General features: G+C 72.1%; 101 protein-coding genes (1 of these 101 cut by a window edge). 48 read left to right on the forward strand and 53 right to left on the reverse strand.

The features are described 5' to 3' along the window. Positions 1-107: 107 nt before the first annotated feature. The 9 genes from LXM90_RS25985 to LXM90_RS26025 form a co-directional block, all read right to left on the reverse strand. The gene (locus tag LXM90_RS25985) at positions 108-737 is read right to left on the reverse strand and encodes a uracil-DNA glycosylase (RefSeq protein WP_020092581.1); all 630 of its coding nucleotides are present in this window, start codon (positions 735-737) and stop codon (positions 108-110) included. Continuing rightward, positions 727-1,485 carry a PIG-L deacetylase family protein gene (locus tag LXM90_RS25990; RefSeq protein WP_020092582.1) on the reverse strand — a complete coding sequence of 253 codons (759 nt, stop codon included), beginning with the start codon at positions 1,483-1,485 and terminating at the stop codon, positions 727-729. Before LXM90_RS25990 ends, LXM90_RS25985 begins: the two co-directional genes overlap by 11 nt. 40 nt (positions 1,486-1,525) lie before the next feature. Beyond that, entirely contained in the window at positions 1,526-2,764 is a 1,239-nt protein-coding gene (locus tag LXM90_RS25995; RefSeq protein WP_234081210.1) for a glycosyltransferase family 4 protein, read from the reverse strand. A gap of 85 nt (positions 2,765-2,849) precedes the next feature. Continuing rightward, positions 2,850-3,722, reverse strand: coding sequence for a sugar phosphate isomerase/epimerase family protein (locus LXM90_RS26000; protein WP_234081212.1), 873 nt, complete (start codon positions 3,720-3,722; stop codon positions 2,850-2,852). Continuing rightward, a complete protein-coding gene (locus tag LXM90_RS26005; RefSeq protein ID WP_020092585.1) occupies positions 3,719-5,320 on the reverse strand; it encodes a YcaO-like family protein in 1,602 nt (533 codons plus the stop codon). Before LXM90_RS26005 ends, LXM90_RS26000 begins: the two co-directional genes overlap by 4 nt. A gap of 219 nt (positions 5,321-5,539) precedes the next feature. Beyond that, positions 5,540-6,535, reverse strand: a complete 996-nt coding sequence (locus LXM90_RS26010) for a Gfo/Idh/MocA family protein (RefSeq protein ID WP_020092586.1) — start codon at positions 6,533-6,535, stop codon at positions 5,540-5,542. Continuing rightward, positions 6,535-7,716, reverse strand: coding sequence for a class I SAM-dependent methyltransferase (locus LXM90_RS26015; protein WP_020092587.1), 1,182 nt, complete (start codon positions 7,714-7,716; stop codon positions 6,535-6,537). The genes LXM90_RS26010 and LXM90_RS26015 overlap by 1 nt, the downstream gene beginning before the upstream one ends. A 44-nt stretch (positions 7,717-7,760) precedes the next feature. Then, positions 7,761-8,690, reverse strand: a complete 930-nt coding sequence (locus LXM90_RS26020) for a hypothetical protein (protein ID WP_020092588.1) — start codon at positions 8,688-8,690, stop codon at positions 7,761-7,763. Positions 8,691-8,730: 40 nt separating this feature from the next. Beyond that, positions 8,731-9,921, reverse strand: a complete 1,191-nt coding sequence (locus LXM90_RS26025) for an inositol-3-phosphate synthase (protein ID WP_020092589.1) — start codon at positions 9,919-9,921, stop codon at positions 8,731-8,733. 349 nt (positions 9,922-10,270) lie between these two features. On the opposite strand from LXM90_RS26025, the gene LXM90_RS26030 reads away from it, so the two are divergent. From LXM90_RS26030 to LXM90_RS26060, 7 genes are all read left to right on the forward strand, one after another. Further along, positions 10,271-11,527 carry a transglycosylase SLT domain-containing protein gene (locus tag LXM90_RS26030; RefSeq protein WP_043712477.1) on the forward strand — a complete coding sequence of 419 codons (1,257 nt, stop codon included), beginning with the start codon at positions 10,271-10,273 and terminating at the stop codon, positions 11,525-11,527. 308 nt (positions 11,528-11,835) lie between these two features. Beyond that, positions 11,836-12,072: a DUF6894 family protein gene (locus LXM90_RS26035; protein ID WP_020092591.1), complete on the forward strand. Its 237-nt coding sequence runs from the start codon at positions 11,836-11,838 to the stop codon at positions 12,070-12,072. Positions 12,073-12,213: 141 nt separating this feature from the next. Beyond that, on the forward strand, positions 12,214-13,275 hold the full coding sequence (locus LXM90_RS26040) for an MBL fold metallo-hydrolase (protein WP_020092592.1): 1,062 nt from the start codon (positions 12,214-12,216) through the stop codon (positions 13,273-13,275). A gap of 153 nt (positions 13,276-13,428) precedes the next feature. Beyond that, complete coding sequence (locus LXM90_RS26045) at positions 13,429-15,048, forward strand: ABC transporter substrate-binding protein (RefSeq protein ID WP_020092593.1); 1,620 nt, start codon at positions 13,429-13,431, stop codon at positions 15,046-15,048. Between the two features lie 98 nt (positions 15,049-15,146). Next, entirely contained in the window at positions 15,147-15,392 is a 246-nt protein-coding gene (locus tag LXM90_RS26050; RefSeq protein ID WP_020092594.1) for a hypothetical protein, read from the forward strand. Positions 15,393-15,586: 194 nt separating this feature from the next. Beyond that, a complete protein-coding gene (locus LXM90_RS26055) occupies positions 15,587-16,000 on the forward strand; it encodes a histidine kinase (protein WP_020092595.1) in 414 nt (137 codons plus the stop codon). Positions 16,001-16,349: 349 nt separating this feature from the next. Continuing rightward, positions 16,350-16,664: a hypothetical protein gene (locus LXM90_RS26060; protein WP_020092596.1), complete on the forward strand. Its 315-nt coding sequence runs from the start codon at positions 16,350-16,352 to the stop codon at positions 16,662-16,664. A 58-nt stretch (positions 16,665-16,722) separates the two neighbouring features. Here LXM90_RS26060 and pcaD read toward each other — a convergent pair whose 3' ends face one another. Beyond that, positions 16,723-17,520 (reverse strand): 3-oxoadipate enol-lactonase, encoded by a 798-nt coding sequence (pcaD, locus tag LXM90_RS26065; RefSeq protein ID WP_020092597.1) that lies wholly within the window; start codon positions 17,518-17,520, stop codon positions 16,723-16,725. Between the two features lie 89 nt (positions 17,521-17,609). Next, positions 17,610-17,882: a DUF2061 domain-containing protein gene (locus tag LXM90_RS26070; protein WP_020092598.1), complete on the reverse strand. Its 273-nt coding sequence runs from the start codon at positions 17,880-17,882 to the stop codon at positions 17,610-17,612. 206 nt (positions 17,883-18,088) lie between these two features. On the opposite strand from LXM90_RS26070, the gene LXM90_RS26075 reads away from it, so the two are divergent. Then, positions 18,089-18,358 (forward strand): hypothetical protein, encoded by a 270-nt coding sequence (locus LXM90_RS26075; protein WP_026604840.1) that lies wholly within the window; start codon positions 18,089-18,091, stop codon positions 18,356-18,358. Here LXM90_RS26075 and LXM90_RS26080 read toward each other — a convergent pair. Beyond that, entirely contained in the window at positions 18,345-18,725 is a 381-nt protein-coding gene (locus LXM90_RS26080; RefSeq protein WP_020092600.1) for a hypothetical protein, read from the reverse strand. The two genes, LXM90_RS26075 and LXM90_RS26080, sit on opposite strands and share 14 nt — an antisense overlap. 113 nt (positions 18,726-18,838) lie before the next feature. On the opposite strand from LXM90_RS26080, the gene LXM90_RS26085 reads away from it, so the two are divergent. Further along, positions 18,839-19,267: a DUF1810 domain-containing protein gene (locus LXM90_RS26085; protein ID WP_020092601.1), complete on the forward strand. Its 429-nt coding sequence runs from the start codon at positions 18,839-18,841 to the stop codon at positions 19,265-19,267. 4 nt (positions 19,268-19,271) lie between these two features. Here LXM90_RS26085 and LXM90_RS26090 read toward each other — a convergent pair whose 3' ends face one another. Then, positions 19,272-21,731 carry a PBP1A family penicillin-binding protein gene (locus LXM90_RS26090; protein WP_020092602.1) on the reverse strand — a complete coding sequence of 820 codons (2,460 nt, stop codon included), beginning with the start codon at positions 21,729-21,731 and terminating at the stop codon, positions 19,272-19,274. A gap of 160 nt (positions 21,732-21,891) precedes the next feature. After that, positions 21,892-22,554, reverse strand: a complete 663-nt coding sequence (locus LXM90_RS26095; protein WP_020092603.1) for an HdeD family acid-resistance protein — start codon at positions 22,552-22,554, stop codon at positions 21,892-21,894. Positions 22,555-22,748: 194 nt separating this feature from the next. Between LXM90_RS26095 and LXM90_RS26100 the strand changes: the two genes are divergently transcribed. Both LXM90_RS26100 and LXM90_RS26105 read left to right on the forward strand, forming a co-directional pair. Continuing rightward, a complete protein-coding gene (locus tag LXM90_RS26100; RefSeq protein WP_020092604.1) occupies positions 22,749-24,026 on the forward strand; it encodes an HlyD family secretion protein in 1,278 nt (425 codons plus the stop codon). Then, entirely contained in the window at positions 24,023-25,702 is a 1,680-nt protein-coding gene (locus LXM90_RS26105; RefSeq protein WP_020092605.1) for a DHA2 family efflux MFS transporter permease subunit, read from the forward strand. Before LXM90_RS26100 ends, LXM90_RS26105 begins: the two co-directional genes overlap by 4 nt. 66 nt (positions 25,703-25,768) lie before the next feature. Here the strand turns inward: LXM90_RS26105 and rimM are convergent, their stop codons facing one another. Genes rimM through LXM90_RS26130 form a run of 5 tightly spaced genes read right to left on the reverse strand, consistent with a single transcriptional unit; the run spans position 25,769 to position 28,972 of the window. Continuing rightward, entirely contained in the window at positions 25,769-26,464 is a 696-nt protein-coding gene (gene rimM, locus LXM90_RS26110) for a ribosome maturation factor RimM (RefSeq protein ID WP_020092606.1), read from the reverse strand. Positions 26,465-26,476: 12 nt separating this feature from the next. After that, on the reverse strand, positions 26,477-26,839 hold the full coding sequence (rpsP, locus tag LXM90_RS26115) for a 30S ribosomal protein S16 (protein ID WP_020092607.1): 363 nt from the start codon (positions 26,837-26,839) through the stop codon (positions 26,477-26,479). Positions 26,840-26,846: 7 nt separating this feature from the next. Then, on the reverse strand, positions 26,847-27,179 hold the full coding sequence (locus tag LXM90_RS26120) for a chorismate mutase (protein WP_012320554.1): 333 nt from the start codon (positions 27,177-27,179) through the stop codon (positions 26,847-26,849). After that, the gene (gene ffh, locus LXM90_RS26125) at positions 27,176-28,735 is read right to left on the reverse strand and encodes a signal recognition particle protein (protein ID WP_042675612.1); all 1,560 of its coding nucleotides are present in this window, start codon (positions 28,733-28,735) and stop codon (positions 27,176-27,178) included. The genes LXM90_RS26120 and ffh overlap by 4 nt, the downstream gene beginning before the upstream one ends. Positions 28,736-28,753: 18 nt before the next feature. Further along, positions 28,754-28,972, reverse strand: a complete 219-nt coding sequence (locus tag LXM90_RS26130; protein WP_026604841.1) for a glutathione S-transferase — start codon at positions 28,970-28,972, stop codon at positions 28,754-28,756. 300 nt (positions 28,973-29,272) lie between these two features. On the opposite strand from LXM90_RS26130, the gene LXM90_RS26135 reads away from it, so the two are divergent. After that, a complete protein-coding gene (locus LXM90_RS26135; RefSeq protein WP_020092610.1) occupies positions 29,273-29,902 on the forward strand; it encodes a hypothetical protein in 630 nt (209 codons plus the stop codon). Between the two features lie 466 nt (positions 29,903-30,368). Beyond that, on the forward strand, positions 30,369-31,406 hold the full coding sequence (locus tag LXM90_RS26140; RefSeq protein ID WP_419149870.1) for an aromatic ring-hydroxylating oxygenase subunit alpha: 1,038 nt from the start codon (positions 30,369-30,371) through the stop codon (positions 31,404-31,406). Between the two features lie 7 nt (positions 31,407-31,413). Here LXM90_RS26140 and LXM90_RS26145 read toward each other — a convergent pair whose 3' ends face one another. Beyond that, a complete protein-coding gene (locus LXM90_RS26145; protein WP_020092612.1) occupies positions 31,414-32,148 on the reverse strand; it encodes a class I SAM-dependent methyltransferase in 735 nt (244 codons plus the stop codon). A 75-nt stretch (positions 32,149-32,223) separates the two neighbouring features. Here LXM90_RS26145 and trmD point away from each other — a divergent pair, with 75 nt between their 5' ends. Both trmD and LXM90_RS26155 read left to right on the forward strand, forming a co-directional pair. Next, the gene (gene trmD / locus LXM90_RS26150) at positions 32,224-32,988 is read left to right on the forward strand and encodes a tRNA (guanosine(37)-N1)-methyltransferase TrmD (RefSeq protein WP_020092613.1); all 765 of its coding nucleotides are present in this window, start codon (positions 32,224-32,226) and stop codon (positions 32,986-32,988) included. Positions 32,989-33,339: 351 nt separating this feature from the next. After that, the gene (locus tag LXM90_RS26155; RefSeq protein WP_020092614.1) at positions 33,340-34,509 is read left to right on the forward strand and encodes a phosphoserine transaminase; all 1,170 of its coding nucleotides are present in this window, start codon (positions 33,340-33,342) and stop codon (positions 34,507-34,509) included. A 213-nt stretch (positions 34,510-34,722) separates the two neighbouring features. Here LXM90_RS26155 and LXM90_RS26160 read toward each other — a convergent pair whose 3' ends face one another. From LXM90_RS26160 to tesB, 3 genes are all read right to left on the reverse strand, one after another. Then, entirely contained in the window at positions 34,723-36,222 is a 1,500-nt protein-coding gene (locus LXM90_RS26160; RefSeq protein WP_026604842.1) for an ammonium transporter, read from the reverse strand. Positions 36,223-36,303: 81 nt separating this feature from the next. Then, complete coding sequence (locus tag LXM90_RS26165; protein ID WP_010683623.1) at positions 36,304-36,642, reverse strand: P-II family nitrogen regulator; 339 nt, start codon at positions 36,640-36,642, stop codon at positions 36,304-36,306. A 300-nt stretch (positions 36,643-36,942) separates the two neighbouring features. Further along, on the reverse strand, positions 36,943-37,842 hold the full coding sequence (tesB, locus tag LXM90_RS26170) for an acyl-CoA thioesterase II (protein WP_234081214.1): 900 nt from the start codon (positions 37,840-37,842) through the stop codon (positions 36,943-36,945). A gap of 98 nt (positions 37,843-37,940) precedes the next feature. Between tesB and LXM90_RS26175 the strand changes: the two genes are divergently transcribed. Beyond that, entirely contained in the window at positions 37,941-39,206 is a 1,266-nt protein-coding gene (locus tag LXM90_RS26175; RefSeq protein ID WP_020092618.1) for an FAD-dependent monooxygenase, read from the forward strand. Between the two features lie 21 nt (positions 39,207-39,227). Here LXM90_RS26175 and LXM90_RS26180 read toward each other — a convergent pair whose 3' ends face one another. The 5 genes from LXM90_RS26180 to LXM90_RS26200 all read right to left on the reverse strand — a co-directional run bounded on the left by LXM90_RS26180 (position 39,228) and on the right by LXM90_RS26200 (position 46,758). Then, positions 39,228-40,181, reverse strand: coding sequence for a phosphatase PAP2 family protein (locus tag LXM90_RS26180; RefSeq protein WP_020092619.1), 954 nt, complete (start codon positions 40,179-40,181; stop codon positions 39,228-39,230). Between the two features lie 74 nt (positions 40,182-40,255). Next, entirely contained in the window at positions 40,256-41,302 is a 1,047-nt protein-coding gene (locus tag LXM90_RS26185; RefSeq protein ID WP_020092620.1) for an acyltransferase family protein, read from the reverse strand. A gap of 133 nt (positions 41,303-41,435) precedes the next feature. Continuing rightward, positions 41,436-41,939, reverse strand: coding sequence for a cupin domain-containing protein (locus LXM90_RS26190; RefSeq protein ID WP_020092621.1), 504 nt, complete (start codon positions 41,937-41,939; stop codon positions 41,436-41,438). 132 nt (positions 41,940-42,071) lie between these two features. Next, positions 42,072-43,604: a glycosyltransferase family 2 protein gene (locus LXM90_RS26195; protein ID WP_026604844.1), complete on the reverse strand. Its 1,533-nt coding sequence runs from the start codon at positions 43,602-43,604 to the stop codon at positions 42,072-42,074. Between the two features lie 19 nt (positions 43,605-43,623). Further along, positions 43,624-46,758 (reverse strand): rhamnan synthesis F family protein, encoded by a 3,135-nt coding sequence (locus LXM90_RS26200; protein ID WP_026604845.1) that lies wholly within the window; start codon positions 46,756-46,758, stop codon positions 43,624-43,626. Between the two features lie 336 nt (positions 46,759-47,094). Between LXM90_RS26200 and LXM90_RS26205 the strand changes: the two genes are divergently transcribed. The 7 genes from LXM90_RS26205 to LXM90_RS26235 all read left to right on the forward strand — a co-directional run bounded on the left by LXM90_RS26205 (position 47,095) and on the right by LXM90_RS26235 (position 59,303). Next, positions 47,095-48,099: an AAA family ATPase gene (locus LXM90_RS26205; RefSeq protein WP_026604846.1), complete on the forward strand. Its 1,005-nt coding sequence runs from the start codon at positions 47,095-47,097 to the stop codon at positions 48,097-48,099. Between the two features lie 2 nt (positions 48,100-48,101). Then, positions 48,102-49,013 (forward strand): DUF58 domain-containing protein, encoded by a 912-nt coding sequence (locus LXM90_RS26210; protein WP_020092625.1) that lies wholly within the window; start codon positions 48,102-48,104, stop codon positions 49,011-49,013. A gap of 7 nt (positions 49,014-49,020) precedes the next feature. Further along, positions 49,021-51,840 carry a DUF4159 domain-containing protein gene (locus LXM90_RS26215; protein WP_234081216.1) on the forward strand — a complete coding sequence of 940 codons (2,820 nt, stop codon included), beginning with the start codon at positions 49,021-49,023 and terminating at the stop codon, positions 51,838-51,840. Between the two features lie 334 nt (positions 51,841-52,174). Next, positions 52,175-54,256: a membrane protein gene (locus tag LXM90_RS26220; protein ID WP_042671469.1), complete on the forward strand. Its 2,082-nt coding sequence runs from the start codon at positions 52,175-52,177 to the stop codon at positions 54,254-54,256. A 151-nt stretch (positions 54,257-54,407) separates the two neighbouring features. Continuing rightward, complete coding sequence (locus LXM90_RS26225) at positions 54,408-56,333, forward strand: extracellular solute-binding protein (RefSeq protein WP_020092628.1); 1,926 nt, start codon at positions 54,408-54,410, stop codon at positions 56,331-56,333. A gap of 14 nt (positions 56,334-56,347) precedes the next feature. Next, on the forward strand, positions 56,348-58,195 hold the full coding sequence (locus tag LXM90_RS26230) for an extracellular solute-binding protein (RefSeq protein ID WP_020092629.1): 1,848 nt from the start codon (positions 56,348-56,350) through the stop codon (positions 58,193-58,195). Positions 58,196-58,199: 4 nt separating this feature from the next. Then, complete coding sequence (locus LXM90_RS26235; protein ID WP_020092630.1) at positions 58,200-59,303, forward strand: microcin C ABC transporter permease YejB; 1,104 nt, start codon at positions 58,200-58,202, stop codon at positions 59,301-59,303. 19 nt (positions 59,304-59,322) lie between these two features. Here the strand turns inward: LXM90_RS26235 and LXM90_RS26240 are convergent, their stop codons facing one another. After that, entirely contained in the window at positions 59,323-59,814 is a 492-nt protein-coding gene (locus LXM90_RS26240; protein ID WP_020092631.1) for an Rrf2 family transcriptional regulator, read from the reverse strand. 192 nt (positions 59,815-60,006) lie between these two features. On the opposite strand from LXM90_RS26240, the gene hmpA reads away from it, so the two are divergent. Then, complete coding sequence (gene hmpA, locus LXM90_RS26245) at positions 60,007-61,248, forward strand: NO-inducible flavohemoprotein (protein ID WP_020092632.1); 1,242 nt, start codon at positions 60,007-60,009, stop codon at positions 61,246-61,248. Between the two features lie 7 nt (positions 61,249-61,255). Here the strand turns inward: hmpA and LXM90_RS26250 are convergent, their stop codons facing one another. Next, positions 61,256-62,053, reverse strand: a complete 798-nt coding sequence (locus LXM90_RS26250; RefSeq protein ID WP_020092633.1) for an AraC family transcriptional regulator — start codon at positions 62,051-62,053, stop codon at positions 61,256-61,258. Between the two features lie 80 nt (positions 62,054-62,133). Here LXM90_RS26250 and LXM90_RS26255 point away from each other — a divergent pair, with 80 nt between their 5' ends. Together LXM90_RS26255 and LXM90_RS26260 are read left to right on the forward strand one after the other, a co-directional pair. Then, positions 62,134-63,330 carry an MFS transporter gene (locus tag LXM90_RS26255; RefSeq protein ID WP_103984962.1) on the forward strand — a complete coding sequence of 399 codons (1,197 nt, stop codon included), beginning with the start codon at positions 62,134-62,136 and terminating at the stop codon, positions 63,328-63,330. 64 nt (positions 63,331-63,394) lie between these two features. Continuing rightward, on the forward strand, positions 63,395-63,898 hold the full coding sequence (locus LXM90_RS26260; protein ID WP_020092635.1) for a GNAT family N-acetyltransferase: 504 nt from the start codon (positions 63,395-63,397) through the stop codon (positions 63,896-63,898). A gap of 268 nt (positions 63,899-64,166) precedes the next feature. On the opposite strand, the gene LXM90_RS26265 is transcribed toward LXM90_RS26260, so the two are convergent. Then, positions 64,167-65,327 (reverse strand): multidrug effflux MFS transporter, encoded by a 1,161-nt coding sequence (locus LXM90_RS26265; RefSeq protein ID WP_020092636.1) that lies wholly within the window; start codon positions 65,325-65,327, stop codon positions 64,167-64,169. A gap of 164 nt (positions 65,328-65,491) precedes the next feature. After that, the gene (locus tag LXM90_RS26270) at positions 65,492-66,463 is read right to left on the reverse strand and encodes a c-type cytochrome (protein WP_020092637.1); all 972 of its coding nucleotides are present in this window, start codon (positions 66,461-66,463) and stop codon (positions 65,492-65,494) included. 323 nt (positions 66,464-66,786) lie between these two features. Here LXM90_RS26270 and LXM90_RS26275 point away from each other — a divergent pair, with 323 nt between their 5' ends. Beyond that, positions 66,787-67,530 (forward strand): 3-deoxy-manno-octulosonate cytidylyltransferase, encoded by a 744-nt coding sequence (locus LXM90_RS26275; protein ID WP_020092638.1) that lies wholly within the window; start codon positions 66,787-66,789, stop codon positions 67,528-67,530. A gap of 24 nt (positions 67,531-67,554) precedes the next feature. Further along, the gene (locus LXM90_RS26280; protein WP_020092639.1) at positions 67,555-68,412 is read left to right on the forward strand and encodes a prephenate dehydratase; all 858 of its coding nucleotides are present in this window, start codon (positions 67,555-67,557) and stop codon (positions 68,410-68,412) included. Positions 68,413-68,415: 3 nt separating this feature from the next. Here the strand turns inward: LXM90_RS26280 and LXM90_RS26285 are convergent, their stop codons facing one another. Next, a complete protein-coding gene (locus LXM90_RS26285) occupies positions 68,416-69,141 on the reverse strand; it encodes a tyrosine-protein phosphatase (protein WP_020092640.1) in 726 nt (241 codons plus the stop codon). Positions 69,142-69,346: 205 nt separating this feature from the next. On the opposite strand from LXM90_RS26285, the gene LXM90_RS26290 reads away from it, so the two are divergent. Together LXM90_RS26290 and ppa are read left to right on the forward strand one after the other, a co-directional pair. Then, complete coding sequence (locus LXM90_RS26290; protein WP_020092641.1) at positions 69,347-69,853, forward strand: GNAT family N-acetyltransferase; 507 nt, start codon at positions 69,347-69,349, stop codon at positions 69,851-69,853. A gap of 111 nt (positions 69,854-69,964) precedes the next feature. Beyond that, positions 69,965-70,498: an inorganic diphosphatase gene (ppa, locus tag LXM90_RS26295; RefSeq protein ID WP_020092642.1), complete on the forward strand. Its 534-nt coding sequence runs from the start codon at positions 69,965-69,967 to the stop codon at positions 70,496-70,498. Positions 70,499-70,538: 40 nt separating this feature from the next. Here the strand turns inward: ppa and LXM90_RS26300 are convergent, their stop codons facing one another. Beyond that, positions 70,539-71,072 (reverse strand): gamma carbonic anhydrase family protein, encoded by a 534-nt coding sequence (locus LXM90_RS26300; RefSeq protein ID WP_020092643.1) that lies wholly within the window; start codon positions 71,070-71,072, stop codon positions 70,539-70,541. Between the two features lie 158 nt (positions 71,073-71,230). Here LXM90_RS26300 and LXM90_RS26305 point away from each other — a divergent pair, with 158 nt between their 5' ends. Beyond that, positions 71,231-71,509 (forward strand): hypothetical protein, encoded by a 279-nt coding sequence (locus LXM90_RS26305; RefSeq protein ID WP_020092644.1) that lies wholly within the window; start codon positions 71,231-71,233, stop codon positions 71,507-71,509. Between the two features lie 108 nt (positions 71,510-71,617). Further along, positions 71,618-71,833, forward strand: coding sequence for a hypothetical protein (locus tag LXM90_RS26310; RefSeq protein WP_020092645.1), 216 nt, complete (start codon positions 71,618-71,620; stop codon positions 71,831-71,833). 29 nt (positions 71,834-71,862) lie between these two features. On the opposite strand, the gene LXM90_RS26315 is transcribed toward LXM90_RS26310, so the two are convergent. After that, positions 71,863-72,027, reverse strand: a complete 165-nt coding sequence (locus LXM90_RS26315; protein WP_020092646.1) for a hypothetical protein — start codon at positions 72,025-72,027, stop codon at positions 71,863-71,865. Positions 72,028-72,121: 94 nt separating this feature from the next. Further along, positions 72,122-72,637, reverse strand: a complete 516-nt coding sequence (locus LXM90_RS26320; RefSeq protein WP_026604848.1) for an META domain-containing protein — start codon at positions 72,635-72,637, stop codon at positions 72,122-72,124. A gap of 222 nt (positions 72,638-72,859) precedes the next feature. On the opposite strand from LXM90_RS26320, the gene LXM90_RS26325 reads away from it, so the two are divergent. The 4 genes from LXM90_RS26325 (at position 72,860) to LXM90_RS26340 (ending at position 75,551) form a co-directional block, all read left to right on the forward strand. Next, positions 72,860-73,183, forward strand: a complete 324-nt coding sequence (locus LXM90_RS26325) for an XRE family transcriptional regulator (RefSeq protein ID WP_020092648.1) — start codon at positions 72,860-72,862, stop codon at positions 73,181-73,183. Positions 73,184-73,375: 192 nt separating this feature from the next. Then, positions 73,376-74,113: a PIG-L deacetylase family protein gene (locus LXM90_RS26330; protein ID WP_020092649.1), complete on the forward strand. Its 738-nt coding sequence runs from the start codon at positions 73,376-73,378 to the stop codon at positions 74,111-74,113. After that, positions 74,110-74,703 carry a class I SAM-dependent methyltransferase gene (locus LXM90_RS26335; RefSeq protein WP_020092650.1) on the forward strand — a complete coding sequence of 198 codons (594 nt, stop codon included), beginning with the start codon at positions 74,110-74,112 and terminating at the stop codon, positions 74,701-74,703. Before LXM90_RS26330 ends, LXM90_RS26335 begins: the two co-directional genes overlap by 4 nt. Further along, positions 74,700-75,551 (forward strand): glycosyltransferase family 2 protein, encoded by an 852-nt coding sequence (locus tag LXM90_RS26340; protein WP_020092651.1) that lies wholly within the window; start codon positions 74,700-74,702, stop codon positions 75,549-75,551. Before LXM90_RS26335 ends, LXM90_RS26340 begins: the two co-directional genes overlap by 4 nt. 187 nt (positions 75,552-75,738) lie before the next feature. On the opposite strand, the gene LXM90_RS26345 is transcribed toward LXM90_RS26340, so the two are convergent. The 8 genes from LXM90_RS26345 to LXM90_RS26380 all read right to left on the reverse strand — a co-directional run bounded on the left by LXM90_RS26345 (position 75,739) and on the right by LXM90_RS26380 (position 86,283). Next, complete coding sequence (locus LXM90_RS26345; protein ID WP_012320599.1) at positions 75,739-76,710, reverse strand: HpcH/HpaI aldolase/citrate lyase family protein; 972 nt, start codon at positions 76,708-76,710, stop codon at positions 75,739-75,741. Between the two features lie 187 nt (positions 76,711-76,897). Continuing rightward, positions 76,898-79,648 (reverse strand): phosphoenolpyruvate carboxylase, encoded by a 2,751-nt coding sequence (locus LXM90_RS26350; RefSeq protein WP_020092652.1) that lies wholly within the window; start codon positions 79,646-79,648, stop codon positions 76,898-76,900. A 167-nt stretch (positions 79,649-79,815) separates the two neighbouring features. Continuing rightward, on the reverse strand, positions 79,816-80,706 hold the full coding sequence (gene sucD / locus LXM90_RS26355; protein WP_010687110.1) for a succinate--CoA ligase subunit alpha: 891 nt from the start codon (positions 80,704-80,706) through the stop codon (positions 79,816-79,818). A gap of 16 nt (positions 80,707-80,722) precedes the next feature. Further along, complete coding sequence (locus tag LXM90_RS26360) at positions 80,723-81,901, reverse strand: malate--CoA ligase subunit beta (RefSeq protein WP_020092653.1); 1,179 nt, start codon at positions 81,899-81,901, stop codon at positions 80,723-80,725. A gap of 400 nt (positions 81,902-82,301) precedes the next feature. Beyond that, positions 82,302-82,943 carry a methenyltetrahydrofolate cyclohydrolase gene (gene fchA / locus LXM90_RS26365; protein WP_020092654.1) on the reverse strand — a complete coding sequence of 214 codons (642 nt, stop codon included), beginning with the start codon at positions 82,941-82,943 and terminating at the stop codon, positions 82,302-82,304. Between the two features lie 10 nt (positions 82,944-82,953). Further along, the gene (locus tag LXM90_RS26370) at positions 82,954-83,817 is read right to left on the reverse strand and encodes an NADP-dependent methylenetetrahydromethanopterin/methylenetetrahydrofolate dehydrogenase (RefSeq protein ID WP_042673897.1); all 864 of its coding nucleotides are present in this window, start codon (positions 83,815-83,817) and stop codon (positions 82,954-82,956) included. A gap of 209 nt (positions 83,818-84,026) precedes the next feature. After that, entirely contained in the window at positions 84,027-84,971 is a 945-nt protein-coding gene (locus LXM90_RS26375) for a D-2-hydroxyacid dehydrogenase (RefSeq protein WP_020092656.1), read from the reverse strand. 103 nt (positions 84,972-85,074) lie between these two features. Next, entirely contained in the window at positions 85,075-86,283 is a 1,209-nt protein-coding gene (locus LXM90_RS26380; protein WP_020092657.1) for an aminotransferase class V-fold PLP-dependent enzyme, read from the reverse strand. A gap of 537 nt (positions 86,284-86,820) precedes the next feature. On the opposite strand from LXM90_RS26380, the gene LXM90_RS26385 reads away from it, so the two are divergent. The 3 genes from LXM90_RS26385 to LXM90_RS26395 are packed head-to-tail and all read left to right on the forward strand — an operon-like array spanning position 86,821 to position 89,388. After that, the gene (locus tag LXM90_RS26385; protein WP_376738913.1) at positions 86,821-87,618 is read left to right on the forward strand and encodes a UDP-2,3-diacylglucosamine diphosphatase; all 798 of its coding nucleotides are present in this window, start codon (positions 86,821-86,823) and stop codon (positions 87,616-87,618) included. 10 nt (positions 87,619-87,628) lie between these two features. Beyond that, the gene (locus LXM90_RS26390; RefSeq protein WP_020092659.1) at positions 87,629-88,675 is read left to right on the forward strand and encodes a glycosyltransferase family 4 protein; all 1,047 of its coding nucleotides are present in this window, start codon (positions 87,629-87,631) and stop codon (positions 88,673-88,675) included. 38 nt (positions 88,676-88,713) lie between these two features. Further along, a complete protein-coding gene (locus LXM90_RS26395; protein WP_020092660.1) occupies positions 88,714-89,388 on the forward strand; it encodes a ribonuclease HII in 675 nt (224 codons plus the stop codon). Positions 89,389-89,401: 13 nt separating this feature from the next. Here the strand turns inward: LXM90_RS26395 and LXM90_RS26400 are convergent, their stop codons facing one another. Continuing rightward, positions 89,402-91,504 (reverse strand): methyl-accepting chemotaxis protein, encoded by a 2,103-nt coding sequence (locus LXM90_RS26400; RefSeq protein ID WP_020092661.1) that lies wholly within the window; start codon positions 91,502-91,504, stop codon positions 89,402-89,404. Between the two features lie 671 nt (positions 91,505-92,175). Beyond that, a complete protein-coding gene (locus tag LXM90_RS26405; protein ID WP_103984959.1) occupies positions 92,176-93,291 on the reverse strand; it encodes a PA0069 family radical SAM protein in 1,116 nt (371 codons plus the stop codon). A 158-nt stretch (positions 93,292-93,449) separates the two neighbouring features. Between LXM90_RS26405 and LXM90_RS26410 the strand changes: the two genes are divergently transcribed. After that, positions 93,450-93,980 carry a hypothetical protein gene (locus LXM90_RS26410; RefSeq protein ID WP_020092663.1) on the forward strand — a complete coding sequence of 177 codons (531 nt, stop codon included), beginning with the start codon at positions 93,450-93,452 and terminating at the stop codon, positions 93,978-93,980. Positions 93,981-94,143: 163 nt separating this feature from the next. Continuing rightward, positions 94,144-95,592, forward strand: a complete 1,449-nt coding sequence (locus tag LXM90_RS26415; RefSeq protein WP_020092664.1) for an amino acid permease — start codon at positions 94,144-94,146, stop codon at positions 95,590-95,592. Between the two features lie 9 nt (positions 95,593-95,601). Here LXM90_RS26415 and moaB read toward each other — a convergent pair whose 3' ends face one another. Then, complete coding sequence (gene moaB / locus LXM90_RS26420) at positions 95,602-96,159, reverse strand: molybdenum cofactor biosynthesis protein B (protein ID WP_020092665.1); 558 nt, start codon at positions 96,157-96,159, stop codon at positions 95,602-95,604. Positions 96,160-96,300: 141 nt separating this feature from the next. Here moaB and maiA point away from each other — a divergent pair, with 141 nt between their 5' ends. The 4 genes from maiA to LXM90_RS26440 all read left to right on the forward strand — a co-directional run bounded on the left by maiA (position 96,301) and on the right by LXM90_RS26440 (position 99,111). Further along, positions 96,301-96,948 (forward strand): maleylacetoacetate isomerase, encoded by a 648-nt coding sequence (maiA, locus tag LXM90_RS26425; protein ID WP_020092666.1) that lies wholly within the window; start codon positions 96,301-96,303, stop codon positions 96,946-96,948. Between the two features lie 140 nt (positions 96,949-97,088). Then, positions 97,089-98,420, forward strand: coding sequence for an NAD(P)/FAD-dependent oxidoreductase (locus LXM90_RS26430; protein WP_020092667.1), 1,332 nt, complete (start codon positions 97,089-97,091; stop codon positions 98,418-98,420). Between the two features lie 65 nt (positions 98,421-98,485). Beyond that, complete coding sequence (locus LXM90_RS26435; RefSeq protein ID WP_020092668.1) at positions 98,486-98,797, forward strand: EthD family reductase; 312 nt, start codon at positions 98,486-98,488, stop codon at positions 98,795-98,797. Beyond that, entirely contained in the window at positions 98,794-99,111 is a 318-nt protein-coding gene (locus tag LXM90_RS26440) for a hypothetical protein (RefSeq protein ID WP_020092669.1), read from the forward strand. Before LXM90_RS26435 ends, LXM90_RS26440 begins: the two co-directional genes overlap by 4 nt. Positions 99,112-99,247: 136 nt before the next feature. On the opposite strand, the gene LXM90_RS26445 is transcribed toward LXM90_RS26440, so the two are convergent. The 3 genes from LXM90_RS26445 to LXM90_RS26455 form a co-directional block, all read right to left on the reverse strand. After that, positions 99,248-102,583, reverse strand: a complete 3,336-nt coding sequence (locus LXM90_RS26445; RefSeq protein ID WP_020092670.1) for a GAF domain-containing hybrid sensor histidine kinase/response regulator — start codon at positions 102,581-102,583, stop codon at positions 99,248-99,250. Positions 102,584-102,629: 46 nt separating this feature from the next. Continuing rightward, positions 102,630-103,904: an O-antigen ligase family protein gene (locus LXM90_RS26450; protein ID WP_020092671.1), complete on the reverse strand. Its 1,275-nt coding sequence runs from the start codon at positions 103,902-103,904 to the stop codon at positions 102,630-102,632. A gap of 109 nt (positions 103,905-104,013) precedes the next feature. Further along, positions 104,014-105,021: a CobW family GTP-binding protein gene (locus LXM90_RS26455; protein WP_042673890.1), complete on the reverse strand. Its 1,008-nt coding sequence runs from the start codon at positions 105,019-105,021 to the stop codon at positions 104,014-104,016. A gap of 293 nt (positions 105,022-105,314) precedes the next feature. Between LXM90_RS26455 and LXM90_RS26460 the strand changes: the two genes are divergently transcribed. From LXM90_RS26460 to LXM90_RS26470, 3 genes are all read left to right on the forward strand, one after another. Further along, positions 105,315-106,637, forward strand: coding sequence for an efflux RND transporter periplasmic adaptor subunit (locus tag LXM90_RS26460; RefSeq protein ID WP_020092673.1), 1,323 nt, complete (start codon positions 105,315-105,317; stop codon positions 106,635-106,637). A gap of 11 nt (positions 106,638-106,648) precedes the next feature. Next, positions 106,649-109,798 carry an efflux RND transporter permease subunit gene (locus tag LXM90_RS26465; RefSeq protein WP_020092674.1) on the forward strand — a complete coding sequence of 1,050 codons (3,150 nt, stop codon included), beginning with the start codon at positions 106,649-106,651 and terminating at the stop codon, positions 109,796-109,798. Between the two features lie 143 nt (positions 109,799-109,941). Next, on the forward strand, positions 109,942-111,477 hold the full coding sequence (locus LXM90_RS26470; protein WP_234081221.1) for an efflux transporter outer membrane subunit: 1,536 nt from the start codon (positions 109,942-109,944) through the stop codon (positions 111,475-111,477). A gap of 10 nt (positions 111,478-111,487) precedes the next feature. Here LXM90_RS26470 and LXM90_RS26475 read toward each other — a convergent pair whose 3' ends face one another. From LXM90_RS26475 to LXM90_RS26485, 3 genes are all read right to left on the reverse strand, one after another. Beyond that, positions 111,488-112,279, reverse strand: coding sequence for a flagellar hook basal-body protein (locus LXM90_RS26475; protein ID WP_020092676.1), 792 nt, complete (start codon positions 112,277-112,279; stop codon positions 111,488-111,490). Positions 112,280-112,415: 136 nt separating this feature from the next. Next, positions 112,416-112,898 carry a secondary thiamine-phosphate synthase enzyme YjbQ gene (locus LXM90_RS26480; protein WP_020092677.1) on the reverse strand — a complete coding sequence of 161 codons (483 nt, stop codon included), beginning with the start codon at positions 112,896-112,898 and terminating at the stop codon, positions 112,416-112,418. Then, positions 112,895-113,028 carry the final stretch of a cisplatin damage response ATP-dependent DNA ligase gene (locus LXM90_RS26485; RefSeq protein ID WP_020092678.1) on the reverse strand. Its footprint extends 1,585 nt past the window's final position, so the window shows 134 of its 1,719 coding nt (coding positions 1,586-1,719); its start codon lies beyond the right edge, outside the window — the gene reads right to left on this strand; the stop codon is at positions 112,895-112,897. The genes LXM90_RS26480 and LXM90_RS26485 overlap by 4 nt, the downstream gene beginning before the upstream one ends.

A 113,028-nucleotide genomic window follows, 5' to 3' on the forward strand; every position in this document is an offset into this window, starting at 1 on the left:
CCGTCAGCCCGTGCCGGAATTTCCCGGACCGCGGCCCGTTGCCCCGCATGTAGGCCGAACCGGGGCGCAAGGCCAGGGAAGGCAGGCCCGTGACGGGCGATCTATCCTCAGCCGGAGGTCCGATCGAGGATCGCGGCCGCTTCCGCGAGGCCGCGCCGGATCCGCTCCGGCACCTCCGGCGCGGTGCAGACATAGGTCGGGCTCGGGTGCGGCACCCGGATCACCGGAAGGTCGGGGCGGAGCGCCGCGAGGGCGGGCGCGGCCTCGCCGGCGAAGCGGCCGGCCAGCACCGCCACGGCGAGGCGCGGCAGCAGGTCGAGGAGCGGGGCCAGATAGGGCGCGGCCGCCGCCACCTCCGCCCGGCGGGGCGCCCGGTTGCGGGCGCCCTCGGCGTGGATGAGCCAGGGGACCGCGTTCCAGATCAGCGTGTCGGCCCGGCTGAGCCCGGCCTCGGCGAGGAAGCGGAACAGGTTCGCGGCCGTGCCGTTCGCGCTGTCGCGGGTGACGAAGCCGGTGCGCAGGACCGCCGGGCCGGGGGTCTCGAGGAGGAGGAGCATCCGCGCGCCGACGCCGCCGTCCAGGGGGTCGGGCGCCGGGACCGGGGCGCCGCGCTCGGCCGCGACGCGCGCCGCCAGCGCCCGGATCGGTGCGATGTGGGGGCTGTCGATCAGGGCGCGGCGGGCCGCGAGGGCTTCCGGATCGGCCAGCGCCTTCGGCGCCCGCGGCTCAGCCGGCATCGAGGCCGGGGATCGTGAGGCCGAGGCGGCCCGACCGGCGGAAGCGCTCGGTGCCCTCCTCCCGGGCTAGGCGCGCGTCGAGGCCGGCCACGCCGCCGAACTGGAAGCCGATCTGGCTGGCATAGGCCGCGCAGGCGGCGCGCTTCCGGGCCTGGGCCTCCGGGGCGAGGCGCATCGCCGGCTCGGCGAGGTCGGCGAACAGGTCGGCGAGGGGCGCCTTCGGGGCGGCCTCCCGCACCGTATAGGGAAAGTCGCGCCACCACAGGATCGGCTGGGCCGGCGCGAGGCCGCGCAGCGCCCGCACAGTCTGGACATGATCGACGTGCCCGCCGATCGCCTGCGGAGCCAGGAGGAGATCGGGACTCCCGGCGGCGATCAGCCCCGCGATGGCCGGTGCGAGCTCGGCCGCGACGCCGTCGTCGGCGCGCGTGTCGGCGAAGAGCTCCGGCGCCGAGCCGTAGCCCCGGTGCGGCGCCTCCCGGAACGGCAGGTGGACGGGCGGCGCGATGCCGAGCGCCGCGGCAGCCCGGACATCCTCGTCCCGGCGCAGGGCCATGTAGTCGACCTCCGGTCCGAGCCCTTTGTCCAGCTGGCAGGCGAGCGCGAAGCCCCTCGGCTCGGCGACGCTGCCGGTGAACAGGGTCGCCATCACAACGCGCCAGCCAGCTTGCGCGAGGCTTGCCAGGAGGCCGCCGCACGAGAAGGCCGCGTCGTCGAGATGGGGCGAGAGGGCGAGCGCGGTGGGCATGGTCCGGGGTGCGACGGTCTCGATGGGTTCCGACCCGCGCTCAGAGCAGGTGCGGCTCGGCGCGGAAGCGGCAGGTCGGATCGTGGGGCAGGTCCGGCGAGAAGCCGGTGGCCGGTCGCTCGCCGCGCACGCGGGCGTAGACGTCCATGATCTGCCGCCCGACCGCGTGCCACGAGTAGACGCGGCGGCACTCCTCCAAGCCGGCCGTCGCGATGCGGCGGCGCAGATCCGCGTCCGCGATGACCCGGGTGAGCGCGGCGGCCAGCGCCGGGACGTCGCCCGGGTTCACCAGCAACCCGTTCTCCCCGTCGCGCAGGCAGTCCGAGACGCCGACCGCGTGGCACGAGACGGTGGCGAGCCCTGCTGCGAGCGCCTCCAGGATCGTGTTGGAGAAGCCCTCCGCGTAGGTCGGCGAGACGAACACGTCGGCGCGGCGGTAGAGGTCGGGCACGGTGGCGTACTCGGCGTAGCCCGTGAAGGCGATCTCCCGCTCCGAGAAGGCGCGCTCGGCGGCGAGCGCCTTGGCCGGATCCACGTCGGGCCCGATCCCCGAGATGGTGGCGGCGAACGGCCTGCCCTGCGCGCGCAGGATCGCCAGGGCCTCGATGAAGTCGAGGACGCCTTTCCGGCGGTCGACCCGGCCGTGGTAGAACAGCCGCACCGGGCCCGGATGGGGCGCGGGCAGCCCGTCGGGCGTGCACTGCGCGAACCGGTCGGTGTCGACCGCGCCGGGCACGATGGTGAAGCGGGCGGGGTCCGACCCGAGCCGCTCGCAGACCTCGTCCACGAAGGAGGCGCCGCCGATCAGCAGCGCGTTGGCGTGGGCCAGCACCTCGCACATGGCGACCCGGTGGGTCTCGCAGCAGGAGCCGACCCAGTGGCCGTCGCCGCCCTGGATCGAGACGACGCTCGGCACGCCGAGTTCGCGCGCGGCGAGCAGCACCGCCCAGCCGGTCGGGTAACCGTATTGCGCGTGCAGGATGTCGAAGGGTTGTCGGGCGTGCTCGCGGCAGATCGCGTCCACCATCGCGGCGATGTCGCGCTCGAAGTCGCCCGACGCCTGCTCGCCGAGCTGCTCCAGGCCGATCACCCGAACGCCCGGCACCGGCGGGGGCGGCCCGCCCCCGTAGACCCGGGTGCCGAAGGCGTCGCCCCGGTACTGCGAGATCATCGTGACGTCGTGGCCGGCGCCGACCAGCTCGCGCAGCAGGTTCTGCGCGTAGACGCTCATGCCCGATATCGCCGGGAAATAGCGGCGGCTGAGGAAGAGGATTCTCATCGCGCCGCACCTTCGCATTGACCGGGCGAGGCGCCGAGGCGCCCCCTCTCCCGTGCCCGATCCTCGCCTCGCCGCGGTTCGGCTCTCACTGCCATTGCCGCCGCGTCTCCTGCTCGCCGGCCAGGACCGGGCCGGGGCGCCGACAGCCGCGGAGATAGTCCAGCGCCTGCGGGATCATCACGTCGGCCCGGTGGCTCTCGCGGGACAGCTCGACGCAGATCAGCTTGCCGAAGCCGACCGCCTCCAGGGCCTCCAAGACACCCGGCACGTCCATGTCGCCCTCGCCGAACGGCAGGTGGATGTGGCTGCCGCGCTTCATGTCCTCGATCGCCACGGTGCCGATCCGGTCGGCGAATTCCCGCACGGCGGCCGCCGGCTCGCGCTCGCCCGTGACGAGGCAGTGACCGGTGTCGAGGGCGAGCTTCAAGCCCGGCACGGAGAGGGAAGCGTAGTCGTCGAGCGTCCCGATCAGCATGCCGGGCTCGGGCTCCAGGCAGGGCACGACACCGGCCTCGGCGGCGAACGAGGCGACCTCGTGCAGCCCTTCCTCCAGCCAGCGCCGGGCCTCGCCGGGATCGACGCCGGGCTTCGGAACGCCGGCCCAGAACGAGACCGCCTCGGCGGAGAGCATGGCGCCGATCTCGATCGCCCGCTTGAGGAAGCCGACCCGCCGGGCGCGGCCCGCGGCGTCGGCGGTCACCAGCGTCGGCTCGTGCTTGGCGGACGGATCGAGGAGGAAGCGGGCGCCCGTCTCGATGACGCAGGTCAGCTCCAGCTTCTCCAGCAGGCTGGCCACCCGGCCGGCTTCCGCCGCCCAGGTGTCGGCGAAGGGGTCGAGATGGTGGATGTCGAGGGTGAGCGCCACGCCGTCGTAGCCCGCCGCCTTGATCAGGTGGATCGCGTCGTCGAGGCGGTGGTTGGCCGCGCCGTTGGTGTTGTAGGCGAACCGGAGCGTCACGCCGCCCTCCCCTTCCGCTGGGCGAGGCGGAACGGCGCGTGGTGCGATTCCGGCTCGCGGTAGAGCGGATAGTGCCGCCCGACGATCCGCTCGGCCAGGGCCACGTCGAACAGCGGCTGGCCGCCGAACCGCTCCAGGGCTTCAGGGGTCAGACGCACCGGCCGCAAAGTCTCGCTCTCGGTGCCGAACTGGATGAGCGGATGGTCGCGGTCGAGAAGCTTCTTCGTGTTGCGCTCGCCGATCCGGTAGTAGCTCATGGTCTCGACCTCGAGCCCCGGCACGATCGCCTTGACCACGCCGACCCCACCCCCGGGCGGTGTGCAGTCGACGTAGAGCACGTCGAACCCGGCTTCGAGCAGCCGGTCGCAGGCGATCTTCCCCCGCGCGTGGCCGTCGGCGGCCGGAGTGGAAGGCAACTCCGTAAATCGCTTCGTGCTGCGCTCGGAATAGACCGTGTCGGCCAGCACGCCGCGCAGGTCGGCCGCCGGCATCTCGATCCATTCGAGCATGGCCTGGAGTGCGCGGCTCTCCTCGAGGTCCAGGCTGGGCAGCGCCTTCTGGATGAAGGCGTCGACGTAGCCGGGCGGCGTCACCGTGGCGGCCATGTCGAGGGGGCCGTGCCCGAAGGTCTTGCGCACCCGCGCGGCCTGGAACTCCAGCAGCGCCTTGCGGAGCGCCCGCTCCCGGTCCGGGTCGCAGGCCTCGCCGCAGGCCGAGAGGGCGATCGGCGCCGGGGTGCGCGCCGGATCCTCGTCGTAGCCGACGACGTAGAGGTTGGTCAGCCCGAACTGGTCGGTGGCGAATTTCGGCAGCGCCCGGATGCCCAGCGCCTTCAGCCGGGCCAGCATGGCGGCGTTCTCCGGGCCGATGCCGTCGAGGTCGAGCATCACGCCCTGGTCGAGGGCCCGGAACAGCAGGCCGTTGCCGTCCCGCTGGAGCAGCTCCAGCACGCCGTGGCCCAGCGCGAAGGGCACGTCGGGCCCGGCGCCGAGGCCGTTGGTGATCAGGTTGGTGAAGGGCTTGTAGCCCTCCGACAGCTCGAAATAGTCGGTGGCGGCGACGTCGAGCGGCATCAGGACGATCTCGCCGGTGGCGTGGCGGATCGCGGGCGTCCACTCCAGCACCGTGTCGCGGCCGACCGGGGAGCCGGCGGGCAGGCACAGGGTCAGCGGGTCGGCGACCGACTTGGCGCCGTAGACGCGGGCGAGATCGGTATAGCTCGCCCGCTCCTTCGCGCGGGGCAGCACCGCGAGGGACGGCATCAGGTTCTCGGCAATCTCCGCCACGGCGCCGATCAGCGCCTCGTCGTCGGTGGCGCCGTAGCCGATCCCAGACGGCATCGCGCCCACGAAGAACGGGTCGTCGAGGAACAGGGCCACGAACCAGACCGGGATGCCGGTGCGATCGAGCGGTGCCAGCGGGAAGCCGACGACGCGCCCCTCCGGCAGCACGTCGAGATAGGCCTTGACCGGGTCGGGCAGGGTCTCGGGCAGGCCCTCGATCGGCCGCTTGGCGCCGAAACGGTAGGGGCGCGGCGCCTTGATCCGCTCGTGGCGGGCGCGGTCGTCCTGGTCGTGGAAGGCGTCTGCGTTGGTCACGTCGTGTTCCCGTCTTCCTCGAACCGTGCGCCGCACTCCCTCCCATTCATCCCCTCATCCCGAGGTGCCGAAGCGCAGCGGAGGCCTCGAAGGAGGGCTCCAGCCGGACGCGCGATCCCTGGAGCCCTCCTTCGAGGCCCGCTGACGCGGGCACCTCAGGATGAGGGCGTGGGTGGGAGATGCCGGGGTGTGGTTCCGTGGCTGCGTATCCTGTGTCCGCTACCCCTGCCCGTAGGCGCGGGCGACGAGCCGCATCGTGTGAAGGTCCCGGGACGCCGCGTACGCGGCCCGCTCCTCGGGCCGGCGCAGGGCCGAGCCGAAGGCGCGCACCTGCTCGGTGAAGGGCGAGCTGTCGGCGTCGAAGGCGAGCGGTTCCCCGCGCCCGCTGGCGCCGTCGACGAAGGTCAGCGAGCCGCCGGCCGTCTGGCCCATCGTGTTCTCGGCGACGAGCAGACCCTTCGTGCCGACCACCTCCAGGCGGCGGCGGGGCAGCGCGTCGGGGCAATTGTAGGCGACGTGCAGGCTCGCCAGTGCGCCGCTCCGCGTGCGCCCGATCAGCAGGGCGCCGTCGTCGACGGCGTAATCCTGGGCCTTGGTCTGGGTGAGGGCCGCGAGGTCGGCGATCGGCTCGCCGAGCAGGTAGTCCACGAGATCGAGCCCGTGCGGAGCGAGGTCCATCAGGGCGCCGCCGCCGGCCTGGGCGGCGTCGATCCGCCAATTGGGCTGCCCGGCCTCCGACCAGTCGCGACCGAGCCAGCAGGCGTAGACGATCCGTACGGTCGTCACGGTGCCGAGCCGGCCGGCCTCGACCTGCGCGCGGATCGTCCGGTGGGCCGGGTGGTGCCGCTGGTCGAAGGCCGTCCCGTAGAAGATCTTCTGGGAGTCGACGGCGTGCGCGATGGCTTCGGCATCCGCCAGCGTCGCCGCCATGGGCTTCTCGCACAGGATCGCCTTGCCGGCAGCGGCCAGCGCCTCGACGGCGCCGCGGTGCAGGTGGTTCGGCGTCGCCACGTAGACCGCCTCGACCGCGGGCTCGGCGATCAGGCCGGCGAGATCGGCGTGGACGCTGGCACCGGCCCGCTCGGCGGCCGCGCGGCTCTCCGGGTTCGGATCGCTGACCGCCACCAGCCGGTGTCCGGCCGCGCGGATGCCGGGCTCCATGTAGTCGCGGGCGACCCAGCCGTAACCGACGATGCCCCAGCCGACCGCGTCCATCACCACCGCTCCGGCAGGTCGACGAACTCGCGCACGCGCACGCGCTGCGTTTCCGACGCATCGAGGCTTTCGTCGAAGGTCAGCGACTCCGGTCCCGGGGAGTGCAGCGGGTACGTGGCGCGGGGGGCATACTCCGCCTCGTAGCGCTCCGAGGGCCAGCGGATGACGTAACCGCCGCCCTCGGGCACGTAGAGCGGGTTGAGCCGCAGCACGGTGCCGGGCTTCGGCAGGGTGAGGCCGTCGAGCAGGGCGCGCGGCGCCGGTCGCATCCCGGGACCGCACACCACCGAGAACGCCTCGCAGCTCCGCAGGGCGGCGGGGTCCTGCGGGCCCGGCGCCCGCGCCTCGACCAGCGCCCGGGTCAGCTCCGCGTCGTCGTAGACCAGGGCGTCGGGGAAGAACTCGGCGATCTCCTCGGCCGTCACCGCGCGTCCGGCCGAGAAGCCCGGGCAGTCGCGGTTGTGGATGTGGCTCAGCGCCAGCCAGCCGTCGTCGCCGGCGTTCTGGCGGAGGTTCTCGAGGAGCGCCGCCTTGTCGTCGAGGAAGTAGAAGGCGTCGTTGCAGACGACGAGGTCGACCGGCGCCCCAGGGATCGGCCAGTGGGGCGAGCCGGCGTCGAAGCAGACGAGCTGCGCCTTCTCGGCCACGACCCAGTGGCGCGCGACCCAGAGCTTGGCGAAGACTACGTCGGCGCCGGCGACCTTGCAGCCGCGCCGCTGCAGCTCGCGCAGGTAGTGGCCGATGCCGCAGGCGAACTCGAAGACGCAGACCGGCTCGTTCCAGTGCGCCTCCAGCAGCGACAGGCCGGCCAGGAAGGTCGGGTCGCTCCAGCGGTGCAGGAAGTAGTCGCCGACGCGGCCCCAGCCGAGGAGCTCGACCGCGTCGCGGAGGGTCGCCTCGCGGCGCGTCTTGATCAGGCGGATGATCCCGGCGGGATCGGCCGGCGGCCCGTTCCACCAATCGTCCTGATCGACCAGCAGCGCGGCCAGCGCCTCGTCGGGCTCGCCGGCGTCGAGATGGGCGAGCACCCGCTCGACCAGGGCCGCGCGGTTGATCCGCAGGTACGGGATGCCGTCGATCACGGGCCAGCGCGCGCCGGTCTCCGCGTCGCGCAGGGCGTGCGGGCCATCGGCCTTCAGCGGGTTGCCGGTGTCCGGCGATCTGAGTTCGAACGGGATCATGGTTCTCGGGGCCGCCCGGGCAGATGGGCGACCGGGTCCGGCGATCAAGGGATGCGCATGTCGGCGAGGACACGATCGTGGAAGCCCTTCACCGGGCCGGCATGGACCAGCTCCCACTCGTCGAGCACCATCCCCATCGTGGTCGAGGCCCCGCGCAGGTGCTGGGCGATCTGGAGGACGCGGTCGATGCAGTCGGCCGCGTGGAAGGCGCGGCCCTCGGCGGTGGCGTCGTCGGGCAGCACCGCCCGGGCGCGCTCGACCTGGGCTCGCAGGGGCGCGTCGAGCTCGGCGAGGGCCCACGCGGTGGTGGTGGCCATGATCGGGCCGAGATGGTCGCCGAGCAGCATCTCGCCGGTGAAGCCGGCATCCGGCATGGCGGCGTTGTGGAAGTGGTGGGCCATCGCGGCCAGGAACACGGTGCCGGGATCGGCCCGGTAGAACGGGCTGAGGCAGACCCCGTAGACCGCCACGATCAGGCAGTGCTCGGCGTGGTTCTCCGGCGGCTCCAGCAGGATCCGGGCGCGGCTGGGGCAGGTGACGCCCGCCCGCGGCTGCTGCGCCAGGGCGCCGACGAAGCCCGGCAGCGGCCCGGGCCGGCCGGCCGGACGCGGCGCGAGCCGCGCGCGCAGGCGGTCGCGGAGGTCCGGATCGAGCTCTCCGGTAACGGCGTCGAACCCCGCCACGAGCACCGCGGAGGCGGCCTCATCCGAGAGCCCCGCCGCGGTCAGGAAGGCCGCGTCGAGGTCGCAGAGGCGCGTCGCGGCCAGCGTGACGGCCGCGATGTCGAGGGCGACGTCGTCCGGCGCGGCGCCGCCGGTCAGCAGCCCCCAGCCCTGCGCGAACAGCCGCTCGGCGATCGAGCCCGTACGGCCCGCGGAGCGGACGCGCTTGAGGTCGTTCATCTCGACCAGAAGGTCGCGCAGCGCTTCCGGCGCGGCGGCGCCGGAACGGGGCGGCTCAGTCTCGCTTGGCATCGTCTCGTTCCGAAAAGCCGCCCCCTGGTTCTGACGAAGCCTAGTGCACGCCCAGCCAGTCGCGGAGCATCTGCTCCTGCTTGCCGAAGGCGTGCTCCGGACCGTGGCCGTTCTTGACCATCGGCGCCTTGAAGAAGGTCGAGAGCTGCTCCTGCACGCCGCCGTCGCCGCGCTTGCTCGCGAGATCGAGGACGCGGGCGATCTCGATGACGAGCGGCGCGGCCAGGATCGAGTCCTTGCAGAGGAAGTTCACCTTGATCTGCATCCGCTGGCCCATGAAGCCGGTGACGTCGATGTTGTCCCAGGCCTCCTTGTCGTCGCCGCGCGGGCGGTAATAGTGGATGTGTACGAGGTGGTCCTCGACAGGGTAGCCGAGGATCGAGTCGAGCACCGTGCCCTTGGTGTTGAGCTTCGACTGCAGCGAGTTCGGATCGTTCAGGGCGAGGCCGTCGCGGTTGCCAAGGATGTTGGTCGAGAACCAGCCGTCGACGTGGAGGGCGCGCGCCTTGAAGGCGGGGGCCAGCACCGTCTTCATCATGGTCTGACCGGTCTTGCCGTCCTTGCCGGCCACCGGGACGTTCAGCTCCTTGGCGAGGTCGAGGAGCGCCGGGACGTCGGCGGCGACGCTCGGGGTGAAGTTGGCGTAGGGGATGCCGCTCTTGATCGCCGCGTAGGCGTAGAGCATCGCCGGCGAGATCGCCTCGTCGCTCGAATCCAGGCCCTTCTCGAAGGCGGCGGTGGAGTTCAGGGTCGGGTCGTTGAGGTCGGGCCAGCGCTCCGTGGAGGCGAGGTTCACCACGACCACGTCGTCGAGGTTGCTCTCCTTCTGGAAGCGGCGGAGATCGTTGGCGATCACCGAGACCGCCTCGCGGTGGTCCTTGGCGACGATCCGGTTCTGACCGTCGATGTTCTTGCAGAACTTCGCGCTGCCGACCGCCGGCCAGGGCGTGATGCCCTTCAGGACCTGGGCGCCGTTCTCGATGTCGTCCTTCGAGAGCACGCCGTGCCCGCTCGCCGCGGAGGCGAGGTCGTCGCCGTTCAGGTCCCAGCCCCCGAAGACGAGGTCCTTGTAGTCGGCCATGCCGGCCACGGAGAGACCGGCGAGCGGCAGCCCGTCGAGACGGTTGGAGCCGGATTTGATCATCTCGATGCCGGCGATGGCGGTGGTGGCGACGGCGCCTCCCATGCCAACGAAGGCGACACCGACGCGGCGACCGGACTGCATGCTCATCGGAAACTGATGTCCTTGTGCGGACGCGGGTGGCGTCTTGAAGGGTCCGTCCTGGGACGGAAATTCACCCCCCCGGGGCCGTACCTAACTGGCTCGGCGGTGCTCCGTTCCAACCCGAATGCGACAACATCGCCCCGCCGTCGTCCCGCGCGCGGCCGGTCGGCCGCCGGTCGGCGGCGTTAACGGGACCCTAAGCGGGAGGGTTAACCCTTCCTTGACCGTGCCACGCTTGGATCACGGGGCCGTCCCATTCTGGTCACGGCCGGCGTCGATAGGGCCGCCGCTTCCAGAAAAAACCCGGCCGTCAGAGCCGGGCGGACGCAAGGACCGATCTAGAAGAGGACCGATGATGGGGGTTTTCCCGGAGCCGGCGCGTTGCGCCGACGACGTGAACCGACTCGTGCCGCAGACCCTGACCGGCACGGGGCATTTCGAGGATGAAGCCGTGGCGTGGCTGCCGCGGGCCGGTCGCGACGCAGGGCGCCGGTCACTTCGCCGCACCGGCCTCGGCCGGATCTCCGGGACGCTGGCCCTCGGGCTCGTCGCCGGGTTCGGCCTGCCGCAGGCCGCCTTCGCGCCCGCCTACTTCGCGCCGGCTGCCCAGGCCCACGACCGGGTCGACACCAGCCCGCGCGCCGCTCAGGAACTCGCTCAACGCGCGTTCGAGCCCGCGGTTCCCGCCGAGGCGCCCGCGGCATCGGCAGACGCACCGGCACCGGCACCGGCACCGGCGAAGGATGCCTGGAACGGCCTGCCCTTGCCGGAGCAGGAGCCCGCCACCACGGCCCTGATTCAGGACGACCTCGCGGCCCTGCCGCGGGTGACGCAGGAGCAGGACGCGGTCAAGTTCGGCGAGCGCAGCGTGCCGCGCAAGGTGGTCGACACGATCGTCAAGGCCTCTGACGAGGCCGGCGTCGATCCCGTCTACATGATGGCGCTGGCCGACAAGGAATCGAGCTTCGACACCGCGGCGAAGGCCGCGACTTCCTCGGCGCAGGGCCTGTTCCAGTTCGTTGCCCGCACCTGGCTGGAGATGATCCGCGATTACGGCGCGCGCTACGGGCTCGCCGAGGAAGCCGCCGCCGTGAAGGGCCGGGGCGCCGCGATCACCGTGACGGGCAGCATGCGCGCCCGGGTGCTCGGCCTGCGCAACGACCCGCGCGTCGCCGCCCTGATGGCGGCCGAGCTGATCAAGCGCGACCGCGACCGGATCGAGGCCCGGGTCGGGCGCGCGCTCACCACGACCGAGCTGTACCTCGCCCATTTCCTCGGCACCGCGAGCGCCGGGCGCTTCCTGTCGCTCTCTTCCGAGAAGCCCGACGAGGTCGCCGGCCGCGAGTTTCGCACCGCGGCGCGGGCCAATCGCGGCCTGTTCACCGAGAAGACGGGCGGCAAGCGCCGCAGCCTGACCGTGTCCGAGCTGCACGACCGGATCGACGGCATGATCGACCGGCGGCTGACCCGCTATCAGGGCGTGGCGGCGGTCGCCGAGGCGCTCGACAGGGCGCCGGCTCAGAGCGACGTCGCCGCCACCGAGGAGACGGTTCCGGTGGCCGGCAACCGCCGCGTCGAGGTGACGGAGGCGCTGCCGCCGGACGGCGTGTGAGAACCGGATCGCGGCGCCGGCCCGCCTGAGCGGGCCGGCTCGCGGCATCGGCCCGAAGAATCCGGCCCGCCGGATCCGTCGGACGGGCGGCTCTCCCGGCCGCGGCCGCCGAGGAAGCCTCCCGCGCCGGGCCGCGCCGGCCCGCGGCGTCCCGAAGCGCCGGGGCGGGTCGGGCGCGGCGCAGCGAGGCCGGAAGCGGCTTTCGCCCGACCGTCGAGCGGCCTCAAAGCTCGGCTTTTAAGGCACTGTTAACCATAGCAAGACCAATCCTATCGGCAGACTACTTCTCTTAGAGATGCTTGGCGCCGATGCCCCGCTACTTCATCGACCTGCACGACGGCTCCCAGCCGATCCACGATGAGGTCGGATTCGACCTGCCGGACCTTCCGGCGGCCCGCGCCAAGGTCACCCGGATCATGTCGGCGATCGCCCGCGACATGCTGCCGGAGGTCGAGCGCCAGGATTACGTGGCCTGCGTCCGCGACGGCGTCGGCAAGGTGGTCTACCGGGCGCGCCTGTCCCTCGCTGCCGAGATGGTGGAGTGAGCCGGCGCGCTCCGGCCGCCTGATGCGTCCCTGCAGACGTCGCTGAGCGACGTCCCTGAGACGGCGCCGAAACCGCCCTGAGGCTCCCCGCCGCGCCGCGGCAGTGCTTGACCGGCCCCCGGTTCCGGCCATCTCGGACCCATGAAACGGCGCAGCCTGCTCACGGTCGCGAGTGCGGCCACGGTCATGACGCTCGGCGGCGTCGGCTACGCCGCGCACCGGCGCGGCCGGAACCCGTACTACCGCGGCCCGACCTCCGACCATTTCGACGGGTTGCGGTTCTTCCTGCCCGGTCAGTCCACCGACAAGGCGCTCCCCGACGTGCTGCGCTGGCAGGCCAAGCGGCAGCGCGAGCCCTGGCCCAAGAGCTTCCCCAGCCCCTACCCGGCCGACCGGCCGCCCGAGCGCGTCGAGGGCCTGCGGGTCGTGCTGATCGGCCACGCGAGCTACCTCGTGCAGGTCGCCGGCCGGAACATCCTGATCGACCCGGTCTTCGCCAAGCGCGCGAGCCCGGTCCGCTTCGCCGGGCCGAAGCGCGTCAACCCGCCGGGCATCGCCTTCGCCGACCTGCCGCCGATCGACGCGATCCTGGTCACCCACAACCACTACGACCATCTCGACGGGCCGAGCCTCGCCCGGCTCTGGCAGGCGCACCAGCCGCTGATCGTAGCGCCGCTGGGCAACGACACGATCCTGCGCGGCTACGACGACACGATGCATGTCGAGACCCGCGACTGGGGACAGTCGGTCGATCTCGGCGACGGGCTGCAGGTCCATCTGACGCCCGCGAACCACTGGTCGGCCCGGGGCGTCAACGACCGGCGCATGGCGCTGTGGTGCGCCTTCGTGATCACCTCGCCCCGCGGCGTGCACTACCATGTCGGCGACACCGGTTTCGGCGACGGCGCCCTCTTCTCCGACGTGCGGGCGCGGTTCGGGCCGCCGCGCCTCGCGACGCTGCCGATCGGCGCCTACGAGCCGCGCTGGTTCATGCAGGCGCAGCACGTCGACCCGGCCGAGGCGGTGAAGGTCTTCGGCCTGCTCGGCGCCGAGCAGGCGCTGGGCCACCACTGGGGCACGTTCCAGCTCACCGACGAGGGCGTCGAGCGCCCCGCCGAGGCGCTGGCGGCGGCCCTCGGCGGGGCCGGCATCCCGGCCGAGCGCTTCGTCGCCCTGAGGCCCGGCCAGGTCTGGGAGGCCTGACCCCCGGGCTATCCGGGGAACGCCGGCGGCCATTGGGCACGATGCGTGCATCATTCTGTATGCAGCATGGGGTGGAGGCCCGGGCCGCGCCGCCGCGGGCCCGAGGGCAGGTGCCGTTCCCTGCGGCGCCCGCGCCTTCAGCCGAGAGACACGATGAACCCGATCAAGCCGACACGCCGATCCCTGATGGCCGGGGGCGTCGCCCTGGCGGCGCTGGGGGCGGCGGGCCGCGCCGGCGCGCAGGGCGCGGCCCCCGGCACCCTGACCTACGGCATCTCCATGACCGACCTGCCGCTCACGACCGGCCAGCCGGACCGGGGCGCGGGCGGCTACCAGTTCACCGGACTGACCCTCTACGATCCCCTGGTCGCCTGGGAACTCGACGTCGCCGACCGGCCGGGCAAGATGGTGCCCGGCCTCGCCACCGCCTGGGAGGCCGACCCGGCCGACCCCAAGGTCTGGACCTTCCACCTGCGGGAGGGCGTGGCCTTCCACGACGGGTCGGCCTTCGATGCCGACGCGGTGATCTGGAACTTCGACAAGGTGCTGAACAAGGAGGCGCCGCATTTCGACCAGCGGCAGGCGTCCCAGGTCCGCCCGCGCCTGCCCGGCGTCGCGAGCTACCGGAAGGTCGACGCCAAGACCGTCCAGGTCGTTACCAAGACGCCCGACAGCCTGTTCCCCTACCAGATGCTCTGGTTCCTGATCTCGTCGCCGGCGCAGTACGAGAAGGTCGGGAAGGACTGGGCGAAGTTCGCCTTCGAGCCCTCGGGGACCGGGCCGTTCCGGATGGGGCAGCTGGTGCCGCGGGTGCGCCTCGAGCTGCTGCCGAACATCGGCTACTGGAACCCGAAGCGGGTCCCGAAGCTCGCGAAGCTGACCCTCGCCTGCGTGCCCGAGGACCTCGCCCGGGTGAACGCGCTCCTGTCCGGCAGCGTCGACCTGATCGAGACGCCCGCGCCCGACGCGGTGCCGCGCCTGAAGGCCGCCGGCATGCGGGTCGTGGGCAACGAGACGCCCCATGTCTGGAACTACCACCTGTCGATCGTGGAGGGCTCGCCCTGGCGCGACCTGCGCCTGCGCAAGGCCGCCAACCTCGCCATCGACCGCGCGGGCGTCGTCGAGCTGATGGGCGGCCTCGCCCAGCCCGCCGTCGGTCAGGTCCAGGAATCGAGCCCGTGGTTCGGCAAGCCGGGCTTCAAGATCCGGACCGACGTCGAGGCGGCGCGCAAGCTCGTCGAGGAGGCCGGCTACTCGGTGAAGAACCCCGTGAAGGCCACGGTCCTGATCCCGACCGGCGGCACCGGGCAGATGCTGTCGCTCCCGATCAACGAGTTCGTCCAGCAGAGCTGGGCCGAGATCGGCATCCAGGTGGCGTTCAAGACCGTGGAGCTGGAGGTGGCCTACACGGCGTGGCGCCAGGGCGCCGCGGATCCGAGCCTCAAGGGCGTCAGCGCCGGCAACATCGCCTACGTCACCTCCGACCCGTTCTACGCGATCCTGCGCTTCTACGATTCGCGGCAGATCGCGCCGAACGGCGTGAACTGGAGCCACTACCGCAACCCCGAGGTCGACGCCCTCTGCGACAAGGTGAAGGCGAGCCTCGACGTGGCCGAGCAGAACCGGCTGCTCGCGCGCATCCACGAAATCGTCGTCGACGATGCCGTGCAGGTCTGGGTCGTTCACGACACCAATCCGCACGCATTGTCGTCGCGGGTGAAGAACTACGTCCAGGCGCAGCACTGGTTTCAGGACCTGGCGACGCTGGCCTGATCAGCCCGGATCTGTGTCGGCTCCGGGAAGAACGGGAGAACATCGGGAACGATCGGCGCGAGGACGGGTTGGACTCCGAACGCACGAAGGAGAGTCCCATGAAGACCCTGCTTGCCGGCGCCGTCCTGGCCGCCTCCCTGACGAGCGTCGTCCCCGCTGCGGCGCAGCGAATCGATATCGGTCCCGACGGGCCGAGCGTCGACCTGCGCTCCAGCGCCCAGCGGGATCGCGACTTCCGCCGCGAAGAGTATCGGCGCGACCGCGCCTATGACGAGGATCGTCTCTACCGACGCCAGCGGTTCGACGACGACCGCCCGGTGACGCGGCGCGGCTACGGATACTGAATCACCGCGCGAATCGCCTGTCGGCGATTGTGCGCTCTCTTCGGGGGTCGGCTCGCGCCGGCCCCTTTTTCTATGCCGCGTCTCCGAAGCGCGGCCCGGGACAGCACGCAACCCACAGGGTCGAATTTCGCACTTGCGGCACGGTGAGTCGGAGATTAGGAAGATCGAGCATCAAATTTCGGGAGCATCTGGCAATGACCTCACGTTTCATCAGTGGCTTCGCGGCGGTCACCCTCGCGGTGTGCGGCCTCTCCGCTCCGGCCGCTTTCGCCAAGCCGATGAGCGGAACGAGCGCCGTCAAGATGATCGACACCGACAACGACGGCACCGTCGACATGAAGGAAGTGGAGGCGGTGGCCTCGGCGACCTTCGACCGTCTCGAGAAGGACGCCGACGGCACCCTCGACGCCAAGGAGCTGAAGGGCCGCCTGAGCGCCTCCGGCGTGAAGCAGGCCGATCCGGACAGCGACGGCACGCTCGACAAGAAGGAGTACCTCGCGGCCGTCGGCGAGCGCTTCAAGCTGGCCGACCCGGACAACGACGGCACCCTCGACGCCAAGGAGCTGAACTCCAAGGCCGGCAAGGCTCTCCTGGCCCTCATCAAGTAAAACCGTCCGCGCGCTCCTGATGGAGCGTGGATGAGCGAGGCCTCCGCGGCGCTGACCGCGGGGGCCTTGCTGCGTTCATGGCGACCCTGAACCTTCGCCCGGACGCGCCGATCCATGGGGCCTGCACGTAAAAGTTGTGGATCGCGGCGATTGTTCTGCGGGCTCCGGCCGCTCCCGCGCCGGCGGAACATCCGACACCCCGTCCGACACCCCGTCCGACACTCAGTACGACACCCAGTCCGGCCGCCGCCGCGGCTGCGACGCTCGACCGCTCGCCGGGCGCGATCGGAGGGAGTTGACGGTCCGCAACCTGTAGGTGCACCCTCGAGGTGGTTGAGGGATCAAGACGATGCGGAACGGCTCACCAGAGGACGACGGCAACGCGAGACGCCGCGCGAGACCGGTCGCGCTGACCGAGGGACCGCACGGCGCGGCGGCGGCGGACGGACGCGACCGGATTGCCGAGAGCCGGCCGGAGCGCGCGGACGCGGAGCCGACGGCAACGCTCGGCGATCTCGGCGACGCCCTGCTCGCGGCCTATCGGCTGGCCGAGCAGGACGGCGACGCGCTGACCGTGTCGCTGCTCGGGCAGGCGCTGCTGCGGACCGGGCGGCGCTTGGCGCGCGGGATGTCGCCCGCCGATGTCGGGATCGCCTGCCACTGAAGCGGCGCGCGGTCCCGGACGCTCGGGCGACTGACGGGACGGCGCCGCCGCGGCCCGCCTACGCGCCCGGCGCGGCGCGGTCGAGGAAGGCGCGCAGGTAGCCGCCGACCGCCTCGGCGCGCTCGACGGCGAGCAGGTGCGCCGCCCGGGGCAGCACGACGAGTTCGGCCTGGGCGATGCCGCCGCAGATCTCCTCGGCCATGGCCGGGGGCGTCGAGGGATCGTCGCGGCCGGCGATCACCAGGGTCGGCGCGGTGATGGCTCCGAGCGCCGGACGGAGATCCATGCGCCCGATCGCCCCGCAGCACACCGCGTAGCCGGCCGGATCGCAGGCCAGGAATCGCTCGCGGACAGCCCGCACCGTCTCGGGGGCGCGCTCCGCGAAACCCGGCGTGAACCAGCGCCCCAGCGTCGCCTCGACCACGGCCGCCGTCCCCTGGGCGCGCACGGTCGCGGCGCGCTCGTCCCAGCTCTGCAGGCTCGGCAGGAAGGCCGCCGTCGCCATCAGGGTGGCGCTGAGCGCGCGTCCGGGATCGGCGCTCGCCAGCGCCTGCACGGTCATCCCGCCGAGCGAGAGGCCGACGAGATGGGCGCGTCCGATGCTGAGGGCGTCCAGAAGGCCCGCGAGATCGCCGGCCAGATCCGCGATCGCGACCGGCCGGTCGCGCGTCTCCGACCCGCCGTGGCCGCGCGTGTCGTAGCGCAGCGTCCGGTAACGCCCCGTCAGCGCGGGCACCAGCGCGTCCCACATCTCCAGGGTCGCCCCCAGCGAGTTCGAGAAAGCGACGACCGGGGCGTCCTCCGGGCCCGCGAGGTGGTAGCGGAGGCCGAGTCCTCCGACGGTGATCTGCGGCATGCGGCTCTCTCCGGTTCGGGCTCTCGAGGATGTCAGGCCGCCGGGCGGCGGGGCGGAGCTGGCGGGCAACGCGGCCTCCCGGACGGATCTCAGGCGCGACCGAGGGGAATCAGGCCCCAGCCGCGCTCGTGGAGGTAGTACAGCACGGTCTTGGTCACGGTCTCGGTCGAGGCGATCGAGCCGGCGACCAGCACGCTGCCGGTGAACAGGTAGGACAGCAGCAGTGTGTCGAGGCTCCCGACGACGCGCCAGCTCACGGCCTTGGCGATCGAGCGGAGGCGGCTCTCCCCGGCCGGGGGCGCGCGCGTCCGTGCGGGCTCGGGTGCGCGGGCATCGCGGGTTGGGACGTCGTCGGCGGGCATGCGGGCTCCCTGCGGTCGATCCGAAACGCGCGCGGTGGCGCGGTCCATTATGGGGCGGCGCACCGGATGCTGCCCCGCCGGATCGCCCGGCGCGCGGATGACGATGCCGCGAGCCCCGCGCTCCGGAGGAGCGTCTTCAACATGGGTCAATGCGCCGGCGGCCGAAACGCTCGACAAGAGTGGTGCGAGCACAGCGGAGACCGGGGATGCACGAGCCTGCGATGGGCGACGCCGCGATCCAACCGGCGGAGTTCTGGGACACGGTCGGCGGCCTCGTGACCGCCAAGGTCGAGCCGGTGATCGGCCGAGCCGACAAGCAGCGTGGTCCCCTCATCGACTACCTGCGCGACCTGGAGGCCCTGGCGCGGCGCCAGTGCTCCAGCCGCGAGACGGTCCAGATCATCGCCTCGGGCCGGCGGCTCCTCGGAGACCGGAGCGAGATCGGGCCGTCGGACGGACCGTTCACCCGCGCCTGAGCCGGGCACCCGGCGGAGCCGCCCGCGCCATCCGCGACCGGACCAGATAGATCGCGGCCGCGACCGCCCAGGCCGCGCAGGTCGGCGCCACCCACTGCTGCAGATTCGGCAGGGACCAGCCGTACAGGAACTCGGCGCCGAGATGCGCCTGAACGGCGTCCCAGCCCGCGTGTTTGAGGACGTGTTCCCGCTGCCCGGCCTCGCGGCCGTAATAGTAGGTCGAGACCACGAGCGCCGCGACGCCTTCCGGTCGGGGACTGCGCAGCAGGATCAGAACGGCCGCCATTCCGGCGGTCTCGGGGATCGCCGTCAGGGCGTGGCTCATCGCCGGGTTCGCGACCATGAAGGCGACGAGCGTTGCGAGCATGGGCGGCGCTTACACCAATCCCGGCGCGGCGTCAGCGGCACTCCGGACCCGCGCCTGCATCCCCGCGGGCGCCGCGCGGTTGACGGTGCGGGACCGGAACAACGGAGCCGCGCATGAGCGACACCTACGACCTCGGCCGCTTCGTCGCCGCGCAGGAGGGCGTCTACGGGCGCGCCCTGGCGGAGTTGCAGGCCGGCGACAAGCGCAGCCACTGGATGTGGTTCATCTTCCCGCAGATCGCCGGGCTCGGCGCGAGCCCGATGGCGCAGCGCTACGCCATCGGGTCTCTCGCGGAGGCGCAGGCCTACGCGGCGCACCCGGTGCTCGGCGCGCGCCTGCGCGCCTGCACGGCGGCCGTCAACGCCGTCGCCGGGCGCTCGGCCCACGCGATCTTCGGCTCGCCCGACGATCTGAAGTTCCGCTCCAGCATGACGCTGTTCGCCCGCGCCGTGCCGGGCGAGCCGGTCTTCGCCGACGCGCTGGCGCGCTACTTCGACGGCGTCCCCGACCCGCGGACGCTGGCGAAGCTCGGGGCAGGCTAGCGCCTCACCGGCCCCACAGCCCGACCCGCTCGGCGCGCGCCTGCTCCTCCGCGCCCAGGAGGTCCGGCGGGGCGTCCTCGGAGGCGCGGGCGCCGCCCGCGGCCAGGATCAGCCCGGCGAGGTCGTCGCCCTCGATGCGGCAGCGGGCCGTGGCCCCGTCGGACAGGCCGGTGCAGACCACCTCGCGGCGGCGCAGGTAGCTGGCGAGCTGGCGGGCGAGATGGCCGCGCTCGCCGACCACGCCGAGGAGGCGCACGACCCGCCCGCGCAGGTTGAGGGTGCCGGTATCGATCACCTCCGGCACGCCGCGGACCTCGCCGGCCACGACGGGTTCGGCCGCGGGCGCGGCGGCGGCCCGGGCCGGCTCGGCCCGCTCCGCCGAGAGGCGGGCCTTGCCCTTCGCGAGCTTCTCGGCGGCCCGCTGGACGAAGTCGTGGAAGATCCCGGCCGGCATCTCGCCGCCGAACATGCGGTTCATCGGGCTGTCGTCGTCGTTGCCGACCCAGATCCCGACCACGAGGTCGGGGGTCATGCCGACGAACCACGCGTCGCGGAAATCCTGGCTCGTGCCGGTCTTGCCGCCGATGATCTGGCCGGGCACCCGCGCGGCGCGGCCGGTGCCGGATTCCACCACCGCCTGCAGCGAGTCGAGCATCATGGTGCGCGGCTCCTGCGCCAGCATCGGGCCCGGGGCCGCGTCGGCGCGGACGTAGAGCGGCTGCGGCGCGGCCCCGCGGATCGCCTGGATGCCGTAGGACTGGAGCGGGGTGCGCCCGGACAGGACCGAGCCGTAGGCGCGGGTCATCTCCAGGAGGCTCACGGCGCCCGAGCCGAGGACGAGGCTCGGCACGTTGGGCAGGTCCGACTGGATCCCGAGCTTGCGGGCGGTGGCGATCACCGCCGGGATGCCGACATCCTGCCCGAGCTGGGCCGCCACGGTGTTGATCGACAGCGCGAAGGCGGTCCGCAGGGGCACGGGCCCCCGGTAGCGGCCGTCGTCGTTCTCGGGCTGCCAGTCGCCGATCTGGACCGGGCGGTCGACCATCACGGATTCCGGCGTGTAGCCCTTCTCGTAGGCCGTCAGGTAGGCGAGGAGCTTGAACAGGGAGCCGGGCTGGCGCTTGGCCTGGACGGCGCGGTTGAACTGGCTGTCCTCGTAGTCGCGGCCGCCGACCATGGCGAGGATCGCGCCCTCCTTCGACAGCACCACCATGGCGGCCTGGCCGACCTTGCGGCGGGCGCCGTCCTTGTCGAGGCGGCGGGCCACGACGCCCTCGGCGAGGCTCTGCAGGTCGAGGTTGAGGGTCGAGCGCACCGTCATGTCGCCGTCGGTGCCGGCGAGGCGCTTCACGTCGCCCGCGATCATGTCGAGGAAGTAGTTGGTGCCGGGCGGCGCCTCGGGGGGCGATTTCAGGGTCACGCTCTGCTTGCGCGCGGCGTCGGCCTCGGCCTGCGAGATCGCGCCGGTCTCGACCATGGCCTGGAGCACCACGTCGGCGCGCTCCTTGGCGCCCCCGAGGTTGCGGGTCGGGGCGAGCTGCGATGGCGCCCGCACCAGACCGGCCAGCATCGCCGATTCCGGCAGGTTCAGCGCCTTGGCGGGCTTGCCGAAGTAGCGCCGCGCCGCCGCGTCCGCCCCGTAGGCGCCGGCGCCGAAATACGCGGAGTCGAGGTAGCCGAGCAGGATCGCGTCCTTGCTCATGGTCGACTCGACCCGCAGCGCCAGGAAGGCTTCCTGCACCTTCCGCCAGAGCGTCTTCTCCTGGTTGAGGGAGGTCAGGCGGACATATTGCTGGGTGATGGTCGAGCCGCCCTCGCGCACGCCGCCGCCGCGGAGATTGCGCCACGCCGCCCGGGCGAGGCCGCGCAGGTCGATGCCCCAGTGGCTGTAGAAGCGGCGGTCCTCGATCGCTACGATCGCCTGGGCGAGGTGCGGCGGCAGGTCGGCCGCGGTGAGCTTCTGGCCGCGGAAGCTGCCGCGGGTGGCGAAGACCCGGCCGTCGTCGGCCTCGACGGTGATCGCCCGCTGGCCGGTCTCGACCACGGCGCCGCCCAGCCGCGGCAGGCTCACGAAGGCCGCGAACAGGTAGATCGCCAGCGCCAGGGCCGGCAGCAGGACCACCAGGGCGGCGGCGAGCAGGGCCGGGTGCCGGCGGCCGAGGATCGGCCGGGAACGCCGGTTCAGGGCGCGCGCGTCCGTCTCCTCGACGGCGGGCGGGCGCTCCGCCGGTGCCCGTCGCGCCCGCGCCGCGCGCTCCGCCGCGCGCGCCGACAGGGCCCGGCCGGTCCGCGCGAGGCCGAGCCCGGCCGCGGCAAGGAGGGTCCGGAGATGGCGCGCGAGGTCGCGCGCGGCCCGCCCGGCCTCCCGGGCGGCGAGCCGCGGGTCCGGGGCGTCGGCGGCAGGGTCCGGCTTCGGCGGTTTCGGCCCGTCGGCCGGGGCGCGTTCCGGCGCGTCGGGCGTCATCGTGGTGCGTGTTCCGGGACCGGCCGATCCGGCCGACCGAGCCTTCTAAGCCGCATCCGTCGCGGTGTCCCGCAGCCGTTGGGTCGCGGGACGGGCGGCGCGTCGATCGCGCCGCCACCGTGTGGATCGGGCCACGGGGCACGATCCGGTCCCGGCCGGCTCACCGGCCGAGCGGCGCTCCCGGACCGACGGCGCCGTGCTGGGCGCGCAGCTTGAAGGCCAGGATCAGCAGGAGGATGCCGAAGGCGAAGGTGTAGGAGCCGATCCACCACGTCAGCACCAGGGCCGACATGCCCGGGTTGATGAGCAGCGCGAGGCCGAACAGGATCGACACCACGCCGCCGAGGCCCAGCCACCAGCGCCCGTAATGGAGGTGCAGGCGGAAGGCGGCGGCGATCATCAGGCCGCCGGTGACCAGCGCCCACGCGGCGAGCAGCAGCACGAATGCCCAGACGGCCGCAGCCGGCACCAGCACCGCAGCGACGCCCACCACGATGTCGACGAGGCCCTCGACCAGCATGAAGCCCCAGCGCTCGTGGCGCTGCGCGGCCCGGACCGCGCCGACGACGGCGACGACGCCGTCGACGAGCATGTAGGCGGCGAAGAACAGGACCAGGGACAGCACGAAGGCGCCCGGCGCGATGAACGCGATCGCCCCGAACAGGACCGCGATGACGCCGCGCAGGGCGACGAGCCACCAGTTCCGCGCCAGGGCCGCACTCATGGCGTCGAGGCGCGCCGCGCCGACGAGCGGGATGCCGGTGGGGGTGGTCGCGGGGCCGGAACCGGGGCGGTTCGGCGTCGGGGATGGGCTGCTGGTCATGGCGAACTCCTGGGCCTTGAGGCCGGGAACGGCAAAGGTTCCGGGCGCAGAACGCCGCAGTGCGGCATGCGTTCCTAGGCGGGCTGATCCGCGCGTGGAACCTTGGGCCTGCGGCCGGCTTTTGCTGCCTGAGGCGGGCGATGCGACAAGCCCGGTCACCCCCGGGTGGCCGGCCCATCGGGCGACGACTTTCCATGTTCGACGATCAGCGGCACCTCTCCGAGGACGAGGCGCGCCCGCGGCCGGCCGACGGCCGGGCCGTCGCGCGCGAGCGCGACGTGCTCGATCTCAACCGCGCCGCGCCGGCCGCGGACCTCGAGACCGACCGCGAGACCGCGCGCAAGCCCGGCGCGGACGAGGCCGACGGCGCGCCCGAGGCGCAGGACGGGCAGGCCGGCGACGACGCGGCGGATTCCGACGACGACGGGGACGAGGCGCGGCGCCCGAGCGTCCTGCGGCGCCACCCGCTCGCGTTCCTGCTCGGCGGGCTCGCGGTCGTCGCGCTCTGCGTCGGCGTGTTCTTCTACTGGCTGCTCTACATGCACCCCTACGAGAGCACCGACGACGCCTTCGTCGACGCGCGCAGCATCTCGATCCAGCCGAAGGTCGGCGGCTACCTCGTGGACGTGCCGGTCACCGATAACCAGCACGTCGAGGCCGGCCAGATCCTCTTCCAGGTCTTCCAGCGCGACTACGACATCGCCCTCGACCAGGCGAAGGCGCAGGTCGCCGCCGACGAGGCCGGCATCAAGAACATCGACGCGCAGATCCAGGCGCAGTACGCCAACATCGAAGTGTCCAAGGCGCAGGTCGCCACCGCCGAGGCGGCGCTGAAGTTCGCCCAGGAGGACGCGGCCCGCTACAAGGACCTCGCCGAGCGCGGCTCCGGCTCGGTCCAGCAGTCGCAGTCGGCGACCTCGACGCTGCAGCAGCGGCAGGCGGCGGTCCAGAGCGCCAATGCCAGCGTGGTCGCCGCGCAGAAGCAGGTCGGCTCGCTCCAGGCTCAGAAGGCCTCGACCCAGGCGCAGCTCGGCCGCGACCGGGCGCAGGTCGAGCAGGCCGAGCTGAACCTCGGCTACACGACGGTCCGCGCCGTGCAGGCCGGCCGCGTCGTGCGGCTCACCGGCGGCGTCGGCCAGCTCGCCCAGGCCGGCCAGACCCTGGCGATGTTCGTGCCCGACGACATCTGGGTGACGGCGAACTTCAAGGAGACGCAGATCACCGACATGCGGCCGGGCCAGCCGGTCGACATCGAGATCGACGCGTATCCCGGCCGCAAGATCCAGGGCACGGTGGCCTCGGTGCAGCCGGGCTCGGGCACGGCCTTCAGCCTGCTGCCGGCGCAGAACGCCACCGGCAACTACGTGAAGGTGACCCAGCGCATCCCGGTCAAGATCGTGGTCAAGACCTGGCCGACGGACGTGTCGATCGGCCCGGGCATGTCGATCGTCCCGACCGTCACGGTGCGGTGAGCGCGGTGGCCGGCCGGGGGAGCGCGGCCGCGCCCGGGCGTAGGCCGGGTGCGGGCAAGGCGGCAGGCGGCAAGGCGGCAGGCGGCAGGGCCGCGTCCGGGAAGGCGCCGGGCGGCCACAATCCGTGGCTGATCGCCGGCGTGGTCGCGCTGGCGACGTTCATGGAGGTGCTCGACACCACCATCGCCAACGTGGCCCTGCGCTACATCTCGGGCGGCCTCGCGGTCGGCCCCGATGAGGCCGCCTGGGTGGTGACGAGCTATCTCGTCGCCAACGCGATCACCCTGACGGCGTCGAGCTTCCTGGCCAAGCGCTACGGCCGCAAGGCGTTCTTCATGTGGTCGGTGGCGCTGTTCACCGTCTCGTCGATCCTGTGCGGCTTCGCCTGGAGCCTGGAATCGCTGCTGCTGTTCCGGGTGATGCAGGGGCTCGGCGGCGGCGGCATGGCACCGCTCGCGCAGTCGATCCTGGCCGATTCCTTCCCGCCGGCGAAGCGCGGCCAGGCCTTCGCGCTCTACGGGGTCGCCATCGTGGTGGCACCGGTGATCGGCCCGACGCTGGGCGGCTGGCTCTCCGACAACGCCTCCTGGCACTGGTGCTTCCTGATCAACGGGCCGGTGGGCGTGATCGCCCTCGGGCTGATGTACTGGCTGATCGAGGACAGCGACGCGGCCAAGAAGGAGCGCCGCGCCCTGGTGCGCAAGGGCATCCGCTTCGACATCGTCGGCTTCGTGCTGGTCGCCCTGTTCCTCGGCTCGCTGGAGGTGATCCTCGACGAGGGCCAGCGGAAGGACTGGTTCGGCACCTCGACGCTGATGAACGTGTCCGGCGTGCTGATGGTCGTCTCGTTCATCGCCATGATCCCGTGGCTGCTGACCCGCGAGAACCCGGCCGTCGATCTCCGCCTCATCGGCAACCGGCAGTTCGGCTCGTGCTTCCTGGTGATGATGTTCACCGGAGCGATCCTGATCGCGACCACGCAGTTCATCCCGCAGATCACGCAGGAATATTACGGCTACACCGCCACCCTGTCGGGCCTCGTCCTCGGCCCGGGCGGCATCGTCACGGTGGTGATGATGTTCCTCACCGGCCGGGTCTCGTCCTACGTCCAGCCGAAATGGCTGATCGCCATCGGCATGACCATCGTGGCGCTGGGCATGTACGACCTGACGCGGATCGACGGCAGCACGACCTTCGCGTTCTTCGCGTGGTCGCGGGTCTATATCGGTATCGGCCTGCCGATGGTGTTCCTGTCGATCACCTCGGCCTCGTACGAGGGGATCCGCAAGGACCAGACCGATCAGGCCTCGGCGCTGATCAACGTCGCTCGCAACGTCGGCGGCTCGATGGGCGTCTCGCTGGCGCAGAACATCCTGGCCTACCGGAGCCAGTTCCATCAGAGCCGCCTGGTGGAGAGCGTCAACCCGGCCGCGCCAGCCTACCAGGAGACCATGCGGCAGGCGACGCAGTACTTCTCCGAGCACGGCTACGCCGGCGTCGAGGCCCAGAACCAGGCGACGGCGTGGATCGGGAGCGTGCTCAGCACGCAGGTGGCCTACTGGGCCTATATCGACGTGTTCTGGGTGCTCGGCCTCGTCGCCGCCTGCGCGGTCCCGCTGGCCCTGAGCCTGAAAAGTGTCAAGCTCGGCGGCGGGGCGCCGGCCGGGGGGCACTGAGGGCGGTCGCGGCCGGGGCACTGCCCGGACGCCGGACGCCCCGCCTGCGCGACGGGCCGGCCGCCCCTAGCCCGGATCGTCGGCGGGCTTCTCGCCCGGCGCCGCGAACAGGTCCTCCGGCGCGGCCACGGTGACGCGGCGCTGCGCCACGTCGAGGACCGGCACGAAGGCCTTCGTGAAGGGCAGGAGCGCCGTGGCGCCGCCGTTCGGCGGTCGCAGTTCCAGGAGATCGCCGCCGCCGTAATTCGGCACGGCCACGATCGTCCCGATCAGGGTCCCGGCCTCGTCCACCGCCGCGGCGCCGATCAGGTCGGCGGCGTAGACCTCGTCGTCGTCCTCGGGCGCGGACAGACGGTCGCGGGGAACGTACAGCGCCACGCGGTTGAGCGCCTCCGCGGCGCTGCGGCCCGAGACGCCCTTCACCCGGGCGATCAGCATGTCGGGCGACGGGCCGGGGGCGGGACGCACGTCGGCGAGCGTCAGCGTCCGGCCGTCGGCCGTCAGAAGGGTTCCGTAGCCGGCGATCGCCTGCGGATCGCCGGTGTAGGATTTGAGCCGGACCTCGCCGTTGAGGCCGTGCGCCCGCCCGAACTCGCCCAGCAGGACGAGGCTCGGATCGGGCGGCACGGGCAGCGGCGCCGGCCTGGGGGCCGGTGCCTTGGGCGAGGTCGCCGCGTCGGGCGCAATCTTGCCGATCGCCGAGCTCGTGCGGCCTCGGCGGCCGCCGTCGCGGGAGGTGGGACCTGCGGGGCGGCGCGCCATGACCGGTGCGCCTTACGCGGCGGCGTCCTCGGCGGGAGCGGCGGCCTTCTCGGCGCGCTTGGCGGCGCGCTCCTTGGCCTTCTCGCCCGGCTCGGCCTTCTGCGGGTTGTTGCGGGTCGGGCGCTTGGCGAGGCCGGCCTGGTCGAGGAAGCGCAGGACGCGGTCGGTCGGCTGCGCGCCCTTGGCGAGCCAGCTCTGGATCTTCTCGTTGTCGAGCACGATGCGGGCCGGATCGTCCTTGGCCTTCATCGGGTCGTAGGCGCCGACCTTGTCGATGAAGCGGCCGTCGCGCGGGGCGCGGGCGTCGGCGACGACGATGCGGTAGTAGGGGCGCTTCTTGGCGCCGCCGCGGGTGAGACGGATCTTGAGGGCCATGGTCTGACTACTTTCGCTGTTGCTCGATCTGGGACTCGTGGTCCGCCTTGATCGACTGGTGGTGCCGAATGACTTCCTTGACCACGAAGGCCAGAAACTTCTCGGCGAAGTCGGGGTCGAGCTTGGCCTCGACCGCGAGCTTGCGGAGCCGGGCGACCTGACGGGCCTCCCGGTCCGGATCGGAAGGGGGGATCCCCTTTCGGGCCTTGAGCTCGCCGACCCGCTGCGTGCAGCGGAAACGCTCGGCGAGGAGGTGGATCAGCGCCGCATCGAAATTGTCGATGCTGTCCCGCAGGCGCGCGAGTTCGGGATCGACGGCCTGGGCCGCGAGCACGCTCATTTCTTCTTCCCCGGCATGAACCCACCGAGACCCGGCAGCTTCGGACCGCCGAGGCCCGGAAGTCCGGGAAGCTTGGGCATCCCGCCCCCGCCCAGGCCCGGCGGCATCGGCGGCAGCTTGCCGCCGAACTGCTTCTCGAGCTGCGCGATCTGCTCCGGCGTCGGCTCCGGCATGCCGGGCGGGAGACCGGGCATTCCACCGCCCATCCCGCCGCCCAGGCCGAACATGGAGCCGAGCGCCTGCCCGATCCCGCGCTTGCCCTGGCCCATCGCCTTCATCATGTCGGCCATGGTCCGGTGCATCTTCAGGAGCTTGTTGATCTCCGAGACGTCGACCCCCGAGCCCGCCGCGATGCGCTTCTTGCGGCTGTTCTTGAGGAGGTCGGGGTTCTTCCGCTCCTGCGGGGTCATCGAAGAGATGATCGCCCGCTGGCGCTTGAACATCTTCTCGTCGAGGTTGGCGCCCTCGACCTGCTTCTTGATCTGGCCCATCCCGGGCAGCATGCCCATCAGGCCGCCGATGCCGCCCATCTTCTCCATCTGGGCGAGCTGCATGGACAAGTCTTCGAGGTCGAACTTGCCCTTGCGCATCTTCTCCGCGGTGCGGAGCGCCTGCTCGTGGTCGATGGTCTCGGCGGCCTTCTCGACGAGCGAGACGATGTCGCCCATGCCGAGGATGCGGTTGGCGACGCGGGCCGGGTGGAACTCCTCCAGCGCGTCGACCTTCTCGCCGACGCCGACGAGCTTGATCGGCTTGCCGGTGACGGCGCGCATCGACAGCGCCGCGCCGCCGCGGGAATCGCCGTCCATGCGGGTCAGCACGATGCCGGTGACGCCGAGCCGCTGGTCGAAGGCGCGGGCGGTGTTGACCGCGTCCTGGCCGGTGAGCGCGTCGGCGACGAGCAGCACCTCGTGGGGCCTTGTCGCGGCCTTCACCTCGGCGGCCTCGGCCATCAGGCCCTCGTCCACCGTGGTGCGGCCGGCGGTGTCGAGCATCACCACGTCGAAGCCGCCGAGGCGGGCCGCGTCCATGGCGCGCTTGGCGATCTGCACCGCCGACTGGCCGGCGATGATCGGCAGGCTCTCCACGCCGACCTGCTTGGCCAGCACCGCGAGCTGCTCCATGGCGGCCGGGCGGCGGGTGTCGAGCGAGGCGAGCAGGACCTTGCGCTTCTCGCGGTCGGAGAGGCGCCGGGCAATCTTGGCGGTGGTCGTGGTCTTGCCCGAGCCCTGCAGGCCGACCATCAGGATCGGCACCGGGGCGGGGGCGTTGAGATCGACGGTCTCGGCGTCGGTGCCGAGCATCGCCACGAGCTCGTCGTTGACGATCTTCACGACCATCTGGCCGGGCGTCACCGACTTGAGCACAACGGCGCCGACGGCCTTCTCCTTCACCCGGTCGGTGAAGCCGCGGACCACCTCGAGGGCGACGTCGGCCTCCAGCAGGGCGCGGCGCACCTCGCGCATGGCGGCGGTGACGTCGGCCTCGGTCAGGGCACCGCGACGGGTGAGCCCCGAGAGGATGCCGGAGAGGCGGTCGGACAGGCCTTCGAACATGTTCCTGACGCCCCGCCGTTACTGCTCGAGCCCGGCGCGCTCGACGCGGCGCGCCTGGAGGGCGGCCTCGAAGCCGCGCACAGCCTTGGCGAACTTGTCCCGGCAGTCCGGGTTGCAGAAGCCCACCACGGCGCCGTTGTAGAGCGTCAGCGAGTCCGCCGAGATCGGCTTGCCCGACCACGGGCAGGTCTCGTTGATCGCGTCCTCGATCTTCAACGCTTCTTGATCTCGCGTCATGCGGGTGCCTCGGCCGGCGGATCCCGTCCTCGCATATCGGCCAACGCCCATCGCGCCCGAGGGCGCGGACGCGCTGTCGGGCGTTGACCTCCGGCCTCGCGGGACCGGTCGGCTTGGCATCGGTCGATCTGCTACGGATCGGGAGGCCGGGGCGTAGCGGCAGCCGGCCGGAAAGTCAATTTTTCGGCCGGCCCGGCGCCGCGGCGGTGCCGAAACGGGCCGCCGATCGGTGTTAACTTTTACCGATCGTTAAGCATGTTGGGATTGTCTTCGGGCCATATTCGATCAGGACGCCCGCCGATGTCGGAACCCGCCCGCTCTCACTCGCCGACCGAGTCCGGCAGCTTTCCCGCGACCGGTCCGCTCCGCGACTGGCTGACGGCGATGAAGGCCCAGGCGCCGGCCGAGGCCCGCGGCGATGCCCGGCCCGAGGAGACCCTGCCCGAGGCGAAGCGGCCTCGCGGCGGGGAGACGGCGTGGTCGCCCCGCGTCGTCCCGGCCCCCGAGGCGCCGCGGGCCGCCGCCGAGGATCCCGACATCGCCGAGCTGATGGCCGAGAACCTGATGCTGAAGGCCAGGCTCCGCGTCGAGGCCGAGCGCCAGGACGAGCTGCAGACCATCCTGGCCGACGAGATCCGGACGCTCCGTGAGCATATCCGCGACGAGATCGGCTCCCTGGAGGATCTCCGGGCCGAGCAGGAGGACGTCCGCGTCGAGCGCGAGGAGTTCCGCGGCGAGCGGGAGCGCTTCCGGGCCGAGCGCGAGGAGCTGCGCGCCGAGCGCGACCGGGCGATCGCCGAGCGGGACGCCCTGCGGGCCGAGCGGCTGACCCTGGCCGGCGAGCGCGACGCCCTGCGCGAGGAGCGCGACCTGTGGCGCGCCCGGACCGAGGCGCTGGCCCAGCCGCTGTTCCAGTCCCAGCGGCGCTGAGCGGCGCTGAGCGGCGCTGAGCGGCGCTGAGCGGCGCTGAGCGGCGCTGAGCGGCGCCGACCGCATGTCCGGACCCTGAAACGCCGAAGGGCCACCCGAGAGGGTGGCCCTTCCATTGCCGAACCGTGTTGTCCGGCGGAACTGTCCCGAGATCGGGTCTCTGACGCGTCTTAGAGCGACGCGCCGGAGGCGACGGTCCAGGTCCGATGAGCCGAGACACACGGCTGATGACAATGAGACACTGGATCACCTCCTTTCGTTGGTTGCGGGTGAGGCGAAGGTAGGTGGCCGCGCCCGGCTTGTGAAGCCCCGCGCCTGCGCCCGTTTGTCCTCCCCGGCCCGGCGCTTCCCCGTCCCGGCGGCCGGGCGTATGACGGGCGCCCCGAGGTCTGCCCGAACCGCCTTGAACGCGCCCTTCGCCAACCCGCCGCGCCCCGCCGACGAGGCCGCGCTCGATCCCGACGCGATGCGCCAGCCGCTCGGCAACGCGTGGTACTGCGTCGGGCAGTCCCGGAGCCTCGGCAGGGTGGGCGGCCGGTCGGCCCTGCGGGCTGTGGCGCTGAACGGCGAGCAGATCGTCCTGGGCCGCGCCCCCGACGGCGCGCCCTTCGCGCTGCGCGACCGCTGCCCTCACCGCGGCATGGCCCTGTCGAAGGGCCGGTTCGACGGCGACACCCTGATGTGCCCGTTCCACGGCTGGCGCTTCGGCACCGACGGGCGCTGCCGCGACGTCCCGACCCTGTCGGAGCACGACGCCGCCGACTTCTCGCGCATCCAGGTGCAGCGCTTCCCCGTGCGGGAGAGCGCCGGCTTCCTCTGGGTCAACCCGCATCTCGGCCCGGCCGCCGGCGCGGTGCCGGAGGTGCCGGCGCTGGATTTCGAGCCCGCCGGATCCCTCGTGGTCGAGCTGGAGGTCGAGGCCTCCTTCGACTTGACGACGCTGAGCCTCGTCGATCCCGGGCACGTCGCCTTCGTCCACGATTCGTGGTGGTTCCGGCCCTCGAAGCAGCTCCGCGAGAAGGTGAAGACCTTCCAGCCGGTGCCGCACGGCTTCGTGATGACGAGCCACGCGACCACGACGAGCTCGCCGGTCTACCGCCTGCTCGGCGGCATCCCCGAGGTCGAGATCGAGTTCCGCCTGCCCGGCGTGCGGCTGGAGCGCATCCGCGCGGGGGAGAAGCGGGTGGCGAACTACACCTTCGCGACGCCGCTGACGCCGGACCGGACGCTGCTCACCAACGCCCTCTACTGGAGCATGCCGGCCCTGAACCTGCTCAAGCCGGTCGCGCGCCCGCTGATGCGGCAGTTCCTGACCCAGGACCAGCAGGTGCTCCAGCACGCGCAGGACGGGCTCGACCGCAAGCCCACCATGGTGCTGTTCGGCCAGGGCGACCTGCCCTCGCAATGGTATTTCCGGCTGAAGCGCGAGGCCCTGGAATCGGCCCGCGACGGGCGCCCGTTCGTCAACCCGCTGGAGCGCCGCGAGCTGCGCTGGCGCTCCTGAGGTGCCGCTACCGCGCCGTCGAGTCGTCGCGGCAGGGCCGGACCGTCTCCGGCCGCGGGCGCGCCTCCGGGGCGGGGGCCGCGAAGATTGCCAGGTAGGCCCCGTCCGCGAGCGGCCGGAAGCCGGTCTCCCGGTAGCCCGCGGCGGCGAGCTCGCAGCGCAGGAGCGCCGGCGGCGTGCCGTGCCGCGACGGGATCGCGTCGGCGTCGACGATCCCGACCCGGGCGCCCGGGCGCATCGCGGCGGCGAGGTTGTGGAGCAGGCCGAAGGGCTGGGTGATCTCGTGGTACATGTGGACGAGGATCGCCGCGTCCACCGAGGCCGGGGGCAGGCGCGGGTCGTGCGGCTCGCCGCGCACGACCGTGACGTTCCCGAGCGCCTTCACCCGCTTCTCTAAGGCCGCCAGGTAGGACGGCGTCACGTCCTCGGCGAGCACGCGGCCCCGCGGCCCGACCCGAGGGCTCAACCGCACCGCGTAGTAGCCGCTGCCGGCGCCGATATCCGCCACCGTCTCGCCGGGCGCGATGCCCATCCCCTCGGCCACCTGCTCGAACTCGCCCGCCCTGTCGCGCTCGGCCTCCGAGGACCAGCGCGGCGCGACGATCTCGGCCACGGGCCGGTCGGGCCTGGGGAAGGCGGCGGCGGGCGCGCCCAGGGGCGCCAGCGGCTCGGCGGCGCGGGCCGGGCCGGCCAGGGCGGCGGTGGCGGCAGCGGCCGCGAGGAGGGCGAGGGCGCAGATCATGGCCGACAACCCGCGGGGCGCGCCGACGGTGCCGGGCCCGTTGACCGTGCCGCACCCCGCGCGCCATCAAGCGCCATGACGCGCGCGGACACGCCCTGGCGGGCCACGATCCTCACCCTCTACCCGGAGATGTTCCCGGGCCCGCTGGGCGTGTCCCTGTCGGGCGACGCCCTGGCGCGGGGCGACTGGACCCTGGAGGCCCGCAACATCCGCGCGCACGGCCTCGGCCGCCACCGCTCGGTGGACGACACGCCGGCCGGCGGCGGGGCCGGGATGGTCCTGCGCTGCGACGTGCTCGGCGCCGCCATCGACGCCGCGACTTACGACGCCGCGACCGGGGCCGACGACCCGCGCCCGCGCCTGCTGATGTCGCCCCGCGGCCGGCCGCTCACCCAGGCCCGCGTGCGCGACCTCGCGGCGGGACCGGGCGCGCTGATCGTCTGCGGCCGCTTCGAGGGCGTCGACGAGCGCGTCATCGCCGGGCGCGGCCTGGAGGAGGTCTCGATCGGCGACTACGTGCTGTCCGGCGGCGAGATCGCCGCGCTGGTGGTTCTGGACGCCTGCGTGCGCCTGCTGCCCGGCGTGATGGGCAAGGTGGAATCCGGCGTCGAGGAGAGCTTCGAGGGCGGGCTCCTCGAGTACCCGCACTACACGCGCCCCCGCGACTGGGAGGGCCGCGCGATCCCGGACGTCCTCTCCGGCGGCAACCACGCCGCCATCGCCCGCTGGCGGCGGGCGGAGGCCGAGCGGATCACCGCCGAGCGGCGCCCGGACCTGCGCCCCGGGGGCAGCCCCGGTCAGGCCGGCTCGAGGTCGATCACCGGGCCGTCGCGGTCGTAATCCGGCGGGTCGAGCCGCAGCGGCTGCGGCACCAGCCGCGGTGTCCGGCTCGCCTGCAGGAGGCGGGGAATTAAGGCCCCAATAACCAAGAGTAGAACGGACCAGACCGCCAATATCGCGGCGCTGTGGAAAGTCATCGGCGCACCTCAAACGCTACGCGGCACCTCATTAAGGCTAACGGGCCGGGATTAATCGACTGTTCCCCGCCGCCCGGGGCCGTGTCCCGACCGGGGGCAGCGCCGCGAAGACTGCCGCCGGGACGGGCGCTTGCAAGCCGGCCGGTTTCGGCGCATGCGCGAGCCGGGACGCGCCTCCCCCGGGAGCGCGGCCCTCTGCAAGGATGGATCCGCCATGACCAGCCGCCCCACGCAGCGCCCGCGCGTGCCCCACTTCTCCTCCGGCCCCTGCGCCAAGCGCCCCGGCTGGACCCCGGCCGCCCTGGCCGACGCCGCCCTCGGCCGGTCGCACCGCTCCCCCCTCGGCAAGGCCAAGCTCGGCCGGGCGATCGACCTGACCCGCACGGTCCTGCAGGTGCCGTCCGACTACCGGATCGGCATCGTGCCGGCCTCCGACACCGGCGCCGTCGAGATGGCGATGTGGACGATGCTCGGGCCGAAGCCCGTCGCGGTCGCCGCCTGGGAGGCGTTCGGCAAGGAGTGGGTCACGGACGCGCTGAAGCAGCTCAAGATCGCGCCGCGCATTCACCAGACGCCCTACGGGATCCTGCCGGACCTCGCGGCGATCGACACGAAGAACAGCGACGTGGTCTTCACCTGGAACGGCACCGCGGCCGGCGTGAAGGTGCCGGACGGCGACTGGATCGCGGCCGACCGCGAGGGCCTGACGATCTGCGACGCGACCTCGGCGGCCTTCGCCCAACCCCTGCCCTGGGACAAGCTCGATGTCGTGACCTTCTCCTGGCAGAAGGTGATGGGCGGCGAGGCGGCGCACGGCATGCTGATCCTCTCGCCCCGCGCCGTGGCGCGACTGGAGAGCCACACACCGTCCTGGCCCCTGCCGAAGATCTTCCGCCTCACCAAGGACGGCAAGCTGATCGAGGGCATCTTCAAGGGCGACACGATCAACACGCCCTCGATGCTGGCCGTCGAGGACTACCTCGACACCCTGGACTGGGCCGAGCGGATCGGCGGCCTGAAGGCGCTGCACGCGCGGGCCGACGCCAACGCGAAGGTCGTCTACGACTGGGTCGCGCGCACGCCCTGGATCGCGCCGCTGGCCGCCGATCCCGCGACCTACTCGAACACGGGCGTCTGCCTCGTGATCGCCGATCCGGATGTGCTCGCCCGCGGCGACGCGGCGGTCTCGGCCTACGCGGCGGGGATCGTCGAGCGCCTCGACCGCGAGGGTGTCGCCCTCGACATCGGCGCCTATCGCGACGCGCCGGCGGGCCTGCGGATCTGGTGCGGCGCCACCGTGGAGACCTCGGATCTGGAAGCGCTGACGCCCTGGCTCGACTGGGCCTTCGCGGAGGAGAAGGCGGCGCTGACGCGGGCGGCGTGAATGCTTCGGGGTCGATGCCCGGTCGCCGCCCCGCATCGTCTTTGCGAGCGGAGCGAAGCAATCCAGGGCTTCGCTCCGATTCCGACCGCAGCGCTGCCCTGGGTCGCTTCGCTGCGCTCGCGATGACGGCCTGACGCGAAAAAACCCCGGTCCTCACGGAGCCGGGGTTTTCTCGTTCGGGGGACGCGGCCCCGCGGGGCCGCGCCCTCCGTCTCAGTAGTTGTAGGCGCGCTCGCCGTGATCGGCGATGTCGAGACCCTCGCGCTCCTCCTCCTGCGTGACGCGCAGGCCGATCGTCACGTCGACGAGCTTGTAGAGGATCGCCGAGCCGATGCCCGACCACAGGAGCGTCAGGCCGACCGCCTCGGCCTGGACGATGAGCTGGCTCATCATGTCGTAGGCACCGACCGCGAGCTCGCCCGGCTTCGAGGTGTAGTCGGGGATGCCGACGCCGCCGAGGTTCGGGTCGACCAGGATGCCGGTCGCCAGCGCGCCCAGGATGCCGCCGACGCAGTGGACGCCGAAGACGTCCAGCGAGTCGTCGTAGCCGAGCGCGTTCTTCACGGTCGAGCACATCACGAAGCAGACCACGCCGGCGACGAGGCCGAGCACGATCGAGCCCATGGGGCCGGCGAAGCCGGAGGCCGGGGTGACCGCGACGAGGCCGGCGACCGCGCCCGACAGCATGCCGAGCAGGGACGGCTTGCCCTTGAGGGCCCACTCGGCGAACAGCCACGCCACCGCGGCGCCGCAGGTCGCCACGAAGGTGTTGAGCATGGCGAGGGCGGCGGTGCCGTTGGACTCGAGGTTCGAGCCGGCGTTGAAGCCGAACCAGCCGACCCACAGCAGCGAGGCGCCGATCATCGTCATGGTCAGGGAGTGCGGGGCGAGCAGGTCGCGGCCGTAGCCGATGCGCTTGCCCATGATCAGGCAGCCGACGAAGCCGGCGATGCCCGCGTTGATGTGCACGACCGTGCCGCCCGCGAAGTCGAGGGCGCCCTTCTGGAAGAGGAAGCCGGCATCCTTGTTGACCGCGTCGAGGGCCGCCTGGGCGGTCGCCTTCGAGGCGTCGTCGGTGGCGGCGGCCAGCGCCTTCGCGGCGTTGCCGACGGCGTCCGGGCCGGCCCAGTACCAGACCATGTGGGCCATCGGGAAGTAGATGATCGTGACCCAGAGGATCGTGAACACCACCAGCGCGGAGAACTTCATCCGCTCGGCGAAGGCGCCGACGATCAGCGCGGGCGTGATCATGGCGAACGTCATCTGGAAGCACAGATAGGCGTATTCCGGGATCACGACGCCGTTCGAGAAGGTCGCGACCGTCGAGTTCGCGTCGACGCCCTTCAGGAAGGCCTTCGAGAGGCCGCCGACGAAGTCGTTGAGGCCGCCGCCGCTGGTGAAGGCGAGGCTGTAGCCGTAGAACACCCAGAGCAGGCCGACGATCGACACGATCGCGAACACCTGAGTCAGCACCGACAGCATGTTCTTGGTGCGCACGAGGCCGCCGTAGAACAGCGCGAGGCCCGGGATGCTCATCATCAGCACCAGGGCCGACGAGATCAGCATCCAGGCCGTGTCGCCCTTGTTGGGGATCGGCGAGGGCGGCGGCGAGGCGGCTTCGGGTGTCGGGGTCTGCGCGAGGGACGGCTCGATCAGGAGGGCGGCGATCGCCGCCCCTCCCAAGCCGAGCATGAGGGCATGACGAAGTTTCATGGGCACGTGGCTCCCGGTCTCAAGTCCGTAGTGTTTCAGGAGGTCTGGGGATCGGCGGGCCCGGGCGCACCGGGCCGCGGATCAGAGAGCGTCGGCGTCGGTCTCGCCGGTCCGGATGCGCACCGCCTTCTCCAGCGGCATCACGAAGATCTTGCCGTCGCCGATCTGGCCGGTCCGCGCGGCCCCCGCGATGGCGTCGATCACGCTGGACGTCAGGTCCGAGGCGACGGCGACCTCGATCTTCAGCTTCGGCAGGAAGCTGACGGCGTATTCCGCGCCGCGGTAGATCTCGGTGTGGCCCTTCTGGCGGCCATAACCCTTCACCTCCGTCACCGTCAGGCCGTGCACGCCGATTCCGGTGAGCGCGTCGCGCACCTCCTCGAGCTTGAACGGCTTGATGATGGCCATCACGATTTTCATGGGCGACGCCCCCTTCGAAGTCCTCGGGAACCGTTGCCGTCACCCGACCTGCGGGACGAGCCGACCCGGACCGTCCGCAGGCTCGGGATGACCCGCGGTCGAAGGCCGCTATTCAAGGACTATGCCAGACAAGCTTGGCCGGGAACATTTTCGCCGGTCGCCATTTTGCCCATCGATTAGCCCGACGCGGCCAGATCGCGGGCAGGTCGCGCCGCGACGCCGCACAAAGACGAGGCAATCTGCCCAATTCCGTGCATCTCGCCCCGTTGCGTGTCGGCAACATACGCGCGGGAACGCGTTTTAATCCCGCGTCGGGCGGATCAGACCCTCCTGGGCCACCGACGCCACGAGGTTGCCGGCCCGGTCGAAGATCTGGCCCCGGGCGAAGCCGCGGGCGCCGCCCGCGACCGGGCTGTCCTGGGCGTAGAGCAGCCAGTCGTCGATCTTCACGGGCCGATGGAACCAGAGCGCGTGGTCGAGGCTCGCGGCCTGGATCGTCGGGTCGAACACCGAGCGCGCGTGCGGGATCAGCGAGACGTCGAGCAGGGTCATGTCGGACGCGTAGGCGAGCACGGCCCGGTGCAGCGCCGGATCGTCCGGCAGCGCCGAGGCCGCGCGCAGCCAGACATTGAAGATCGGGTCCGGGGCCCGCCCGCCCGCGCCGGCGGGCAGGTAGCGGTTCAGGTCGACCGGCCGCAGCGCGATCGGCCGCTCGCGGCCGAAATAGGCGGCGATCGCCTCCGGCATCCCGGTGCCGCCGGCGGCCGCGAGGGCCTTGCCGTCGAGGAGCCCCTCGGGTCCGGGCACCGCCGGCATCGCCGGCTGGTGCGTCAGCCCCTCCTCGACGACCTGATAGGCGACCGTCGTGGCGAAGATCGCGCGCCCGTGCTGGATCGCCTTGACCCGGCGGGTCGTGAAGCTCCGCCCGTCCCGGATCCGCTCGACCTCGTAGACGATGGGCGTGCGCGGGTCGCCGGGCAGCATGAAGTAGGCGTGGAGGGAGTGGGCGGGACGGTCGTCCGGCACCGTCCGGGTCGCGGCGACCAGGGCCTGCGCCACCACCTGGCCGCCGAAGACGCGCCGCCAGCCCGTCCTGGGGTTCTGGCCGCGGAACAGGTCGACCTCCAGGCGCTCCAGGTCGAGGATGGCGATCAGCTCGGCGACGGCGTCCGTCATCGCGTCGGTGTTGGCGTCGGTCATGACCCGCGGGGTTTCCGTTCGTTGCCCGCGTGCGACATAGGCTTTTCGGACGAACCAATCCACGCGTCCCGCGCGGGACCCCTAGGAGATCCGCCCCGATGACGGCCGAGACGCCCCGCCCCGGCAGCCGCAGCCTCCTGATCGCCGGCGGCGGCCTGCCCAGCCTCGCCCTGGCCCTCGCCCTGAAGCAGGCCCACGGGCCGGCGCTGGCCGTGACGGTGATCGACCCGGGCGCCGCCGACCCCGCCCGGCATCGCGGCCGCGCCTACGCCCTCGCGGCGGGCGGGCGGCGCATGCTGGAGCGCCTCGGCCTGTGGGCCCGGGTCGCCGCCGCGGCCGAGCCGATCACCGAGATGGTGATCAGCGACAGCCGCCTCGCCGACCCGGTGCGGCCGGTCTTCCTGACATTCGGCCGCGAGGCGGACGCGGAGCGCGACGACGGCGAGCCCTTCGCCCACATGATCGAGGCCGAGCCGTTCGCCGCGGCCCTCGCGGAGGCCTGCCGGGCGGCGGGGGTCGCGATCGTCGCCGCCGGGGTCGTGCGCGCGGTGCCGGAGGGGGCCGCGATCCGCGCGGCGCTCACCACCGGCGAGACCCTGCGGGGCGACCTGCTGGTGGCCGCCGACGGCGCGCGCTCGCGGCTGCGCGAGGCCGCGCGGATCGGCTGGGTCGGCTGGTCCTACCCGCAGGTCGGGATCGTGGCGACGATCGGCCACGCCCGGCCGCACGAAGGCCGCGCCTTCGAGCACTTCCTGCCCGCTGGCCCGTTCGCGATCCTGCCGCTGCGGGACGGCGGCTCCCTGGGGCACCGCTCCTCAATCGTCTGGACCGAGCGGTCGGACGACGCCGAGGCCCTGCTCTCCGGCGGCCCCGACGAGGTGCTCGCCGAGATCGAGCGCCGGTTCACCCTGGATCTCGGCGCGCTCGCGCTGGAGCACGGCCCCAGCCGTCACCCCCTCGCCTTCGGCATCGCCCGCGCCTTCCGCGCCGAGCGCCTCGCCCTGCTGGGCGACGCGGCGCACGTGATCCACCCGATCGCCGGCCAGGGCCTCAATCTCGGGCTCGCGGACGCCGCGGCGCTGGCCGAATCCGTGACCGGCGCGCTGCGCCTCGGCCTCGATCCCGGCAGCCCCGACGTGCTGCGCGCCTACGAGCGCGCCCGGCGCTTCGACAGCTTCGCCATGGCGGCGGCCACCGACGGGCTGAACCGGCTGTTCTCGAACGACGCCCTGCCGCTGCGCCTCGCCCGCGACCTCGGCCTCGGGATCGTGGACCGGCTGCCGGGGCTCAAGCGCTTCTTCATCGGCGAGGCCGCGGCCGCGCGCGACTCGCGGCCCCGGCTGATGCGAGGCGAGCCGCTCTGAGGTGCCCGCGGGCCGCGCGCGTCAGGCCCGCCCGGGTGCGGGTCCGCCCTCGGGCGCTCCGGGACTGGGCGCGTCCGCGGCCCACCGCCGCCCGAGCGCCCGCGCGGCGCAGATCGCCAGGACGGCGATGACCAGCCCGGCGATCACGTCGACGAAGTAGTGGCCGCCGTCGATCGGCGTGGCGGCGATGAGGAGGACGTTGACGAGGAGGGCCGGGATCTGGGCCGCGCGCAGGTGCCAGAAGGCCCAGATGTAGAGGGCGCCCAGCGCCGCGTGGAAGCTCGGGAACGTGATGATGCCTTCGACGTGGTCGAGGGAGATCGTCCGGAGCGTGCCGTCGCGCAGGCCGGTCAGGTCCGCGACGTGGACGTAGGACGCGGCCGGGTGCAGGTTGGGGAAGTCCGCCGGGGACAGGCCCAGGTACACGAAGTTCGCCAGGGCCGGCGTCAGCGCCGAGATCAGGACCGTCACCGTGCCGGCGAGGGCGAAGGCCAGGACGAAGTCCCGCAGGGCCCGCAGCCGGCCGCTGAAGCCCAGCAGGATGACCGCCAGCATGGTCTGCAGGATCAGGCTCCGGTAGGCCAGCGAGAGCGCCAGCCCGAGCCGCGGATGGCCGTCCACGAAGGCCAGGTAGGCACGCCAGTCCAGGCCGAGCCGCCGGTCCCAGGCGTCGAAGGTCGAATCCCAGAGCGGGCCGCCGGTGCTCGCGACGGTGTACGACAGCGCGGCCGCGCAGGCGCTGAAGGCGATGACCTGCGCCAGCGCGCTGAGCGTCGCGGCGATGCGCGGCTCGGGGCGTCGCGTGCGGTAGACCTGCGCCAGGACCTCGAGCCCGCCGCAGGCCGCGAGGGTGACGAGGGCGCTGTCCCAGGCGAAGTGCAGCCCGGCGACCGCCATCCAGACGATCGTGGCGACCAGCGTGGCGGCGATGAGGGGCCACGCGCCGACGCCGCCGCGCGGGCGCTCAGCGAACATCGGGCCCCCTGGCGTGTGGCGCTGTCATCGAGGGTCTTGCGGCCGGAATGCCGGCGGATCGTCCCGCACAAGTCTTAAGGATCCGCCCCGGACAAGCCCGGCCGCGCGCGACGCCGGCGGCCGGCGAGCCCGTCGACCAAGCCGTCGACCGCGCTGTCGACAACACTGTCGGCGGCCGCGCGGACGGCCCGGATCGGCCCGCGCAGCCCGCGAGCCGCGATCAGGTGCAGGGGCAGGCCGATTGCGGCGAGCAGCACCAGGCCGTCCCACCGGTCCCAGGCGGGCCAGTGCGGCGCCAGGAGGAGGAAGACGCCGCTGACGATGTAGAGTTCGAAGCTCGCCCGCCCCAACACGGCCGCCGCGGCGCGCGACGGGCCGCGCAGCCGGCCGACGATCGCCAGCGCGAACGCCGAGCCCGCCGCGGCCGTCACGGCGAACAGCGCCGGGTCGCCGTACTGCCCGGTCGCGACGTGGACGAAGTTCCGCGGCGCGCAGAGCAGGAGCACGGCGAGGCCGCAGGCGCCGAGCAGCGCCGACACGTCGAACGCCCGTGGCCCGAGCCTCAGGCCCGCGACGTAGAACGGCAGGGCGCCCACGAGCGCGTGGACCTGCCAGTACGGGAACGCCCGCGCGCTGCAGGTCCATGACAGGGCCAGGGCGCCGCCCAGGACGATCCAGTAGCCGCCCGGGAAGGTCGCCGCGCGCGCCGCGGCGTCGATCACCCGTACAAGCCCCAGGGCGACCAGGAACCAGAGCACGCCCAGACCGAAGTCGCGGCCGCACAGCGCGTCGCCCAGCGCGTCCCCGGGCGACAGGGTGCCGGCGAGGGCCTGGGGCACCAGCGCGAGGGTGCCGAACGCCAGCGTCACCGCCACGAGCCGCAGCGCGGAGCGGCAGGCTTCGCCGAGTTTCGCCTCGCCCTTGATCCGGTCGACCATCCCGCAGAGCAGGAAGAAGAACGGCATGTGGAAGGCGTAGATGACCCGCCAGACCGCGAGGGCCGGTCCCGGCTCCGGCCCCGACGGGCCGTAGAAGACGGGCTGCAGCAGGTGGCCGGACAGGACCAGCAGCACGGCGAGGCCGCGCGCGGCGTCGAGCTGCAGGTCGCGGGGTGGGGGCATCGGGTCGGTTCGCGGCGTCGGAGCGCCGATGATGCCGCGCCGAGCCTTAGCAAGCCGTGTCACCGGATCGCGGGATTCAACCTAGATTACGCCTCGTCGGCGCGGCGCGGCGGACGCCGCCGGCGCCCGCGCCTCAGCCGGCGACGAGCGCCCGCGCTCGGCGCAGCCACCGCAGGGACGCCTCGACGAGGGTCGGGCTGCGGTGCTTGAGGATCGCCGATTTCAGGAGCGTCCTCGGCACCTCCCAGAGCTGGACGGACCCGACCGGGAAATGCGCCACGTCGCCCGGCGTCAGGTGGTGGCGGCTGCCGTCGGCGTCGGTGACGAAGACCTCGCCGTCGAGGATGGTGATGATCTCGTCGGCGTGGTGGGTCCAGCGGAACGTGCTGGCCGTGGTGCGCCAGAGGTAGACCTGAGCGCTGCCGTCATGGGTCTGCGAGACCTCCGCGACCTCGGTGACGGGGTCGCCGGAGACGACCCAGTCCGCCGGGATCGGCGCCGGGGCGAAGGCGGCGCCGCCCGACCGGACCGCCGTGCTGGCGACGGGACGGCCCCGCTCGTGCAGCCGGATCTCCGCCGCGAGGCCGACCAGGGCGAGGCCGACGAGGAGGGCGGCGGCGGTGAGCGGCTTCTTCACGTCGGGCTCCCCACCCCGGCGCGGACGGTTCCGTCCGCGCATCCGCCACGATGGGTAGAGGCTCGGACTGCCCCGTTCCAGGCCGCCGCGCCGAACTTCGCGCGTTTAGCTTAACCCGGGCGCGCCGGCCGCTCAGGCGGCGTCCGCCCGGCGCTCCGCGATCCAGCGCGTCGCGTCGGCCCGCGGGGCGACCACGTCGGTGTCGATGCGCAGCTGCGGGCTGTAGGCCGGATCCTCCGCGATGACGTCACCCCAGCGGCGCAGGAAGCGGGCGATCTGCGAGCCCGGCGCGAAGCTGGTCTGCCGCGAGGCGCTCTCGTGGTGCGCCAGCTCGGCGAAGGGCGTGTAGACGATGCGGTAGCCGAGCTGCCGCATCTTCAGGCACAGGTCGACGTCGTTGAAGTCGAGGGCGAAGCCCTCGTCGAAGCCGTTGACCGCCTCGAGCACCGCCTTGCGGGTGGCGAAGAGCGCCCCGGTCACCGCCGAGCAGTCGCGCTGCGTCAGGGCCCAGTCGCCGTAGGTCGGCTCGGCCGCGTCCCGGTTGTACCAGGGGTGGGCGAACACGTCGAAGATGCCGCCGGTCATGCCGGCATGCTGGATCTTGCCGGTGGGGAACAGCAGCCGGCCGCCGGCGCCGCCGACGCCGCGGTCCAGCGCGAAGGTCAGGAGCGCCTCGATCCAGCCGGGGCGGCGCACGACGAGGTCGTCGTTCATCAGGATGACGAGGTCGGTCTCGGCCGCGCGCCAGAGGGTGTTCATCTTGGCCGCGTAGTTGAACCGCTCGCCCGGCGCCCGGGTCGTCAGCAGGCGGGTCACGGTGAAGCGGTCGGAGCGGCCGCGGTAGATCGCGTCGTCGGCCACGTCGTCGCCGATCAGCACGCGGATCCGGTCGGCCGGGTAGGTGCTGCGGCCGAGACTGTCGAGCAGGTTGATCACGTGGGGCTTCGCGCCCTCGACGGCGCGGCCCTGATCGTCCTTCGGGCGGCTCTGGTTGGTCGGCACGACCAGGGTCACGGCCGGCCGCGCGTCGAAGCTCCGGCGGATCTCCAGCGTGTCCGGGGTCAGCCCCGGGGCGGTGCGCAGCGGCATGCCCGAGGCCTCGAACCAGCGGTCGAGGGCGTGGGCGCGCGCCGTGCGCGTCGCCTTCGGGCGCTCCAGCGGCGAGGCGATCAGGGTCTGGGGGATCCGGTCGATGCCGATCCCCGCGGAGATCGCGCCGAGCAGGAATCGGAACCACGCGGCGCTGCCGTGGCGCAGGCCGAAATCGGGGCTCAGGCCGGCCAGGGCCGAGACGCGGATCAGCAGCGGGAAGCCGATAAAGTCGTCGGCCATCAGGAGGGCCGGGTTGAAGGCCGGCTTGCAGTGGACGCTGCGGACCTGGCCGGCGCCGTCCACCACGGCGTCGTCGCCGTAGAAGATGCCGATATCGGGCCGCTCCGCCAGCGCGCGCGTCAGGTGCGCCGCGAGGTCGGGGCGCAGCTCGGAGGCCGCGGGCGCGACGAAGATCGCCCGGCAGGCGGGGAACTGGCCGGAAGCGACCTGGGCGAGCCGGCGCTCGTCGAGGGGACGGAGCTGCCCGTCGAGGGGCAGCGGCAGGATCGCGTCCGGCCACGGGAGCGTGCCCCACGAGGCCGACGGGGCCGGGACCGGCTTCTTCTTCAACACGGGTCGCGTCTCCGGGGATTCAGGACCGTTCGGCGGCCAGGAGGCGGGTCAGGCTCGCCTCCATGGCCCGCGCCACCGCGCCGATGGACAGGCGCTCGCGGATGCGCGCCCGGGCGGCGGCGCCGATCCGGGCCGCGTCGCCGCCGGTCACCGCCCGGGCGGCGTCGTTGAGGGCCCGGGTCAGGTCCGCCTCGTCCACCTGGCCCCACTCGGCGCCGCGCAGGTACGGGCCGTAGGTCTGGTCGAGGGCCGTGACCTCGGCCTTCACGGGGAAGCCGCAGGTGGCGTCGAGGAAGTCGCGGCAGCCGCCGTAATCGGTGGCGACCACGACCTTGCCCATCTCCATCGCTTCGGCGATCGTCAGGCCGAAGCCCTCCGAGGAGTGCGACGACGCGTAGATTGCGCAGAGATCGAACAGCGCGCCGAGCTCGTTCTGGGAGAGCGGCTGGTCGATCACCACGACGTCGCCGGACGTGCCCACGAGGTCGAGGAGCTTCTTGCCCTCCTCGGGCAGGTCGAACACGTGCTTGGTCTTGAGCACGAGCTGCCAGCCGGCCTGCCCGAGACCCGCCGCCCGGAAGGCCCGGATCAGCGCGTGCGGATTCTTGCGGGCGAGGTAGCTGGAGCCGTCAAAGGCGTAGAGGATCACCCGCTTGGACGGGTCGATCGCGAAGGCCTTGCGCAGGTTCGCCTTGGCGGCGGCGCTCACCGGCTCGCCGGCCTCGTTCTCGACCACGTAGGGCACGACGTCGACCGGGATGTCGGTGATCTGCCGGAAGATCGCCGCGCAGAACTCCGTGGGCGCCCAGATCGCGTCGAGGCCGTCGACGGTCGGCAGCCAGCCCCCGGGCACGTGCGAGGTCTCCCAGACGAACAGCCCGATCTTCAGCCGCGCCTCGGCGGCGATCGCCCGCTGCCGGTCGCTCATCAGCGAGTGCCAGCTGTCGCCGTTGAAATGGACCAGCGCGACGTCGGCGGGGCCCGAGAAGGTCCGGGCCTGCCACGCCGGCGCCACCCGGGCGTGGACGTGGAACGGCCGCTCCATCGGGTGGACGTTCAGCGCGAAGGGGGTCCGATGCAGGGCGCGGGCGTAGCTGCGGGCCGCGACGCCGAGGCCGTTGGCGTAGTTCATCGGCGAGACGTAGGCGACGCGCAGCGGCCGCTCCGGCGCCCGGGGCCGGCGCAGGTCGGCCCAGATCTTGGCGCCCGGATACGTGTAGGTCACGTCGAGCCGGTCGAGGTCGAAGCCGCGCTCGGCGATCGCCTCCCGCACCGCCGCCCCGCCGATCGCGGCGTGCTCGCCCAGCAGCGAGCGCTTCACGAACGGGAAGCCCTGGCTGAGCATGTTCTCCCAGTCGAACAGGGTGCGGTTGTTGCGCGGGTCGTTGACCAGCGACATGTGCTTGTTCTGGGCCGAGAACAGGCTGCGCATCCCGAGCCCGGCCGCCCGCATCCGCTGCGAGAAGGTCAGCTCGTACTCGGTGATGACCGCGTTCTTGTCCGGCCAGTTCGCCACCGACAGGAGGAAGTGGCTGAACGCGTACGAGGACAGGCAGCGCCGCTTCAGGGCCAGGAAGAAGCTCTGGAGGTGGTGGCTGTAGTAGAAATTGTCGGCGAGGCCGATTACCGCCTCCGGGAAGGCGTCGATCTTCGCGAGCAGGCCGGCGAAGTCGTCGCGGTCGAGGGGGCCGACGAGGCTGTCGTTGGCGAGGTAGAGCGTCTCGGAATCGAGGAGGTCGGTGTCCTCCAGGAGGACATGCGCCCAGGCGGCGAAGTCGAAGCCGCTGTTCTCGCGCAGGTAGACCGAGGCGCAGAGATCCAGGATCGCCTGCGGCACGGCGTTCTTGTGCTGGTCGGCGGCGATGATCAGGACGAGGTCGGTCCCGTTCTCCGCGAAGGCCTTGAGGTAGGGCTCGACGTGGCCGCGGATCCGCCCCTCGGGGCAGTGTGTGATGAACAGGGCCGTGCGGCCGTGCCGCCGGGGCTCGCGCTTCAGGCAGGAGAGGCGCGCGTCGGAGGCTTCCGGCACCGCGGCCCCGGGGACGCGGCGGGTCAGGCGGCCCGCCTCCAGGCCGGTGGTGACGTAGTCGATCAGCGGGTTGAGGCCCAGCGCCGCGACCTTCGGGTAGCGGGCGCGGTACCAGGGCGCGTCGAAGCGCGGCGACGGGCTCGTCGTGCGCCCGCCATCGGCGAGGAAATGCGCCAGCGGGTTCTGCCCGGCCGCGTCGTCTTCAAGGTAGGTCTCGGTGTACCAGCGCGTGGCGAACCAGGGCCCCGGGTCGAGGCCCTCGGCGGCGCCGTGCTCCAGGTAATGGACCAGCGGGTTGAGGCTGTCGGCCCGCACCGCGGCGGACTGGGCCGCGTACCAGTCGGGATCGAACAGCGGGTGGGGCGCGTAGCGGCGGTAGCCGCCGGCCATCACGTAGTGCTCCAGGGGCTCGAGCCCGCTGGTCTCGGCCTCGGGGCAGCGCTCGCGGTAGAACGCGGCGTCGAAGAGCCCCGACCGCCGGATCAGGTCGACGTGCCGCGACAGGCCGGCGAACTCCTCCGGGTTGCGCAGGTAGCCCTGCTTCCGGCCGGTCTCGAAGAAGTGGCTCAGCGCGTTGCCGCCGGCCGCGCGGGCATCCGGGTAGCGGGACAAGTACCAGGCGGTGTCGAACTGAGGCGACGGGTCGGTGTCGCCCCGCGACAGGAAGTCGGAGAACGCCCAGGCGCGGTGCTCCGCGCCGCCGAGGTAGCGCGTCGCGTACCAGTCCGGGTCGAACAGCGGGTTGGGGCGGATGCCCGCCGCGGCGCCGCGGTCGAGGTAGTGGAGCAGCGGGTTGGTGCCCTCGGCCCGGAGGCCCGGGACGGAGTCGAGGTAGAGGTCGCCGTGGAAGAGCGGGTGCGGCCAGCGCCCCTCGCGCCCGCCGTGGACCGCGTAGTGCACCGCCGGATCGATCCCCTCGCCGACCACGTCGGGGTAGCGCCTCGCGTACCAGGCCGGGTCGAACAGGCCGGATTCCTTGACCGCGCGGACGAGGTCCGCCTGGCGGGGTTCGGTGCGGCGGCGGCCCTTGAGGCGCCGGGTCAGCGGGCGCGCGAGGGACTGCGCCGCGCCTGCGAGGCCGGCCTTCTCCGACGATCCGACGACGAACACATCTCGAAGGCGCATGGTCAGGTCCGGATACGCGGGAAGCCCGCAAAGCTGCCCACGCCGCGATCCGCGAGAGACATCAGAGGGTTCGGCCGGTCCGGCGGTCGCGGGTGAGGATCGCCCCGGCTTGGGCGCCTTCCTAAAGGTCCGGGTCGCCCACGCCAAGAGCGGGGCGGGATCGGCGTCCGACCCATCGCGGGCGGCTCCGGTCTCGGCGAGGGCGCCGGACGCCGCCAACGCGGCCGCGAACGGGCGTGCGGCGATCCCGACCTTGCCAGCCCGGCACCTGAAGCCCCACACTTGCGGGATTGGCCGGCGGGTCCCGCGGGGCCCGGGCAGGAGATGGATATCGGCATGACGCAGGGGATCAGCCCGGCCACCACCCTGGACGACGGCATCGTGGCGACGGCGGAGAGCTGCCTCGCCGATGTCGGCGCGGCGCGGGAGGCGATCCACGGGGTGATCTTCGGCCAGGAGAAAGTGGTCGATCTCGCACTCGTGACCATCCTGGCCGGCGGCCACGGCCTGCTGGTCGGCCTGCCGGGCCTCGCCAAGACCAAGCTGGTCGAGACGCTGGGCACGGTGCTGGGCCTCGACGCGCGGCGCGTTCAGTTCACGCCAGACCTGATGCCCTCCGACATCCTCGGCACCGAGATCCTAGAGGAGGACGCCGAGCGCCGCCGGGCCTTCCGGTTCGTGCAGGGGCCGGTCTTCACCCAGCTCCTGATGGCCGACGAGATCAACCGGGCGAGCCCGCGCACGCAGTCGGCGCTGCTGCAGGCCATGCAGGAGGGCCACGTCTCGGTGGCGGGCGCCCGCCACGACCTTCCGCGGCCGTTCCACGTGCTGGCGACCCAGAATCCGATCGAGCAGGAGGGCACCTATCCCCTGCCCGAGGCGCAGCTCGACCGCTTCCTCCTGGAGATCGACGTCGGCTACCCCGACCGCGCCGCCGAGCGGCGGATCCTGATCGAGACCACCGGCGTGGACGAGGCGCGCCCGCGGGCCGTGATGTCCACCGAGCAGCTGCTCACCGCCCAGCGCCTCGTGCGCCGGCTGCCGGTGGGCGAGGCCGTGGTCGAGGCGATCCTCGACCTCGTCCGCGCCGCCCGGCCGGACAGCGGCGACGCCATCGTGAAGGACAAGCTCCTCTGGGGTCCCGGCCCCCGCGCCAGCCAGGCGCTGACGCTCGCCGCCCGCGCCCGGGCGCTGATCGAGGGCCGGGTCGCGCCGTCGGTGGCCGACGTGAAGGCGCTCGCCGAGCCGGTGCTCAAGCACCGGATGGCGCTGAGCTACACTGCCCGCGCCGACGGCGAGACCATCGAGGGCCTGATCGCCAAGCTCGCGGAGAAGCTCTGACTTTGGTCGCGACGAACGCCCTCGACGCCGGCAGGCGCACCCCCGGCCGGCGCGAGAGCGAGGGCGCGACCGCCCTCTCCGACAAGATGCCCCGCCTCGTCCTGGAGGCGCGCCGCGTGTCGAGCCTGCTGGCCCACGGCCTCCACGGCCGCCGCCGCGCCGGGCCGGGCGAGAGCTTCTGGCAGTTCCGCCCCTTCGTCACCGGCGAGGCCGCGGCCCGCGTCGACTGGCGCCGCTCGGCCCGCGACGACCGGCTCTACGTGCGCGAGCGCGAATGGGAGGCGGCCCACAACATCTGGCTGTGGATCGACCGCTCGGCCTCGATGGGCTTCGTTTCGGACCTCGCCTCGGCCCCGAAGATCGAGCGCGCGCTGATCCTAGGCCTCGCCCTGGCCGACGCCTTCGTGGAGGGCGGCGAGCGGGTGGGCCTGCTCGGCCTGACCCGCGCGAGCGCCTCCCGCGGGATCGTCGAGCGCCTGGCCCAGGCGCTCGTGGCCGACACGGCCGGCCTCACCCAGGACCTGCCGCCCCGGGCCAGCCCCGCCCGCTTCGACGAGGTGGTGCTGATCGGCGACTTCCTGACCGAGCCCGACCGGATCGCGGCCTCCATTCAGAGCCTCGCCGGCCGCGGCAGCCGCGGCCATCTCCTCATGGTGGCGGACCCGATCGAGGAGACCTTCCCGTTCACCGGCCAGGCCGTCCTGCACGATCTCGAGGGCGGCCTCAGCCTCGACATCGGCGACGCCGACGCCTGGGGCGCGCGCTACCGGGCCCGGATCGCCGAGCACCGGGCCGCCCTCGCGTCCATCGCCCGCGGCCAGGGCTGGACGCTGACGATCCACCGCACGGACCGGCCGGCGAGCGAGGCGGCCCTGCGGCTCGCCACGCTCATCGCCGCCCGCGGCACCGAGTGAGGCCGCCATGCTGGGTCTGACCTTCGCGGCGCCGCTGGCGCTCGCCGCCCTGATCGGCCTGCCGGCCCTGTGGTTCCTGCTGCGGGTGACCCCGCCGCGCCCGCGCCGGATCAACTTCCCGCCGCTGAAGCTCGTCGCCGACCTGATCCCGCAGCGGCAGACCCCGGCGCGCACGCCGCCCTGGCTGCTGATCCTCCGGCTCCTGATCGCCGCCGCCCTGATCCTCGCGGTGGCCGGCCCGGTCTGGAACGCCGGTGGCGTGGGGGCCGGGGGCGGCCGCAGCGCGCTCCTCGTGCTCCTCGACAACGGCTTCCCGGCCGCCCACGACTGGCGCGACCGCCTGCGCGTCGCCACCGACGCGGTGGAGGGCGCCGCCCGCGACGGACGGCCCGTCGCAGTGATCGGCCTCGCCGACGCCCCCGCGGCCTTCGAGGCGAAGACGCCGGCCGCCGCCCTGGAGCGGCTGCGCGCGCTCGCGCCGCGGCCGATCCTCCCCGCCCGCGACGCGCATCTCCCGACGATCGAGACCTTCCTCGACAAGAACCGGGGCGCCGGCCTCGTCTGGATCAGCGACGGCGTCGCCGGCGCGAGCGACACGCGCTTCGCCAAGGGGCTGGCCGACCTCGCGGGCGACAGGGGCGCGGCCCTCACGGTGCTGCGGGCCGACAGGCCGCCGGCCCTCGCCCTGACCGCCACCGAGAACGCCGGCAAGCTCGTGACCCACGCCCTGCGGGCGGCGCCGAACGGGCGCGACGCGGGCGTGATCCGGGCGCTCGACCAGAAGGGCCTGCCGCTCGCCGAGCGCGACTTCGCCTTCGCGGCCGACGCCACCGAGGCGGACGCGACCTTCGAGATGCCGGTGGAGCTGCGCAACAGCATCAGCCGGCTGGAGATCGCGGGCGAGCGCTCGGCCGGCGCCGTGGTGCTGCAGGACGAGCGCGGCAAGCGCCGCCGGGTCGGACTCGTGTTCGGCGGCACCCTCGACCAGGCGCAGCCGCTCCTGGCGCCGACCTACTACCTGTCGCGGGCGCTCCAGCCCTTCGCGGACGTGCAGGAGCCGCGGGGCGCCAAGGGCACGGCGGACTCGATCAACCAGCTTCTCGACAATCAGGTCTCGGTCCTCGTGCTGGCCGATGTCGGCGCGCTCGACGAGAAGACCACCGCGCGGATCGAGAGCTTCGTGAAGGACGGCGGGATGCTGCTGCGCTTCGCCGGCCCGCGGCTCGCCGCCGGCAACGATCCGCTGGTGCCGGTGCGGCTGCGCCGGGGCGGCCGGACGCTCGGCGGCACGCTCTCCTGGGACAGCCCCAAGACCCTGGCACCGTTCCCGCCCGAGAGCCCGTTCGCGGGCCTGACGCCGCCGGCCGATATCGGCGTGCGCCGCCAGATCCTCGCCGAGCCGGACGGCGACCTGCCGAACCGGACCTGGGCGTCGCTCCAGGACGGCACGCCGATCGTCACCGCGCAGAAGCGCGGCCAGGGCACGATCGTCCTGTTCCACGTGACCGCCGACACGACGTGGTCGAACCTCCCGCTGTCCGGCCTGTTCATCGACATGCTCCGGCGCGTCGTGGCGCTGGCCGGCGCTTCCGCGCCGGTCCAGGGCGATGCCGCCCGGGCCGCCCCCCCGGTGCTCGCGCCGCGGGTGACTCTGGACGGGTTCGGCGCGCTGGGCTCGCCGCCGGCCTCGGCCACAGCGGTGTCGGCCGACTACGCCGACCGGGCGAACCTCGAACATCCGCCGGGCTTCTACGGCCCGCCGGACGGAGGCATCAGCGTGAACGCCCTGAAACCGGATGACCGGCTGAAGCCCCTCGACACCGCCGCGCTCGAGGGCGCCCGGTTCGGATCCCTCGCCGGCGCCGAGACCCTGGACCTGCGGCCGAGCCTGTTCACCCTGGCGCTGCTGCTGCTGGCGCTCGACACCCTGGCGGGGCTGTGGCTCGGCGGCTTCCTGCGCCGCGGCGGTCTGGCGGCCCGCCTGCGCGGCCGTCCGGCCGTGCTGGCCCTCGCCGGCCTCGTCCTGCTCGCCGCCCTGCCGGCGCGCCCGGTCCGCGCGGAGGAGCCGCCGGCCAACCGGCCGAACGGCATCGAATCGGCGCTGGTCACGCGCCTCGCCTACGTGATCACGGGCGACGCCGCCGTCGACGAGGCGAGCCGCACCGGCCTCACCGGCCTGACCCAGATGCTGGCCGCGCGCACCGCGCTGGAGCCGGGCGAGCCGGCCGGGATCGACCCGGCGAAGGACGAGCTGGCCTTCTACCCGCTGATCTACTGGCCGATCGCCCCGAACCGGCCGCAGCCCTCGGACGTCGCGATCCGCAAGATCGACGCGTTCATGCGCAACGGCGGCACGGTCCTGTTCGACACCCGCGACGCGCTCACCGCCCGGCCGGGCGGGCCGCCCACCCCGGAAGGAGCCTATCTCCGGAAGATGCTGGCGACGCTCGAGGTGCCGGAACTGGAGCCGGTGCCCCTCGACCACGTGCTGACCAAGGCCTTCTACCTCGTGGACAGCTTCCCCGGCCGCTACGCCACGGGCCAGACCTGGGTGGAGGCGCTGCCGCCCGCCGCCGAGGGCGCCGAGCGCCGCCCGGCCCGCGCCGGCGATGGCGTGAGCCCGATCATCATCACCGGCAACGACCTCGCCGCCGCCTGGGCGGTGGGGCGCCGGGGCGAGCCGCTCTACCCGGTCGTGGGCGGCGACCAGCGCCAGCGCGAGATGGCATTCCGCGGCGGCGTGAACATCGTGATGTACACGCTCACCGGCAACTACAAGGCGGACCAGGTCCACGTGCCCGCGCTGCTGGAGCGGCTGGGGCAGTGATGGGTTCGGACACACGGCGCGCGGCCGCCTTCCCTCCCTCCTCTGCATGCCTGCAGATTCGAAGCGCGCGCGCGGCGCCGCGTCGGCAGGACGGGGCGCGGGTCCCCTCTTCCGTGCGGGAGAGGGACACGGTGAGGGGCCAGATCTCCCCGGACGCGGCGCTCCCTGCCGGCACATCGACGGCGTGCTCGAGCCTGTACCTTCCCGACCCTCACCCCAGCCCTCTCCCGCGCGGGAGAAGGAGCCCGTCGCGCCTGCCCGCGCCGCCGCGTGAGCGTGGCGGTTCATGGAATGAGGCGCGGCGCCGCCTCACGGATCCGGAGCGCTCCGCCCCATGCTGAGCCTCAGCTTCACCCCGCTCCTGCCCTGGCCGGCCATCGCCGTCCTCGGAGCGATCGTCGCCGTCCTGGCGGTGTTCGCCGTCCTGGCCCGGGGCCGCACCGCGCTGCTGCGCGTCCTCGTCCTCGCCCTGGTCCTGGCGGCGCTCACCAACCCCGCGCTGGTGCGCGAGGACCGGGAGCCCGTGAAGGACGTGGCCGCCATCGTGGTCGACCGGTCCGGGTCCCAGCAGCTCGGCGACCGGCCGCAGATGACCGACGCGGTCCGCGCCGAGCTGCAGCGCCGGTTCGGCGCGCTCACCGACATCGAGCCGCGCTTCATCGACGTGCCGGATTCCAAGGACGGCGACGACGGCACCAAGCTGTTCACGGCCCTGAGTCAGGCGCTCGCCGACGTGCCGCCGGAACGCCTCGCCGGGATCGTGATGCTCACCGACGGCGTGGTGCACGACGTCCCCGCCTCCCTGGCCCAGCTCGGCATCAAGGCGCCGCTCCACGTCCTCGTCACCGGTCACCCGGACGAGCGCGACCGGCAGATCAAGCTCCTGGAGGCGCCGCGCTTCGGCATCGTCGGCAAGGACCTGACGATCCGCGCCGAGGTCATGGAGCGCGGCGGGACCGGCCACGCCGTCGTCACGGTGCGCCGCGACGGCGAGGAGATCGGCCGGCGGGACGTCGCCACCGACAAGCCGTTCGCTCTGAACCTGCGCATCGAGCACGGCGGCCCGAACGTGGTGGAGATCGAGGTCGAGCCGCTGCCGGGCGAGCTCACCACGGTCAACAACCGGGCGGTCCTGCCGATCGAGGGCATCCGCGAGAAGCTCCGGGTGCTGCTCGTCTCCGGCGAGCCGCACCAGGGCGAGCGCACGTGGCGCAACCTCCTGAAGTCGGACGCCAACGTCGACCTCGTCCACTTCACCATCCTGCGGCCGCCGGAGAAGCAGGACGGCACGCCGATCTCGGAACTCTCCCTGATCGCCTTCCCGACGCGCGAGCTGTTCGTCCAGAAGATCAAGGACTTCGACCTGATCATCTTCGACCGCTACGCCAACCAGAGCGTGCTGCCGCAGGCCTATTTCGACAACATCGTCCGCTACGTCCGCGAGGGCGGCGCCCTGCTGATCGCCGCCGGCCCCGAATTCGCCGGACCGGCCAGCCTCGCCCGCACGCGGCTCGCCGGCATCCTGCCCGGCGACCCCGACGGCCGGGTCGTCGAGAAGCCCTACAAGGCGACGCCGACGCAGGTCGGCCAGCGCCACCCGGTGACCCGCGCCCTGCCGGGCTCGGACGCGAACCCGCCCGCCTGGGGCGACTGGCTGCGCATCGTCGAGGCCCGGACCCGGCCGGGGATCCAGCCGATCCTGTCGGGGGCCGAGGGCCTGCCGCTGCTCGCGCTGTCGCGCGAGGACAAGGGCCGCGTCGCCCTGCTCCTGTCCGACCACGCCTGGCTCTGGGCGCGGGGCTACCAGGAGGGCGGCCCCTATCTCGACCTGCTGCGCCGCCTCGGCCACTGGCTGATGAAGGAGCCGGCCCTGGAGGAGGAGGCGCTGCGCGCCCAGACCACCGGGCGCGGCCGCGAGGTGCGGGTCGAGCGCCAGACGATGGCGGACCAGGCCGAGCCGGTCACAGTGACGGGCCCCACCGGCAAGGTGACGACGCTGACGCTCAAGCCCCAGGAGCCCGGCCTGTTCACCGCGACCTTCGACGCGGAGACCCTGGGCCTGCACACCCTGCGGTCGGGCAACCTCGTGGCCTTCGTCAGCGTCGGGCCGGCCAACCCGCGCGAGCTCGCCGACGTGTTCAGCGACACTGAGCGCCTGAAGGCCGCGGCCGACGGGTCGGGCGGCTCGGTCCGCCGGGTCGCCGAGTCGGGCGGCATCCAGGTGCCGCGCCTCGCGCTGGTGCGCGGCGGCCGCCTCGCCGGCAGCGACTGGATCGGCTTCCGGCCGAGCGACAGCGCCAACATCCGCGGCGTCGAGGTCTACCCGCTGGCGCTCGGCCTCGCGGCGCTGGCCACGCTGGCGGCCGCCCTTCTCGCCATGTGGCTGGTCGAGGGCCGGCGGGGGCGGGCGGCGTGACGCGGACTTGCGGCTGGGCGCGCCTTCGGCCCCGCGCGGCCCTGTGCGCTCCCGCATGGTCGACGGGCGGCGGTCCGCGTCCTATGACCCCCTGACATGTCGAGAGAGTCCGCGTCCGGCGCGGGCTCGAACCAACGGAGACAGCCTGCCCGTGACAGCGCAGACCGTGACTGGACGCCTCCTCGCCGCGACACTCCTCGTCGCCTGCCTCCAGCTCGCCCCGGCCCTTGCGCAGGAACCGGCCGCGATGCCGTCGACGCCGCCCACCGTGCCGGCCACCCTGCCGGCCGCCAACGGCCAGTGGACCCACGCGATCACGCTGATGGGCCAGCCGAAATACGGCCCGGACTTCAAGCATTTCGACTACGCCGACCCGGCAGCCCCCAAGGGCGGCATGGTCCGGTTCGGGGCCCAGGGCGGGTTCGACAATTTCAACATCGTCGTCGCCGGCCTGAAGGGCGACCTCGAGAACGGCATCCAGCAGATCTACGATCCGCTGATGACCGAGTCGTCGGACGAGCCGTTCACCTCCTACGGCCTGCTCGCCGAGGCGGTGCGGATCGCCCCCGATCTCGGCTCCGTCTCGTACCGGCTGCGCGAGAACGCCCGCTGGCACGACGGCAAGCCGATCACGCCCGAGGACGTGGTCTGGTCCTTCGACGTGCTGAAGGCCAACAGCCCGTTCTACGCCGCCTACTACCAGACGGTGGCCAAGGCCGAGGTGACCGGGCCGCACGAGGTGACCTTCACCTTCACGGAGACCGGCAACCGCGAGCTGCCGCAGGTGATCGGGCAGCTGCGCGTCCTGCCCAAGCACTGGTGGACCGCCAAGGATTCCAACGGCAAGGCGCGCAGCGTCACCGAGACGACCCTGGAGCCGCCGCTGGGCTCGGGCCCCTATCGGCTCGCGAAATTCGAGGCGGGCCGCACCACCACCTACACCCGCGTGCCCGATTACTGGGGCAAGGACCTGCCGGTGAATGCCGGGCGCTACAACTTCGACACCGAGCGCTACGAGTACTTCCGCGACGGCACCGTGCTGGTCGAGGCGCTGAAGGGCGATCTCTACGATTTCCGGGTCGAGAACATCGCCCGGAACTGGGCGACCGCCTACGAGGATTTCCCCGCCGTGAAGGAGGGCCGCCTGATCAAGGAGGCGTTCCCCGAGCGCGGCATGGGCATCATGCAGGCCTTCGCGTTCAACACGCGCCGGGACAAGTTCAGGGACCCGCGCGTGCGCCGGGCCTTCAATCTCGCGATGAACTACGAGGAGATGAACAAGGCGCTGTTCTACGGCCTGTACAAGCGCATCAACTCCTACTTCTTCGGCTCGGAGCTGGCCTCCTCCGGCCTGCCGGAGGGCGAGGAGAAGGCGATCCTCGAGAGCGTCAGGGACAAGGTCCCGGCCTCGGTCTTCACCACCCCCTACGCCAACCCTGTCAACGACGGCCCCGAGGCGGTGCGCAGGAACCTGCGCGAGGCCGTCGGCCTGCTGCGCGAGGCCGGCTACGAGCTGCGCGGCGGCAAGATGGTCAGCAAGGCGACCGGCGAGCCGCTGACCGTCGAGTTCCTGGAGTTCCAGAACACCTTCGAGCGGGTCATCCTGCCGTTCTCGGCGCAGCTGAAGCTGATCGGCATCGACGCCACCCTGCGGGTCATCGACCAGGCGCAGTACCAGAACCGCATCCGCAACTTCGACTTCGACGTCACCACGGCGTCGTGGGGCGAGTCGCTCTCGCCGGGCAACGAGCAGCGCGAGTACTGGGGCTCGGCGGCGGCCGACAAGCCGGGCTCGCGCAACCTGATCGGGATCAAGGATCCCGGCATCGACGCCCTGATCGAGAAGGTCATCTTCGCCAAGGACCGCCACACCGTGGTCGCGGCGACGCGCGCCCTCGACCGGGTGCTCCTCGCCCACGACTACGTCGTCCCGCAATGGTCCTCCGACCAGCAGCGGACGCTGCGCTGGAACCGGTTCGGCCACCCGGCGATCCTGCCGCTCTACGCCAGCTCCGGCTTCCCGACGACGTGGTGGTACGACGAGACGCTCGCCGCCAAGACCGGGGCGCCCCGTTGACGGGCGGTCCCGGGATGCCGACCCGGCGCGGGCTGGTCCTCGGGGCCGGCGCGCTCGCGGCGATGCCGCCGTGGCGCCCCGCCCGGGCGGTTGACGCGCAGGAGCGCCACGGCCTGTCCAGCTTCGGCGAGCTCAAATACGGCCCGGACTTCGCGCATTTCGACTACGTGAACCCGATGGCGCCCCGCGGCGGGCGCTTCTCGGCGCAGCTCGCCGCGACGACCGGCAACCAGTCGCTCAACACCTTCAACACGCTCAACGTCTACGTGCTGCGCGGCGACGGGGCCGCCGGCATGCCCCTGACCTTCGACAGCCTGATGGTCCGCGCCCTCGACGAGCCGGACGCCCTCTACGGGCTGGTGGCGCGCGCCGTCACGGTCAGCCCGGACGGCCTGACCTACACCTTCGCGCTGCGCCCGCAGGCGCGGTTCCACGACGGCTCGCCGCTGACCGCGCGGGACGCGGCCTTCAGCCTCAAGCTCCTGCGCGACAAGGGCCACCCCGAGATCGCCGAGGTGATCCGGCCCATGACCGACGCCCGGGCCGAGGGCGACGGGCGGCTCGTGGTGACCTTCGAGCCGGGCCGCGCCCGGGACCTGCCGCTGTTCGTCGCGCAGCTGCCGCTCTTCTCCGCCGCCTACTACGCCGGCCGGGACTTCGAGGCCTCGACCCTGGAGGCGCCGCTCGGCTCCGGTCCCTACCGGGTCGGCACCGTCGATCCGGGCCGGTCCATCGGCCTGGAGCGCGTCCCGGATTACTGGGCCGCCGAGCTGCCGGTGAATGTCGGCCAGAACAACTTCGACGCGATCCGCTACGAGTATTTCCGCGACCGCACCGTGGCGTTCGAGGCGTTCAAGAGCGGTGCCTTCACGTTCCGCGAGGAGTTCACCGCCCGGGTCTGGGCGACCGGCTACGACTTCCCGGCGATGACCGAGGGCCGCGTGGTCCGCGAGACGGTGCCGGACGCGCGGCCGAGCGGCACGCAGGGCTGGTGGATCAACACCCGCCGCGCCGCGTTCCGCGACCCGCGGGTGCGCGAGGCGATCGGCCTGTGCTTCGATTTCGAGTGGTCGAACCGCAACCTGATGTACGGCGCCTACGCGCGCACGGCCTCGTTCTTCGAGAATTCCGACCTCAAGGCGACCGGCAAGCCCTCGGCCCAGGAGCTCGCCCTGCTGGAGCCGTTCAAGGACTTGCCGCCCGAGGTGTTCGGCGAGGCCTGGGCGCCGCCGGTCTCCGACGGGTCGGGCCAGGACCGGGCGCTGCTGAAGCGCGCCGACGCGCTCCTGCGGGAGGCCGGCTGCACCCGCCAGGGCGGCAACCTGCTGCTGCCCGGCGGCCAGCCCCTGACCCTCGAGTTCCTCGACGAGGATCCGGTCTTCCAGGCGGTCACGCAGCCCTTCATCCGCAACCTGGGGCTGCTCGGCATCAAGGCGAGCCTGCGCACGGTCGACCCGTCTCAGTACCAGGCGCGGCTGAAGGATTTCGACTTCGACGTCACGCCGCGCCGCTACAGCAGCGGGCTCACCCCCGGCGCGGAGCTGCGCGAGACCTACGGGTCCCGCTCCGCCGGGACCGCGGGCTCCAACAACCTGTCGGGGATCGCGAGCCCGGCGATCGACGCGCTGCTCACCGCCGTCGCCGACGCGACGTCGCGGGCGGACCTGACCACCGCCTGCCGGGCCCTGGACCGGGTCCTGCGGGCCGGGCGCTACTGGGTGCCGATGTGGTACGCCTCGACCCATCGCCTCGCCCTCTGGGACGTGTACGGCCGCCCGGCGACGCCGCCGAAATACGATCTCGGCGCCCCCGGGACGTGGTGGTTCGACGCCGACAAGGCCAAGCGGATCGGGCGGGACTGACGCCATGCTCGCCTACATCCTGCGCCGCATCGGCCTGATGATCCCGACCCTGTTCGGGATCATGCTGATCACCTTCACCATCGTGCAGTTCGCCCCCGGCGGACCGGTGGAGCGGGTGCTGTCGCAGCTCCAGGGCCAGCGCGACGGGGCCATGTCCCGCATCACCGGCGGCTCGGGCGACCTCGGCGGCGCCAGCCGGCCGTCGGGCGGCGGCGACGCCAGTTCCCGCTACCGCGGCGCCCAGGGGTTGAGCCCGGAATTCATCGCCAAGCTCGAGAAGCAGTTCGGCTTCGACAAGCCGGCGCCCGAGCGCTTCGCCAAGATGCTCTGGGACTACGTCCGGTTCGATTTCGGCCGCAGCTACTTCCGCGACGTCACGGTCATCCAGCTGATCAAGGAGCGGCTGCCGGTCTCGATCTCGCTGGGCCTGTGGATGACGCTGCTGTCCTACGCGATCTCGATCCCGCTCGGGATCCGCAAGGCCGTGGCGGACGGCACGCGCTTCGACCGCGCGACCTCCTTCGTGGTGATCATCGGCTACGCGATCCCGGGCTTCATGTTCGGGCTGATGCTCATCATCCTGTTCGCCGGCGGCTCGTTCTACCAGTGGTTCCCGCTGCGCGGCCTGACCAGCGAGGGCTGGGAGAGCTTCTCGCCCTGGCACAAGGTGACCGACTACGCGTGGCACATGGTGCTGCCGCTGACCGCTCTGGTGATCGGCGCCTTCGCCACCTCGACCCTGCTGACCAAGAACTCGTTCCTCGACGAGATCCGCAAGCAGTACGTGCTGACCGCGCGGATGAAGGGGCTGTCCGAGCGGCGCGTGCTCTACGGGCACGTCTTCCGCAACGCCATGCTGATCGTGATCGCGGGCTTCCCCGGTGCCTTCATCTCGGCCTTCTTCACCGGCTCGCTGCTCATCGAGACGATCTTCTCCCTCGACGGCCTGGGCGAGCTGTCGTTCCGGGCGATCGTCGGGCGCGACTATCCGGTGGTGTTCGCCACGCTCTACATCTTCTCGCTGCTCGGGCTCGCGGTGAACCTGCTGTCCGACCTGATCTACGTCTGGATCGACCCGCGGATCGATTTCTCGGCGCGGGCGACCTGACCGCGCGACGCGCGGAGCCTCAGGCCTCCGGGAGGCTCGCGGCGCCGGCCGGCACCGGCGGCTCGTCGCGCGGGGGGCCGGCCAGGCCCAGCAGCGCCGCGATGGCGTCGCCGTCCGGCGCGCCGAGGAGGTCCGCCAGGGTGTAGCGGTCGAGGACGGCGAGGAACGCCGCCAGGGCCTCGCCCAGCACCCGCCGGAGCCGGCACGGGGCCGTGATGGCGCAGGCGCCGCCGCCGAAACACTCGACCAGCGCCAGGTCGTCCTCGGTCTGGCGCACCACTGCACCGACGACGATCTCCTCCGGCGGCTTCGCCAGCCGAAGGCCGCCGCCCCGCCCGCGGATCGTCCGGATCAGGCCGAGCCGTCCCAGCTGGTGGACCACCTTGGTCAGGTGGTTCTCCGAGATGCCGTAGGCGCGCGCGATCCCGGCGATCGAACTCTGCTCGGGCTCGTGGAGCCCGACGTAGATCAGCGTGCGCAACGCGTAATCTGTGTAGCGGGTCAGGCGCATCTCAACTCCAGAAGACGATCCCTGCCGTGGGGCGATGCGATATCCGCCGCGGTCCGAGTCCGTACGCGCAGCCGCGGACCGGCACCACCGCTGGCAGGCGAACAGGCTTCGTCCCTATAAGATGTATTTCCCTTGCATCTTTTCGAGGGGGCGCTAAAAGAAGCATGTCGTATGCACCTTTTGAGCTGTGCCATGCCCGCGCCCCTCTCCCCCGCCACCGTCGCTCTCATCAAGGCCACCGTGCCGGCCCTGGAGGCCCACGGCCTCACCATCACCAAGCGCATGTACGAGCGCCTCTTCGAGAACGCTGAGATACGCGACCTCTTCAACCAGTCCCATCACGGCGAGACCGGCTCTCAGCCGAAGGCCCTGGCCCAGGCCGTGCTCGCCTACGCCCGCAACATCGACAATCTCGGCGTCCTGGCGGGCGCGGTCGAGCGCATCGCGCAGAAGCACGTCGCCCTGAACATCCTGCCGGAGCACTACCCGCACGTGGCCGACGCCCTCCTCGGCGCGATCGGGGATGTCCTCGGCGAGGCCGCCACGCCGGAGATCGCCACGGCCTGGGGGGAGGCTTACTGGTTCCTGGCGGAACTGCTGATCGGCCGGGAGGCCGCGATCTACCGCGACCATGCCTCCAAGCCGGGCGGCTGGAACGGCTGGCGCGACTTCGTGGTCGACAGCGTGACCCAGGAGAGCGAGACGATCCGCTCCTTCGTCCTCGTGCCGGCCGACGGTGGCCCGGTGCTGCGGCATCGGCCGGGCCAGTATCTCGGCTTCCTCCTGGACCTGCCGGGCCGCGGTGTGCTGAAGCGGAACTACTCGGTGTCCTGCGCGCCGAGCGACCGGGCCTACCGCATCACCGTCAAGCGCGAGGCGGCGCCGGGCCGTCCGGCCGGGATTGCCTCGAACTGGCTGCACGACCACGCGCGGCCCGGCACCGTGCTGAAGGTCGCCGCACCGGCGGGCGACTTCAGCCTCGACACCGAAAGTGACGCGCCCGTGGTGCTGGTCAGCGGCGGCGTCGGGCTGACCCCGATGATCAGCATGCTCGAGACCATCGCGGCGGACAGCCCGGACCGGCCGACCTGGTACGTCCACGGCGCCCTGTTCGGCCGCGTCCACGCCCTGCGCGACCACGCCCGGGCGCTCGCGGCGCGGGCCCGCGCCGCGACGCTCGTGACGTTCTACGCGGAGCCCGAAGCCGCGGACCGGCCGGGTGAGCACTACGACGTCCAGGGCCTGATCACGGCGGACTGGCTCGCGGAACACACGCCGCACGACCGCGCGACCTACTACCTGTGCGGTCCCAAGCCGTTCCTGCGGGATCTCGCCACCGGCCTGCTGCGCCGCGGCGTCCCGGCCGAGCGGGTGAAGTTCGAGTTCTTCGGCCCGGCCGACGAGCTCTTCGAGGAGCCCCGACAGGCAGCCTAGGCGGCGCTCAGGGCGTCCCGCCGCGGAGCGGACGCGCGGCGCCGAGCACCCGCGCCACGGTCGTGCGCAGCGCCTGCGCGCTCCGGTAGCCCACGGCCGCCGCGACCGCCCGGGGCGGCCGCCCCTCGGCCGCCAGCGCCAGCGCCCGGATCACGCGGGCTCTCGCCCGCCAGTCGCCGAAGCTGAGACCGGTCTCCGCGCGGAACCCGCGCGTGAGCGTGCGCCGGCTCGCCCCGGCACGGTCGGCCCAGGCGTCGAGATCGGCCTCCGAGGCCGGATTCTCGATCAGCGCGAGGCAGACGCGGCGCAGGCGCGGGTCCCGGGGGAGCGGCAGCGCGAGCGGCGTCGCCGGGGCCCGGCCGATCTCGTCGAGCACCAGGGCGGCGAGGTGGCCGCCGCGACCCGCCTCTGCGTAGAGCACCGGCTCCTCCGCCAGCGCGGTGAGCGCGGCGGCGAGGAGCCGCGACACCGCGATCACCCGGCAGCTCGCCGGGAAGGACCGGACCGCGGCCGGATCGAGATAGGCCGAGCACATCGCGACCGCGCCGTGGGTCGCGACCGCGTGCGGCAGAAGCGGCGGGATCCAGAGGGCGTGCCCCTCGGGAACCACCCAGGTGCCGTCCTCCGCGAACGCCATCATCAGCCCGGACGTGGCGTAGAGCAGCTGCGCGCGGGGATGGAAGTGCCGGGCGAGGTGCATCCCGGCCGCGTAGGTCTTGGGCATCACCGCGACCGGGCGCGGCACGTCCTGATAGTCGGCCGCCTCGGTCGACCGCCCGACGGCGCCGCGCGCCTCCGTCAACATTGGCCCGTTCGCGTACATATCCGGCCCAATACCGCCATCGGGTCAGGCTATCAGGGTGCCGTCCCGGAGGATACGCCGCGATGGATTCGGACACGCTGTCCCGCCGCACCCTGCGCTTCGTCAACGTCGCGCACGCCCTCGACCATTTCGTGCTGCTGATCTACCCGACCGCGGTCATCGCCATCGCAGCCCAGACCGGGCTCGGCTACGGCGAGCTGATCGGGCTCGCCACCGGCGCCTTCGTGGCCTTCGGTCTGTGCTCGCTGCCGATGGGCTCGCTGGCCGACCGCTTCGGGCGGCGCAACATGCTGGCGGTGTTCTTCTTCGGCTACGGCCTGTCCTGCCTGGGCGTGGCGAGCGCCTCGACGCCGCTGGGCTTCGCCCTCTGGCTCTGCGTCCTCGGGCTCGCCTCGGCGATCTACCACCCGGTCGGCTCCGCCATGCTGGTCACCCATGCGCGCCGGCTCGGGCACGATCTCGGCATCAACGGCGTCTGGGGCAATCTCGGCGCGGCCTCGGCCTCCGGCCTGACCGCGCTGCTCGCCGCCACGGTCAGCTGGCGCGCGGCCTTCATCGTTCCCGGCCTCGTCTGCCTCGCCTGCGGGGCCGCCTTCGTGGCCCTGGTCCCGGGGGACGGCGACGCCGCGGGGAGGAAGGCCGGCGGCGCGGCGGTGATCCCCGTCACCCGGCCCTGGGCGCTCATGGCGATGTTCGCCCTGTCGATCTTCGCGGGCGGCCTGACCTTCAACCTGACGACGATCAGCCTGCCCAAGGTGATCGACGAGGGCGTCGGGCAGGCGCTGCCCCTGGCGCTGACCGGCTCGATCGCCACCGGCGTCTTCCTGTTCGGCGCGCTGATGCAGCTCGCCATGGGCCGGCTGATCGACCGCTACAGCCTGCCGTCCCTGTTCGTGGCCCTGTCGGTGCTGCAGCCGCTGGGGCTCGGGATCGCGGCCGTCTCCACCGGCCTGCCGCTGCTCGCCGGGCTCGTCCTCGCCATGACGGCGATCTACGGGCAGGTGGTGATCAACGACGCGATGATCGCCCGCTACGTGCCGCCCGCCTACCGGGCCCGCGCCTACAGCGTGCGCTACTTCGTCGGCTTCACGGCGAGCGGCTTCGTGGTGCCGGCGATCGCCCTCCTGCACGACCGCGGCGGCTTCGCGCTGGTCCTCGGCGCCGCCTCCGCCTGCGGCGCGGTGATCTGGCTCGCGGCCCTGGGCTTCCTGAGGCTGACGCAGGGCGGCGCGCGGCCCGCCCTGGCCGCCGCCGAGTAGCGCGACGGTTTGCGGGTCCGGCCCGGCGCTGCTACGCGGCGCCCGTCCGACCCGCGAGTACCCCGTGACCGATCTGTCCCTCGTCATCCGGCCGGAGCGGCCGGAGGATGCCCCCGCCATCGAGCGCCTCCACGCCCGGGCCTTCGGTCCCGGCCGCTTCGCCCGCACCGCCTACCGCCTCCGCGAGGGCGCGGCCGAGCGGATCGACCTCGGCATCACCGCCTCGGTCGGCAGCTTCCTCGTCGGCTCGGTCCGGATGGGTCCGGTGCGGACCGGGGCGACGCCCTTCGTGATGCTCGGCCCCCTGGCGGTCGATCCGAGCTTCGAGGGCCGCGGCATCGGCGGCACCCTGACCCGCGCGGCGATCGAGGGGGCGCGGCGGGCGGGCGAGGGTCTGGTGATCCTCGTCGGCGACGCGCCCTACTACGCCCGCTTCGGGTTCACACCGGTTCCGCCCGGGCGCCTGACCCTGCCGGGGCCGGTCGACCCGGCGCGCCTGCTGTGGCTGGAACTGGCCGAGGAGTTCCGTGCGGGCGTGACGGGCCCGATCGAGGCGGTCAGGACCTGAAACGGGGCCCGGCGGGCGTGCCTCAGCTCTCTGACGGTGATTTCGATCCGCACCGGGCTGGTCTTCTGCATGCGCGTGAATGGCTCAGCTCAATCCACACGCAGCCGCCGTCATTGCGAGCGAAGCGAAGCAATCCAGTAGCGCCACACTTACGGAGGGCGCGCTGGACCTGGGTCGCTTCGCTGCGCTCGCGATGACGGAGGGGGCCGACGGCTCCGCCGAGCAGCGAGCGCCGCCGGGGCCGGCGCTCGACCGTTCGAAACCCCGTTCAGGCCCGCCGGAGCGCCAGCGCGGCGATCAGCCCGGCCGCGAGCAGCGCCAGCGCCACCGGCGTCGCCGAGGTCGCCGGCCAAGCGGAGGCGGCGGCCGTGAACAGCGCCCCGAACGTCATCTGGGTGAAGCCGTAGAGGCTGGAGGCCGACCCGGCGGCGTGCGGGTCGACGTTCATCAGCCCCGCCACCGCGTTGGGGCTGAGCAGACCGACGCCCACCGCGTAGGCGAAGAGCGGCACGATCAGGCTGACCACGCCGAGCATGCCGGTGCGGTCCACGACCAGCAGCGACAGCGCCGCCCCGATACAGAGGAGATTGCCGCTCCGCGCCGCCTTGCGGATCGGCACCCGGGCGGCGAGCCGGCTCGCCAGGACGGCGCCGCCGACCATGCCGAACACGACGATCAGGCAGTCGAAGCCCACCTCCTGCGAGGAGCGCCCGAGCCGGTCCACGAGGAGGAACGGCGCCACCGCCAGGAACGCGTACAGGCTGGTGCCGCCGCAGGCCCCCGCCACCAGGTAGGCCCGGAACACCGGGACCCGCACCAGCCGCAGGTAGCCGGACAGGACGGCGACGAAGCCCGGCAGCGCCACCTTGTGGCGGTTGGTCTCGGGCAGGGTGAAGACCACGAGCGCGCCCAGCACGGCGACGAGGCCGGCCAGCACCACGAACACCGCGCGCCAGCCGAAGGCCTCGTTCACCACGCCGCCGATCGCCGGGGCCAGCGCGGGCGTGAGCGTCATCGCGGTGGTGAGGATCGCGAGCTTCCGGGCGGCGTCCTCGCGGGTCGAGACGTCGCGGACCATCGCCCGGCCGATCACCAGCGAGCCGCAGGCGCCGAGGGATTGCAGGACGCGGGCGACGAGCAGGACCCCGATATTCGGCGCGGGGATCGCGAGCAGCAGGCCGGCGAGGTAGAGGCCGAGTCCCCCGATCAGGATCGGGCGCCGCCCGTACCGGTCCGAGAGCGGCCCGTAGAGGAGCTGACCGCCCGCGAGCCCGATCAGGTAGACGGTGATCGTCAGCTGCGCGCCGGCGGCGTTGGTGCCGAGGTCGACGGCCGCCGCCGCCAGCGCCGGCACGAAAATGTGAAGCGCCACCGTCCCGGTCATGGTCACGGCGACGAGGAGCGGCAGGGGGGCCCGGCGCTCCGGCACGGCGGGACGTCGATCAGTCAAGGGGCCCTACGCGGTTCTCGATCCGGCCGGATGCCGGGGCGCAGCCGCCTTAGAGCAAGGGTCACGCCCGGAGCCATGCCGGCGGAACGCGCCAGGCACGCGAGGGGCGGGACCGTGCCCGGCCCCGCACCCGGCCGTGCCGCCTACTCCTTCGGCAGCGGCTGCGGGGTCGGCAGCGGCGCGTTCAGATCCTTGGTCGGGCCGCCGACCTCCAGATCCTTCGCCCGCTCGACGGCCTCGGGATTGGCCTTCGCGGCCGGCTCCTTGGCGGCCGGCGCCGTCGGCGCGGTCGGCTCGGCGGGGATCAGGCTCGAGGGCTGACCCTGCTGGTCGCTGTCATGGGCGCTGGCCGGGGGAGCCGGCGCGTTGCGGTCGCTCGACTCGCCGGTCGTCCGCGGGCTGCCGGGCGACTTCGCCTCGACCGGCTTGGCGGTGCCGGTATCGGCGGGCTTGGCCGGGCTGTCCTTACCCTCGGACGCCTTGTTGGCGGCGGGCTTGTCGGCGGACGGCTTGTCGGCGGCGGGCTTGTCCTCGGGCTTGGCCGCGGCGGGCGCGGCCGCCGGCGCGGCGTCGGTCTTCTCGACGGCCGGCAGCGGCTTCGGCGATTCGGCTAGCGTCCGCAGGTAGGCGATGACGTTGGCCCGCTCCTGCGGCGCAGCGATGCCCGCGTAGGCCATCTTGGTGCCCTTCACGTAGGCCTTCGGGTTCGTCAGGAACTCGTCGAGGTCGGCGTAGGTCCAGGTGCCGCCCTTCTCCTTCATGGCCGCCGAGTAGTCGAAGCCCGCATGCGCGCCCTTCGGCCGCTCGACGATGCCGTACAGGTCGGGGCCGACCTTGTTCGGGCCGCCCTTCTCGAAGCTGTGGCAGGCGTGACAGGCCTTGGTGCCGGCCTCGCCCTTCTCGGCATTGGCGCTCGCGAGGCGGACGGCGATCGGCTCGACCTTGGCCTCGGGCGCCGCGGAGGCGGCCTCGGGCTGCGGCTCGGGCAAGTCGTAGCCGGCATTGCCCGCCGGCTTCGGGTGGTAGATCAATTCGGCGACGAAACCCGATCCGGCCGCGAACAGAAGGGCGCCGAGGACCGCACCCAGGACCTTGTTCACCTCGAACGAGTTCATGCTCTTCTCGCAACTCGGCCGTGCCGAACGCGCGCCTGACACGGGCGAGCGGGCTCGGACACCGGACATTGGAAGATTTCGAGGTTGCCTTAGCGGTTCCGGGCGGCTCCTGACAATGCCGCAGGGGCGTTCCGCGTCGCTCCGGCGCAGGATTGTTCCACTGAATTGTCCAGCTTGTCACCGGGTGGCACCTTTTCTCCACCGCGGCCCGGCCCGTTTCCGCAGGCCCGTTCCCGGGGGACGACAACCAGGGGCCGGCCTGTTAAGCAGCCGGCCGCCTCCCGTCGCGGCCGCTCGATCCGCGCATCCGGATCCGAATCTCGATGTCCGATCCCCTGGTCCTGATCCCGGCGCGCCTCGCCGCGACCCGCCTGCCGAACAAGCCGCTGGCCGACATCGCCGGCGAGGCCATGATCGTCCATGTCTGGCGCCGGGCCGTCGAGGCCGGGATCGGCCCGGTGGTGGTCGCCACCGACACGGCGGAGATCGCCCGCACGGTCGAGGCCGCGGGCGGCCTCGCGGTGATGACCCGGGCCGACCACCCGTCGGGCTCCGATCGCCTCGCCGAGGCCCTGGAGATCGTCGATCCGGAGGGCCGCCACGACGTGGTCGTCAACGTGCAGGGTGACCTGCCGACCATCGACCCGGCGATCATCGGCGCCTCCGTCGCGCCGCTCGCCGACCGCACCGTCGACATCGTCACCCTCTGCGCGCCGATCACCGATCCGCACGAGGCCGACAACCCCAACGTGGTCAAGCTCGTCGGCCACGCGGTCGGTCCCGGGCGCCTGCGCGCCCTCTACTTCACCCGCGCCCGCGCGCCCTGGGGCGACGGGCCCCTCTGGCACCATATCGGCCTGTACGCCTACCGGCGCACGGCGCTCAGCCGGTTCGTGGCCCTGCCGCCCGGCGAGCTGGAGGTGCGGGAGAAGCTGGAGCAGCTGCGGGCCCTCGAGGCCGGCATGCGCATCGATGCCGCCATCGTCGACGACCTGCCGCTGGGCGTCGACACCCCCGCCGACCTGGAACGGGCCCGCGCCCTGCTGCAGGGTCGGCGCCTGAACTGACCCGACGAACGAATCCGCGCCGCCATGACCGACCGCACCATCGCCTACCAGGGTGAGCCCGGGGCCAACTCGCACATCATCTGCGCGGAGGCCTACCCGGACTGGACGCCGCTGCCCTGCCCGACCTTCGAGGACGCCTTCGCGGCGGTGACGGAGGGGCGCGCGCAGCGGGCGATGATCCCGATCGAGAACTCGATCGCGGGCCGCGTCGCCGACATCCACCACCTGATCCCGATCTCGCCGCTGCACATCGTGGCCGAGCACTTCCTGCCGATCCACTTCCAGCTGATGGTCCTGCCGGGCACGAAGCTCGAGGCGCTGAGGAGCGTCCACAGCCACGTCCACGCGCTGGGCCAGTGCCGCCGCATAATCCGCCGGCTGGGCCTGAAGGCCGTGGTCGCCGGCGACACCGCCGGGGCGGCCCGCGAGATCGCCGAGATCGGCGACCCGAGCCGGGCGGCCCTGGCGCCCGCTCTCGCCGCCGAGGTCTACGGCCTGGACATCCTCGAGCGCGACGTCGAGGACGAGGCGCACAACACCACCCGGTTCGTGGTGTTCTCCCCCGAGCCCGAGCCGGTCGCCCAGGGCGCCGAGCCCTGCGTGACGAGCTTCGTGTTCCGCGTCCGCAACATCCCGGCCGCCCTCTACAAGGCGCTCGGCGGCTTCGCGACCAACGGCGTCAACATGTCGAAGCTCGAGAGCTACATGGTCGACGGCGAGTTCACCGCCACGCAGTTCTACGCCGAGGTCGACGGCCATCCGGAGGATACGGGCCTCCGCCGCGCGCTGGACGAGCTCGGCTTCTTCTCGCGCGAGCTGCGGGTGATCGGGACCTACCCGGCCCACCCGTTCCGCGAGGCGGCGCGGCCGCCCGCGGAGTGATCCTCACTCCCGCCGCAGGATGCGGTCGGCGGCCAGATCCGACCAGAAGCCCGGCCGGAAATCCCGCTTGAGCGCCTCGGGATCGTAGACGGTCTCGACCCAGGTCAGGAAGTCGAGGCCCTGCGCCTCGCCCTCGACGCGGTAGCGGGCGAAGAACGCGTCGAGGATCCCGGTCTTGGCGAAGCGGAGATGGCCGTAGCGGGCGGAGAGCTGCCGGGCGGCCTCGGCCACCGGGCGGCCCTCGTGCAGGATCAGGTACAGGGCCGAGGCGAGGCCGGCCCGGTCGGCGCCGGACTTGCAGTGCATCACGGCCGGGTACTCGATGCCGGCGAAGAACGCCTTGGCGCCGAGGATGGTGGCGCGGTCCGGCGCCTCCCGCGAGCGGAGCACGAACTCGACGAGCTTGAGGCCGTGGCGCTCGCAGGCCTCGCGCTGCAGCGGCCAGGACCCGTGCTCGCGCCCGCCGCGCAGGGAGATGATCGTCCGCACGCCCTCGGCCCGGAAGCGGGCGAGTTGGTGGGGACCGGGCTGGGCCGAGCGCCAGACGGCGCCGGTGCCGACCCGGTGCCGGTTGAGGTAGGCGAGGCGGAACACGCCGTGGTCCATCAGCAGCATGCTGGCCCAGGCCATCAGCCGGTCGCCGGGGCCGGCGATCGGCCGCTCGAAGCGGGCGATCCGGGCCATGCGGCGCGCGTAGCGCGTCTCGGGCTTGAGGAAGCGGTTGAACAAGGCCAGGCTGCCGAGGGAACGAGCCCGGGCTCTACCAGCCACCCGGCGGCCCGGCAATTCGCGGGCCCGGCCCCCGACCGGCACGCGGTCGACCACACCGACGCGATCCGGCGCCGTTCTTGCCTTCACTCCGCCCGGATCGGCATCGAACCTGCGCGGACCGCGCGAGTTATCCGCCGGTCGGACGATGGGAGGCCCGAGGCCCATGAGCACGCGCACCACGAGCATCCGCCGGGCCCGCGAGGCCGACCTCGGCGGCTTGTCCAAGGTGTTCGACGCGTCGTGGCGCGAGGCCTATCGCGGCATCATCCCGGGCGTCGCCCTGGAGCGGCTGATCTCGACCCGGGACCGGGCGTGGTGGCGGGGCGCCCTGCGCCGCGGCCGGCCGATCGCGGTGGTCGAGACGGGCGAACTCGTCGTCGGCTACGCGGCCTACGGGCGAACGCGCAGCCGGTCCCTCGGCACCGAGGCGGAGATTGACGAACTCTACCTGCTGCCGGAGTACCAGGGCGTCGGCCTGGGCCGCCGCCTGTTCCGGGCGGTGCGCAACGACCTCGCGGATCACGGCTTCGCGCGGCTCGGCGTGTGGAGCCTGGAGGACAACGCCCGCGCGAGCGCCTTCTACGAGGGGCTCGGCGGCGTCGCCGGCCCGCGGGTGCTGGACCGCGTGGCGGGCCTCCCGCTCCCGAAGGTCGGGTTTCTCTTCGGCTAACGTTTTCCAGCGCTCGTTGCCGGGCCGTACCATCGACTGATTTGCTTTGCCAGGCGGCGCCTCTAAGAGATCCGGGAAGCGGACGAGACCGCATTCCGGAAGCGACAGGCCATGAAGATCGACGCCATCCCGCTCGGCAAGAAGCCGCCGCACGACGTCAACGTGATCGTCGAGGTGCCGCTCGGCGGCGAGCCGATCAAGTACGAGATGGACAAGGAATCCGGTGCGCTGGTCGTCGACCGGTTCCTGTACACGCCGATGTTCTACCCGGGCAATTACGGCTTCATCCCCCACACCCTGTCGGGCGACGGCGATCCCTGCGACGTGCTGGTGGCCAACACCCGCGCCGTGCTGCCGGGCGCGATCATCAGCGCGCGTCCCGTGGGCGTGATGGTGATGCAGGACGAGGGCGGCGAGGACGAGAAGATCATCGCGGTGCCCTCGCGCCACCTGACCAAGCGCTACGACCGGGTCGAGAACTACACCGACCTGCCCGACATCACGATCCAGCAGATCCAGCACTTCTTCGAGCACTACAAGGATCTGGAGCCCGGCAAGTGGGTCAAGTTCGTCCGCTGGGGCGACAAGGAGGAGGCCCACCGGCTGATCGAGGAAGCGATCGAGCGCGGCAAGGCCAAGAAGTAAGGGTGTTCCGGCCGCTCCTCCGGGGAGCGGCCCGTACCCGTCAGCCGTCGATGCGGCGCAGCCCGGCCCGGTAGCGCCGGGCATTCTCCACATAGCGCAGGGCGGCCTGCCGCAGACCCTCGATCGCGGCCTCGTCGAGGGTGCGCACGGCCTTGGCCGGCGCCCCGACGATCAGGCTGTGATCCGGGAACTCCTTGCCCTCGGTGACCAGCGCGTTGGCGCCGACGAGGCAGCCGCGGCCGATCCGGGCCCCGTTCAGAACCGTCGCCCCCATGCCGACGAGGCTGCCGTCCCCGATGGTGCAGCCGTGCACGATCGCGCCGTGCCCGATCGTGACGTCGGTCCCGATCACGAGGGGGAAGCCGGGATCGACGTGCATGATCACGCCTTCCTGGACGTTGGTGCGGTCGCCGATGCGGATCGGCTCGTTGTCGCCGCGCAGGGCCGCGCCGAACCAGATGCCGACATCGAGGCCGAGATGCACCCGGCCGATCACCTGCGCGTCGGGCGCGATCCAGACCCGGGCCGGGTCGGCGAGGTCGGGGACGTGCTCGTCGAGGGCATAGAGCGGCATGGCGGCCTTTCACGGAAGAGCGGTGGTATCGGCCGCGCGGCGCGGCCGGGATCGCGACAGATGACGCGCGGCACGTGTCGCGGGAATGGTACGGCGCGTCCAGGCTGCCAATGCTAGGCTGGCTCCGCAAGCGGTCGTGACCCGGATCGGAGACAGAGATGGCACGCCTCCCGGCCCTGATCGGTCTGACGCTTCTCCTGCTGACGCAGGGGGCCGGGGCCGCGGACCTGCGGGGGCCGGCGGCGCTGGGCCGGTTCCGGGCGACGTGCGAGGATCTCGGGACCTTCTGCTTCGCCGACGCCTGCGGCGGCGATCAGATCGCGGCGGCCGAGGGCTGCCGGGCGCGCTGTCCGAGCGCGTCGATCGTCGAGGTCGTCCCGGCCGCCTGCCCGCTGCCGGACGGTCGGTCCGTGCCGATCCTCCGGCGCCGCGGCTGAGAATCGGCCGCGATCGAGGGCCGGGAGAAATATCGGACGTCCGCGGCAACGAAACGCGGAACGCGGCATTGACCGTTTCGAACACGCTAACAACGGAGACGCGGACAGATGCTCGCGAACGCGCGCGATGCCCGCCGGCGCACGAAGCTGACCAGCGATCTCCGTCCGCCCGAAGCGGGAGCGAACGCCGATCCCGTCCTGTACGGCGTGGCCGCGGGTCTGGCGGCCCTGTTCCCGCCCGTGATGCTGCGCTCGGAGGCCTCGCCCGAGACGCACCGCGCCTCCGAGACCTCGCGGGCGCCGGACGCGACCGGCACCCGCTGAGGCTAGGACCGGTCGGCGCAGGCTCCCCCTCAGGCCGCGAGCCGGACGAGGAGGAGGAGGGTCGCCAGGAGCGGCGACGCCGCGGCGAGCCAGAGGGCGCCCGGATGGAAGCCCTCGGGTCCCGAGAAGCGCGCGGTCCTCGTCACCGCGGGACGCAGGGGATCCCCGCGTCCGATCCCGATCCCGACTGGCATCCGCGCACTCCTCGATACCGGAGGAGTGAGCGCCGACGTCCCTCAAGAGCGTCTGAATCGGCGGCCGTCGTCGTTCGGCGTGGTGAACCGGCCCTTAAAGGGCCCGGTCGAACTTCAGCTCGCCGTTCGGGCTCTTCAGAACGAGCTGCGAGCCGACCATGTCCCACACCGCCGAGGTGCGCAGGGCGATGAAGAACGCCTGCTCGGCGGCCGCGAGGCCCTTGTCGCAGCTCTTCTTGGTGAGCGCGAGCGGGCCGACGGCGATGTGCTGCTCCTTGAGCGGGAAGGCGGTCGCCGCGAAGGTGTTGCAGCCGCCGTAGCCGCGGGCGCGGTACTGCTTGTCGATGATGAAGCTCGGCCGGTCGCCGCCCGTGAACGGCTTGCCGTTCAGGCTCACGGCGGTCCAGGTCGAGTCCAGCGGGAACATCTTCTCGCTGGCCTTGGTCCCCGGCACGTACTGGGGCTTCTTCTCCTCCTCGCCGCCCGGCCGGCGGTTGCCCCGGCCGAAGCCCGTGGGCGAGCCGCCCATCTGCGCCTGCGCCTGCGTCGCCGCGGTCAGGTCCATGGCCAGCACGGCACAGGCCAAGCTCGCGATCAGCACCCCTCTCATCGTCCAGTCCCCATGTCGCGCGCGCCGCGCGCAGGTCATCCCGGTCCGGAAGCGCCGCGCGGGCCGCGCGGTCCGGCCCCTCGCGTGGGCCGCTCCGAATCCTTGCGCCTTGCCGGATGCGACAGGATTTCAGCACAATTATGGTCGCGCTCGGCCGAAGACCGCCCGGAAACGATCCGGGACCGCGATCGTTGTTGATCAGTGCGAAGCAGGAGGATCACCTTGGCAGGATCGGACGAGGGCGCGCAGAGCGGGACCCGGGCGCTCGCCATGACCCCGGCGCAGTCGCGGGCGGCTCGCGGGCTGCTCGGCTGGTCGGAGGCCGATCTCGCCGGCAAGGTCGGCCTGGACGAGCGATTCGTGCGGGATTTCGAGGGCGGCTATAGCGACGCGCCTAGTGGCCAAGTCGAGGCCCTGCGCAGCGCCCTCAGCGCCGCCGGTGCGGTCTTCCGCGACGCGCCGACGCCGGGCGTCCACCTCGCGGCGGGCCGGGGCGTCGACGAGGGCACCCGCGCCGACGCGCTCACCACCGAGAACGATCGCTGACACCCGCCGGCCGGCCCGAACGCGCCGCTCATGGCGCGTTCATGCGCTGCGCCTGACAACCCGGGACGCCACAACCCGCGCACCGTCCGTGGAGCGTCCCGTGATCGATCCCGTCAGCAGCCCGTCGCGGTGCGACCGGCGCTTTCCCTTGGCCTTCGTCTTGTCGGCCTCCGACCGGATCGGAGGCCGCTGATGCGCGCCGACGCCTTCCTCGCCGCCGCCGACGCGCTGCCCGTGGCGAGCCTCGACGCCCTCCTGGGGAGCCGGGGGCTCGTGGTGGTCGCGCCCCATCCCGACGACGAGAGCCTCGGATGCGGCGGGCTGATCGCCGCCGCCCGGGCGTCGGGACGGCCCGTGCATCTCGTCGTGGTCAGCGACGGCTGCGGGTCGCACACGCATTCCCGTCTCTACCCGCCCGAGAAACTGCGCGCCCTGCGCGAGGCGGAGACCCGGCGGGCCGTGGCGGTCCTCGGCCTCGGGCCCGAGGCCGTCACCTTCCTGCGCCTCCCGGACGCGCACGTCCCGAGCGACGGCCCCGGGGCCGAGGCCGCCGCGTCCGCGGTCGCCCGCGCGGCCGCGGCGATCGGGGCCGGCGCGGTCTTCGTCACGTGGCGCCACGATCCCCACTGCGACCACAAGGCGGCCGCGGCGATCGTCGCCCTCGCGCGGCCGCAGATGCCGGGGGTCCGCGTCTACGAGTACCCCGTCTGGGGCTGGACCCTGCCGCCCGAGACCGAGGTCGGGCCGAGCCCCGCCGGCCTGCGCCTCGACGTCTCCGCCTATCGCGAGACCAAGGCGCGCGCCGTCGCCGCCCACGAATCGCAGACCACCGACCTGATCGCGGACGATCCCCAGGGCTTCCGGCTCGAGCCTGCCATGATCGACCGGCTCTGCGGCCCCTACGAGCGCTTCGTCGCGGTCCCCGCATGAGCCGCCGGACGAAGACCCTGCCGGAAGACTACTTCCTCGGCATGTACGCCAGCGACCCGGATCCCTGGCGCTTCACCTCGTCGTCCTACGAGCGCGACAAGTACGCGGCGACGCTGGCGGCCCTGCCGCAGGCGCGCTACCGGGCCGCGTTCGAGCCGGCCTGCTCCATCGGCGTCTTCACCCACGCCCTGTCCGAGCGCTGCGAGCGTCTGCTCGCCACGGATCTGGTTCCGGCCGCCCTGGAGGACGCCCGGGCGCGCTGCGCGGATCGCCCCCACGTCGAGATCCGGCAGGGCACGATGCCGGCGGACTGGCCCGAGGAGCGGTTCGACCTGATCGTCCTCTCCGAGTTCCTGTACTTCCTGGCCCCGGAGGATTTCGCCGCGCTCGTGCGCCGGGCCGGCGCGACGATCGCGCCCGGCGGCGACATCGTGCTGGTGCACTGGCTGGGCGAGACCGACTACCCGCTCTCGGGTGACGGCGCCGCCGAGGGCTTCATCCGGCTGTCGGCACCCTTCGCACAGGTCCTGAGTCAGGCGCGGACGGACAAGTACCGCATCGACGTCCTGCGCGCCGGAACCGCCCCGTGAGCGTCGCGGTCATCACCCTCAACAAGGGCCGGCGCGCGCACCTGACCCGTCTGCTCGAAGGCCTCGGCCGCGGCGACCCGCCCGACCGCTGCGTCGTCGTCGAGATCGGCGACGACGCGGCGCCCTACCCGGCCCTGCCCTTCCCGGTGGAGCGCGTGCCGTTCCCGCGTGCCGGCCTGCCGCTCGCCGCGGCGCGCAATGCCGGGCGCCGGGCCGCCGGTGCCGACACGCTGATCTTCCTCGACGTGGACTGCATCCCCTCGGCGGGGCTCGTCGCGGGCCTGTCGCGGGCGGTGGCCGAGCGGGACGGCCTGATCTGCTGCGAGATCGGCTACCTGCCGGCCGGCGCGGTCGCGGACGGGTGGCGCGAGACGGATCTGGCGCGTCTCGGCGCGCCGCACCCGGTGCGGGCCTTCCCGCCCGCCGGCACGGTGGCGCCGGCGCCGCAGCCCGGCCTGTTCTGGTCCCTCGCCTTCGCGGTGCGGGCCGCGACCTATGACCGCCTCGGCGGCTTCGACGAGACCTTCTCAGGCTACGGCGCGGAGGACACCGACCTCGCCTTCCGGGCCGAGCGGGCCGGCGTGCCGATCCTGTTCCTCGGCGGCCCCCGGGCCTACCACCAGCATCATCCGGGCTACGACCCGCCGCTGCAGCATTTCCGCGACATCGTCGCCAACGCGGCGCGCTTCCACGACCGGCACGGGATCTGGCCGATGGACGGCTGGCTCGACGGGTTCGCCCGGCTCGGGCTGATCGCGGCGGACCGCTCCACCGGGATCGTGGTTCACCGGGACCCGACGCCGGACGAGATGGAAGCGGCGCGGCTACCGGACGATCAGCCGTTCTGACGGGACTTCGGGCCACGCGGCGCCGCCGTCCTCGCGAGCGCAGCGAGGCAACCCGGCAGCGACACGCATGTCGCCGTAGCCGCGACCCTGGATTGCTTCGCTGCGCTCGCTAGGACGAGACGTTCCTCGCCGTGCGGAGGGCGGATCCCGGCCAGGGGGCTGGGATCCGCCCGCGTCGGAGCCGTCTTCAGCCCTTCATGGCGTTCGCCTTCTCGATCAGCGCCTCGGCCATGCGGATCGAGGCGATGTCGATGAGGCGGCCGTCCAGGGACACGGCGCCGCGGCCGGCCTTGGCGGCCTCTTCCATGGCCTCGAGGATGCGCCGAGCCTTGGTGACCTCGGCCTCGGAGGGGGTGAACACCTCGTTGGCGAGCTCGATCTGGCTCGGGTGGATCGCCCACTTGCCCTCGAAGCCGAGGGCCGCGCAGCGGCGGGCCGCCGAGCGGTAGCCGTCCGGATCCGAGAAGTCGCCGAACGGTCCGTCGATCGGGCGCAGTCCGTAGGCGCGGCAGGCGACCAGCATGCGGTTCTGGGCGAACAGCCACGGGTCCTGCCAGTGGGTCTGGCGGCTGCCGGACTCGTCCTTGTCGGTCAGCACCGAGAAGTCGGGGTTCACGCCGCCGATGACGGTGGATCGGGCGCGGGTCGAGGCGGCGTAGTCGGCGACGCCGAAGGACATCGCCTCCAGCCGCTTCGACGACTGGGCGATCGCCTCGACGTTGGCCATGCCGAGGGCCGTCTCGATCAGCACCTCGAAGCCGATCTGCTTCTCGCGCTTCTTGGCCTGCTCGATCTGGGTGACCAGCACGTCGATGGCGTAGACGTCGGCCGGCACGCCGACCTTGGGGATCAGCACCATGTCGAGCCGCGGGCAGGCTTCGACGATGTCGACCACGTCGCGGTACATGTAGTGGGTGTCGAGACCGTTGATGCGGATCATCATGGTCTTGTTGCCCCAATCCAGGTCGTTCAGCGCCTGGATGATGTTGGTGCGGGCCTTCTCCTTGTCGTCCGGGGCGACCGCGTCCTCGAGATCGAGGAAGATCACGTCCGCCGCCGAGGAGGCCGACTTCTCCATGAAGGTCGGGTTGGAGCCGGGCACGGCGAGTTCGGAGCGGTGCAGGCGCGGCTTGGCCTGCTGGATCAGGGTGAAGCTCATCTTGGGTTCTCTCTCCTGGTGACGGTTCTGGTGCCGTTGCGGGATGCGGTCCCGTTCATCGGCGGCAAATGGCGCGCGCGTGGGTCGCTGACAGGGCGCGGCTGCACGAATGGACCGGGTCCCCGGTACGGGATCGAGGCACGGGTCCCGTCTCCCGCGCGGGAGAGGGAGCCCGCTGGACCCTCCCCTATCCGGTCGCCCCGAAGCCGACCGCGATGCAGTTGATGGACAGGAGCAGGGCCGACTTCACCGCCTCGCGCCGGTCCTCGTCGGTCTCCGCGCGGTAGCGGGCGAGCAGCTCGACCTGCTCGCGGCTGACCTGGTTGATCGTCGGGAGCCGGCCCTTCAGGCGGTCCCGAAACAGGGGGAAGCGCTCGGCCAGCTCCGTGCCGCCGCTCACCCGCAGCACCATCTCGCGGGTGAGCGCGTACTCGGCCTCGATCATCGAGAAGATCCGGTCCCGGACGCCCGCGTCCTGGACGAGGCCCGCGTAGGCGCGGGCGATGTCGAGATCGACCATCATCAGCGTCTTCTCGACCTCGTCGAGGACGAGGCGGAGGATGCGGGACTCGTTGAACAGCCGCTTGAGGGTCGCCTCGCCGTCGCGGCCGCGCACGTCGATGAAGCTCGCCAGCCCCGAGCCGACGCCGTACCAGCCGGTGATCACGTGCCGGTTCTGCGACCACGCGAACACCCAGGGGATCGCGCGGAGGTCCGAGAGCGAGCGCGCGCCGAAGCGGCGGGCCGGACGCGAGCCGATGTTGAGAAGGGAGATCTCGTCGAGCGGGCTCGCCGCCTGGAAGTAGTCGACGAGGCCGTCGGTCTGGAGCAGCTGGACGTAGGCCGCCCGCGAGGCACCGGCGAGCGCCTCGAGGGCGTCGTCGTGGCCGGGGCCCACCCGCTCGCCGTCGCCGGCGAGCGCGTGCTCGAACACCGAGGCCGCCAGCAGCTCCATCTGGTAGGCGGCCGTGCCGCGGTTGGCGTACTTGAACGAGACGACCTCGCCCTGCTCGGTGGTCCGGAACCGACCGCGGATGGAGCCCGGCGGCTGGGCCATGATGCCCTTCTGGGTCGGCACGCCGCCGCGGCTCACCGAGCCGCCGCGCCCGTGGAAGAAGGCGATCCCGACGCCGAGCTCCTCGCCGAGCCGGGTCAGCTTGCTCTGCGCCTTGTAGAGCTCCCAGTTGGCGGCGACGAAGCCGCCGTCCTTGTTGGAGTCGGAGTAGCCGATCATCACCTCCTGCACGCCGCCCTGCCAGCGGGTGGAGCGGCGGACCACCGGCACGTTGAGCAGCGCCCGCATGATCGCCGGGGCGGCGCGCAGGTCGTCGATGGTCTCGAACAGGGGCACGATCGGCAGCGGGCAGATCTCCGTCCCGGCGGCGTCGAGGAACACCCCCGCTTCCTTGGCCAGCAGGTACGCGCCGAGCACGTCCTCCACCGAGCGGGTCATCGACAGCACGAAGGCGCCGAACGCCTCGCGGTCGAGGGCCTCGCGCATCTCGGCGACGAGGGCGAAGGTGGCCAGCGTCTCGCGGGCGGCGTCGGGCAAGTCCTCGAAGGACCGCTCGGGATCGCGCGGCCGGGCGAGCTCCGTGTCGAGCCACTGGCGCCACGCGGCCGAGCCGAGGGCCGGCGGCTCGCCGTCGCCGTTGCGCTGGCGCCAGAGGGCGTGGAGCGTGTCGGTGGTCCGGGTCGTGTTCTCGCGCAGGTCGAGGCGGACCGTCGAGAAGCGGAAGATCTCGACCATGCGCCGGACCGGACGCACGAGATCCCGCGCCAGTGCCCCGCACTTGGCCTCGGTCAGGCCGCGCTCCAGGGTGCGCAGGTCCTCGATGAGCCCGTCCGCGCTCGCGTAGTCGGGGCCGGACGGGTGCTCGCCCTCGTTGCGGGCGATCGTCGCCTCGATCTTGCGCAGGACGCAGGACAGGTACTGCCTATAGGGCTCGCCCGGGTTGCGCCGGGTGATGGCGCGGGCCTGGCCGCTCTCGGCGAGATTCCGGTCGAGCTCCGCGCGGAAGCTCTCGGGCAGCGGCAGCGAGCGCTCGGTGAGCGAGAGGGTCCGCCCCAGCTCGCGGACGCCGTCGCGGTAGCGCGTGAGCGAGGCGAGCGCGTTGCGGTGCAGGGTCTGCCGGGTGACCGCCGCCGTCACGTAGGGGTTGCCGTCCCGGTCGCCGCCGATCCAGGAGCCGAACTGGAAGAACGGCGGCACCCTGAACTCGGTGCCCGGATAGGTCTCGGCCAGCGCCTCGTGCAGGGTCTCCAGGGTCTCGGGCAGCATCTCGAACAGGGTCTCGTCGAAGAAGTGCAGCCCCCAGGCCACCTCCCGCTCGACGGTCGCCTTCTCCAGGTGCAGCTCGCCCGTCATCCAGACCAGCTCGATCTGGTCGCGCAGCTCGTTCATGAGCCCGTTGCGCTCACGGTCGGTCCAGCGCGGCATCTCCAGCTCGCGCAGGACGAGGTAGATCCGGCGGAACTTCTCCAGCACCGTCACCCGCTTGCCCTCGGTCGGGTGGGCGGTGAGCGTCGGGCGGATGCGCAGGTCGCTGAGCAGCGCCTGGATTTTTTCAGGGGGCACCCCCTGTTTGCGCGCGTCGGAAAAAACCTTGGCGAAGGAGCCGCCGAGCGCGGCCCGCCCCTCCGTGCGCTCCACGTGCCGGCGTCGGCGCATCGCGGCGTTCTGCTCGGCGATGGAGATCAGCTGGAACCAGATGCCCTGCACCTGCAGCGCGCGCGCCAGCATCTGCGGCGAGAAGCGCGAGATGTCGGCCGTCCCGTGCAGGACCGCCTCGAGGTCGGGGTCGTGCCGGCGGGCGACGTCGAGCAGCGCCTGGAACAGGATGTCCAGCGCCTGTTCCGACGACGTGCCGACGATCACCGGCGGCGCGAAGGCCGTGGCATCGACGAGACCGGGGGTTGCGTGAAGGGTGCGGGTCATGGAGCCACCTCGTGGCGCACGGTCTTTCTCGAGGATGTTCAGCGCGATGCGCCGTCACCTCCGGGAGGGAGGCGCGCATCGGCCGGTGCCCAGCGCGACGCGCGCCCTCTCCCGCTCGGGAGAGAGGACCCGCGCCGCGTTCCGGGACGTAAGGCGGGCCGGCCGCGCTACGCGGCCCGGGCCAGCACGTCGGCCACCGTCTGCCCGAAGGAGCCCGGATCCGGCGCCACCGTCAGCCCGTAGGAGCGCATGATCTCGGCCTTCTCGGCGGCGCTGTCGCCGGCCGCCGAGATGATCGCGCCGGCATGGCCCATGCGGCGCCCCTTCGGGGCGGTCAGCCCGGCCACGAAGCCGATTACCGGCTTCGACATGTTCTCGCGGATCCAGGCCGAGGCCTCGGCCTCCTGCGGGCCGCCGATCTCGCCGATCATCAGGACCGCGTCGGTGTCCGGGTCGGTCTCGAATAGGGCGAGGTGGTCGAGGAAGGACGAGCCGTTGATCGGGTCGCCGCCGATGCCCACCGAGGTCGAGATCCCGAGCCCGAGTTCCTTGAGTTGCGAGGCGGCCTCGTAGCCCAGCGTCCCGGAGCGGGAGATCACCCCGACATTGCCCGGAAGGTAGATGTGGCCGGGCATGATGCCGAGCATCGCCTTGCCGGGCGAGATGATGCCGGCGCAGTTCGGGCCGACCACCATGGTCCGCTTCTCTTTGGGGTAGCGGTACAGGTAGCGCTTCACCCGCATCATGTCCTGGGCCGGGATGCCGTCGGTGATCGAGCAGACCAGCCGCAGGCCGGCATCGGCCGCCTCCATGATGGCGTCCGCCGCGAAGGGGGGCGCCACGAAGGTGATCGACGTGGTGGCGCCGGTCGCCGCCACCGCCTCCTTGACGGTGTTGAACACCGGCAGGCCGAGATGGGTGCGCCCGCCCTTGCCCGGGGTGACGCCGCCGACGACGTTCGTGCCGTAATCCAGCATCTCCTTGGCGTGGAAGGTGCCCTTGTCGCCCGTGATGCCCTGGACGATGATCGGGGTGGTCTCGTCGATGAGGATGCTCATGGCGCGGTCTCCCCTCTCAGTGCTGCGTCTTGGCGGCGGAGCAGGCGTCGACCGCCTTCTTGGCCGCCTCAGCCAGCGTGTCGGCGGTGATGAGATCGAGGCCGCTCTCGGCCAGGATCTTCTTGCCGGCCTCGACGTTCGTGCCGGCGAGCCGGACCACCAGCGGCACGTCGATCTTCACCTCGCGGGCGGCCTGGACGACGCCCTCGGCGACCCAGTCGCAGCGGTTGATGCCGGCGAAGATGTTGACGAGGATCGCCTTCACGTTGCGGTCCGACAGGACCAGCCGGAAGGCCGTGGCCACCCGCTCAGGGGACGCGCCGCCGCCGACATCGAGGAAGTTCGCCGGCTCGCCGCCTGCGTGCTTGATCATGTCCATGGTGGCCATGGCGAGGCCCGCGCCGTTGACGATGCAGCCGATCTCGCCCTCGAGGCCGATGTAGCTGAGGTTGTGCTCGGCGGCCTGCGCCTCGCGGGGATCGCCCTGGGACGGGTCGTGCATGTCGGCGATGCCCGGCCGGCGGAACATCGCGTTGTCGTCGAAGCTCATCTTGGCGTCGAGCGCCAGCACCCGGTCGTCCTTGGTGACGACGAGCGGGTTGATCTCCAGCATGGTGCCGTCGCAGTCGCGGAACGCCCGGTAGGCGTTCATGATCGTCTTCACCGCGGCCGAGACCTGCTTGATGTTGAGCCCGAGCTGGAAGGCAATCTCCCGCGCCTGGAACTGCTGCAGGCCGACCGCCGGCTCGACCACCACCTGGATGAGCGAGTCGGGCTCCTTGGCGGCGATCTCCTCGATGTCCATGCCGCCGCGCTGGCTGGCGATGACCCGCACGCGCTCGGCCTTCCGGTCCAGCACGTAGCCGAGGTAGAGCTCGCGCTCGAACGGGTCGGCGGTCTCGACGTAGACCCGCTGCACCGGCTTGCCCTCGGGGCCGGTCTGGTGCGTGACGAGGCGCTTGCCGAGGAGATCCTTCGCGGCGTCGCGGACCTCGTTGTAGGTCCGGCACAGCTTGATCCCGCCGGCCTTGCCGCGGGCGCCGGCGTGGATCTGCGCCTTCACGGCCCAGAACGAGCCGCCGAGCTCGGTGGCCGCGTAGACCGCCTGGTCCGGGCTGAAGGCGATCGCGCCTTTCGGGACGGCCACGCCGAAGCTCGCGAGCAGCTCCTTGGCCTGATACTCGTGGACGTCCATTCGGCGCCTCCTCCGCGGTTCGTTGCCGCCGTTGACGCTCTCTACTTTAGTTGAGTCGAAAGATTACGCCCGTCAAATTTTTTAAGCTCCTGATTGACCGCGACTTTTTCGCGGTCGCAACACAGATCGTATTTCATATTGCGATGCAGCATACAGGAAAACAGCGAGGCCGGGAGCACGATGCACCCGGCCTCGACTGTTGAATCGCTACAAAGTACGCCGGAACGCTTCGTTCAGGACGCGCTGTCCGTCATCGCGAGCGCAGCGACGTGACCCAGGGCAGCGCGACCTCTGAGATCGTGGCGCCAACTGGATTGCTTCGCTGCGCTCGCAGAGACGGCGGCGTCGACGGGGCCGACCGAGCACGCTGTGACGCGCGGTGCTGACCCAAGTCGCCGGTTCAGTTCACCTTGTCCTTGACGACCGCGTAGACCTTCTCGGTGAGTGCGCCGGCCTCGCCGAGCAGATCCTCCAGCTCCTTCAGCCGCTCCTCGGCGAACGCGCGGTCCTCGAGACCCTTGGCGTTCACGTAGACGTTCAGCGCCGCGCTGCGCAGGCCGGCATAGGCGGAGAGCACCGCCACGCCGGCATCCGACACGACGTTGAGGTTGCCCTTGTCGGCGGTGATGGCCGCGAGGTCGATCACCGCGCGGCAGGCCCGGCAGCAGGCGAGCGGCACGTCGCAGGCGGTCTTGAGCGCCGCCTGGATCTTCTCGGCGCGGGCCGCCTTCTCGTCGTCGGTGTTCTTGGGCAGGCCGTAGGCGCCCATGACGGCGTCGAAGGCCTGGACGTCCTCGCCGATCATGCCGGTGAGCACGACCCGCAGGCCCTCGGACTTGGCCAGGACCTCCTTCAGCTCGGCCTCGACCTCGACGTACTTCTTCTTGCCGATGGTGAGGTTGCAGACCATCGACACAAGGGCCGCGCCCATGGCGCCGGAGATCGCCGCCGCGCCGCCGCCCCCGGGGGTGGGGGCAGCGCTCGCCAGCTCCGTCAGGAATTTCTCGATGCTGTCGGTCTCGGGGCGATGCGTCTCGGTCACCGGCGCCTCCTCAGGCCATCGTCTTGGCGAGGGCGTAGATCTCCTCGGCGTCGAGCACCTTGTCGGTGCTCTCGAAGAGCTGGCCGACGCAGGCCCGGTGCAGCTTGAGCTTCAGGCCGCCGATGCCCAGCGCCCCGAAGGCCTGCTTGCCGTTGCGCTCCTTGCCCTTGTCCATCACGTCGATGCCGCCGATGCCCGTCGGGGGCTGGGCGTTGTAGTCGGCGACGAACTCGATCGACGATTCCTGCGCCCAGGCGGCTTCCGGCAGCAGCTCGACGCCGATGGCGCCGGCCGTGAACACGAGGTTCGTGCCCTTCACCAGGGCGACGCGGGAGGCCTCGTCGGGGGTCGCGGCGGCCTTCACGTTGACCTTGAAGCGCGTGTTGATCTGGTCCGCGGCGGCCTGGGTCTTGTCGAGGGCGCGGCCCGCGATGGTGACCTCGGCGCCCTCGCCGGCGAGCAGAGCGGCCGAGCGCATGCCGACCGGGCCGGTGCCCGCCAGCACGACGGCCTTCTTGCCCTGGAGCGAGCCCGCGGCCTTGGCCACCAGCGCGACGCCCGCGGCGGCCGTGGTGTTGGAGCCGTTGGAATCGAGCATCACCGAGACCCGGAACGGGCCGAAGAAGCGCTTCTTGACGGCGGTGAACAGCGCCTCGCCCGCCGCCATGCTGCCGCCGCCGACGAAGATCGCCGTCGACTTCTTCTCGGAGCCGCCGCGGGTGTAGATCGTGCCGTCGACCAGGGCGCCGACATTGTCGGGATTCACGCCGCCGTAGCCGGTGATGTGGTCGGCGCCGCCGTCGTAGCCGACGACCGTGTCGAACACGTTCGGCACGGCATCGGTGTCGAACAGGAACAGCAGTTTTTTCGTCATTTTCTTGGGACCTTTCCGTCGCGCCCGTGGGGCGCCGGCGCTGATGTTGGTTGGGTCGGTGCGTGGACGCAGCCCCTCTCCTCCCCCTTGCGGGGAGGAGCCGGAGGTGGGGGTGGTGGAGAATTGAGCGGAGCAGTGCCTCCTGCACCACCCCCACCCCTGGCCACTCCCCGCAGGGGGGAGGGGAACGCCCGTTGCTGATTTTGAGCTTAGGCTTCCACCACGTTCTGCGGCTTGCCCGCCACGAAAGCCTCGACGTTGTCGACGAGCTGGTCGGCCAGGATCTGCATCGCCTCCTTGCTCGCCCAAGCGACGTGCGGCGTGACGATCAGGTTCGGCAGGTCGGCGTCGCACAGGATGTTGCCGTCCTTGGGCGGCTCCTGCGCCACCACGTCGAACCCGGCGCCCGCGATGGTGCCGTCCTTGAGCGCCTCGAGAAGGGCCGCCTCGTCCACGAGGCCGCCGCGGGCCGTGTTGATGAGGATGGCGCTCTTCTTCATCTTCTTGAGCTCGGCGGCGCCGATCATCCCCTTGGTGTCGGGGGTCAGCGGCACGTGCAGCGTGATCACGTCGGACTGCGTCAGGATCGTCTCGAAATCGACCAGCCCGTCCTGCGGGAACACGTCGTAGGCGATGACCTTCATGCCCAGCGCCTCGGCGCGCTTGGCGATCGACTTGCCCAGCGCCCCGTAGCCGACGATGCCGAGCGTCGAGCCGGCGATGTCGTAGATCGGATAGTCGAAATAGCAGAACTGCTTGGACTTCGCCCAGTCGCCGCGCCGCACCGAGTTGGCGTAGGGCACGATCGCCCGGCGCAGGGCGAACATCAGCCCGACCACGTGCTCCGGCACGGTGTTGAACGCGTAGTTGCGGATGTTGACGACCGTGACCCCCTGGGCCTTGGCCTGGGCCTTGTCGACCACGTCGGTGCCGGTGGCGGCGACCGCGATCAGCTTCAGGTCGGGGAGCTGCTTCAGCGTCTCGGCCCGCATCGGGACCTTGTTGATCAGCGCGATCTCCGCGCCCTGGAGGCGGGAGACGATCTCCTCCGGCGTCCAGGTCGACTCGTGCTCGACGTATTCGTGGGGGAAATTGAACGGTCGGACCCTGGCATCGAGGGATTCACGATCCAGGAACACGATCTTCTTGGTCATAGGACCCCTCTCGTACGACGGGCGGTTTCCTCGATAGTCTTGTTCTTACTTGCGCGTCGGGGCGGGCCCGGCAACCCGGTCCCGCCCCGATCGCGTGCGCAGATCACGCCTTATGCAGCGGATTCTCGCGCAGGTAGCTGGAGGCCGCGGCGACGCCCGAGCCCGGCGTGACCTTGATGCCGCAATCGATCATGGCCATCTCGGCGCCCGCGATGGCACCCAGCAGCGACAGCTCGTTCAGGTCGCCCAGGTGACCGATGCGGAACACCTTGCCGGCGACTTTGGACAGGCCGGCGCCCAGCGAGAGGTTGTAGCGCTCGTAGGCGTGGGTGATCACCTTGGCGGCGTCGGCGCCCTCCGGCACCACGATCGCCGTGACCGTGTCGGAGTTCCACTTGGGCTCCTTGGCGCAGGGCTTGAGGCCCCAGGCCGCGACCGCCTGGCGGGTCGCCTCGGCGAGGACGTGGTGGCGGTGGTAGACGTTCTCCAGCCCCTCTTCCTTCACGACCGCCAGGGCCTCGCGCAGGCCGTAGAGCAGCGGCAGGACGGGGGTGTAGGGGAAGTAGCCGGTGGCGTTGGCGGCCAGCTGGTCCTTCCAGGCGAAGTAGGCGTGGCCGAGCCGGTCGTTGCGGCCGGTGCCGCTCTCGGCGATCTTGAGCGCCTTCGGGCTGATGCAGATCAGGCCGAGGCCGGCCGGCAGCATGAAGCCCTTCTGCGAGCCCGCGATGGCGCAGTCGACCTTCCACGCGTCCATCTCGAACGGCAGAGAGCCGATCGACGAGATGCCGTCCACGAACAGCAGAGCCGGGTGCCCGGCGGCGTCGATCGCCTTCCGCACAGCGCCGATGTCGCTGGTGACGCCGGTGGCGGTCTCGTTGTGGACGACCATGACGGCCTTGATCTTATGGTCCTTGTCGGCGCGCAGGGCCTCCTCGATCTTCTGCGGATCGGCGCCGGTGCCCCACTCCTCCTCCTGGACGACCACGTCGAGGCCGAGGCGCTGGGCCATGTCGACCCAGAGGTGGCTGAACTGGCCGTAGCGCGAGGTCAGCACCGTGTCGCCGCGGCAGAGGGTGTTGGACAGGGCCGATTCCCAGATGCCGGTGCCCGAGGACGGGAACAGGATGACCGTCCCGGCGGTCGAGCCGAACACCATCTTGGAGTCCTGCAGGAGCGGCTTCACCAGCTCGGGGAAGCTCGGCGAGCGGTGATCCTCCGACGGCACGTGCATGGCGCGCAGGACGCGCTCCGGGATGTTGGTGGGGCCCGGGATGAAGAGGTGGTTGCGACCGGGGCGCCGGGTTGCGGCCATGATGTTTCCTCCGAAAAGTCCATTGCGCGCGGGCGTGAACCCGCACCGGGTTGTCCAAGCGTCCTCAGGGAGTCGGTCCGGCGCCGTCGAGAGCGGCTCGCGCCGCACCCCCTCGAACGCCATCCTCTGCCGTGATCGGGGGGTCTCCGCGGAGCGGCAGGCGGCCTCACGCCGCTCGCGTCGCGGCGCGCCCCCGCGCGCCGGTCGCCTCCGAATTGCCGTCCCGTCCAACGGCTCCAGGGCCGTCCTCGCCGCCTTCCTGTCAAGGTCCGGCCGTGCTCGTGCCGAGCGGCCGGTTCTTGGTATTATGAGGCGGTGAAGCTCGAAAGGAAAACCGGAAAAACTTCCGGAACTTGCCAAAAAAATTTTTTGTGCGACGCAACGAAGCTACGCTCCGGTTGAGAGGCTTCGCGGCACCGCACACCGAAGTCTTTCCGCCCCGTCGGAACCCGCGTCATCAAACTGAGATCGGATCGCGCTCTGGATCCCGGCACCGTTCAGCCGCCGGGAGAGGGTGCCGTGGCCGAGGTTGAGGAGATGCCGGTCCGCGTGCGGACGCTGTTCCTGTCCGACCTGCATCTCGGCACGCGCGGCTGCCAGGCCGGCCTGCTGCTGTCGTTCCTGAAGGACTACGACGCCGACACGATCTACCTCGTCGGCGACATCGTGGACGGCTGGCAGCTGCGCTCGGGCTGGTACTGGCCGCAGGAGCACAACGACGTGGTGCAGAAGCTCCTGCGCAAGGTCCGCAAGGGCGCGCGGATCGTCTACCTGCCTGGCAACCACGACGAGTTCCTGCGCGACTACGTGGGCACGAGCTTCGGCGGCATCGAACTCGCCGAGACCGCGATCCACGAGGCGGCAGACGGCAAGCGCTACCTCGTCATCCACGGCGACCAGTTCGACATGGTCGTGCGCCACTCGCCGTGGCTCGCCCATCTGGGCGACGGCGCCTACACGCTGGCGCTCTCCCTCAACACGCTGATCAACAAGGTGCGGCGGCGGCTCGGCCTGTCCTACTGGTCGCTGTCGGCCTGGGCGAAGCTGCGCGTGAAGAACGCGGTGAGCTTCATCGGCCGCTTCGAGACGATCCTGGCCGAGGAGGCCCGCCGCCAGGGCGCCGACGGGGTGATCTGCGGCCACATCCACCACGCCGCGGACCGGCCGATCGGCGACCTGCGCTACCTCAACACCGGCGACTGGGTGGAATCCTGCACCGGGCTCGTGGAGCACTACGACGGCCGCATCGAGGTGTTGCACTACCCGAGCCTCCTGCGGGCGCGGGAGGCCGAGGTCGTGCCGCAGCCCCTGCCGGGCCGGCGCGCGGTGGCGTGAGGGCGCCGCCGTGAAGCTCCTGATCGCCAGCGACGCGTGGCACCCCCAGGTGAACGGCGTCGTGCGCTCCCTCGAGCAGATGGTCCGGCGCGCGCCCGAGCACGGCTTCGCCACGACGCTGCTGTCCGTCGCGGATTTCCGCTCGCTGCCGCTGCCGGGCTACCCGGAGATCCGCCTCGCCTATGCCGGGCGCGAGCGGGTGGCGGCGCGCTGGCGGGCCGAGCGGCCGAGCCACGTGCACATCGCCACGGAGGGGCCGGTCGGCCTCGCGGCGCGCCGGCACTGCCTCGCGCACGACCTGCCCTTCACGACGAGCTACCACACGCGCTTCCCGGAATACCTCGCCGCCCGCGCCCCGGTGCCGGAGGCGTGGTCCTACGCGTACCTGCGCCGGTTCCACGGCGCCGCCCGCGGGACGATGGTCAGCACCGCCTCGCTCCAGGGCGAGCTCGCGGCGCGGGGTTTCGGCCGGCTGATGCGCTGGACCCGGGGCGTGGACACGGAGCGGTTCCGGCCGGCCGAGCCCGGGACGCCCGTGCCGGCGGAACTCGCCGGCCTGCCGGGGCCGCTGTTCCTCTACGTCGGGCGGCTGGCGGTGGAGAAGAACGTCGCGGCCTTCCTCGCCCTCGACCTGCCCGGCACCAAGGTGGTGGTCGGCGACGGCCCGGACCGCGCGCGGCTGCAGGCGCTCGCGCCGGCGGCGCACTTCCTCGGCACCCGCACCGGCGCGGACCTCTCGGCGGTCTACGCGGCCTGCGACGTCTTCGTCTTCCCGAGCCTCACCGACACGTTCGGCATCGTGCTCCTGGAGGCCCTGGCCAGCGGCCTCCCGGTGGCGGCCTTCCCGGTGCCGGGTCCGAACGACGTCGTCGGCGGCACGCGGGTCGGCGTGCTCGACCCGGACCTGCGGGTCGCCGCGCTGGCGGCCCTGCGCCTGTCGCGCGCCGAGTGCCGGGCCGAGGCCCTGCGCCGCGGCTGGGACGTGAGCGCGCGGCAGTTCTTCGGTAACATCGTCGAGGCGCATGGGGGCGCCCGGAGCACCCGCGACGCCGCCTGACGCGTGACGGCGTCCGCGCGGAATGGCAGGAGGGCGCGATGCCGCCCGCCAAGCCACCCGCCAAGCCGCCAGCCGGATCGCCCGCCGGACCGGCCGGGTCCGCCAGAGCCCGGCCCCCGGTCGCCGGGCCGTTCGATCCCGCCCGGGCCGCCGCCTATCCGGCGGCGATCGGCTGCGACGAGGTCGGGCGCGGCGCGCTCTGCGGACCCGTGGTGGTGGCCGCGGTCTGGTTCGATCCGGCGGCGATCCCGGCCGACCTGCTCGCGGCCCTCGACGACAGCAAGCGCGTCCCCGAGCCCGTGCGCGACCGGCTGGCCCCCCTGATCCGCGCCCACGCGCGGGTCGCGGTGGCGGCGGGGTCGCGCGCCCTGATCGACCGGATCAACATCCGCGGCGCGACCCTCGACGCCATGGCGCGGGCGGTGGCGCGGCTCGGCCTCGCCGCGCCCGTGCTGGTCGACGGGCGCGACGCTCTGCCGGGCTTGCCCGGCCGCGCCGTCGTCGGCGGCGACCACTTGGTGCCCCAGATCGCCGCCGCGTCGATCGTCGCCAAGGTGCTCCGGGACCAGCTGATGCGGCGGCTCGCCCGGCGCCATCCCGGCTACGGCTGGGAGCGCAACGTCGGCTACGGGACGGCCGTCCACCGCGCCGGCCTGACGCAGCTCGGGCGCAGCCCCCACCACCGGCTCAGCTTCACCCGCGGCTTCGACTGAGCCGGGCGACGGGTCACGCGGCCCGGACGCCGGTGAGGAAGCGCTCGACCTCCGCGGCGAGTTCCTCCGACTGACGCGTGAGCGCGGTGGCGGCCGTCAGCACGTGGTCGGCCGCGTGGCCGGTTCGGTCGGCCGCCTGCGCCACGCCGGCGATGTTGCCGGTGACCTCCTGCGTGCCGGCATTGGCCTGGGCGACATTGCGGACGATCTCCTGCGTCGCCGCCCCCTGCTGCTCCACCGCGGCCGCGATGGCGGCGGCCACGGCGTCGATCTCCCCGATCCGGCCGGTGATCGTCCCGATCGCCCGCACCGCCTGACCGGTCACGGCCCGGATCTCGCCGATCTGCCGGCCGACCTCGTCGGTGGCCCGACCGGTCTGGGCGGCCAGGTCCTTGACCTCGGTTGCGACGACCGCGAAGCCGCGCCCGGCCTCGCCGGCCCGCGCCGCCTCGATCGTGGCGTTGAGCGCCAGCAGGTTCGTCTGCGCGGCGATGCGGGCGATCAGCTCGACGACGGCGTCGACCCGGGCGACGGACGCGTTCAGCGCCGCCACCAGGGCGGCCGTCTGGTCGGCCTCGCCGACCGCGCTCCGGGCCAGCTCGGACGAGCCCTGGACCTGCCGCCCGATCTCCTGGACGGAGGTGCCGAGTTCCTCCACCGCGGCGGCCACCGTCCTGACGCCGGCGGACGCCTCCTCGGCGGCCGCGGCCACGGTATCGGACTGGCTGGCCGTCTCCTGGGCTGTGGTGGTCATCTCCCAGGCCGTGGTCTGCAGTTCGGCCGCGGCGGCGGAGACCTGCCCGACGATGCCGGCCACCGCCGCCTCGAAGGTCTGCGCCATCGTGTGCGTCATGGTCCGGCGCTGCGCCTCCGCGGCGCGCGCCGCCTCGTCCGCCTCTGCCTCCAGGGCGCGGGTGCGGACGAGGTTGTCCCGGAAGACCTCCACGGCCGCCGCCATCGCGCCGATCTCGTCCCGCCGCCCGCGGGCCGGGATCTCCACGGCGACGTCGCCGGAGGCGAGCGCCCGCATCGCCTGGATCATGGCCCGGAGCGGCCCGAGCACGCGGCGGACGACGACGACGGCGCCGGCACCGGCGAGCAGCACCGATGCGGCCAGGAACAGGCCGGTGTGCAGCAGCGTCGCCCCCGCCTCAGCGAAGAGTGCCTGCGCGCGGGCGACCATCGCGTTCAGCGCCGCCTCGGCGAGGTCGGCGATAGTGTTGACCTCCCGCGTGTTGCGGTCGCGCAGGTCCTGGATCGCGACGCCCGGCGGCTGGCCCCGGCTCAGGGCCGCCCGCAAGGCCTGCCGCCGCGCCGCGACCTCACCCTCGAAGTTGCTGGCGCCCGCCCTCACGAAGGCGTCCTGGACCGCCCGCGGCAGCGTGTCGTCCATGTGATCGACGAGATTCGCCCAGCTCGCCGCGACGCGGCCGCGCTCCTCGGCCTCCGCGAGGCGCTCCTCCTCGGACCAGCCCGTGCCCCGCGTCACGGCCGTCTCGGCCCGCGCCACGTTGCCGCCGATCGCGACCCGCGTGATCCAGGCGGCGCGCTTGATGTCCAGGGCGCGGGCCAGCGCCGCGTCCCGGCGCGGGATCGTGACGTCGACGGCCCCGCTGGTCGCCGTGAGGGCGTCGAGCAGATCCCGGAAGGCGGTCGCGGCGACCTCCGCGGTCGCGGCCTCGCGCTCCGCGACCGGGACCGCGAGGGCCGCGTCGATCCGCGACGTCAGGCCGGTGACGGCCTCGTGCGCCCGTCGGAGCGGATCGACCGTCTTCGCCACCGCGGCGGTGTCGATCGCGCGCACCAGGCTCAGGAGCGCCGCCAGCCGGTCGATCCGGGTCGCGCGCTGTCGGGCGATCAGGGCCGCGTCGGCGGGCGGGATCCTGTCCGCGGCGATCAGCGCCTGCAGGGTCCGCCCCCGCTCGAGGCGCACGGCGAGCAGGATCTCGAGGAGGATACGGCTGCCTTCCGTGAGCGCGACGACGCGGCGGCTCTCCCGCTCCTGCGCCCCGGCCTCCAGCGCCGTCCGGGCGCCCGCGGCCAGCAGCATGGCGCTGAGTGAGAACAGGATCGCGCACAGGATCGTGCCGATGGACGGACGCGGAAGACGCAGCATGAGGGTCGGGATCTCTCTTCGCGGTGCGTCGAGGCGCGCGGCCCGCCGCCGGGCTGCCCGGTTCGAGCAGGGCGGCCGGTCGGCCTCGGTCGACGGAAAGGCTGAGCGACGCGACAGGCACCCCGACGCGGCGCCGGCCCGGTTCGCTCGAAGGGCGCGGCGAGGGCGCGGCGAGTCCGGGAGTTCGCCCGGTCGGCATCGAAGGTCGAAACCCCGACACGCTACCGTCTCAAGGAAGGACGGCAGTCGCGACCGGCAGAACCGAGCAGGGCCGCGGCGCGAGGCTCGCCCGCGACCGGATCACGGCGCACAGCGTCCATTGGCGGGATCTGCGGACACGGACGCCGGACAAAATCGCGCTCTTACGCACAGAACGACCCTCAATATAGAACTGAAATTCGATAACTCAATCAAACTTGGTCAAAATCTCGCAGTAACCCTCGCGATCTCAGGCATTTGAACCACAATGGCACAGATGTCAATCTTACGTTCTGCGATTTTACTCACGCCTTAGACATCTAAAAATCCACTTTGGGAGCAACATTTGAGTCGTTTTCTATCTTTGGAAATGTATTTTTACGCCGCTTCCGGCCAAAATGACTGGAATTTTCGCTGAACCGTACTGTGGGACAGGTCCGCCGCCTCGCGCGCGCCGCCGCGTCGGTCGCGTGTCAGAACAGCGCCAGCTGCGCGCCGGGCTTCCGGAAGGCGTCGCGATTCAGCGCGATGCGCCCGAAGGCGAAACCGAGACGCGTGCCGGCGAGCCGGACCCGCTGGCCGATCATCGCCGCGTAGGCGCCCTCCCCGCGGAAGCGGTGGCCGAAGCGCGGGTCGTTCTCGCGCCCGCCCCGGGCTTCCCGCAGGAGTGCGAAGGCCCGCGCCCTGCGTTCGGGATAATGCTCGGTGAACCAGTCCGCCACGAGGTCCGCGACTTCGCCCGGGAGGCGCAGCAGCGCGTGGCCGATCCGGCTCGCCCCGTGCGCGCGCGCCTCGGCCAGGATCGATTCGATCTCGTGGTCCGTCAGGCCGGGGATGATCGGCGAGACGTTGACCATGACGGGCACGCCCGCCGCGCTCAGGCCCCGCATCGCCGCGAGCCGCTTGCCCGGCCGCGGCGCCCGCGGGTCGAGGCGGCGGGCGAGGTCCGGATCCAGCGTCGGCAGCGAGATCGCCGCCAGCACGAGGTTCTCCGCCGCCATCTCTGCCAGGAGGTCGAGGTCGCGCAGCACGAGGTCCGACTTGGTGGTGATGCTGACGGGGTGGCGGGCCTCCCGCAGCACCTCCAGAACCGCGCGGGTGAGCCGGTGCTCCCGCTCGACCGGCTGGTAGGGATCCGTGGCGGTGCCGAGGGCGATCGTGTCGGGCCGGTAGCCCGGCGCGGCGATCTCGCGGGCGAGGAGCCGGGCGGCGTCCGGCTTGGTGAAGATCCGCGACTCGAAGTCGAGCCCCGGCGACAGGCCGAGCCAGGCATGGGTCGGGCGCGCGTAGCAGTAGATGCAGCCGTGCTCGCAGCCCCGGTACGGGTTGATCGACCGGTCGAACGGGATGTCGGGCGAGCTGTTGCGCGCGATGATCCGGGCGGACCGCTCTGGCGTGACCTCCGTGCGCAGGGGTGCCGGAGCTTCCGCCGTCCAGGTCTCGTCATGGAACGCCTCGCGCCGGGCGGATTCGTATCGGCCCGTCGGGTTGGCCGTCGCGCCGCGCCCCCGCCGGGCGGCCGGTTCCGCGACGCTCGGCCCGAGTCGCGGCGCGGCCCCGGAGGCGGTCCCGTCGCGCGTGCCCCCCATGACGACTCGCCTCCCTCACGCATCCATATAAGAACATAGAGCGAACGCGATGGCGACGGGCGCCTTTTTTTCAGGCAAATGCGGTTCTGCAGCCCGTCCGAACGGCGACGCGTCGGCGCGCGGGCCGCGGGGCAGTTTACGGCGCCGCAGAATCGTCTATGCGCGCGCTCATGCTCTCCGCCGTGACCTATCTGGCCGAACCGGCCGATCCGGACGCGATCGATCGCCTGGCCGACACGCTCAGCGTGCTCGTCTCCGGCGTGGCCGGCGGCCTCGTCGGCGACGCGGTGATCGTCGCGGGCCGCGAGAGCGAGGCCGTGGCGGCCGTCGCGGAGGCCACGGGCGCGACCCTCGTGCTGCACCGGGGCGGCAATCCCTACGCGGCGGGCGCCGCCGCGGCCCGGCGGGACTGGATCCTGTGCCTGGAGGCCGGCGACGTCCCGGCCGAGGGCTGGATCCGCACCCTCGACCGCTTCGTCGGGACCGCGCGGCCGGAGACGGCGCTCGGCCGCCTGCACCGCCCGGCCGGGCGTTGGCTCGGCCGGCTCGTCAGACGGGCGGAGACCGTCGTCGGCGCCCGGCAGGCCCGGGCCGGCGACGTCGTCCGGCGCGAGGCCCTGCGTGCCGAGGGCGCGTTCACGGGTCGCCTCAAGGTCAGGCCGCTGATCGCTCGGATCGAGCGCGCCTGACCGGAAAGATCTTGCTCGGGAGAATCTTGCTCCGGAAGAATCTTGCGCCCGCTCACGTTGTTGTCGGTCGATCCGCCTCTACAACTCTGGAAGCGCGGCAGGATCGTCGCCGTCTCCGGACATGTCGACGCGCTGAGCCACCCCGATCTGGAAGGATGGTGCAATGGATTCGTCGGGCCTGATGGGGCGCAAGTCGGTCGAGGACATCGTCGAGAGCGGCGAGGGCGAGCAACAGCTCTCGAAGTCGCTGGGCGCCCTCTCGATCACCGCGATGGGCATCGGGGCGATCATCGGCGCCGGCATCTTCGTCCTGACCGGCACGGCCGCGGCCCAGTATGCCGGGCCGGGGATCATGCTGTCCTTCGTGCTCGGCGGCATCGCCTGCGCCTTCGTCGGCCTCTGCTACTCGGAGATGGCCGCGCTGATCCCGGTCGCCGGATCGAGCTACACCTACACCTACGCGACGCTCGGCGAGTTCTTCGCGTGGCTGATCGGCTGGGACCTGATCCTCGAATACGCCATGGGCGCCGCCACCGTGGCGGTCGGCTGGTCGGGCTACGTGACCAGCATCCTGAAGAGCGTCGGCATCGTGATCCCGGCGCAGTTCGCCAACGCGCCGGGCACGCCGATCGAGGGCGGCGGGACCGCGCTGCTGAACCTGCCGGCGGTCCTGATCGTGGCGCTGATCACGATCCTGCTGATGCGGGGCACGAAGGAATCGGCGCTCTTCAACAACATCATGGTCGCGGTGAAGCTCACCGTCGTGGTCGCCTTCATCGCCCTGGGCTGGGGCCACGTGAACGCCGCGAACTGGAGCCCGCTCATCCCGGACAACGACGGGACCTTCGGCCATTTCGGCTACAGCGGCGTTCTGCGCGGCGCGGGCGTGGTGTTCTTCGCCTTCATCGGCTTCGACGCGGTCTCGACCGCCGCCCAGGAGGCGCGCAAGCCCCAGAAGGACATGCCCATCGGCATCCTGGGCTCGCTCGCGGTCTGCACGATCCTGTACGTGCTCGTCGCCGCCGTGCTCACCGGTCTCGTGCCCTACAAGGACCTCAACGTCCCGGACCCGATCGCCAAGGGCGTCGACGTGATCGGCATCGGCTGGTTCAGCCTCCTGATCAAGCTCGGGGCGCTGACCGGGCTGACGACGGTGATCCTCGTCCTGCTCTACGGCCAGAGCCGGATCTTCTTCACCATGGCGCAGGACGGCCTGCTGCCGAAGATGTTCTCCCACGTCCACCCGACCTACCAGACGCCGTATCGCAGCCAGGCGATGATCGGCGCCGCGGTCGCCGTGGTGGCGGCGCTGGTGCCGATCCACATCCTCGGCGAGATGGTGAGCATCGGCACCCTCGCGGCCTTCATCCTCGTCTGCGGCTCGGTCCTCTACCTGCGGCGGGCCGAGCGCACCATGAAGCGGCCGTTCCGGGCGCCCGCCGTGCCGGTCGTGCCGATCCTCGGCATCCTGTCCTGCCTGCTCCTGATGATCGGCCTGCCCCTCGACACGTGGCTGCGGCTGGTGATCTGGATGGCGCTCGGCCTCGTCGTGTACTTCTTCTACGGCCGCAAGCACTCGGTCCTGCGCCGCAAGGAGGGGAACCTCGCGTAGCGCGCGGCCTCACACCGTGAGGCTCGCGCCGCGCCGCAGGTGCTCGTCGAGGCGCGGCATGATCTCCACGAAGTTGCAGGGCCGGTGCCGGTAGTCGAGCTGCTGGGCCAGGATCCCGTCCCAGGCGTCGCGGCAGGCGCCGGGCGAGCCCGGCAGCACGAACACGTAGGTCGCCCGCGCGACCCCCGCGGTGGCGCGGGATTGCAGGGTCGAGGTGCCGATCTTGTCGTACGAGATCCGGTGGAACACGGCCGAGAAGCCGTCCATGCGCTTCTCGAACAGCGGCTCCAGCGCCTCGGGGGTGACGTCGCGGCCGGTGAAGCCGGTCCCGCCGGTGGTGATCACCACGTCGACGCCGGGGTCGCGCAGCCACGCCTCCACCCGCGCGCGGATCGCCGGGACCTCGTCCGGGACGATCGACCGGGCCGCCAGGATGTGCCCCGCCTCGGTGAGGCGCTGGGTCAGGGTGTCGCCCGAGCGGTCGTCCTCCGGGCGGCGGGTGTCGGAGACGGTCAGGACCGCGATGTTCAGGGGGATGAAGCGGCGGGCGTCGGTCTGATCGGCCATCGTGCGGGCTCTCCGGGGCGGGAGACCGATATGGGCCCGGCGGGACTGCTTGTCGCCCCCGGGCCGCCGCGCGCGCAGCCCCCTTGCGGGCCGCGGCGAAGTCGGCTGTGCTCGCTCGACCCCGTCGGAGACCGCTGACCCATGCACATGTACGGCAACTGGCGCTCGGCCGCGGCCTTCCGGGTGCGGATCGCCCTGAAGCTGAAGGGCATCGCCTACGAGGAGACCTTCATCGACCTCGACGCCGGCGACCAGCACGAGCCGGCGTTCCGGAAGATCAACCCGCAGGGCGCGGTGCCGGCGCTGTTCGACGGCGACGGGCCGCCGCTCACCCAGTCGCTGGCGATCCTCGACTACTTGGAGGAGACGCGCGGCGGCGTCCGCCTCCTGCCCGAGGAGCCCCGGGCGCGGGCCCGCGCCCGCTCGCTGGCGCAGGTGGTCGCGTGCGACACCCACCCGCTCTACGTGCCCCGGGTGCGCACCTTCCTGATGAAGCATTACGGCCTGCCCCGGGAGCGCATGCTGGATTTCCTGCGCAACGCCTTCGAGACCGGCCTCCGGACCCTGGAGACGCGCCTCGCCACCGAGCCGGGGACGGGCCGGTTCTGCCAGGGCGATTCGGTGAGCCACGCCGACCTCTGCCTCGTCAGCCTCTGGGTCGGGACGGGCATCTTCGGCATCGACACGGCGGCCTACCCGACGGTCGCGCGAATCGCCGAGGCCTGCCTCGCCCTGCCGGCGGTCGCGGAGGCGCATCCGCTGCGCCAGCCGGGCGCCCCGCCGGCGTGACCGGGCTCCGCGCGCCGCCCGTCCGGTGCGCGACGTCGCACTCGTGACCGGGGGTCGCGGCCGGCGATGTGGTATTCGGCAACCCAGGCCGTGTAAGGAGGCCGGCGACTGATCCCGGTCCGGGGGGAGAAAGAGTGTCGATGGCATCCGTCGAGAACGAGTCGGGCCTTCATCGCGTCGTGGTGGTCGGCGGCGGCGCAGCCGGACTGCAGCTGGTCACGAAGCTCGGCGACAAGCTCGGGCGCGGCAAGCGCGCGCACGTCACCCTCGTGGACCGCGCCCGGACGCATATCTGGAAGCCGCTGCTCCACGAGGTGGCGGCCGGCAGCCTCGACGTCGGCCACCACGCGGTGGATTACCTGCACCACGCCCACATGCACGGCTTCCGCTACCGGATCGGGCGGATGACCGGGCTCGACCGGGAGGCGCGCACGATCCAGCTCGCCGCGAGCCACGACGCGGAAGGGCGCGAGATCACGCCCGAGCGCGCCGTCCCCTACGACACGCTGGTGATGGCGGTGGGCTCCACCACCAACGATTTCGGCACGCCGGGCGTCGCCGAGCACGCCATCGCCCTCGACACCCAGGACCAGGCGGTGCGCTTCCACCAGCGCCTCGTGAACGCCTCGCTGCGCGCGCACACGCAGGCCGGCCCGGTCCGGCCCGGCCAGCTCCACGTCACGGTGATCGGCGCGGGCGCGACCGGGACGGAACTCGCCGCCGAGCTCCACCGGACCCTGCGCCACGTCGTCTCGACCGGGCTCGACAAGATCGACCCGGGCAAGGACATCCGCATCACCCTGGTCGAGGCCGCCGACCGGATCCTGCCGGCGGTGCCGCAGCGCCTCTCGGCGGAGGTGATGCAGCTGCTCAGCAAGATCGGCGTCGACGTGCGCGTGAAGGCGCGGGTCACCGAGGTCCGCGCGGACGGCGTGCAGCTCGCCGACGGCACCTTCATCCCGTCCGAGCTGGTCGTCTGGGCGGCGGGCGTGAAGGCGCCGCCCTTCCTGCAGGGCATCGGCGGCCTGGAGACGACGCGGACCAACCAGCTGGTGGTGACGCCGACGCTGCAGACCACCCGCGACCCCGACATCTTCGCCATCGGCGACTGCGCCTACCTGGTCGAGGCCGGCTCCGACACGCCGGTGCCGCCCCGCGCGCAGGCGGCCCACCAGCAGGCGAGCCACCTGATCGCCCAGATCCCGGCCAAGATCGACGGCAAGCCGCTGAAGCCGTTCCGGTACAAGGATTTCGGCTCGCTGGTCTCGCTGGGCGAGTACTCGACCGTGGGCAGCCTGATGGGGTTCGTGCGCGGCAAGAACATGCTCATCGCCGGTCTGTTCGCCCGGATGATGTACCGCTCGCTCTACAAGATGCACGAGCGGGCGCTGCACGGCACGGCCAAGACCGCCCTCGACACCCTGGCCCGCGCGCTGACCCGGCGCACCGAGCCGCGGGTGAAGCTGCACTGACCGTCGCCGTACGACCCGAGGACGGGCGCCCGGATCGACCGGGCGCCACACAGGAAGGAAACGCCATGATCCTGGTAAGCGTGATGTACCCGGCCGGCCCGAGCTTCGACATGGGCTACTACCTCGGCCACCACATGCCGCTGGTGCGCGAGCGCTGGTCGTCCCTCGGCCTCCACGACGCGAAGGTCGTCAAGGGCGCCGGCACGCCGGACGGCGGCGCCGCCCCGTTCCAGGTGATGGCCCTCCTGACCTTCGAGTCGGTCGACGCCTTCAAGAAGGCCGTCGCCGCCCACGGCGAGGAGATCTTCGCCGACATCCCGAACTTCACCGCGGCGCAGGCCCAGGTGCAGATCAACGACTTCGCGGAGAACCCGTGATCGACATCGTCAAGGCGGTGCAGGAGGCCGATCCGAGCCTCGGCACCTACGTGGTCGTGCTGCGCACCGACGCCCGGGCCCTGGACGGCCCGGAGCGGTTCACGCCGGAGGCGCAGGCCTGGATCGCCGAGAAGGCGCCGAGCGGCCGGCTCGCCCGGGTGCGCGTCCTGCTCGCCCCCTATCCGGGGGCGGAGCCGGCCGCGCGCGAGGTCACCGTGGCGGCCTTCGCCGACGCGCGGGAGCTCGCCGCCTTCGCGACGACCTGGACCGGCGACCCGCTGCCGGAGGAGCCGGGGGATTCTCTTCCCGACTGACGGCTCCGGGGCCGCCGTCTCGGCGAGCGGAGTAGGCGATCCAGGGCAACGCGGCGCTCACCGGCGGCGCGCCGACCCTGGGTCACTTCGCTCCGCCCGCGATGACGGAAAGGGTCCTCGATACCCGCGCGCGGACTCACGCCGCGCGCAGCTGCCGGATGGCGCGGAGCGCGGTCGCCCGCTGGATCTCCAGGCGCCGGATCAGCGGCATCAGGTCGGCGCCCGCGTGGGCGGCGGCCTCGACCTCCCGGCACAGGCTCGACAGGCCGACGAAGCCCAGCAGCCCGGCCGCCGCCACCAGGGCGTGCGCGTCGTGGGCGATCTGCAGGCGGTCGGTCTCGCTCGGCCGGAACCGCTCGGACAGCTCGTTCGCCAGGAGATCGAGCAGCGCCCCGACGCGATCGGTGCCGAAGCTCGCCTCCATCTCGGTCAGGACCGCCGCGTCGAGCACGGCCGAATCGACCTGCGGCAGGCGGCGCGGCACCTCGGCCCGCGCCGGCCGCCGCGCGCCCGGCGCCGTCCAGCGGCTGATCGTGGCGAAGAGGTCGGCCCGCCGGAACGGCTTGCCGACATGGTCGTCCATCCCGGCCTCGCGCAGCTCCTCGATCTGCGACGGCAGGACGTTGGCGGTCATGGCGACGATCGGGATGTCGCAGGCGGGCGGCGCGAGGGCGCGGATGCGGCGCGTGGCCGTGAGCCCGTCGACGCGGGGCATCTGGACGTCCATCAGCACGAGATCGTAGGCCCGGCCGGCCGCGACCGACGACCCGACCGCCGTGATCGCCTCGGCGCCGTCCCCGGCCACGTCCACCGCGTAGCCCTGGGATTCGAGCACCGCGCAGGCGAGTTCCTGGTTGAGCGGCACGTCCTCGACGAGGAGCAGCCGCAGCGGCGCGCCCGGGACCTCGCCGGCCGCCGGAGCCGCGGCCGGGGGCGGCCGCGACGGCCCACCCGCGTCGGCCGCGGCGCCCGGGGCCGCGGTGTCCCGCTCGCCGCGGGGCAGCACCAGCCGGAACCAGAAGGTCGAGCCCGCCCCCTCGCGGCTCTCGACCCCGATCTCGCCGCCCATCAGCGACACGAGGTGCCGGGAGATCGCGAGGCCGAGGCCGGTGCCGCCGAAGCGCCGGCTGATCGAGCCGTCGACCTGGCTGAACCGCTTGAACAGCCGGTCCTGCTGCGCCGGCGCGATGCCGATGCCGGTATCGACCACGGAGAACCGGACCGCGTCGCCGGGGCGCCCGTCGGGGGCGACGCCGTCGCTCTCCCGCTCCGCGGTCACCGTGACCGAGCCCTCGGGCGTGAACTTCACGGCGTTGTTCAGCAGGTTGAGCAGCACCTGTCGCAGGCGCCCGGCATCGCCGACCACGAAGGTCGGCAGGGCCGGGTCGATCCGGGCCTCGATGGCGAGGCCGCTGCGGAGCGCGCTGCCCCGCACGATCGAGACCGTGCTGTCGACGGTCGAGGCCAGCGGGAAGGTGACCGGATCGAGGGTCAGCTCGCCAGCCTCGATCTTCGAGAAGTCGAGGATGTCGTTGACGACCGTGAGCAGGGCCGCGCCGGAACTCTGGATCAGCTCGAGGCGCCGCCGGTCCTCGTTCTGGATCGCGTCGCCGTCGAGGAGCAGCTCGGCATAGCCCAGGATGCCGTTCAGCGGGGTGCGGATCTCGTGGCTCATGGCGGCCAGGAACTCGCTCTTGGCCGCGCTCGCGCGCTCCGCCTCGGTGCGGGCCGCCTCGGCGTCGCGCGTGGCGGTGCGCAGGGCCGCCTCGACCGCCTTGCGCTCGGTGATGTCGAGGTGGAGGCCGACCATCCGCTGGGGCTGCCCGTCGGTGCCGCCGAGCGTCCGGCCCCGCGCGTAGAGCCAGCGCGCGCCGACCCGGAACTCGGCCGCGTAGGGGGTGCCGGACTCGACCGCCCGCCGGATCTCGTTCCAGACATCGGAGACGTCGTCCGGATCGATCAGCGCCGTCCACGCGGAGGCCGAGATCGTGTGGGCGCCGCCGGTCTCCGGCAGGCCGTGCATCCGCGCGCTCTCCGGGCTGAGGACGGCGAGCCCCGTGCGCATGTCCCAGTCCCAGGTGCCGGCCTCCGCGGCGTCGAGGGCGATGTCGAGCAGGCCGCTCGCCTCCTCGACGGCGAGCCGCGCCGTGACGATGTCGTCGACGTCGAGGGCGGTCCCGAGCCACTCCGCCACCGCGCCGTCCGCCGGGTCGAGGCGGATCGGGATCAGGGAGAGCTTGTGCCACCGGTAGACGCCGTCCTGGCGCCGGATCCGCCACTGGCCGCTGTAGCCGGTGCCGGTCTCGACCGCCCGGATCCAGGCTGCCTCCATGGCGGCGGCATCCTCGGGGTGGTTCCGGACGAGGCGCTCCGCGCGCTCGGGCCCGATCGGCCCGTAATAGGACTGGAACTGCGCGTTGGCGTAGGTCGCCTGACCGTCCCCGACCCGCATGGTCCAGACCAGGAGCGGCAGCGCCTCGGCGAGGCCCCGGTAGCGCAGCTCGCTGCGGCGAACCTCGTCCTCGGCGCGCCGGCGCTCGGTCACGTCGATCAGGACGCCGAACAGGCCGGCGCCCGCCCCCTCCCCCCGGGCCATGCCGCGCACGACCACGTCGCGCAGCGCGCCGTCCGGCCGCAGCAGCCGGGCCTCGAAATCGAACCGGACCCCGCGGGCGATCGCGTCGGCGACGATCGCCTCGAGCCGGGCGCGGTCGTCGGGATGGTAGATCTGCGAGAAGGCGTCGAGATGCGGCGGCGGGGTCGCCGGGTCGCGGCCCGCGATGGCGTAGAGGCTCGCCGACCAGACCGGCTGCCCGTCCGCGAGATCCACGCGCCAGTTCCCGACGCTGGCGAGTTGCTCGGCCATGGTGAGCTGGTGGTTCGCCGCCTCTTGGGCGCGGGCCCGAGCGTTGATCTCCTGGTGCTGCTCGCGGATCAGCGCCTCGCGGATCGCCGCCTGCGCGATCTCCCGGTCGCGCCGCGCGTTGGCCTCCGTGAGGCGCAGATGCGCCACGACGATTTCGGCGAGGTCGCGGAAGGCGGCCGCATCCTCGGGCGAGAAGTCGGAGCGGGGCTCGGGATCGGCGAGGCAGAGGGTTCCGACCGGCAGGCCCGGCTGGAGGCTCAGGGCGATGCCCGCGTAGAACCGGATCCCGTCCGGCGCGGCGGCCACGGGCAGGTCGCGGAAGCGCGCGTCGAGCCGCGCGTCGGGGACGACCACGAGGGCGTCGCTGCGGATCGTGTGCTGGCAGAAGCTCTCGTCCCGCCGCATCGTGGTCGGCACCCCGGCACAGGGCGTCTTCAGCCACTGGTGCGTGTCGCCCAGGAAGGCCACGAACGCGCTGCGCACGCCGAACAGGCGCCGGGCGGTCCGGCAGACGGCCTCGAAATGCGGTTCCGGCGGTGTCCCGAGGATCGCGAGGGCCTCGAGGGCCGCGAGCCGGTCGCGCTCGTTCTCCGGCTGTGTGCTCACGTACCGTCTCCGGGTGCCGATCGGCCGCGACCGAGCGATGCCGCGCCTAGCGCCGCGTTTCAAGCGCGCCCGCCTGCGGCCGCGTGCCCATGCGCAACCGCGCGGCCTCCAGCGCCCAGACCATGCCCAGCATCATGTAGACGTGGCGCCACTTCTCGATGTCGATCTGGACGGCCTGCAGGAAGAACATCAGCAGCGCCGGCCAGACGATCTGGGCGTGCGCCCGGACCGGCGACGGCTGCGCCAGGAGCCGGAAGCCGACGAGGCCGGTCGCCACCACGAGGCCGATGAACACGGCCCCGCCGAGCCAGCCGCCGTTGGCGAAGGAGCCGATGTAGGAATTGTGCGGTTCGAGCCCGAAGATCAGCCGCCAGTGCATCGGCCCCATCCCGAACGGCCGCTCCAGCAGCATGGCGAAGCCGCGGATCTGGTTGCCGAAGCGGCCGGTCTCGCCCTGGTCGTAGTCCTGGGTCAGGGCCGCCCGGGTCTCGAACATCTTGTGGACGTGGTCGACCGAGAGCAGCCCGATCACCGCGACGGTGCCGAGAACGATGGTCGCCAGGGTCAGGAGCACGATGCGGCGGCGCAGGCGCGGGGAGTCGCTGCCGGCGTAGACCGATCCCACCATCAGCAGCACCGCGACGGCGCTCCCGCCCCAGGACCCGCGCGAGAACGACAGGAAGATGCCGGCCACGATGATCAGCAGGCCGGCGAGCGACACGAGCGGCCGGCGCGTGGAGCCGGTGAGCAGGCCGTGCATCAGGTAGAGCGCGCCGAGCGTCAGGAACGAGCCGAAGACGTTCGGGTCCTGGAACGTGCCCGAGGCCCGGTCGTACTTGTAGAACAGGTCCTCGATCCCGAGCCATTGCAGGTAGCCGACGATGCCCAGAGCCGCCGAGAACACGCAGCTCGCCGTGTAGGCCTTGAGCGCCAGCTCCATCCGGGCGTGGGTGTCGTCCGCGAAGAACATCGCGAAGAAGATGCAGGTGATCGAGAGATAGACCAGCTGCACCGTCCAGGTGACCGGGAACTCCTCGTTCAGGTAGGGCAGCAGCGCGGTGACGATGCCCGCGAGGTAGAGGAGCAGGAGCGCCACCAGGGGCACCGCCCCGCGGTGCAGCCGGACGCCGAGGCAGAGCCAGAGCAGGATCGTGGGGATCGCGACCGCGTCGTAGGGCGAGGTCTCCGAGAAGGCGAAGCAGGCGAAGAAGACGAACGCCGCGAACAGCGCCTTGGCCAGCCCCTCGACGGCCGCGATGAGCGGGATTCCGCCCGCCGACCCGGACGGGACCGGGCCTGCGGGCGCTGCGGTGTGGGCCATGGATACGCGGGCTCCGCGGGCCGGTTACGCGGGCCCGCGCCGTCCGTGATGCCACGGAAACGTTGAGAATCGCCTTCCCGGCGCGGGGCGCCGGGGAGGCGGCGCCCGTTCAGGCGCGGCAGGCCTCGAAGCCCTCCTTGATCGCCGCCGGATCGAGGTTGCGGCCGATGAAGACCACCCGGGAGACCCGCTCCTCGTCCTGGCCCCAGTCCCCCTGCACGTCGCCGTCGAGGATCATGTGCACGCCCTGGAAGACGAAGCGCTTCGGCTCGTCGGGGAAGGCCACGATCCCCTTGCACCGCAGGATGTCCGGACCCTGCGACTGGGTGAGGTTCGAGATCCACGGCATGAACTTGTCCGGGTCGACCGCGCCCTCGATCTTGGCCGAGATCGAGCGGATGTCGGAATCGTGATGGTGGTGGTGCCCCGCCTCGAGGAAGTCGGGCTCGACGTCGAGGATGCGGTCGAGGTCGAAGGCGTTGCGCTCGAGGACCGCGTCGAGGGGCACGGCGCATTTCTGCGTGCGGTGGAGCTTGGCCAGCGGGTTGATCGTGCGGATCTCGGCCTCGACGCGGTCGAGGTCGGCCGGGGACACGAGGTCGCTCTTGTTGAGCAGGATCACGTCCGCGAAGGCGATCTGGTTCTTCGCCTCCGGCGCGTCCTTCAGGCGGTCGGACAGCCACTTGGCGTCGGCCACCGTCACCACGGCGTCGAGGCGGGCGGCCTCGCCGACATCCTGGTCGACGAAGAAGGTCTGCGCCACGGGGGCCGGGTCGGCGAGGCCGGTCGTCTCGACGATGATCGCGTCGAACTTGCCCCGGCGCTTCACCAGCCCGTCCATGATCCGGATCAGGTCGCCGCGCACCGTGCAGCAGACGCAGCCGTTGTTCATCTCGAACACCTCCTCGTCCGCGCCGACGACGAGGTCGTTGTCGATGCCGATCTCGCCGAACTCGTTGACGATCACGGCGTAGCGCTTGCCGTGGTTCTCGGTGAGGATCCGGTTGAGGAGCGTGGTCTTGCCCGCGCCGAGGTAGCCGGTGAGCACGGTGACCGGGATCTTGCCGGAGGCGGAACCGGGAGCGGCCGGGGCGGAAGCGTTGCTCGTATCGGACATGACGGCTTCTTCGGTGACGGGTGCGGGATCGCGCGGGCCTGGACCCGCGAGCGTTGTCATATTGTAACAAATCCCGTCAAAGGAAGACGGGGCCACACGGTTTCGCGACCGGGGCGCCGGATCGATTGCCTGTCGGACAAGCTTTGCTCTAGGCACGCCGTACCGCCCGAATCTTCCCGCGGCGCGCCATAGAAAAGCACCAGCGACCGCATTGATGTAGGCGTCGTCCGGGCACGTATCGTACTCTCGTCACCCAGCCCGGACTCTCGGTCCGGACCTAGAAGATCATCCGCATGGACGCCCGAAATCCGCTGGACCAGGACGAGGCCGTCGCCGGCCCCGCGCGCGGGCGCCGATGGCCCGGCCTGCTGATCGCCGCCGTCCTGCTCGCGGCCGCCCTGGGCGCCGCCATCGCGTTTCCCGACCGGACCCGCGAGGCCGCCGCGCACCTCGTCGCGGCCGTGACCGGGCTGTTCGCCCCGGGCAACCCCGACCCGGGCATCGACGTGGAGAAGGCCGGCCCGGTGGAGCGGGTGTTCCGGCCCTCCAAGGAACAGCGGGCCGCCTTCGAGATCCTGCCGGTCGCCAACCTCGTATTCCGGCCCGAGGGCTCGGCCGAGGGACGGATCGCCCTCAACGAGGACGACAACGTCCCGGTGGTCTCGCCCTATGCCGGCCGGGTGACGAAGGTCCTGGTCCGCGCCGGCGACGACGTGAAGGCCGGCGACGTGCTGCTGACGCTCGAGGCCACCGACATGGTCCAGGCGCAGAACGACTATCAGGCGGCCGTGAACAACCTCCAGAAGCAGCAGGCGCTCCTGAAGCTCGACCAGACCATCGCGCAGCGCCAGCAGGAGCTGTTCCAGGCCCGCGCGACGGCACTGAAGGACTACCAGTCGGCCCAGAACGACGTCATCGCCGCCCAGAGCGACCTGAAGACCGCCGAGGGCGCCCTCGACGCGGTGCGGAGCCGCCTGCGCCTGCTGGGCAAGACCGACGCCGAGATCGCCGCCTTCGAGAAGAACGGCACGATGAGCGCCGAGACGCAGATCCGGGCGCCGATCGCCGGCACGATCGTCCAGCGCAAGGTCGGCATCGGACAGTACCTCTCGGCCTCCAGCGACCCGGTCTTCGTGATCGGCGACCTGTCGACGGTCTGGCTCGTGGCCAACGTCCGCGAGAGCGAGATCCCCAAGATCCGCATCGGCCAGGAGGTCGAGGCGAAGGTGGCGGGCTTCGGCGCGCGGGTGTTCAAGGCCCGGGTGAACTACATGGCCTCCAGCCTCGACCCGGCGACGCGGCGCCTCGCGGTGCGCAGCGAGGTCGACAACCCGGACCGGGTGCTGCGCCCGGAGATGTTCGCCACCTACACGATCATCACCGGCAAGGGTGAGCCGAGCCCGAGCGTGCCGGTGGCCGCCATCGTGTACGAGGGCGACCGCACCCACGTCTGGGTGGCGCGGCCCGACGGCGCCGTGGAGGCGCGCGACATCAAGCTCGGCCTGATCAACGGCGACAACGCCCAGGTCGTCCAGGGCCTGAGCGCGGGCGAGCAGGTCGTCACGCGCGGGGCCCTGTTCATCGACCGGGCGGCCACCGGCGACAAGGCGTCCTGAGCGGGGATCCGATGAACGCCCTGATCGCCTTCTCGCTGCGCCAGCGCGTGCTGGTGGTGCTGCTGTTCGTCGTGATGCTCGGCGTCGGCTACGGCGCCTACACGCAGCTCAACATCGAGGCCTACCCGGATCCGGTCCCGCCGCTCGTCGACGTGATCACCCAGAATCCGGGCCAGTCGGCCGACGAGATCGAGCGCTACATCACCATCCCCCTGGAGGTGGCGCTCGCCGGCATCCCGAACGCCCAGGTGGTCCGGACGATCTCGCTGTTCGGCCTCTCGGACGTGAAGGTCCAGTTCAACTACGAGTACACGTACGAGCAGGCGCTGCAGCGGGTGCTCAACCGCCTGTCGCAGGCGCCGACCCTGCCCAACGGCGCCACGCCGCAGATCTCGCCGACGAGCCCGGTGGGCGAGATCATGCGCTACAAGCTCGTCGGCCCGGCGGGCTACTCGCCCATGGACATGAAGACCTTGCAGGACTGGGTGCTGCAGCGCCGGTTCAAGGCGATCCCCGGCGTCGTCGACGTCACGGCCTTCGGCGGGAAGGCGAAGGAGTACGAGGTCGCGGTCGACCTGAATCGCCTCCAGGCCCAGGGCCTGACCCTGGTGCAGCTGACCAACGCACTGAACAACGCCTCGATCAACGTCGGCGGCCAGACGCTGAACGTCGGGCAGCAATCGGCGGTGGTGCGCGGCATCGGCCTGATCCGCGACATGGACGACATTCGCGACACGATGATCAGCCTCGTCAACGGCACCCCGGTGCTGGTGCGAGACGTGGCGGAGGTGCGCGTGTCGAACGCCCCGCGCCTCGGCATCGTCGGCCACGACAACCAGCCCGACATCGTCGAGGGCATCGTGCTCATGACCCGCGGCGGCAAGAGCCTGCCGACGCTGGAGCGGGTCGAGGCCGAGATCGACAAGATCAACAGCTCCACGATCCTGCCGCCCGACGTGAAGATCGAGCGGATCTACGACCGCTCGGGCCTGATCCACACCACCACCCACACGGTGATGCACAACCTCGTTTTCGGCGTGGTGCTGGTCTTCGTGGTGCAGTGGCTGTTCCTCGGCTCGCTCACGAGCGCGATCATCGTGGCGGCCACGATCCCGTTCGCGCTCGGCTTCGCGATCCTGATCCTGGTGGTGCGCGGCGACTCGGCCAACCTGCTGTCGCTCGGCGCGATCGATTTCGGCCTGATCGTCGACGCGACCGTGATCATGGTGGAGAACGTCTTCCGCCACATCGCCGAGCCCGATCACGTGAAGGGCGAGGATCCGCCCGACGGCCTCACCGGGCGGCTCGGCACGATCGCGATCGCCGGGCGCGAGGTGAACCGGGCGATCTTCTTCTCGGCGACGATCATCATCGTCGGCTTCCTGCCGCTGTTCACGATGACCGGCGTCGAGGGCCACATCTTCGGCCCGATGGCCAAGACCTACGCGTACGCGCTGCTCGGCGGCCTGCTGGCGACCTTCACCGTCTCGCCCGCGCTCTCGGCCCTCATGCTGCCGAAGAAGCTCGAGGAGCGCGACACCCTGATCGTGCGGGTGCTGCGCGTCGGCCACGAGGCGGCCCTGCGCTTCGGCCTGCGCAACCGGATCCTGGCGGTCGCCGTGATGCTGGCGGTTCTGCTGGTCTCGGGCCTCACGGCCCGCAACCTCGGCCTCGAATTCCTGCCGCGTCTCGAGGAGGGCAACCTCTACGTGCGCGGGACGATGCCGTCCTCGATCTCGCTGGAGGCCGGCAACGCCTACGTCCAGCGCATGCGCAAGATCTTCCAGGAGGTCCCGGAGGTCACCACCGTCCTGTCGCACCAGGGCCGCCCGAACGACGGCACCGACGCCACGGGATTCTTCAACGTCGAGATCCTAGCGCCGCTCAAGCCCATCGACCAGTGGCGCAAGGGCCTCGACAAGGAGACGCTGATCCAGGACCTCAGCAAGAAGCTGGAGGCAGAATTCCCCGGTATCGAGTTCAACTTCTCACAGTATATCGAGGACAACGTCCAGGAGGCCGCCTCGGGCGTGAAGGGCGAGAACTCGGTCAAGATCTACGGCAACGACCTCGCGCAGCTCACCAAGACCGCCAACGCCGTCAAGGCCGCGCTCGCCACCGTCCCCGGCGTCACCGACCTGTCGGTGTTCGAATCCCTCGGCCAGCCGACGGTGCGGATCGACGTCGACCGCCACAAGGCCGCCCGCTACGGCCTCTCGATCGGCGACGTGAACACCACGATCCAGGCGGCGATCGGCGGCCAGACCGCGGGCGACCTCTACGAGTACGGCTCGGACCGGCACTTCCCGATGCGGGTGCGGCTCGCCAAGGAGTACCGCTCCTCGCTCGCCGGCATCCGCAACATCGCGGTCGGCGCCCAGAACCCCAACGGCGGCGTGATCCAGGTGCCGCTCTCCGAGATCGCCGACGTCGACCTCGTCTCCGGCGCCTCGTTCATCTACCGCGAGGACCAGCAGCGCTACATCCCGGTGAAGTTCTCGGTGCGCGGCCGCGACCTCGGCAGCGCCGTGCTCGAGGCCCAGCGCAAGGTCGCCGACGCGGTCGACCTCCCGCCAGGCTACCGGCTGGAATGGGTCGGCCAGTTCACCAACCTGAAGGAGGCGGCCGCCCGCCTCAGCCTCGTGGTGCCGATCACGCTGCTGCTGATCGCGCTGCTCCTCTACATCAACTTCTCATCGGTGGCCGACATGCTGCTGACCCTGTCGGTCATCCCGATGGCGATGATCGGCGGCATTTTCGCCCTGGCGCTGACCGGCACGCCGTTCTCGATCTCGGCGGCGATCGGCTTCATCGCGCTGTTCGGGATCTCGACCATGGAGGGCGTGATCCTGCTCGCCTACTACAACCAGCTGCTCGACGAGGGCTGGAAGCGGCAGGAGGCGGTCTGGCACGCCGCCGTGGTCCGCATGCGCCCGGTGATGATGACCTGCGTGGCGGCCTGCGTCGGCCTGCTGCCGGCCGCGGTCTCCACCGGCATCGGCTCGCAGGTGCAGAAGCCGCTGGCGCTCGTGGTGGTGGGCGGCATCATCCTGGCGCCGAACCTGATCCTCGTGATCGTCCCGGTGCTGATCTCACTGTTCTCCCGACGCCGCCCGAACCCGGACGCCCAGGCGCGGCCCGCGCACCGGGCCGCCGCGTGAGCCGGCTCACGACCACGCGGGCCGGCGCGCGGCCCGTTGCAGGGGGGCCACAACGGCCGCGCCGCGCGCGCCGCCCGGGGATGGTCGGATTGACTTGGCAGCGGGTCGCGCCGCTCTACCGAGGTGAGGTTTTCGGGGGCGGGATGGTGAGCTTTGCGCCGAGACGGTGCGGACGGGCGACCGCGTGGCTGGCGGCCTCCCTGGGCCTGTCGGCCTGCGCGGTCGGCCCGAACTTCGTGGCGCCCGAGGCTCCGCCGGTCGGCCGTTACACCAAGGAGCCGCTGCAGAACCCCTCCGCGGCCGACAACATCCGGACCCGGCAGGGCGGCTCGGCCGACCAGAGCTTCGTGTCCGGCGCCGACATCCCGGGCGAGTGGTGGAGGCTGTTCCACTCGAAGGCCCTGAACCGCGTCGTCGAGCAGGCGCTCGCCAACAACCCAACGCTGGAGGCCGCGCAGGCCTCCCTGCGGGTGGCGCAGCAGAACGTGCTGGCCCAGAAGGGCACCCTCTACCCGAGCCTGACCGCGACGCCGCAGGTCCAGGGGGCGCTGGCGCCCGGCCTCGACCTGCAATCGCCCCTCAACAATCAGAGCCGGTACCTCTACAGCCTGTCCACGCCGCAGGCGGTGGTCTCGTACAATCCCGACGTGTTCGGCGGGAATCGCCGGCAGATCGAGTCGCTGGAGGCCACCACCGAGAACCAGCGCTTCCAGCTGGAGGCGGCCTACCTGAGCCTGACCGCCAACGTCGTCGCCGCCGCGATCCAGGAAGCGTCCCTGCGCGCGCAGATCGACGCGACCCGCAAGGTGATCCAGGCGCAGACCGAGGTCCTGCAGCTCTACAACAAGCAGCTCTCGCTGGGTCAGATCGCCGGGGCCGACGTGGTGCAGCAGCAGGCCGCGCTGGCGCTGTCACAGCAGCTCCTGCCGCCGCTGGAGAAGGCGCTCGCCCAGCAGCGCAACCTGCTGACCGCCCTGGTGGGGCGCCTGCCCTCCGACGAGGCCTCCGAGACCTTCGACCTCGCCGCCCTGCGCCTGCCGACCCGGCTCCCGGTGAGCCTGCCCTCGCGGCTCGTGCAGCAGCGCCCCGACGTGAAGGCGGCGGAGGCCCTGGTGCAGCAGGCGAGTGCCAATGTCGGCGTCGCGGTGGCGAACCGCCTGCCGCAGTTCAGCCTGACCGCCACGGGCGGCTCCAGCGCCACGCGGATCGCCCAGATCGCCAATCCGGGCGCGGCGTTCTTCACGATCATCGGGCAGGCGACGGCGCCGATCTTCGATGCCGGCACCCTGTTCCGGCGCCAGCAGGCCGCCGAGGAATCGCTGACGGAGGCGCAGGCGCAGTACAAGGCGACGGTGATCACCGCCTTCCAGAACGTCGCGGACGCGCTGCGCGCGCTCCAGGCCGACGCGAAGGCCGTGGCCGCCGCCGACGCAGCGGTGAGCGCCACGAACCAGAGCCTCGCGCTGATCCGCAAGCAGTACACGGCCGGGGCGATCACCTCCTCGCAGGTGCTGATCGCCCAGCAGGGCTACCTCTCGGCGCTGGTGACCTCGGCGGCGGCGCGCGCCACCCAGTACGCCGACACCGCCGCGCTGTTCGTGGCCCTCGGCGGCGGCTGGTGGAACCGCGCCGACGTGGCGCCGCCCCCACCCGAGAAGGACCCGCTGAAGTTCCTCTGACGGGGCCGCCTCAGGTGTACATCGCGATGGCGTCCTGCAGCATCTGGTCAGTGGTGCTCATGACCTTGGTGTTGGCCGTGTAGGCCTGCTGGGTCTCGATCATCTTCGAGAACTGATCCGAGATCCCGGCATTGGACTGCTCCACCGAGCCGGCCGTGATGGTCGCGCCGTTGAGGCCGTAGCTCGGCGTCCCGGACTGGCCGGTGGCCACGTAAGTGCCGCCATCGAGCGAGGCGAGGTTGTCCTGCATGCCGAACTGCGCCAGCTGCAGCGTGCCGAGGGCCAGGGTGCTGCCGTCCGCGGCCGTGCCCGTGAGGGTGCCGGCGGGCGAGACCGCGAGGCTCGCCAGGGTGCTCGCCCCGGTCGGAACCTGGACGGGGGTCGTCGCCGAGGGGCCGGCGAACAGGTAGTAGCCCGCGCCGTTCGCGAGATAGCCGCTGGCGTCCGGAGCGAAGTCGCCGCGCCGCGTGTAGCCGGTGTCGCCGGCGAAGGCCGGGCTGTCCGGCGTCCCGGTGTTCTTCTTGACGACGAAGTAGCCGTTGCCCGAGATCGCGAGGTTGGTCGCCACACCGGTCGACTGCATCGTGCCCTGGATGTTGAGGCTGTTGCGCGTGCTCGGCAGCACGCCGCCGGTCAGCTGCGTGCCGTCCCGGGTCTCGGCCAGCATGTCGGCGAACCGCGTCTCGGTGGACTTGAAGCCCACCGTCTGGGTGTTGGCGATGTTCCCCGAGATATTGTTCAGGGCCAGCGACTGCGCCGAGGCGCCGGAAATCGAGTTCGAGAGCGCGGTGTAAAGGCCCATCGGGGTCTCCGTTCGCCGGAGCGGCACGGTCCCCGATCCGACGGAAGCCGATAAGGACCCACTATGGTTAACCGACGGTGTGTGACCGCATGTTGCTGAGCCGGCCCGCGCCGCCCGCGCGACGCCGGCGGACGCGTCACGCCCCGAGGGCGCTCAGCACGATCTCCCGCCGGTGCGGCCGGTCGCGGTGCTCGATCAGGTAGATCCCCTGCCAGGTGCCGAGCGCCAGCGCCCCGCCGACCAGCGGGATGGTCAGGGCCGAATCGGTGACCAGGGTGCGGATATGGGCCGGCATGTCGTCCGGCCCCTCGGCGCCGTGGACGTAGCCGGCGTGGCGCGGCGCGAAGCCGTCGAGCGCGGTCATCAGGTCGGTCTGGACGTCGGGATCGGCATTCTCCTGGATGGTCAGCGAGGCCGAGGTGTGCCGGCAGAACACCGTGAGGAGCCCGTCCCGGACGCCGCTGTCGCGCACGAACGCGGCCACCGCGGCGGTGAAGTCCGTGAAGCCCGGTCCCGGGGTCGCGACGGTGAGGCGCGCGCTGGCGTGACGCTCCACCGGACCGGAGGCCAGCGCCTCGACCGACCCGATCCTGCCCTCCCGTCCGTGTCCCTGCCTCATGCGGACTTCTCCATCAGCGTCGCGCCCGGCGCGATCTCGCGCTCGCCCCGGGCGAGGATCCGTTCCAGCACGTCGATCCGGTCGGCCTCCGCGGGCGGCTTGTCCCAGCGGATGCGGCTGACCCGGGGGA

Source organism: Methylobacterium oryzae (assembly GCF_021398735.1).
Lineage (GTDB): Bacteria > Pseudomonadota > Alphaproteobacteria > Rhizobiales > Beijerinckiaceae > Methylobacterium.

Coding starts and splice junctions, on each gene's coding strand:
- LXM90_RS25985 (WP_020092581.1), bottom strand. CDS start 737: ATGCCGGCTGAGCCGCGGGCGCCGAAGGCGCTGGCCGATCCGGAAGCC.
- LXM90_RS25990 (WP_020092582.1), bottom strand. CDS start 1,485: ATGCCCACCGCGCTCGCCCTCTCGCCCCATCTCGACGACGCGGCCTTC.
- LXM90_RS25995 (WP_234081210.1), bottom strand. CDS start 2,764: ATGAGAATCCTCTTCCTCAGCCGCCGCTATTTCCCGGCGATATCGGGC.
- LXM90_RS26010 (WP_020092586.1), bottom strand. CDS start 6,535: ATGGACGCGGTCGGCTGGGGCATCGTCGGTTACGGCTGGGTCGCCCGC.
- LXM90_RS26015 (WP_020092587.1), bottom strand. CDS start 7,716: ATGATCCCGTTCGAACTCAGATCGCCGGACACCGGCAACCCGCTGAAG.
- LXM90_RS26020 (WP_020092588.1), bottom strand. CDS start 8,690: ATGCCAAGCGAGACTGAGCCGCCCCGTTCCGGCGCCGCCGCGCCGGAA.
- LXM90_RS26025 (WP_020092589.1), bottom strand. CDS start 9,921: ATGAGCATGCAGTCCGGTCGCCGCGTCGGTGTCGCCTTCGTTGGCATG.
- LXM90_RS26030 (WP_043712477.1), top strand. CDS start 10,271: ATGGGGGTTTTCCCGGAGCCGGCGCGTTGCGCCGACGACGTGAACCGA.
- LXM90_RS26035 (WP_020092591.1), top strand. CDS start 11,836: ATGCCCCGCTACTTCATCGACCTGCACGACGGCTCCCAGCCGATCCAC.
- LXM90_RS26040 (WP_020092592.1), top strand. CDS start 12,214: ATGAAACGGCGCAGCCTGCTCACGGTCGCGAGTGCGGCCACGGTCATG.
- LXM90_RS26045 (WP_020092593.1), top strand. CDS start 13,429: ATGAACCCGATCAAGCCGACACGCCGATCCCTGATGGCCGGGGGCGTC.
- LXM90_RS26050 (WP_020092594.1), top strand. CDS start 15,147: ATGAAGACCCTGCTTGCCGGCGCCGTCCTGGCCGCCTCCCTGACGAGC.
- LXM90_RS26055 (WP_020092595.1), top strand. CDS start 15,587: ATGACCTCACGTTTCATCAGTGGCTTCGCGGCGGTCACCCTCGCGGTG.
- LXM90_RS26060 (WP_020092596.1), top strand. CDS start 16,350: ATGCGGAACGGCTCACCAGAGGACGACGGCAACGCGAGACGCCGCGCG.
- pcaD (WP_020092597.1), bottom strand. CDS start 17,520: ATGCCGCAGATCACCGTCGGAGGACTCGGCCTCCGCTACCACCTCGCG.
- LXM90_RS26070 (WP_020092598.1), bottom strand. CDS start 17,882: ATGCCCGCCGACGACGTCCCAACCCGCGATGCCCGCGCACCCGAGCCC.
- LXM90_RS26075 (WP_026604840.1), top strand. CDS start 18,089: ATGCACGAGCCTGCGATGGGCGACGCCGCGATCCAACCGGCGGAGTTC.
- LXM90_RS26080 (WP_020092600.1), bottom strand. CDS start 18,725: ATGCTCGCAACGCTCGTCGCCTTCATGGTCGCGAACCCGGCGATGAGC.
- LXM90_RS26085 (WP_020092601.1), top strand. CDS start 18,839: ATGAGCGACACCTACGACCTCGGCCGCTTCGTCGCCGCGCAGGAGGGC.
- LXM90_RS26090 (WP_020092602.1), bottom strand. CDS start 21,731: ATGACGCCCGACGCGCCGGAACGCGCCCCGGCCGACGGGCCGAAACCG.
- LXM90_RS26095 (WP_020092603.1), bottom strand. CDS start 22,554: ATGACCAGCAGCCCATCCCCGACGCCGAACCGCCCCGGTTCCGGCCCC.
- LXM90_RS26100 (WP_020092604.1), top strand. CDS start 22,749: ATGTTCGACGATCAGCGGCACCTCTCCGAGGACGAGGCGCGCCCGCGG.
- rimM (WP_020092606.1), bottom strand. CDS start 26,464: ATGGCGCGCCGCCCCGCAGGTCCCACCTCCCGCGACGGCGGCCGCCGA.
- rpsP (WP_020092607.1), bottom strand. CDS start 26,839: ATGGCCCTCAAGATCCGTCTCACCCGCGGCGGCGCCAAGAAGCGCCCC.
- LXM90_RS26120 (WP_012320554.1), bottom strand. CDS start 27,179: ATGAGCGTGCTCGCGGCCCAGGCCGTCGATCCCGAACTCGCGCGCCTG.
- ffh (WP_042675612.1), bottom strand. CDS start 28,735: ATGTTCGAAGGCCTGTCCGACCGCCTCTCCGGCATCCTCTCGGGGCTC.
- LXM90_RS26130 (WP_026604841.1), bottom strand. CDS start 28,972: ATGACGCGAGATCAAGAAGCGTTGAAGATCGAGGACGCGATCAACGAG.
- LXM90_RS26135 (WP_020092610.1), top strand. CDS start 29,273: ATGTCGGAACCCGCCCGCTCTCACTCGCCGACCGAGTCCGGCAGCTTT.
- LXM90_RS26140 (WP_419149870.1), top strand. CDS start 30,369: ATGCGCCAGCCGCTCGGCAACGCGTGGTACTGCGTCGGGCAGTCCCGG.
- LXM90_RS26145 (WP_020092612.1), bottom strand. CDS start 32,148: ATGATCTGCGCCCTCGCCCTCCTCGCGGCCGCTGCCGCCACCGCCGCC.
- trmD (WP_020092613.1), top strand. CDS start 32,224: ATGACGCGCGCGGACACGCCCTGGCGGGCCACGATCCTCACCCTCTAC.
- LXM90_RS26155 (WP_020092614.1), top strand. CDS start 33,340: ATGACCAGCCGCCCCACGCAGCGCCCGCGCGTGCCCCACTTCTCCTCC.
- LXM90_RS26160 (WP_026604842.1), bottom strand. CDS start 36,222: ATGAAACTTCGTCATGCCCTCATGCTCGGCTTGGGAGGGGCGGCGATC.
- LXM90_RS26165 (WP_010683623.1), bottom strand. CDS start 36,642: ATGAAAATCGTGATGGCCATCATCAAGCCGTTCAAGCTCGAGGAGGTG.
- tesB (WP_234081214.1), bottom strand. CDS start 37,842: ATGACCGACGCCAACACCGACGCGATGACGGACGCCGTCGCCGAGCTG.
- LXM90_RS26175 (WP_020092618.1), top strand. CDS start 37,941: ATGACGGCCGAGACGCCCCGCCCCGGCAGCCGCAGCCTCCTGATCGCC.
- LXM90_RS26180 (WP_020092619.1), bottom strand. CDS start 40,181: ATGTTCGCTGAGCGCCCGCGCGGCGGCGTCGGCGCGTGGCCCCTCATC.
- LXM90_RS26185 (WP_020092620.1), bottom strand. CDS start 41,302: ATGCCCCCACCCCGCGACCTGCAGCTCGACGCCGCGCGCGGCCTCGCC.
- LXM90_RS26200 (WP_026604845.1), bottom strand. CDS start 46,758: ATGCGCCTTCGAGATGTGTTCGTCGTCGGATCGTCGGAGAAGGCCGGC.
- LXM90_RS26205 (WP_026604846.1), top strand. CDS start 47,095: ATGACGCAGGGGATCAGCCCGGCCACCACCCTGGACGACGGCATCGTG.
- LXM90_RS26215 (WP_234081216.1), top strand. CDS start 49,021: ATGCTGGGTCTGACCTTCGCGGCGCCGCTGGCGCTCGCCGCCCTGATC.
- LXM90_RS26220 (WP_042671469.1), top strand. CDS start 52,175: ATGCTGAGCCTCAGCTTCACCCCGCTCCTGCCCTGGCCGGCCATCGCC.
- LXM90_RS26230 (WP_020092629.1), top strand. CDS start 56,348: ATGCCGACCCGGCGCGGGCTGGTCCTCGGGGCCGGCGCGCTCGCGGCG.
- LXM90_RS26235 (WP_020092630.1), top strand. CDS start 58,200: ATGCTCGCCTACATCCTGCGCCGCATCGGCCTGATGATCCCGACCCTG.
- LXM90_RS26240 (WP_020092631.1), bottom strand. CDS start 59,814: ATGCGCCTGACCCGCTACACAGATTACGCGTTGCGCACGCTGATCTAC.
- hmpA (WP_020092632.1), top strand. CDS start 60,007: ATGCCCGCGCCCCTCTCCCCCGCCACCGTCGCTCTCATCAAGGCCACC.
- LXM90_RS26250 (WP_020092633.1), bottom strand. CDS start 62,053: ATGTTGACGGAGGCGCGCGGCGCCGTCGGGCGGTCGACCGAGGCGGCC.
- LXM90_RS26255 (WP_103984962.1), top strand. CDS start 62,134: ATGGATTCGGACACGCTGTCCCGCCGCACCCTGCGCTTCGTCAACGTC.
- LXM90_RS26270 (WP_020092637.1), bottom strand. CDS start 66,463: ATGAACTCGTTCGAGGTGAACAAGGTCCTGGGTGCGGTCCTCGGCGCC.
- LXM90_RS26275 (WP_020092638.1), top strand. CDS start 66,787: ATGTCCGATCCCCTGGTCCTGATCCCGGCGCGCCTCGCCGCGACCCGC.
- LXM90_RS26280 (WP_020092639.1), top strand. CDS start 67,555: ATGACCGACCGCACCATCGCCTACCAGGGTGAGCCCGGGGCCAACTCG.
- LXM90_RS26290 (WP_020092641.1), top strand. CDS start 69,347: ATGAGCACGCGCACCACGAGCATCCGCCGGGCCCGCGAGGCCGACCTC.
- ppa (WP_020092642.1), top strand. CDS start 69,965: ATGAAGATCGACGCCATCCCGCTCGGCAAGAAGCCGCCGCACGACGTC.
- LXM90_RS26300 (WP_020092643.1), bottom strand. CDS start 71,072: ATGCCGCTCTATGCCCTCGACGAGCACGTCCCCGACCTCGCCGACCCG.
- LXM90_RS26305 (WP_020092644.1), top strand. CDS start 71,231: ATGGCACGCCTCCCGGCCCTGATCGGTCTGACGCTTCTCCTGCTGACG.
- LXM90_RS26310 (WP_020092645.1), top strand. CDS start 71,618: ATGCTCGCGAACGCGCGCGATGCCCGCCGGCGCACGAAGCTGACCAGC.
- LXM90_RS26315 (WP_020092646.1), bottom strand. CDS start 72,027: ATGCCAGTCGGGATCGGGATCGGACGCGGGGATCCCCTGCGTCCCGCG.
- LXM90_RS26320 (WP_026604848.1), bottom strand. CDS start 72,637: ATGAGAGGGGTGCTGATCGCGAGCTTGGCCTGTGCCGTGCTGGCCATG.
- LXM90_RS26330 (WP_020092649.1), top strand. CDS start 73,376: ATGCGCGCCGACGCCTTCCTCGCCGCCGCCGACGCGCTGCCCGTGGCG.
- LXM90_RS26335 (WP_020092650.1), top strand. CDS start 74,110: ATGAGCCGCCGGACGAAGACCCTGCCGGAAGACTACTTCCTCGGCATG.
- LXM90_RS26345 (WP_012320599.1), bottom strand. CDS start 76,710: ATGAGCTTCACCCTGATCCAGCAGGCCAAGCCGCGCCTGCACCGCTCC.
- LXM90_RS26350 (WP_020092652.1), bottom strand. CDS start 79,648: ATGACCCGCACCCTTCACGCAACCCCCGGTCTCGTCGATGCCACGGCC.
- sucD (WP_010687110.1), bottom strand. CDS start 80,706: ATGAGCATCCTCATCGACGAGACCACCCCGATCATCGTCCAGGGCATC.
- LXM90_RS26360 (WP_020092653.1), bottom strand. CDS start 81,901: ATGGACGTCCACGAGTATCAGGCCAAGGAGCTGCTCGCGAGCTTCGGC.
- LXM90_RS26370 (WP_042673897.1), bottom strand. CDS start 83,817: ATGACGAAAAAACTGCTGTTCCTGTTCGACACCGATGCCGTGCCGAAC.
- LXM90_RS26375 (WP_020092656.1), bottom strand. CDS start 84,971: ATGACCAAGAAGATCGTGTTCCTGGATCGTGAATCCCTCGATGCCAGG.
- LXM90_RS26380 (WP_020092657.1), bottom strand. CDS start 86,283: ATGGCCGCAACCCGGCGCCCCGGTCGCAACCACCTCTTCATCCCGGGC.
- LXM90_RS26385 (WP_376738913.1), top strand. CDS start 86,821: ATGCCGGTCCGCGTGCGGACGCTGTTCCTGTCCGACCTGCATCTCGGC.
- LXM90_RS26395 (WP_020092660.1), top strand. CDS start 88,714: ATGCCGCCCGCCAAGCCACCCGCCAAGCCGCCAGCCGGATCGCCCGCC.
- LXM90_RS26400 (WP_020092661.1), bottom strand. CDS start 91,504: ATGCTGCGTCTTCCGCGTCCGTCCATCGGCACGATCCTGTGCGCGATC.
- LXM90_RS26405 (WP_103984959.1), bottom strand. CDS start 93,291: ATGGGGGGCACGCGCGACGGGACCGCCTCCGGGGCCGCGCCGCGACTC.
- LXM90_RS26410 (WP_020092663.1), top strand. CDS start 93,450: ATGCGCGCGCTCATGCTCTCCGCCGTGACCTATCTGGCCGAACCGGCC.
- LXM90_RS26415 (WP_020092664.1), top strand. CDS start 94,144: ATGGATTCGTCGGGCCTGATGGGGCGCAAGTCGGTCGAGGACATCGTC.
- moaB (WP_020092665.1), bottom strand. CDS start 96,159: ATGGCCGATCAGACCGACGCCCGCCGCTTCATCCCCCTGAACATCGCG.
- maiA (WP_020092666.1), top strand. CDS start 96,301: ATGCACATGTACGGCAACTGGCGCTCGGCCGCGGCCTTCCGGGTGCGG.
- LXM90_RS26430 (WP_020092667.1), top strand. CDS start 97,089: ATGGCATCCGTCGAGAACGAGTCGGGCCTTCATCGCGTCGTGGTGGTC.
- LXM90_RS26435 (WP_020092668.1), top strand. CDS start 98,486: ATGATCCTGGTAAGCGTGATGTACCCGGCCGGCCCGAGCTTCGACATG.
- LXM90_RS26450 (WP_020092671.1), bottom strand. CDS start 103,904: ATGGCCCACACCGCAGCGCCCGCAGGCCCGGTCCCGTCCGGGTCGGCG.
- LXM90_RS26455 (WP_042673890.1), bottom strand. CDS start 105,021: ATGTCCGATACGAGCAACGCTTCCGCCCCGGCCGCTCCCGGTTCCGCC.
- LXM90_RS26460 (WP_020092673.1), top strand. CDS start 105,315: ATGGACGCCCGAAATCCGCTGGACCAGGACGAGGCCGTCGCCGGCCCC.
- LXM90_RS26465 (WP_020092674.1), top strand. CDS start 106,649: ATGAACGCCCTGATCGCCTTCTCGCTGCGCCAGCGCGTGCTGGTGGTG.
- LXM90_RS26470 (WP_234081221.1), top strand. CDS start 109,942: ATGGTGAGCTTTGCGCCGAGACGGTGCGGACGGGCGACCGCGTGGCTG.
- LXM90_RS26475 (WP_020092676.1), bottom strand. CDS start 112,279: ATGGGCCTTTACACCGCGCTCTCGAACTCGATTTCCGGCGCCTCGGCG.
- LXM90_RS26480 (WP_020092677.1), bottom strand. CDS start 112,898: ATGAGGCAGGGACACGGACGGGAGGGCAGGATCGGGTCGGTCGAGGCG.